Source organism: Paenibacillus harenae, from assembly GCF_030812415.1.
GTDB classification, from domain to species: Bacteria; Bacillota; Bacilli; order Paenibacillales; family Paenibacillaceae; genus Pristimantibacillus; species Pristimantibacillus harenae_A.
On record NZ_JAUSST010000002.1, the window covers coordinates 1 to 115,343 of the forward strand.

At 47.8% G+C, this 115,343-nt stretch carries 75 protein-coding genes and 10 pseudogenes (1 of these 85 running past the window's edge); 64 read left to right on the top strand and 21 right to left on the bottom strand.

The window, feature by feature from the left end:
* From J2T14_RS05315 to J2T14_RS05335, 5 genes are all read left to right on the top strand, one after another.
* Positions 1–1,035, top strand: a 1,035-nt coding sequence (locus J2T14_RS05315; RefSeq protein WP_307468616.1) for a family 43 glycosylhydrolase, incomplete at its 5' end; no start/stop codon positions are given.
* A 214-nt stretch (positions 1,036–1,249) separates the two neighbouring features.
* Entirely contained in the window at positions 1,250–3,631 is a 2,382-nt protein-coding gene (locus J2T14_RS05320) for a glycoside hydrolase family 95 protein (RefSeq protein ID WP_307468618.1), read from the top strand.
* 24 nt (positions 3,632–3,655) lie between these two features.
* Positions 3,656–4,300, top strand: coding sequence for an alpha/beta hydrolase (locus J2T14_RS05325; RefSeq protein ID WP_307468619.1), 645 nt, complete (start codon positions 3,656–3,658; stop codon positions 4,298–4,300).
* 17 nt (positions 4,301–4,317) lie between these two features.
* Positions 4,318–5,088 (top strand): SGNH/GDSL hydrolase family protein, encoded by a 771-nt coding sequence (locus J2T14_RS05330; RefSeq protein ID WP_307468620.1) that lies wholly within the window; start codon positions 4,318–4,320, stop codon positions 5,086–5,088.
* Positions 5,089–5,772: 684 nt separating this feature from the next.
* Positions 5,773–8,487, top strand: coding sequence for an RICIN domain-containing protein (locus J2T14_RS05335; protein WP_307468622.1), 2,715 nt, complete (start codon positions 5,773–5,775; stop codon positions 8,485–8,487).
* Positions 8,488–8,518: 31 nt separating this feature from the next.
* On the opposite strand, the gene J2T14_RS30790 is transcribed toward J2T14_RS05335, so the two are convergent.
* Positions 8,519–8,788, bottom strand: coding sequence for a hypothetical protein (locus tag J2T14_RS30790; protein WP_373458109.1), 270 nt, complete (start codon positions 8,786–8,788; stop codon positions 8,519–8,521).
* A complete protein-coding gene (locus J2T14_RS30795) occupies positions 8,763–8,990 on the bottom strand; it encodes a spore germination protein (protein WP_373458110.1) in 228 nt (75 codons plus the stop codon). The genes J2T14_RS30790 and J2T14_RS30795 overlap by 26 nt, the downstream gene beginning before the upstream one ends.
* A gap of 34 nt (positions 8,991–9,024) precedes the next feature.
* On the opposite strand from J2T14_RS30795, the gene J2T14_RS05345 reads away from it, so the two are divergent.
* The 4 genes and pseudogenes from J2T14_RS05345 (at position 9,025) to J2T14_RS05360 (ending at position 15,251) form a co-directional block, all read left to right on the top strand.
* On the top strand, positions 9,025–12,615 hold the full coding sequence (locus J2T14_RS05345) for a discoidin domain-containing protein (protein WP_307468627.1): 3,591 nt from the start codon (positions 9,025–9,027) through the stop codon (positions 12,613–12,615).
* An 85-nt stretch (positions 12,616–12,700) separates the two neighbouring features.
* A pseudogene (locus tag J2T14_RS05350) lies at positions 12,701–13,002 on the top strand (xyloglucanase); the annotation flags it as partial.
* 38 nt (positions 13,003–13,040) lie between these two features.
* On the top strand, positions 13,041–13,334 hold the full coding sequence (locus J2T14_RS05355) for a hypothetical protein (protein WP_307470368.1): 294 nt from the start codon (positions 13,041–13,043) through the stop codon (positions 13,332–13,334).
* 57 nt (positions 13,335–13,391) lie between these two features.
* Complete coding sequence (locus J2T14_RS05360) at positions 13,392–15,251, top strand: polysaccharide deacetylase family protein (RefSeq protein ID WP_307468629.1); 1,860 nt, start codon at positions 13,392–13,394, stop codon at positions 15,249–15,251.
* Positions 15,252–15,437: 186 nt separating this feature from the next.
* Here J2T14_RS05360 and J2T14_RS05365 read toward each other — a convergent pair.
* The 3 genes and pseudogenes from J2T14_RS05365 to J2T14_RS05375 all read right to left on the bottom strand — a co-directional run.
* Positions 15,438–15,728 (bottom strand): annotated as a pseudogene (locus J2T14_RS05365) (transposase); the annotation flags it as partial.
* A 211-nt stretch (positions 15,729–15,939) separates the two neighbouring features.
* On the bottom strand, positions 15,940–16,734 hold the full coding sequence (locus tag J2T14_RS05370; protein ID WP_307468632.1) for a rhodanese-like domain-containing protein: 795 nt from the start codon (positions 16,732–16,734) through the stop codon (positions 15,940–15,942).
* Between the two features lie 35 nt (positions 16,735–16,769).
* On the bottom strand, positions 16,770–18,584 hold the full coding sequence (locus J2T14_RS05375) for an alpha-galactosidase (RefSeq protein ID WP_307468634.1): 1,815 nt from the start codon (positions 18,582–18,584) through the stop codon (positions 16,770–16,772).
* 123 nt (positions 18,585–18,707) lie between these two features.
* On the opposite strand from J2T14_RS05375, the gene J2T14_RS05380 reads away from it, so the two are divergent.
* On the top strand, positions 18,708–19,532 hold the full coding sequence (locus J2T14_RS05380; protein ID WP_307468638.1) for an AraC family transcriptional regulator: 825 nt from the start codon (positions 18,708–18,710) through the stop codon (positions 19,530–19,532).
* 492 nt (positions 19,533–20,024) lie between these two features.
* Positions 20,025–20,321: pseudogene (locus J2T14_RS05385) on the top strand (IS66 family transposase); the annotation flags it as partial.
* A gap of 199 nt (positions 20,322–20,520) precedes the next feature.
* Here J2T14_RS05385 and J2T14_RS05390 read toward each other — a convergent pair.
* Positions 20,521–20,952, bottom strand: coding sequence for a DUF6326 family protein (locus J2T14_RS05390; protein WP_171688075.1), 432 nt, complete (start codon positions 20,950–20,952; stop codon positions 20,521–20,523).
* 167 nt (positions 20,953–21,119) lie between these two features.
* Positions 21,120–21,227, bottom strand: a pseudogene (locus J2T14_RS05395) (RsfA family transcriptional regulator); the annotation flags it as partial.
* A gap of 177 nt (positions 21,228–21,404) precedes the next feature.
* Between J2T14_RS05395 and J2T14_RS05400 the strand changes: the two are divergent.
* The 3 genes and pseudogenes from J2T14_RS05400 to J2T14_RS05410 form a co-directional block, all read left to right on the top strand.
* Positions 21,405–21,761: pseudogene (locus J2T14_RS05400) on the top strand (class I SAM-dependent methyltransferase); the annotation flags it as partial.
* A 127-nt stretch (positions 21,762–21,888) separates the two neighbouring features.
* A complete protein-coding gene (locus J2T14_RS05405; protein WP_307468641.1) occupies positions 21,889–22,170 on the top strand; it encodes a GNAT family N-acetyltransferase in 282 nt (93 codons plus the stop codon).
* Positions 22,171–22,298: 128 nt separating this feature from the next.
* Positions 22,299–22,666: pseudogene (locus tag J2T14_RS05410) on the top strand (sigma factor-like helix-turn-helix DNA-binding protein); the annotation flags it as partial.
* Positions 22,667–22,753: 87 nt separating this feature from the next.
* Here J2T14_RS05410 and J2T14_RS05415 read toward each other — a convergent pair.
* Both J2T14_RS05415 and J2T14_RS05420 read right to left on the bottom strand, forming a co-directional pair.
* A complete protein-coding gene (locus J2T14_RS05415; protein ID WP_307468643.1) occupies positions 22,754–24,766 on the bottom strand; it encodes an iron ABC transporter permease in 2,013 nt (670 codons plus the stop codon).
* A complete protein-coding gene (locus tag J2T14_RS05420) occupies positions 24,763–25,749 on the bottom strand; it encodes an ABC transporter substrate-binding protein (RefSeq protein ID WP_307468645.1) in 987 nt (328 codons plus the stop codon). Before J2T14_RS05420 ends, J2T14_RS05415 begins: the two co-directional genes overlap by 4 nt.
* Before the next feature lie 196 nt (positions 25,750–25,945).
* Between J2T14_RS05420 and J2T14_RS05425 the strand changes: the two are divergent.
* Positions 25,946–26,198: pseudogene (locus J2T14_RS05425) on the top strand (response regulator); the annotation flags it as partial.
* A 434-nt stretch (positions 26,199–26,632) separates the two neighbouring features.
* Positions 26,633–26,944 carry an FtsX-like permease family protein gene (locus tag J2T14_RS05430; protein ID WP_307468648.1) on the top strand — a complete coding sequence of 104 codons (312 nt, stop codon included), beginning with the start codon at positions 26,633–26,635 and terminating at the stop codon, positions 26,942–26,944.
* Positions 26,945–26,998: 54 nt separating this feature from the next.
* Here the strand turns inward: J2T14_RS05430 and spoVB are convergent, their stop codons facing one another.
* Together spoVB and J2T14_RS05440 are read right to left on the bottom strand one after the other, a co-directional pair.
* Entirely contained in the window at positions 26,999–28,549 is a 1,551-nt protein-coding gene (gene spoVB, locus J2T14_RS05435; RefSeq protein WP_307468651.1) for a stage V sporulation protein B, read from the bottom strand.
* Positions 28,550–28,702: 153 nt separating this feature from the next.
* Positions 28,703–29,146 carry a nuclear transport factor 2 family protein gene (locus tag J2T14_RS05440; protein WP_307468653.1) on the bottom strand — a complete coding sequence of 148 codons (444 nt, stop codon included), beginning with the start codon at positions 29,144–29,146 and terminating at the stop codon, positions 28,703–28,705.
* Positions 29,147–29,315: 169 nt separating this feature from the next.
* Here J2T14_RS05440 and J2T14_RS05445 point away from each other — a divergent pair, with 169 nt between their 5' ends.
* The gene (locus J2T14_RS05445) at positions 29,316–29,906 is read left to right on the top strand and encodes a TetR/AcrR family transcriptional regulator (RefSeq protein ID WP_307468655.1); all 591 of its coding nucleotides are present in this window, start codon (positions 29,316–29,318) and stop codon (positions 29,904–29,906) included.
* Between the two features lie 126 nt (positions 29,907–30,032).
* Here J2T14_RS05445 and J2T14_RS05450 read toward each other — a convergent pair whose 3' ends face one another.
* A complete protein-coding gene (locus J2T14_RS05450; RefSeq protein ID WP_307468658.1) occupies positions 30,033–30,779 on the bottom strand; it encodes an SDR family oxidoreductase in 747 nt (248 codons plus the stop codon).
* A gap of 184 nt (positions 30,780–30,963) precedes the next feature.
* Here J2T14_RS05450 and J2T14_RS05455 point away from each other — a divergent pair, with 184 nt between their 5' ends.
* On the top strand, positions 30,964–31,509 hold the full coding sequence (locus J2T14_RS05455) for a TetR/AcrR family transcriptional regulator (protein ID WP_307208703.1): 546 nt from the start codon (positions 30,964–30,966) through the stop codon (positions 31,507–31,509).
* A 352-nt stretch (positions 31,510–31,861) separates the two neighbouring features.
* On the opposite strand, the pseudogene J2T14_RS05460 reads toward J2T14_RS05455, so the two are convergent.
* A pseudogene (locus tag J2T14_RS05460) lies at positions 31,862–32,358 on the bottom strand (hypothetical protein).
* Positions 32,359–32,956: 598 nt separating this feature from the next.
* Between J2T14_RS05460 and J2T14_RS05465 the strand changes: the two are divergent.
* The 6 genes from J2T14_RS05465 to J2T14_RS05490 all read left to right on the top strand — a co-directional run bounded on the left by J2T14_RS05465 (position 32,957) and on the right by J2T14_RS05490 (position 40,587).
* Entirely contained in the window at positions 32,957–33,376 is a 420-nt protein-coding gene (locus tag J2T14_RS05465; protein ID WP_307468661.1) for a gluconate 2-dehydrogenase subunit 3 family protein, read from the top strand.
* Positions 33,360–35,042, top strand: coding sequence for a GMC family oxidoreductase (locus tag J2T14_RS05470; RefSeq protein WP_307468666.1), 1,683 nt, complete (start codon positions 33,360–33,362; stop codon positions 35,040–35,042). The genes J2T14_RS05465 and J2T14_RS05470 overlap by 17 nt, the downstream gene beginning before the upstream one ends.
* Before the next feature lie 859 nt (positions 35,043–35,901).
* Positions 35,902–36,162, top strand: coding sequence for a hypothetical protein (locus J2T14_RS05475; protein WP_307468667.1), 261 nt, complete (start codon positions 35,902–35,904; stop codon positions 36,160–36,162).
* Positions 36,163–36,348: 186 nt separating this feature from the next.
* Positions 36,349–36,912 carry a GNAT family N-acetyltransferase gene (locus J2T14_RS05480; protein ID WP_307468669.1) on the top strand — a complete coding sequence of 188 codons (564 nt, stop codon included), beginning with the start codon at positions 36,349–36,351 and terminating at the stop codon, positions 36,910–36,912.
* Positions 36,913–37,186: 274 nt separating this feature from the next.
* Positions 37,187–39,592: an ATP-binding cassette domain-containing protein gene (locus J2T14_RS05485; RefSeq protein ID WP_307468672.1), complete on the top strand. Its 2,406-nt coding sequence runs from the start codon at positions 37,187–37,189 to the stop codon at positions 39,590–39,592.
* Positions 39,589–40,587, top strand: coding sequence for a serine hydrolase domain-containing protein (locus J2T14_RS05490; RefSeq protein ID WP_307468675.1), 999 nt, complete (start codon positions 39,589–39,591; stop codon positions 40,585–40,587). The genes J2T14_RS05485 and J2T14_RS05490 overlap by 4 nt, the downstream gene beginning before the upstream one ends.
* A gap of 435 nt (positions 40,588–41,022) precedes the next feature.
* Here J2T14_RS05490 and J2T14_RS05495 read toward each other — a convergent pair whose 3' ends face one another.
* Positions 41,023–41,640, bottom strand: a complete 618-nt coding sequence (locus J2T14_RS05495; protein WP_307468678.1) for a restriction endonuclease — start codon at positions 41,638–41,640, stop codon at positions 41,023–41,025.
* Between the two features lie 247 nt (positions 41,641–41,887).
* On the opposite strand from J2T14_RS05495, the gene J2T14_RS05500 reads away from it, so the two are divergent.
* The 3 genes from J2T14_RS05500 (at position 41,888) to J2T14_RS30800 (ending at position 44,294) form a co-directional block, all read left to right on the top strand.
* A complete protein-coding gene (locus J2T14_RS05500; protein WP_307468681.1) occupies positions 41,888–42,799 on the top strand; it encodes an aminoglycoside phosphotransferase family protein in 912 nt (303 codons plus the stop codon).
* Between the two features lie 337 nt (positions 42,800–43,136).
* A complete protein-coding gene (locus J2T14_RS05505; RefSeq protein ID WP_307470370.1) occupies positions 43,137–43,574 on the top strand; it encodes a TIM barrel protein in 438 nt (145 codons plus the stop codon).
* A gap of 309 nt (positions 43,575–43,883) precedes the next feature.
* Entirely contained in the window at positions 43,884–44,294 is a 411-nt protein-coding gene (locus tag J2T14_RS30800) for a glycoside hydrolase family 36 N-terminal domain-containing protein (protein WP_373458121.1), read from the top strand.
* Between the two features lie 367 nt (positions 44,295–44,661).
* Here the strand turns inward: J2T14_RS30800 and J2T14_RS05510 are convergent, their stop codons facing one another.
* Entirely contained in the window at positions 44,662–45,501 is an 840-nt protein-coding gene (locus J2T14_RS05510; protein ID WP_307468684.1) for a helix-turn-helix transcriptional regulator, read from the bottom strand.
* Between the two features lie 139 nt (positions 45,502–45,640).
* Between J2T14_RS05510 and J2T14_RS05515 the strand changes: the two genes are divergently transcribed.
* The 11 genes and pseudogenes from J2T14_RS05515 (at position 45,641) to J2T14_RS05565 (ending at position 57,633) form a co-directional block, all read left to right on the top strand.
* Positions 45,641–47,626 carry a beta-galactosidase gene (locus J2T14_RS05515; protein WP_307468686.1) on the top strand — a complete coding sequence of 662 codons (1,986 nt, stop codon included), beginning with the start codon at positions 45,641–45,643 and terminating at the stop codon, positions 47,624–47,626.
* Between the two features lie 447 nt (positions 47,627–48,073).
* Positions 48,074–48,580 carry a sensor histidine kinase gene (locus J2T14_RS05520; protein ID WP_307468692.1) on the top strand — a complete coding sequence of 169 codons (507 nt, stop codon included), beginning with the start codon at positions 48,074–48,076 and terminating at the stop codon, positions 48,578–48,580.
* Positions 48,555–48,941, top strand: a pseudogene (locus tag J2T14_RS05525) (response regulator); the annotation flags it as partial. The gene J2T14_RS05520 and the pseudogene J2T14_RS05525, both read left to right, overlap by 26 nt.
* A 237-nt stretch (positions 48,942–49,178) precedes the next feature.
* The gene (locus J2T14_RS05530) at positions 49,179–49,673 is read left to right on the top strand and encodes a helix-turn-helix domain-containing protein (protein ID WP_307468698.1); all 495 of its coding nucleotides are present in this window, start codon (positions 49,179–49,181) and stop codon (positions 49,671–49,673) included.
* A gap of 139 nt (positions 49,674–49,812) precedes the next feature.
* Positions 49,813–50,412, top strand: coding sequence for an extracellular solute-binding protein (locus J2T14_RS05535; RefSeq protein ID WP_307468700.1), 600 nt, complete (start codon positions 49,813–49,815; stop codon positions 50,410–50,412).
* The gene (locus J2T14_RS05540; RefSeq protein WP_307468702.1) at positions 50,354–51,259 is read left to right on the top strand and encodes a hypothetical protein; all 906 of its coding nucleotides are present in this window, start codon (positions 50,354–50,356) and stop codon (positions 51,257–51,259) included. Before J2T14_RS05535 ends, J2T14_RS05540 begins: the two co-directional genes overlap by 59 nt.
* Positions 51,260–51,378: 119 nt before the next feature.
* Complete coding sequence (locus J2T14_RS05545; protein ID WP_307468704.1) at positions 51,379–52,818, top strand: family 43 glycosylhydrolase; 1,440 nt, start codon at positions 51,379–51,381, stop codon at positions 52,816–52,818.
* 197 nt (positions 52,819–53,015) lie between these two features.
* Positions 53,016–53,912 (top strand): nicotianamine synthase family protein, encoded by an 897-nt coding sequence (locus tag J2T14_RS05550; RefSeq protein WP_307468706.1) that lies wholly within the window; start codon positions 53,016–53,018, stop codon positions 53,910–53,912.
* A complete protein-coding gene (dgoD, locus tag J2T14_RS05555; RefSeq protein WP_307468708.1) occupies positions 53,902–55,050 on the top strand; it encodes a galactonate dehydratase in 1,149 nt (382 codons plus the stop codon). Before J2T14_RS05550 ends, dgoD begins: the two co-directional genes overlap by 11 nt.
* Before the next feature lie 282 nt (positions 55,051–55,332).
* Positions 55,333–56,127 (top strand): helix-turn-helix transcriptional regulator, encoded by a 795-nt coding sequence (locus J2T14_RS05560; RefSeq protein WP_307468709.1) that lies wholly within the window; start codon positions 55,333–55,335, stop codon positions 56,125–56,127.
* Between the two features lie 93 nt (positions 56,128–56,220).
* Entirely contained in the window at positions 56,221–57,633 is a 1,413-nt protein-coding gene (locus tag J2T14_RS05565; RefSeq protein ID WP_307468712.1) for an MFS transporter, read from the top strand.
* Between the two features lie 244 nt (positions 57,634–57,877).
* Here J2T14_RS05565 and J2T14_RS05570 read toward each other — a convergent pair whose 3' ends face one another.
* The 4 genes from J2T14_RS05570 to J2T14_RS05585 form a co-directional block, all read right to left on the bottom strand.
* Positions 57,878–59,017: a GerAB/ArcD/ProY family transporter gene (locus tag J2T14_RS05570; RefSeq protein WP_307468714.1), complete on the bottom strand. Its 1,140-nt coding sequence runs from the start codon at positions 59,015–59,017 to the stop codon at positions 57,878–57,880.
* Positions 59,014–59,259, bottom strand: coding sequence for a hypothetical protein (locus tag J2T14_RS05575; RefSeq protein WP_307468717.1), 246 nt, complete (start codon positions 59,257–59,259; stop codon positions 59,014–59,016). The genes J2T14_RS05570 and J2T14_RS05575 overlap by 4 nt, the downstream gene beginning before the upstream one ends.
* Positions 59,260–59,335: 76 nt before the next feature.
* Positions 59,336–60,490: a Ger(x)C family spore germination protein gene (locus tag J2T14_RS05580; RefSeq protein WP_307468719.1), complete on the bottom strand. Its 1,155-nt coding sequence runs from the start codon at positions 60,488–60,490 to the stop codon at positions 59,336–59,338.
* A gap of 18 nt (positions 60,491–60,508) precedes the next feature.
* On the bottom strand, positions 60,509–62,017 hold the full coding sequence (locus J2T14_RS05585) for a spore germination protein (protein ID WP_373458122.1): 1,509 nt from the start codon (positions 62,015–62,017) through the stop codon (positions 60,509–60,511).
* A 403-nt stretch (positions 62,018–62,420) separates the two neighbouring features.
* Here J2T14_RS05585 and nikA point away from each other — a divergent pair, with 403 nt between their 5' ends.
* The 7 genes from nikA to J2T14_RS05620 all read left to right on the top strand — a co-directional run bounded on the left by nikA (position 62,421) and on the right by J2T14_RS05620 (position 70,162).
* Positions 62,421–63,950 carry a nickel ABC transporter substrate-binding protein gene (gene nikA, locus J2T14_RS05590; protein ID WP_307468724.1) on the top strand — a complete coding sequence of 510 codons (1,530 nt, stop codon included), beginning with the start codon at positions 62,421–62,423 and terminating at the stop codon, positions 63,948–63,950.
* Entirely contained in the window at positions 63,951–64,904 is a 954-nt protein-coding gene (gene nikB / locus J2T14_RS05595; RefSeq protein ID WP_307468725.1) for a nickel ABC transporter permease, read from the top strand.
* Positions 64,905–64,945: 41 nt separating this feature from the next.
* Positions 64,946–65,743 (top strand): nickel transporter permease, encoded by a 798-nt coding sequence (nikC, locus tag J2T14_RS05600; protein ID WP_373458123.1) that lies wholly within the window; start codon positions 64,946–64,948, stop codon positions 65,741–65,743.
* The gene (locus tag J2T14_RS05605; RefSeq protein ID WP_307468728.1) at positions 65,740–66,537 is read left to right on the top strand and encodes an ABC transporter ATP-binding protein; all 798 of its coding nucleotides are present in this window, start codon (positions 65,740–65,742) and stop codon (positions 66,535–66,537) included. The genes nikC and J2T14_RS05605 overlap by 4 nt, the downstream gene beginning before the upstream one ends.
* The gene (locus tag J2T14_RS05610; protein ID WP_307468730.1) at positions 66,534–67,301 is read left to right on the top strand and encodes an ABC transporter ATP-binding protein; all 768 of its coding nucleotides are present in this window, start codon (positions 66,534–66,536) and stop codon (positions 67,299–67,301) included. The genes J2T14_RS05605 and J2T14_RS05610 overlap by 4 nt, the downstream gene beginning before the upstream one ends.
* Positions 67,302–67,322: 21 nt before the next feature.
* On the top strand, positions 67,323–68,627 hold the full coding sequence (locus J2T14_RS05615) for an MATE family efflux transporter (protein WP_307468733.1): 1,305 nt from the start codon (positions 67,323–67,325) through the stop codon (positions 68,625–68,627).
* 143 nt (positions 68,628–68,770) lie between these two features.
* Positions 68,771–70,162, top strand: a complete 1,392-nt coding sequence (locus J2T14_RS05620; RefSeq protein WP_307468736.1) for an ABC transporter substrate-binding protein — start codon at positions 68,771–68,773, stop codon at positions 70,160–70,162.
* Positions 70,163–70,225: 63 nt separating this feature from the next.
* On the opposite strand, the gene J2T14_RS05625 is transcribed toward J2T14_RS05620, so the two are convergent.
* Together J2T14_RS05625 and J2T14_RS05630 are read right to left on the bottom strand one after the other, a co-directional pair.
* Positions 70,226–71,008: a helix-turn-helix transcriptional regulator gene (locus J2T14_RS05625; protein ID WP_307468740.1), complete on the bottom strand. Its 783-nt coding sequence runs from the start codon at positions 71,006–71,008 to the stop codon at positions 70,226–70,228.
* A gap of 85 nt (positions 71,009–71,093) precedes the next feature.
* Complete coding sequence (locus J2T14_RS05630) at positions 71,094–71,954, bottom strand: LysR family transcriptional regulator (protein ID WP_307468743.1); 861 nt, start codon at positions 71,952–71,954, stop codon at positions 71,094–71,096.
* A 182-nt stretch (positions 71,955–72,136) separates the two neighbouring features.
* Here J2T14_RS05630 and J2T14_RS05635 point away from each other — a divergent pair, with 182 nt between their 5' ends.
* From J2T14_RS05635 to J2T14_RS05725, 19 genes and pseudogenes are all read left to right on the top strand, one after another.
* The gene (locus J2T14_RS05635; RefSeq protein WP_307468745.1) at positions 72,137–72,799 is read left to right on the top strand and encodes a type 1 glutamine amidotransferase domain-containing protein; all 663 of its coding nucleotides are present in this window, start codon (positions 72,137–72,139) and stop codon (positions 72,797–72,799) included.
* Between the two features lie 604 nt (positions 72,800–73,403).
* Positions 73,404–74,096 (top strand): MBL fold metallo-hydrolase, encoded by a 693-nt coding sequence (locus J2T14_RS05640; RefSeq protein ID WP_307468747.1) that lies wholly within the window; start codon positions 73,404–73,406, stop codon positions 74,094–74,096.
* A gap of 38 nt (positions 74,097–74,134) precedes the next feature.
* Positions 74,135–77,143: an efflux RND transporter permease subunit gene (locus J2T14_RS05645; protein ID WP_307468751.1), complete on the top strand. Its 3,009-nt coding sequence runs from the start codon at positions 74,135–74,137 to the stop codon at positions 77,141–77,143.
* 34 nt (positions 77,144–77,177) lie between these two features.
* Positions 77,178–77,777 (top strand): antiterminator LoaP, encoded by a 600-nt coding sequence (loaP, locus tag J2T14_RS05650; protein WP_307468754.1) that lies wholly within the window; start codon positions 77,178–77,180, stop codon positions 77,775–77,777.
* A complete protein-coding gene (locus J2T14_RS05655) occupies positions 77,770–78,546 on the top strand; it encodes a 4'-phosphopantetheinyl transferase family protein (protein ID WP_307468757.1) in 777 nt (258 codons plus the stop codon). Before loaP ends, J2T14_RS05655 begins: the two co-directional genes overlap by 8 nt.
* Before the next feature lie 66 nt (positions 78,547–78,612).
* Entirely contained in the window at positions 78,613–81,897 is a 3,285-nt protein-coding gene (fabD, locus tag J2T14_RS05660) for an ACP S-malonyltransferase (protein WP_307468760.1), read from the top strand.
* A gap of 30 nt (positions 81,898–81,927) precedes the next feature.
* Positions 81,928–82,179, top strand: a complete 252-nt coding sequence (locus J2T14_RS05665; RefSeq protein WP_307207332.1) for an acyl carrier protein — start codon at positions 81,928–81,930, stop codon at positions 82,177–82,179.
* Between the two features lie 7 nt (positions 82,180–82,186).
* A complete protein-coding gene (locus J2T14_RS05670) occupies positions 82,187–83,479 on the top strand; it encodes a beta-ketoacyl synthase N-terminal-like domain-containing protein (RefSeq protein WP_307468762.1) in 1,293 nt (430 codons plus the stop codon).
* Positions 83,470–84,702, top strand: coding sequence for a hydroxymethylglutaryl-CoA synthase family protein (locus J2T14_RS05675; RefSeq protein ID WP_307468766.1), 1,233 nt, complete (start codon positions 83,470–83,472; stop codon positions 84,700–84,702). Before J2T14_RS05670 ends, J2T14_RS05675 begins: the two co-directional genes overlap by 10 nt.
* 45 nt (positions 84,703–84,747) lie before the next feature.
* Complete coding sequence (locus tag J2T14_RS05680) at positions 84,748–85,473, top strand: enoyl-CoA hydratase-related protein (protein WP_307470374.1); 726 nt, start codon at positions 84,748–84,750, stop codon at positions 85,471–85,473.
* Between the two features lie 22 nt (positions 85,474–85,495).
* A complete protein-coding gene (locus J2T14_RS05685; protein WP_307468769.1) occupies positions 85,496–86,185 on the top strand; it encodes an ABC transporter ATP-binding protein in 690 nt (229 codons plus the stop codon).
* On the top strand, positions 86,182–87,438 hold the full coding sequence (locus J2T14_RS05690) for an ABC transporter permease (RefSeq protein ID WP_307468771.1): 1,257 nt from the start codon (positions 86,182–86,184) through the stop codon (positions 87,436–87,438). Before J2T14_RS05685 ends, J2T14_RS05690 begins: the two co-directional genes overlap by 4 nt.
* A 15-nt stretch (positions 87,439–87,453) precedes the next feature.
* Positions 87,454–88,779, top strand: a complete 1,326-nt coding sequence (locus J2T14_RS05695) for an ABC transporter permease (protein ID WP_307468776.1) — start codon at positions 87,454–87,456, stop codon at positions 88,777–88,779.
* A gap of 3 nt (positions 88,780–88,782) precedes the next feature.
* Positions 88,783–95,112: an SDR family NAD(P)-dependent oxidoreductase gene (locus J2T14_RS05700; RefSeq protein ID WP_307468779.1), complete on the top strand. Its 6,330-nt coding sequence runs from the start codon at positions 88,783–88,785 to the stop codon at positions 95,110–95,112.
* A 56-nt stretch (positions 95,113–95,168) separates the two neighbouring features.
* Positions 95,169–100,883, top strand: a pseudogene (locus J2T14_RS31080) (SDR family NAD(P)-dependent oxidoreductase); the annotation flags it as partial.
* Between the two features lie 184 nt (positions 100,884–101,067).
* Positions 101,068–103,275 (top strand): type I polyketide synthase, encoded by a 2,208-nt coding sequence (locus J2T14_RS05710; protein ID WP_307468784.1) that lies wholly within the window; start codon positions 101,068–101,070, stop codon positions 103,273–103,275.
* A gap of 53 nt (positions 103,276–103,328) precedes the next feature.
* Positions 103,329–104,090, top strand: a complete 762-nt coding sequence (locus J2T14_RS05715; RefSeq protein WP_307468787.1) for a ParA family protein — start codon at positions 103,329–103,331, stop codon at positions 104,088–104,090.
* Between the two features lie 2 nt (positions 104,091–104,092).
* A complete protein-coding gene (locus J2T14_RS05720) occupies positions 104,093–109,837 on the top strand; it encodes a type I polyketide synthase (protein WP_307468789.1) in 5,745 nt (1,914 codons plus the stop codon).
* Positions 109,834–115,343, top strand: partial view of an SDR family NAD(P)-dependent oxidoreductase gene (locus J2T14_RS05725; RefSeq protein ID WP_307468792.1) — the 5' end (the start) only. Its footprint extends 6,544 nt past the window's final position; the window shows 5,510 of its 12,054 coding nt (coding positions 1–5,510); it begins with the start codon at positions 109,834–109,836; its stop codon lies off the right edge, out of view. The genes J2T14_RS05720 and J2T14_RS05725 overlap by 4 nt, the downstream gene beginning before the upstream one ends.

Below are 115,343 nucleotides of genomic sequence, written 5' to 3' on the forward strand. Positions count from 1 at the left end.
AGCCGTATGATCTGGATGGGAACGGGCGGAGCGCATCCGGAAGCGCCTCATCTTTACAAGATCAATGGGCTTTATTACTTGTTGATTGCCGAAGGCGGGACGGAATACGGTCATATGGTGACGATTGCGAGAAGCGACGCTCCATATGGACCTTACGAACCATGCCCCCATAACCCGATACTAACTCATAGAAGCCGGAACAGCAGCATTCATGCAACAGGCCATGCAGATTTGGTACAGGCGCATGACGGCAGCTGGTGGGCGGTTTTCTTAGGCATTAGACCGGTCTCGTATCCTTATCGGCATCATTTGGGCAGGGAGACGTTCCTGGCGCCCGTATCATGGACGGCTGACGGCTGGCCCATCATCGGTAATGGGGGAAGCGTCGAGAGCGTCATGGATGCTCCGCAGCTGACGGAGGTCCGGTGGCCATCTAATTCAACCCGAGAGGATTTTGACGATTCAACCTTAGGCTTCGACTGGGTGTTCCTGCGGAATCCTGATCCGTTAAGCTGGTCGCTCAGCGAATCTCCGGGGAATCTTGTATTGCGCGGAAACAAGACGTCGCTCGACGATTCCGGTACCCCAGCCTTTGTAGGCCGTCGTTTGCGCCACTGGTCAAGCAACATCTCCGCCTTGCTGAATTTCGAACCGCAGCACGAAGGCGAGGAAGCCGGACTTACCGTATTTATGAACGATAGCTATCATTACGATCTGGCTGTGAAGCGCCAAGAAGGGCGCAAGGTGGTCGTATTCCGGCGTACCGTAGGATCCTTGAGAGCGGAGATCACGCTGGAGTGCTCAGAGGGTCCTGTCATTCTTAAGGTTGAAGCGCAGTCGGAATGGTTTCACTTCAAAATTCAGCAGGATTCATCCCATGTCCTTGAATTGGGATCTGGAGAAACACATCTTCTCTCAACAGAAGTTGCGGGCGGCTTTACGGGAGTAGTCATTGCGATGTACGCCGTCTGCGAAACGGGGCAAGGTTCTCCGGCAAGCTTTGATTGGTTCGAATATGAGCCGTTGAACGGATAATGCACAGCTCGAATAATTAAGTTCCATCTGCAAGCGACCCATGAATATATTCATGGGTCTGCTCGGTTTTTGAAGGCGTCGGAATGAATCTGAACCGTCAGATACGGTAGCTGTCTTGTCTCTAATGTGCTAGTCAATGACTAGAAGAGCAAGGCACCTCGGATTGCCTTGCTGTATAATTGAAATATTTCGTTTCGCAGAAAGGTGGAATAACGTGGAACACAGCAAACCCATACAATCGCCAATGCGGTTATGGTACAGACAGCCGGCAGTTGAATGGACCGAAGCTCTGCCTCTGGGCAACGGTCGGCTTGGAGCTATGGTTTTCGGTCGGCCGGACGAAGAGCTGTTTCAATTAAATGAAGATACGCTATGGTCATTCCAGCCGCGAGATACGGTGAATTATGGCGCGGCATCTTATCTCGCTAGAGCGAGACAGGCTATTGCGAACGGAGCGTATATGCAGGCACAGGAAATAATCGAGCGGCATATGCACGGACCCCGAACGGAAGCGTACCAGCCGCTTGGCGATTTAAAGCTTAAGCTCGGCGACGGCTCAGGCTCCGTCGAAGCTTACGAACGGCAGCTCGATCTGGACACGGCTGTAAGCAGCGTTACTTACGTGCGTGACGGCGTCCGTTATACGCAGGAGTCATTCATCTCCGCCGCCGATCAGGTATTGGCGATCCGATTGAGCGCAGATCGTCCGGGGAGCATCGATGTGACGGCGTCCCTTGAAACGCCTCATTCGGCGGCTGTCAGCCTGGAAGCCGACAGAGGCATTCTGACGATGAAAGGAAACGGTCCTACGCATCCGGAGCCGGAATCGGTACCCGGTGCGTTCGAAAAGCTAATCTACGAAGAACATATAGGAGTGCGCTTCGAGGTTCAGCTCCTGGCTGTCATCGAAGGGGGATCGAAGGAGAGCGGGAATCATGCCGAGCTGAGAGCGGCCAATGCCGACGCCGTAACGTTCCTGCTTGCGGCTGCAACGAGCTTTAACGGCTTTGATAAAAATCCGGAGTCCGAGGGCAAAGACCCGGCCGATCAGGTTAGAATCGCTCTCGCTGCGGCAGCCGGTTTCTCCTACGATGAACTCAAGCGGCGTCATCTCAAGGATTATCTCCAGCTGTACAACAGGGTGAAGCTTCATCTGGGCGAATCCGATGCCGATCGGCTTCCGACGGACGAACGGCTTGTTCGCGTGCAGCAAGGCGAGAGCGATCCGGGGTTGTCGGCTCTGTACTTCCAATATGGCCGGTATCTGCTTATCGCTTGTTCCCGGCCAGGCACGCAAGCGGCGAATTTGCAAGGGATTTGGAACAAAGACATAGACCCGCCATGGAGAAGCAATTATACCGTTAACATCAATACGGAAATGAATTACTGGCTGGCGGAAACGTGCAATCTGGAGGAATGCCACGAGCCGCTGTTCGACCTGCTTGAAGGTCTCAGCGTCAGCGGGCGAAAAACCGCGGAAATACATTACGGGTGCCGCGGGTGGACTGCCCATCACAATGTGGATTTGTGGCGAATGTCGACACCCGCTGCCGGCTCCGCAAGCTGGGCGTTCTGGCCGATGGGCGGCGCATGGTTGTGCAGGCATTTGTGGGAGCGGTACTTGTTCGAAGGAGATGCGGAATTTCTTGCAGCCAAGGCGTATCCCATCATGCGGGAGGCTGCTTTGTTCTGCCTGGATTGGTTGATCGAAGACAGCGAGGGACATTTGGTTACGTCGCCTTCTACGTCGCCGGAAAATATGTTTCTGGATGCTGAAGGCAGGGCGTGTGCGGTCAGCATGGGGACAACAATGGACACCGCCATTATCCGTGAGTTGTTCACGAATTGCATAGAAGCGAGCGCGCTGCTGAATGCCGATGCCGAGCTGCGCCGCGAATGGGAAGCCGCGCTAGCCCGTCTGCTGCCTTATCGCATCGGTCGGCACGGCCAGTTGCTGGAATGGTTCCGCGAGTTCGAGGAGCATGAACCTGGGCACCGCCATATCTCGCATTTATACGGATTTTATCCTGGAGAGCAGATCGATCTGCATCGCGATCCGGAGCTGGCGGCGGCCGTACGAACCTCTCTTGAACGTCGTCTGCAGTACGGCGGCGGACATACCGGATGGAGCTGCGCCTGGATCATTAACGTTTGGGCTCGGCTCGCGGATGCGGAGAACGCGTATCGGTATGTGCAAACGTTATTCGCCAAGTCGTCCTACCCGAATTTGTTCGATGCGCACCCTCCGTTCCAAATCGACGGCAATTTCGGCGGTGCCGCCGGTATCGCGGAGATGCTGTTGCAGAGCCATGGCGGAGAAATCCGTTTGCTTCCGGCACTTCCGGCAGCGTGGCCGACCGGCTTTGTAAGCGGCCTGCGGGCGCGGGGCGGTTTTGAGATCGATATGGCCTGGAAAGACGGTCATATTGCAGAAGCCGAGCTGAGAGCGACGCGTGATGCTCTGTGCAGTATGCGCGTTCCGAGCGCCATTCGCGTCACGCGGGCAGACGGTTCTGTGCTGGCTCAAAGCGATGGTGCGTCGGTAGTGAGGTTTCAGACGGTCGCAGGAGAGACGTATTATATCAGGGCTGTCTGATAAGGAATGAAGAATGGAGGCCATATGCGTACAATTGAATTATGGCCGGGCGCATCCGAAGAAGCATCGGCGATGAGAACCAGGGGATGTCTGAGTTTGAATGTATACCTTGTGCATGGAGAAGGACCTTGTCCTGCAGTCATCGTATGTCCGGGCGGGAGATATCTCAGACGCGCCGCGCACGAGGGCGAGCCGGTTGCCAAGTGGTTGAACGGGCTCGGCATAACCGCATTCGTCCTTAATTACCGGGTATCGCCGCATCAACATCCAATTCCGCTTCAGGATGCGAAGCGGGCTATTCGAACCGTAAGACATTATGCGGAGGATTGGAACATCGATCCGGAGCGAGTCGGCATGTTGGGCTTATCCGCAGGCGGTCACCTGGCATCCGCAACGGGCACTTTGTGTGACAATGGAGATAACCTATCATCCGATCCGATAGAAAGACAGAGCAGCCGTCCGAATTTGCTAATCTTGTGTTATCCGGTCATCACATTCGGAGCGTATGGTCATCAACCGTCCATGCGCCATCTGCTTGGCGATTCTCCGGATGAATCGCTTGTTGCTTTGTTGTCCACGGAAACGCAAGTGGCCGAAGACTCGATTCGTCGATTGCCAGATTGGTTATGCCGGGAGAGAAGTTTTGGAGCGATGCCGCCCGGATCATAATTCCGGAGGAGCATTATTTGGCATTTTCGTGGACGATTACGACATTGGCTGCCGGCGCAAGCTTTCCCTACAATACGGAATGCCCATTGGTGTCCGCCTACGATACGCCCGGGCATGCAGCCGGCCAAATCAGTGCCGAAGGTTTCCAAAAATCTGCAAATTGTCTGTTTCTGCCGGATTTCATCGGCTTCGAGCATGAGGGAGCAAAGCGTGTTGCGTTCTTGGGCGATTCCATCACCCAAGGTGTGCGAACGCGCCCGGACGCTTATGAATACTGGGTTGCCCGGCTTGCGGAGGGGCTTGGCCCGGAATACAGGGTATGGAATCTTGGTTCGGGCTGGGCGCGTGCTTACGATGCCGCAACCGACAAGGCTTGGCTGAGCAAAGCCAAGCTAAGCGATGAGATCGTCATAGCATTGGGGGTCAACGATATAGGTACGACCGGACGAAGCGCCGTTCAACTGCTGGAGGATCTGCAAACCATTGTGCCCAGCCTTAAAGGCAGCCGTACCGATATGTCGGTGATCCTTTGCACTATACCCACATTCAATTTTTCAGATGCGCAGGAGCTTGTCTGGAGGGATGTGAATCAGGCAATACGAAGCCATGCTATTGTCGGAGTCGATCGAGTATTTGATATTGCGGAAGTACTCTCGCAAGCGGCTCCTCGCGATAACCTGCTTATACCTGAATATATGTCGAGCGAGTTCGATGCGCATCCGAATGGTGAAGCAGGGTCTGCTGTTTCCTCGGATTTCTTGGAATGGTATTTAATGGAAACTATCTAAAGTCTGCATTAGTCACGTGTTAGGAGCCTGGTCGGAGTTCCCAATGATTTGAAAAAGTTAGATTACAACAAGGTACCGGGTCGCTTCCTTACGAAGCCTTGGTACTTTTTTCGTCTTCACTGAGACAAATCCAATTTTAACCAGACTAAATCATGCTAAACGATGTCCAAAAAATCAAGGTTCACTATTCAACCTGTTGTTAAAGTATTTATGTAAGGAAACATCACGAGATTAGGAGGAGTGGTTATCGAAAATTGAAAACGTTTTCATGGAGATCGGCTTTGAACAAGGGCAAGTGGCATAAGCGCAAGAAGAAAAGAAGGATACTAGCTTGATGAAAACAAGGAAAAAGTCGCGTGGATACACCAAACAAATCATTCCCTTATGTAAGTCCGCTTCACTTCTGATGACGACTGCCGATTTGACGGTAAGCATGGGCCCTTCGTTAACACGATTCCCAGCAAGGCATTCTCAGCGGATTCGATCGGAAGCGCAGCAACAGCTGTACAGTCGGATATCGGCCAGTGAAATCGCAAGCCTTTATGAAAGCGCATACTTGCAGTTATTACGAAGGAAGAAGGGGGGATTGGCACAGCGGAGTGATGGGTAATAATTTGTTTTAAATCTAACTAAAACCGAGGAGGATCCTAATTGAACCAAAGAATGTTTAAGAGGATATGGATAATGCTTCTTGCATTTATTTGTATCGGCCCTGCTTTTGCCGGGACAAACCCCACGGCTGAAGCGGCAAGCAGCGAGGCATACACATGGAAAAGTGTCAATACAGGTGCGGGCGGCGGCTTCATATCCGGAATTATTTTTAATTCAACGGAACAAAACCTGATCTACGCCCGGACAGATATCGGCGGCGTTTACCGGTGGAACCAGACCGATTCAAGCTGGATTCCGCTGATTGACCATGTCGGCTGGGACGATTGGGGCAAAACGGGCGTAGACGCTCTCGCTACAGATCCGGTCGAACCGAACCGGCTTTATATCGCGGCCGGCACATACACCAACGGCTGGGAAACCAGCAACGGTTATATCATGCGGTCAACTGACAAAGGGAATACCTGGCAGGAAACGCAGCTGCCGTTCAAGGTCGGCGGCAACATGCCGGGACGTTCGATGGGCGAACGTTTGGCGATCGACCCTAACAAAAACAGCATCCTCTTCTTCGGCGCCCGCAGCGGCAACGGATTGTGGAAAAGCACGGACTACGGCGTAACGTGGAATAAAGTGAATTCCTTTACGAATACAGGAACATATATTCAAGTGCCGGGCCACGAATACCAAGGCGATATCATGGGGCTGGCTTGGATCACGTTCGATTCGAGAACCGGGACAGCCGGCAACGCAACCCAAACCATCTATGTCGGGGTGGCCGATACCGGAAACAGCGTCTATCGCAGTACGGACGGCGGCGTAACATGGTCGGCCGTGCCTGGGCAGCCTACCGGCTACCTGCCGCATCATGGCGTTCTGGCATCCGACGGCAACATGTATATATCCTATAGCAACGGCATTGGGCCGTATGATGGCACCAAGGGTGATCTTTGGAGGTTTAATACGGCGACAGGCGTCTGGACGAACATTAGCCCGGTTCCGTCCAGCAGCCCGGATAACTCGTTCGGTTACGGCGGTCTGGCCGTCGATGCCCAAAATCCGGGTACGGTTATGGTAGCGACGCTTAATTCATGGTATCCGGATGCGATCATCTACCGCAGCAAGGACAGTGGCGCAACCTGGTCGAGAGCCTGGGATTACAACGGCGGCTATCCGAACCGCGTCAATAAGTATACGATGGATATCTCGGCTGCGCCATGGCTGGATTGGGGGGTTACGGCGACGCTGCCTGAAACGTCGCCGAAGCTCGGATGGATGATCGGCGATCTGGAGATTGATCCGTTCAACTCCAACCGTATGATGTACGGCACTGGCGCTACGCTTTACGGCACGAACAATCTTACGAACTGGGATAATGGCGGAACATTCAACATTTCCGTCATGGCCAAAAACATCGAAGAAACGGCCGTTATCGACCTGATCAGCCCAGGGTCCGGCGCTCCTCTTATTAGCGCTCTCGGCGACGTATCGGGCTACCGCCACAGCGACCTGACGGCCGCTCCGGCGAAAATACTGAAAAATCCGGACAGCACGTCAAGCCTGGATTTTGCCCAATTGAACAACAGCTTTATTGCACGCGTAGGCTTTGCCAATCATTCCGCAAACAGCAACGCCAAGTCGATTGCGCTGTCGACCGACGGCGGCGTGAACTGGTCCAGCCCGAGCTCGGAGCCGACCGGAACGAATGGCGGCGGCATGATCGCGGTTGCGGCCAATAACAGCTCTCTCGTATGGAGCACATCGGATGTCGGCGTATACTATTCCAAGACGAACGGAAGCTCCTGGACCAAGAGCACGGTCGTTCCCAACGGCGCCAAGGTAGCGGCGGATCGCGTGAACCCGAACAAATTCTATGCGGTATCGGCAGGGAAGTTCTATGTAAGCACGGACGGAGGCGCTACGTTTACGCAGACGGCCGCAACCGGCCTTCCGGCCGAAGGCGCGCTTAGCTTCAAAGCGCTGCCGGGCGTTGAAGGGGATATCTGGCTTGCAGGCGGCAGCGACGACAATAGCGGCGTCTACGGCTTATGGCACTCCACGAACTCGGGCGCATCGTTCACGAAGCTGTCCAATGTGCAGGAAGCCGATGGCGTCGGCTTCGGAAAAGCGGCGCCTGGACAGAGTTATTCGGCGATCTATGTTTCGGCTCAGATCGATGGTGTCAGAGGCTTCTTCCGCTCGATCGACAGCGGCGCAACGTGGGTGCGAATCAACGACGACAACCATCAATACGGCCGAGCCGGGGTTTCCATTACAGGCGATCCGAACCTATACGGACGCGTCTATGTCGGGACAAACGGACGCGGCATCCTGTATGGCGACACGACGGTGAGTAGTCCAATCATTTCGGGCGCAACGTATACGCTGATCAATCCGAACAGCGGCAAAGCGCTGGATATAGCTGCTAATAGCACCGCAGACGGCGCGAATGTGCATATCTGGGCGAACAACGGCGGAACGAATCAACAGTGGACGATTACGGATAACGGCGACAACACGTACCGATTGATCGCTGTACACAGCGGCAAAGCGCTGGACGTCAGCGGTGTCGGCACCGCCAACGGAACTAACGTGCAGCAGTGGACATACTTTGGCGGGGCGAATCAGAAGTGGAGAATCATCGCAAACGCCGACGGCACGTTCAAGCTGATCGATTCGAATAGCGGGAAGGCGTTGGACGTTAATGGAGCCGGTACGGCGGACGGGACCAACGTGCAGATTTGGACCGATACCGGCGGTTCTGCGCAAAAGTGGCAGTTGATCCGTAAGTAACGGTGTTCGGCTAGCGAAGGCCTCTGTCGGCCTAATTTTTGGCTGACAAGGTCCTTCTATTTATTTCGGCGGAAATCAACTGGAAGGTGTCATCGGTATTGCTAGCAAAATATGGACATTGCGTCAGCTTCAAAACGATACGAAACGTGACCGTCGCTCGAATACATGGAACAATCCAGCTAAATTTAGACGGAAACACCTTGACCGGAATAAGGTTGATGATCATCTGCTTGCGGCCGGTGCTGACTACATGATCAGTGGAGACCAACTGACGCTTAAGGCGGATTTTCTCCGCAGCCATGTGCCGGAGGCGCTCGGCGAGAGCGGCGCGGATGATCCTGTATTAATTCAATCAGTTGGCGGCTTGACACAATCGCCTCCATTTCAATTCTTTGGATGCGCTGTTTAAGCTCCGCAATCATCTGAGAATTAGCCGCACCCTCCAAGTAAAGAATGACGACCCGGGTTCCCGTAATATCCCCAAGTGTGTAATGAAAACGCAACCAATAGATCTATTTATCGAAGGAGGCTATCGAATTGAAAGCGATTAAGTCATCAATGTTGTTTTTCCTGTCGTTTATGCTCGTTTTTTCTGCTTTTGCGGCATTGCCGGCGCCGGCTCAAGCAGCCGTTGTCGAAAAGCAGATTCAGTATTTATCCGGCACGGACGTGGATAATACGGTGAACTGGGACTTCATGGTATCCGCCGGCGGAAGGAGCAACGAGGGCTGGACAACCATACCCGTGCCTTCCGTATGGGAGTCGCACGGATTTGGCGTTCTGAGCTACGGGTGGAGTACGGCTAATGAGGTCGGAAGTTATAAAAGAAATTTTACTATGCCTTCGGATTGGAACGGGCAAAGGGTATTTATCGTTTTTGAAGGATCGATGACGGACACCTCGGTTAAGATCAACGGTGTATCGGCAGGACCTACGCATCAAGGTTCCTTCTACAGATTCAAATATGATATCACAGACAAGGTTAATTTTTCCGGTAATAATTTGCTTGAGGTAACGGTTTCCAAATATTCTTCGAACGCCAGCGTCAACGCAGCGGAACGGGAAGCTGATTATTGGCAATTTGGCGGTATCTACAGACCTGTTTATTTGGAAGCGACGCCTCAGCAGTACATTGACAGAATCGCAGTGGATGGGAAAGCGAACGGCAGCTTTAACGTCGATGTATATACACAAGGCATCACGACCGCCAATACGATTAAGGCTCAAATCAGGACGCTGGACGGCGTTGCAGTAGGCTCGCCGATCACGGCTTCCGTCGCCGCAGGCGCAACCAAAACGACGTTGTCCACGACAGTGGCCAATCCAAAATTGTGGACGGCAGAGACGCCAAACCTGTACAAAGTGGAAGTGACGCTTGAAAATTCGGGTACGATCATAAATAAAATGACCGAACGGTTCGGCTTCAGAACGATTGAAGTAAGGTCGAACGACGGTATTTACATTAACGGCAAAAAGATTATTTTCAAGGGCGCTAACCGTCACGCTTTCCATCCGGATTCCGGAAGAACGATCAGCCCTGCAATCGATCGTGCCGATATTGAATTAATGAAAGAAATGAATATGAATACCGTTCGAATGTCACACTATCCGCCGGATCAAAGCTTCCTTCACCTGGCGGATGAAATGGGAATGTATGTGGTCAACGAACTAGCCGGCTGGCAAGCCGCTTACGATACGACTGTGGGAACGATCCTTGCCAATGAAATGGTGAAACGCGATGTGAATCATCCAAGCATTATATTCTGGGCAAACGGGAATGAAGGCGGATGGAATACGGCTCTCGATCCGTTGTTTAAACAGCTGGATCCTCAGCAGCGTCCGCTGCTTCATCCTTGGGCCGTGAATGACGGGATAGACACGGATCACTATGAAGGCTTCGCCAGCACGAAGAATAAAATCGAAGGAACCTCCACCAACGTGTTTATGCCAACCGAGTTTTTGCATGCGTTGTATGACGGCGGGGCAGGCGCGGGCCTGGATGATTACTGGAAATACATGGGCGACATTACGAAGCCGAAAGCGGCTGGCGGAATTATCTGGGCGCTTATGGATGAAGGGATCAAAAGGCCGGATGGCAGCATTGACGTTGCGGGCAACAGTGCGCCGGATGGTATTGTAGGACCGTATCGGGAAAAAGGAGGAAGCTTCTATACAATCAAGGATATTTGGTCTCCGGTTCAATTGACCAATATATCTTATTATGAGAACACGTTCCCGACCAATTTTAATGGCAGTGTGGGTATTACGAATAGCTATGATTTCACCAACTTGAGTCAATTAAATTATGAATGGCAGCTTATTAATTTCAAGACGGTTTCCGCCAACGTAACCGGATTTGACACGGTGGCAAGCGGAACGCCGGCAAGTCCGAATATACCGGCCAGAACCAGCGGTCAATTGAATCTGAATTTGCCGACAAATTGGCAAGATCATGACGCTCTGCGTGTCGTTGTAAAAGATTCAGCGGGTAAGGAGATTACTTCCTGGACCTGGATGATTAAGAGTGCAGCAACGTTGCATAGTCAAGTGGTAACAGCGGGTACAGGGACGGTATCGTCTACTGAGGATGCTAATAATATCATCGTTACGGCGGGACAAACAGTCCTTACATTCAGTAAAACAACAGGAAACCTGACAAGTATCGTACAAGCCGGCAAGCCTTTCTCTTTCAATAACGGACCGATTCTTACTGCAGGGACACAGAGCCTCAGCAGCATTAGCGCAGTTGCCAGCGGCAGCAATATCGTCGTAACCGCAAATTATACAGGCAACATGAACTATGCCAAGTGGACAATTTATCCTACAGGCTGGGTCGATCTGGAATATAAATATAACTTGAACGGCAGTTACGACACTTTGGGAGTCAGCTTCAGTTACCCAGAAAACAAGGTGCAGGAAGTCAAATGGCTCGGAAAAGGACCGTTCCGTGTATACAAGAATCGGATGAGAGGTCCGAAGCTGAATGTATGGGATAAGACATACACGGATCAAACCAAACCGTTCCAATATCCTGAATTTAACGGTTATTACAGCGATACGTACTGGGCAGTATTAAAGACTGCCGAAGGAAATATTACTTTTTCGAGCAAAGACGAGAACTTGTTCCTGCGGCTGTTTAATCCATACTTCGGAAACAATCCTGTAACAGCAACGGCAGTTATGCCAGTGGGAGACATTTCCTTCCTGGACGGCATTTCGGGAATCGGCAGCAAGTTAGGTACAGCGGAATCAACGGGTCCTCAAGGGGAAAAGAACGTCGCAGCAGGAGATTTCACAAGAACGATCAGCTTCAAGGTAGATACGTCTAGCACAACTTCCAGCGTAGGCGGCAATATCGCATTGAACAAGCCGGTCACATTCTCGGCGCAGCAGGCGGGCAACGAGGCATCAAACCTTGTTGATGGTACAACTACTGCCAAGTGGTCAGCGGAAGCTTATCCGCAATGGGTACAAATCGATCTGGGTCAAAACTATGCGATTGATAAAACAGAGCTTGTACCTTATCAAGACCGGGCGTATCAATACAAAGTAGAAGTGTCCACGGACGGAACAAATTATACACAAGTGGTGAATCGGACGGCCAATACCCAAGGCGGAGCTCTATTGACGGATACATTTGACACCGTTACAGCGCGATATGTGAAGCTGACCGTTACCGGCGCCAGCAATTATTCGGGCGGATGGATTAGCGTTAACGAGTTCAGAGTATTCGAGAGCGTGAATCTGGCGTTGAACAAGCCGGTTACCTTCTCGGCGCAGCAGACGGGCAACGAAGCGTCTAACATTGTCGACGGCACCGAGGCAACGAAGTGGTCTGCCGAGACTTATCCGCAATGGGTGCAAATTGATCTCGGTCAGTCCTATTCGATAAGCCGGACAAAGCTTGCGCCACATGATAACCGGGCGTATCAATATAAAGTAGAGATGTCCATGGACGGCGTGAATTATACGCAAGTTGTGGATCGAACGGCCAATACCGCGGGCGGTTCTCTGTTGACGAACACATTTGGCGCCGTTACAGCGCGATATGTGAGGCTGACCGTTACCGGCGCCGACAATTATTGGGGCGGCTGGGTAAGCATTAAAGAATTTGGCGTTTATCTGTAGTTTTACCGAATGTTAAAAGGATTCGCTATAAACCTAAAACCAAGGAGGATCCTAATTGAACCAAAGACTGTTTAAGAGAATGTGGATGATGCTTCTTGCCTTTATTTGTATCGGCTCTGCTTTTGCCGGGACAAACCCTATGGCTGAAGCGGCAAGCAGTGAGGCATACACATGGAAAAGTGTCAATACGGGTGCGGGCGGCGGCTTCATATCTTTAATTCAACGGAACAAAACCTGATCTACGCCCGGACGGATATCGGCGGCGTTTACCGATGGAACCAGACCGATTCAATCTGGATTCCGCTGCTTGACCATGTCGGCTGGGACGATTGGGGCAAAACGGGCGTAGACGCTCTCGCTACGGATCCGGTTGAACCGAACCGGCTTGCTTCACGTTATCCGCTACAATCATCCAACTGTATTTGGTGGATCTGACCACTGAATTCTTTAACGAAGTGAATGATGTCGAGGTGATGCTGAAGCTGCATTTTTGGAGCCGCGCCGTGTTCGACTACAGGTTGTCGGTGAGCGGAAGCAAGGTGACCGGCACTCCACTAGCGGATGAGGCTGATGGCCAGGAGCAATCGGAGGGGGCTGACGATTCAGTTCAGTCCGTGGAGGAGGTGTCAGCTTCGGATGATGAAACATCGAAGCAGGCCGAACAAAACCGCATTTATGAGTCATTCGGTAGGAGGGCTGATCATGGTTTTGCTCGCTAGTATGACTGGATATAAGTTCAATACATATACTACAGCACACGAAAGGAATGACATCAAATGAAAAAATTTTTTTCAATATTCATAACTGCCTTAATTCTTTTATCTCAATTACCGATTGTGTCTCAGACTGCATTAGCAGCACCATCAGCCCCATATGTTGTGAATTACAGTGGTAGTAATAATCTATCTGCAAGTAGTGATTCCACCGTTGTACCTGGAAGCACCGGTGTTGCCTCCCAGAAATTTGTCGTTTCAGGAAGTGGCTGGAACGGGGCATTTTACACGGATTGGGGCACACATGATGTATCTAATTACAATACTTTAGATTTTTGGGTAAAAGGAGGAGCTGGCGGCGAAGCTCTTTCCATAAATGTTAGCGATGGGACTAATGGTTATTCCACAAACATACAAACTCCTTCCGATGCATCTTGGAAGCACGTCTCCATTGATTTTTCTGCTATGACCGGGGTTGATTTTACAAAGTGGAACACAATTACATTTACTTGTAATACAAGTGCTGTTAATACTACGTTCTATATTAATAACGTTGAGTTCTCATATGTAGATCACTACACTGGGCCACAAGTAACAGTCGTGCCTTGGAATGGATCACAATCAGCAGTATCTCTTACTTTTGATGACGGATATGATTCGCAGCTTGATTATGCGGTCCCGGCTTTAGATGCAAAAGGTATGAAGGCTACGTTTTATATAACGGAAACTGCAATAACGGGTAGCCGAGTAGATGATTGGAAAAAGCTCCCCTTGGCTGGCCATGAAATTGGAAACCATTCCAAACATCACTATGAACCAAGTGCCAATCCAACCCAACCCTATCAAAGGACTTTTAACGATACTTTAGGCTATGATGAAACAGTCGCAGCTCAAACGGAGATAGCACAAGCGCTGAACACAACAGTTGTATCTTATGCCTATCCTTACACGAATAATGATCCATATCTCGTCAAATACCTGAAAGATACGCACATTTCAGCAAGAGGGGGTTGGGGTAACGGAACTTACTATATGAAATCATCAGACACCCCTGATTGGATGAATATCTCTTCCCAGTTTACATGGTCAGGCGGAAGTTTCAATACTCACTACAAGAGTTGGATAGATAATGCAATAAGCCAACGTGCCTGGACAGTAATTTCGGCACATCATGTGGGTGATGCTGACTTGCCACTGGATCAGTTTAATTTATTGGTTAACTATTTGGATAGCAATCGATCTAGCATCTGGATAGCTCCTTACGGAACGGTAAGCGGCTACTGGAGAGCGCAGAAAATAATAGAAGGTCTTACACCAAATGCGACTTCAACTGGAACGAGTTATACTTGGAACGTTCCAGCCTACTTCCCCAATAATATCAATCTAAAGGTGAAGCTAAAGAATGGGGATGGTTACCAGGTTTTACAAAATGGTCAAGTAATTCAACCTGATACAGGTGGCAATTATACGATCTCCTTTGGGGCCAAGTCACTTGAATTGAAGCGTAAGCCATATGCTGTAAATTATAGCAATTCTAACAATCTAACTGTAAGTACTGACGCTACAGTTGTACCCGGAAATACCGGTGTCGCTTCTCAGAAATATGTCTACTCAGGAAGCGGCTGGAACGGGGCTTTTTATACGAATGATTGGGCCGCACATGACGTATCTGCTTACAATACTTTAGATTTTTGGGTGAAAGGAGGAGCTGGAGGCGTAACTCTTTCCATGTATGTTAGCGATGGGACTAATGGTTATTCCACAAACATACAAACTCCTTCCGATGCATCCTGGAAACATGTTTCTATTAGTTTAGCCACTATGCCTGGGGTCGATTTTACGAAGTGGAAAACGATTACGTTTACCTGTGTTACTAATCCAGCTACGTTCTACATTAATAACGTCCAGTTCTCTCGCACATAGATCCAGGAAACAGCTGACTATAACCGGAAATGCGAAATGTTCTCAATCGTTAAAATGCCGGTATTATCGAAGGCAATGTCAGTAATCTCAAATCCCCCTCCAAATTTATAGTTTGGAGGGGTGGATTCTATTTTCTTGCATCTTAAGACTAACGTAAGGTGTGACATATTTTCATTATTCATAGCTCTCCGGCGCCATTTGAAGAAAGAATTTGAACGACATGTCGTATCGGGAACGCTCGACCACATCCACATCCGACAGCTCGAATATGGCTTTAAGGAGCAAATATTTAAACATTCGCAAGGGGTCGATAGCGTTGCGGCCATTGTCTAGACAATAGTTTGCTTTCAATTCGTCGTAGACGAAGGAGAAGTCCACCAGCTCGTAAATCTGGCGCAGCACGTTATCCATTGGCACAGCAAGGTCGTATAGTGCCGTATAAGGGCTGAACGCAAATGAGATTTGGGGCTGGAACAATGGGCTTCACGCCTTTCGTTGTAATACATTAATTATACAGCAAAGAAGGCACTGCTCCCTCAATATATTTGAGGAACGGTACCTTCTTTGCTTAAAGGACTTCTTCAGTGGCCTTTGTCATCAAGATGGGGGCTACTACGATGGATGTTATTCTTGTTTAAATCTCGACAGGTTAGCGGCAGCGACGACGACCACGGAAGCAGCCATTCTCCTATATTAAATTATACGGATACTGCTCTATACCTGGAATCGTGTAGACTCTGCTATAGCCTGCATCTATAAGGGCCTGGGCCGCTGCAGAACTCTTATACCCCCGTTGACAGTAAATGATTAAGGGAGTATCCTTTCTCACACATACCGAGAACGGGTTATTGGATATGTCACGTAACGGTATACAAATGCTTTCCTGGATATGCCCTGTTTGATACTCTTCATGAGTCCGCACATCAACAAGCATTCCAGTAGGATCATTTAACATCAGCTCCCATGCTTCATCGGGGGTCAGACTTTTACTTTGAAATACTCTGCCCCCAGTCTGAGGGATACGCTGCTCCCTATCAAGCATTCTTACAACAATTGCAGCAGCCTCCGCATGAGTTAAGCTGCCCGCAGCGTCGAACAGGTTATGGTCACGCCCGAGCATTATCCCTTTAACATACATCTGCGCTATATGCATAACGCAGGTATGGCAGGAATATAAGTCCTTAAGATTTTCTGCCGCCGACCATTCGTACTCATCTCTTTCTCCGAATTCTGTTAGAAGCGTCTCATGAACGATTCTTGCAGCGGAACGGCGCTCAATAGGTTTGCTTATGTTTGTTAGATCATAGTCCTCAATTATTCCCTTGTACAACGCGTAATCCATATAGCCTGATGACCAACTGCCGTGCGTTGGCTCTATATTTCCTTTACTGCTTCTAACTACCATTGTCACAAACTGTTCAGTAGTAACATGATCCTCGGGATGAGGTTTGGCTTCCGCACCAAAGTCTATTGCTGTTTCCATTCATTTTCTCCTATTATTCGAGTGAAGTTCTAAGGTTAAACAGGAGTAACTCTTATGGTAACATTGTCATAGGCGTCAATGCCTGTAACAGAGAAGGTCCTTGAAATGTTCGTTGTAACCTCGCCTGTCCATAAATCCTTCAGGCAATAGCTTGCAGCATTTTTAAATTTTTCAGCATCCATCATTTTATGCCCAATATAATCGATAATGCGGCTTACATCAACGGAATGCTCCTCCGTATCTCCTGAGTCGCTGAGATTTATAAAGGACATTGCAATATCTCCGTTCGCAAGAGGCTTTACAAGAATATCAACACGGTTGTTATTAGCAATATATGCCGTATCGGGATTGGTATTATCGATAGAGCAGTAAATTCTTTTTGCCTGAATGCCGAGGGGATCCTGATTCAACGCGATTACATCTTTGTTCGCAATAATCATCCATAGCTCGTCACCCTTTGTAACCCGTCTTAAATCCATTCCAAGCATAATCGGAGAATTCATCATACACCACATCGTCATATGAGTTTTACTCATGGTAGTAGTGATTCCGTTCATACCGATTACAAGCATATCGGGATCGTTCCACCCCTTGTCGAGTCCGGCAAACTCGTCCATAATAACCGCCTTGCTGTACTGCGAGGTTATACTTGCGGTATTGTTTGAACTCCATTCGGCGGAGCCCGGCTCACCATCAGAGCCGACGCAGAAGGTTATATCATTAAGAATACGCCAGGAGTCTCCAACCTTATATCCCCAGTTATGAGGCTGTGTTTTACCCCATTCACAGATTGAGAATACAATATCATGGTCAGGGTCAGCCTTGTTCAAGCCTTCGAGCAAAGCCGCATAGGAATTAAGGGTATTTTCCTGCCTTCTGTGGTTCATAAGACGTATAATATTTTCTCCCTCATTTAAGGAAACCGTTATTTCTTCCGAATCTGCAAAGTCAGCTGTACTTTGGGTAAGAGGAAGCAAATCATCAAAATATCGAGTTTCATTATCTGCGTTTCCTACGGCAAGCTGAAGCCAGCGTCCAGTGCCATCCTGCTCACCGCTTGCGTAATTTATGGTTATGGCGTATTCTCCGCCAGCCGGTGCGTTCACAGTAAACTTAAGCTCGCTCCATCGGTCGCCCACAGGTGTTGTACCCACGTTTGTTCCGTCGAATGTACCGATATTTGTCACAAAGTCGCCACTGTTTTTCGATGCACCCTGGCCTAGAAGCACACCGTCCTTAACAGCATTTAAAGTTATATTCAGTTCTCCACCCGTAACCGTTATGCTTCTGATATTCGGGGCATAGGAATATTTGGCATTTGTTGAGTCTGAGAACGTTGCATTGTCCCAAAGGTAGTAGCAGTTATCAACCTTGATAAAGTCAACCCCCCAGTCCATATAAGACCTCGTGTCGACATCCTCAAAGCCGCAAGTGCCTACCGCAGAGCCTGCGCAAAGATGTGTACCTATATCGTTGTACATGCCGAATTTAAGTCCCTTGCTGCGGATGTAATCGGATAATGCCTTAAAGCCGCTTGGAAATTTAATCGTTTCATTTGAAAGCAATCCGTTTACGCGTTCGGATTTATAGCAGCCGTCATCGAGCACGACATACTTGTATCCCAGATCCGCAAGTCCCAAATCAACGATTGCGTCTGCCATTGCCTTTGTGAGTGCCTCGTTGTTCTTGCTGCCAAAAGCATTCCAACTGTTCCAGCCCATGGCAGGAAGGCGTCCCTGCTTTTTATTTAAAAGCACCTTGCCGTTTGAGAAAGCCGGAAACATATAGTAGGGATCCATGATCTCGTCCGGCGCAGTCCTTGATGTAGCTCTAGCCGATACTTTCTCCATAAGAAATCCTCCTTAAACTTGCATTTTCATTTTTATGATAGGACAAATATATGTGTTAATAAATATGTTTTTATCGAGTCATTATGGGGAAATGTGATATATTAATTTCGGGAGCTGATCTCATTGAAACTATATTATGCAAAAAGCCCTTTGATCTCATCTGATATTTATCCCATGCAATATGGCGAACAGCAGTGTGATAACGGATATTCCTTCGGACCTGCAGTGCGTAACTTCTATTTAATTCATTACATTTACAGCGGGCAAGGCGAATTGCATATTAATAACAAAGCTTATAAAGTACATGCAGGACAGTTTTTTCTGATTTATCCGAAACAAACTGCCTATTATAAGGCAGATGACAATGAGCCGTGGCTGTATCGCTGGATTGAGTTTGACGGCAGCTTTTCGGAAAAGATTATGACTGTGACAGGCTTCTCACACGAAAACCACGTTATAAATGATGATAATGGCGTCGGAATCGCACTTAAGAATATAATTGATTTAGGCTGGTCTGATTTCGAAACAATCATGAGCCATTTTTGGCCATTTATCGCGGCACTTACGAAGGGGAAATTATTAAAGAAAGATGAGAATACAGCAGAAACATATGTCTCTTATGCAAAAAACTATATAAGAAGCAATGTTCACAAAAGGATATCCGTTTCTGAAATTGCACACTTTTTAAACATAGACCGCAGTCATCTGGCACGTATCTTCAAAAGCATTTGCGGCATAAGCACACAGCAGTTTATCATTTCTCTAAAAATGGAGACAGCTTCACAATCACTCAAAAAAAACAGTATGACCATTAAAGAAGTCGCCAATAGTGTCGGATATGACAATCAGATGGAATTTTCGAAGCTGTTTAAAAAACACTTTAATATGACCCCCACACAATGGAGAGAACAAGAGTTCTTTCAACAGTCCATAAATAACTATGAATGAAACCAAAGCCCTGACGAATTGACGGGGTTCATTTGTGCTGCAAGAAGAGAAGACAAAGGAACCTTTTGAGGCTGGAGAGATTGCCAGAATTGAAAAGGAAATTGAAAAAACCAAAACTTTTTGCTGCCAGCGATGATGGTATTGCTGAGGAGGATATACGTCTAGAGTTGAAGGAACTAACGCATAAGAAAATACATTAAATGCCCAATTACTTGAACTAACGAATGTGTTAAATTCTTCTCAAAATACAGAGTTCAATATCAAAGTGTTGTTGGAAGCTGTTCAATATTAGTTATCTAAAGGTCAAGCTGAGCTATCATTTGATGAAAAACGTGATTTGATTCGGCGTAAGCGTCAAATTCAGCACACCTTCAAGAACCCAAATATATATGAGAAAATGAAGGCATCCCAATTAAATTGGAGGTTGCCTTATGACCACAAAAGAACAGCGTCGCAAGGATTGGTCAGCTCGTATCGCCGATTATCGCGGCATTCCTTGCGGACGGACGACTCGATCTCGACAACAACAGAAGCGAGCGGTCGATTAAACCTTTTGTAATTGGTCGGAAAAATTGGCTTTTTAGCAACACGCCGCGAGGCGCAAAGGCCAGCGCTAACATTTAAAGCGTTGTCGAAACGGCCAAGGAAAATGGACTCAAGCCATTCGACTACTTGAAGTTTCTCTTTGAACAGCTACCTCAACTAACAGGTCAGCTCGATCCGAAGGCATTGGAGCCATTCATGCCATGGTCAGCTTCGCTGCCAACGCATTGCCGGCTAAATTCTTAAACAGTAGACATTTCTTCTCCCCCATCCCGAGGTGGGGGTTGTTTGATATTCATTTTTTTCTTGATAGCCAGTTTTTCGCATACGATATGCAAAAGTTGCGACTATGTCATCATCATTCTTCTTAGTAATGCCCGAAACCCGCGTTGCTAGCTATCCTGCCTAGGCCACTTCCATGCAGTAAAGATAATTAGTAACGTAATTACCGTAACGAAGAAGGCCATTTCCATGCATACCAGATAATTAGACAAAGAAGAGCGACTTCTACAACAGCGCCAAACACCATGTGCACCCAAGCCTCTCCTGTCAAATTAAACAATGTATAGGGAATATACACCGCGGCAATAATGATATTTGCCCAGCGACTTACTTTTGCCGGCAGGGCAACAGAAAGGAAAATCATAAGAGCTGGAATTGTTACCGAAATCAGTGCTATCAATAGAAAGACATATGAAATGTCAAATATAAATATTTTTCCTGCCAGAATACCTTCTATTTTGCCCGGCATATATAAGGCGAAATAATCAACATAAATATAGAGAAACATAAAACTCGCCCACAGCGTAGCAATCTTCAGTTTCGAACTGACTTTGATGTCTTCCAGTGCATTTTGTGCTTTATTTTGTGTATTCATATTAATCTCTCCTTTAAGGTTATATGGTTTCTCTTGCCTACAACCTTAGTCTAAATGAGAAGTATAAACACCCTCGAAAGCAATTCTAAAAGTTTTCTAAAATATAACATTTTGAGGGTTCATGGGTTTTGCCGCTCATCAACAAGTCCATCCACATCCACTGGTGGTTTTCCACTCACCTCAAAAGCAGCCAATTGTGTGCTGCCAGTCCTAATATGAGATAATACTACTTCGGCTAATAATTGATCATGCTCGTCATTCCAGGAGTCCTCACGTTTTTATCACCCAACTCTAGACACCTCTTTCTACTACTATTTATTAGAATTCTTACCTGTAATATTAAATTTATTCAAAGTTAATGCATAAAAGACCCTCCAGCACCTGAAAAACAATCTAGCAGCTCAAATACGCTCACCTTTCTAAGATACCAAATATGGAGGGGAAATAACTATATGTCTTTCAGTAAATATGGTGCATTATGTACAGAGGTATATGACCACACAAAGAAAATTGGTGATTCTTTTGGTGGGGATGTAGAGTATTATCGAGATCAGTTAAAACATACAAAGGGACGCATTCTTGAAGCAATGGTTGGTTCTGGAAGAATATTAATTCCATTACTGGAATCTGGTCTTGTAATAGACGGTGTTGACTATTCTCCCGAAATGTTAGCTTCTTGTCGTAAACGTTGTGACGAACGAGGATTAAACACAACCTTATATGAGTCGGATTTACAGGTGCTTTCTTTACCACACAAATATGAAGCAATAATTATTCCTGGCGGGTCATTTTTACTCATAGAACAACGAGAAGAAAGGAATTTTTGAAAGGTTATTGATATAATAGAAAGGTGGGAGATTTTTGATAGAAACAAATTAGAGAAATGGTGCAGTTCGATTATGATGCATTGTGCGGAAATTGTGTGATGAGGAAGTAATGCGTGCTGCTTATGAAAGTGCATTCAACTTAGAAGAAGCACAAAATTGGCTTAACAGACATCTTAAAAGATATGAAGAGTATGGTTTTGGACTTTGGGCTATTGTATTAAAAGAAACAAATGAAATGATTGGTCAATGTGGCTTGACAATGCAAGGCTGGAGAGAAAAAGAAATTTTGGAAATAGGATTTTTGTTTCAAAAAGCGTATTGGCACAAAGGTTACGCAACAGAAGCGGCAATTGCTTGCAAGGAATACGCTTTCGATTCGGCAGGTTGTTAGGGAAATTAGGGTTTTCGAACATACAGTTGAATTTTTACGTTTTAACCTTTGATAAGGAGCAAATGAAGGGCTGTATTCAATGTCAATTGAACAGCTTAATTAATAATTTCTAATTGCGCACTAATGACATTAAGATTGAAATCCTGATGTACATGCGAAGTTTGAAGAAGACGCGCAAAGACGTGTCGCTCCACGACTCGATCGGTACGGACAAGGAAGGCAACGATATTACGTTGATCGACATCCTCGGCACGGAAGCCGACGATGTGGCGGATAAAGTGCAGCTCAAGATCGAGAAATCGAAAATATACAAAAACCTCGACATATTGGATGATGGGGAAAAGAAGACGTCATCGGCCGCTTCGGCCTCATCCACGGCGGCGACGAACGGACGCAGCGGGAGATTGCGAAGGAGCTGGGCATCAGCCGCAGTGAAGCTCACCTGGAAGAGAAATCCGAGGCTCCTGAGCTCCAACTGCGGTTCGAAATGCCGTAGGTGCGATGATGCGGTATTTTTTTTAGTCCAATTCTATGATATTCATAAAAACAGCCAGCAAAGGAATGACCTTCGCTAGCTGTTGCCCTATAGCTTTCTAGTATGTGATCGAAACATCAAGAATAGAAAATAAGGTGCGCCAATCAATGTGATTAATAGTCCGGATGGAATTTCGACCGGAGCAAGTATCGTTCGACCGATAGCATCGGCTAAAACCAGAAGCAGAGCACCGAGCAAGCTCGATAATACGATGGATTGTCGAGTGTTATGCCCAATTAAGCTTCTTATCATATGAGGCACGATTAAACCGAGGAAGCCTACAGTTCCTACGGAAGCGACAGCACCAGCAGAGAGAAGAACACCTACAGTCATTGCAGCGAATCGCGTTTTACGCACCGATAAACCGAATCCTATGGCGCTATCATCAGAGAATGCGAGTAAATCAAACCTGCGGCCTAGCCACCATGCAAGGGGAAGAAGAACGACTAGGAATATGCAGATGATGAGGAATTGATCCCACGTACGACCGTAAGTCGAGCCAGTCAACCATATATAGCTTTCGCTTCCCCATAATGGTCCCAGTACGATTAAGGCTTGAATACCCGCGGAGCCAACAGCAGAAACCGCGATCCCCAGAAGAATAAGTACCGGGGGATTAAGCGACTTGCGCCATGCGAATAAGAATATGACGGCAGCAGCAAGTATTGCTCCGCCCATGGCAGCGATCGGAAGAAATATAATCGATAATTGCGGCCAGGCAATAAGTACAAGCAGTGCTCCGAATCCAGCTCCCGAGGTCACTCCCAGGATAGACGAATCGGCTAATGGATTGCGAACGGATGCTTGGATAAGAACACCGCTTACGCTTAGTGCTATTCCTGCGCATGCGGCTACAAGGGTTCGCGGTAAACGTAAATTCAAGAGAATGGAATATGACGTTGCTTCGTCAGCCCCTATTAAGCTCGCAAATAACTGACTTAGCGGAATACGTGTGCCGCCCATTGTCATGGTTATAAGAATGAATGAAACAACAAAGAAAAGCATGATGAACGCGATAATCGGGAATCGAATCCGAACACGATTTCTGCCAATAGACATGGATGAGGCTGAATAAGTACCTGAATTATTCAGTTTCCTAAGTATGAGCCAGATTAGCCACGGCGCTCCGATTATCGCCATCATCGCTCCTACGGGCATTTCGCCTATGCTGCTACGAACCATTCGCGTAAGAACATCAGCTGCAGTGAGCAATACAGCTCCCCAAAGGGCTGTGGCGGGAATGAGCCAATTATGCTTGCGCAATCCGCTTAGACGTACCAAGTGCGGTGCGACGAGACCAACGAATCCGATAGGTCCGACTACACTGACGACGACAGAAGCAACAAGCACCGCAAGCGCCAATCCGGCGAATCGAGTGAGATTAACCTTCTGACCTAACGATTGAGCGGTGGACTCATCCAAGATCAATACATCGAATTGTTTGCCCATAAAAAAAGCGACGATAATCACAATGCTGACTCCAGGCCATGCATACGTAACACCTTTCCAGTCGAGCTGGGCGAGCGATCCTGAGCCCCATAAAAAAAGCGATTGTGTTTCGGTAGCGTGGAATATATGCAGAGCGCTTGTAAATGAACCTATCACCATAGCTATTATCATGCCGGAAAGCGCCAGTCGGATTGGACTTGTTGATCGACCGCCTCCTAGGACGTAAGCGCACATCGCAGCAACGCCTCCACCAGCGGCAGCAAACAGAAACGGTGACTGGTGAAGCAGGGTGGGGAAATAAATCGTTCCTACAACAACCATAAAATATGCACCGGCATTAATACCAAGCGTATCTGTGGAAGCCAACGGGTTTTTCGTAACCGTCTGCAGCAGGACACCGGCTGCTGCAAGGCCTGCACCGGAGATTACTCCTAATATCGCACGCGGCATACGCATATCCCATATTACGTTATGTGAGAGTATATCCTCGCGATGAAACAGGGCTTCAAAAACGACTTTGAAAGAGATTTGTGCTTCTCCAAAGCACAAACTGGCTATCAACAGTAAGAAGAGGGCGGCTATGCCGCCCACGAATAAACGAAACGTTCTCATTTTGTTATAGCTTCTACTACACGATCAACTAATACTTTGGAGGAGAGGGGGCCGCCGAAAGTCCATGTGTCTCCACCTATGCCATAAGTCCGATTTTCTTTTACGAAATTCAAGCCGTTCCAAACCGTATTATCCTTTACGGAGTCGCCGAAAACGTTATCCTCTTCTTGGACAATGTATATGAAATTGGAGTCGCTCACTGCCGGCAGGGACTCGAAGGTAGCGTCCGTAAAACCATACTTCTCAAATTTCTCCGATTTCCAGTCGCTGGTTAAACCAATACGGTTGAGCGTTTGAACGACTGTCGAGGTATCCGTAAACATCCTTAACGTTGCAGCGTTCTGGCTGCTGAATGCTTGGGTAATGACATAATTGAATTTATCCTTGCCGGCAGCTGCAAGTTTTTCTTTTGCCGCTGCATAATGCTCATCAAGATCGGCGAGAACTTTATCTGCTTCTTCTGATTTTCCCACCGCCGTAGCAATGGTTTTAAAATCGTTAACCATTCCTGTGTAGGCGTCTCCTTCATTCGGATAGGGGTCAAATTCAATCGTGGGAGCTATAGCGTTAAGCTGCTTGTAAATCGCATCGTTATTATCTGTATTCGAGATAATCAGATCAGGCTTCAAGGAAGCGATCGTCTCAAGGTTGGGCTCCCAACGCAATCCGACATCCTTTACGCTATCCGCGAGTGCCGCTTCATCCGTTACCCAAATCGAGTATTCCGCATTGTCCGCATTACCTACAGGCTGAATGCCGAGTGCGATTAATTCCTCTGTATAGATCCACTCCAAGGCGACGACGCGAGCCGCAGGCTTGTCGAGCGTAGTCTCGCCTTTGGCATGTTTAATAATAATAGGACCACCCGTGTTGGAATTATTCGAGGCAACGTTGTTAGCGTTATCCGAATTGTTCGAGCCGCAAGCTGCTGCGATAAATAGGATAGATAATAGTATGATGCTAAGTTGTAATAGTCGGTTCATTGTACTTCCCCCGTAACTTGTTTTTTGGTCTTACCAATAATGAGAATCAATATCATTATTTTTGGCAAAATAAGACTATCATTGATCAATAGATACTGTCAATATTTAATTGTATTTATAATCTGCGAATGATGCTACGACCGCCTGCTAACGGGAGACGAGTTCAATGTAGCGGCAGACTGGACTTTGTGCGGTTATGAAGATTATGATCGTGGAAGATGACCCGAAAATTGCGGAGCCTTTGCAATCCTATATTCATAAATACGGCTTCCAGGCCGTCAAAGTGAGCGAATTTCATGCAGTCATGGACGCCTTCCATGAACATTTGCCCGATCTGGTATTGCTTGATATTAATTTGCCGAGTTATGACGGCTATTATTGGTGCAGGCAAATTCGCAAGGGGTCGATTTGCCCGGTTGTTTTTTATTTCGGCAAGAGTCGGAGAAATGGTAATGCCCGAACGTTCTTTCTTGTAGCGGTCATTTCAACGGTAGCGTTTAGCGCAATCGGGACATTGTACGGATTTCAATCGTTTCTGACCGCAGGCCTGAGCACATCTAGCCCGAACACTTTCACTTATTATGCAGATGATAATGAAGAGCAGGATGTGGCATTGATTAACGAGACGCTGCAGGAAGAACATATAAAGGCAAACAAACCGGTATTCAAAAGCGTTGCCGTCATCGGATTATTATATCGTCTCGGACAAAGATTACGAAAAACTCCCTGCCCCGGCTGACATAAGAAGCTTTCATGCTTGGCAAGCGACGGAAGGAAAGCAGAATGTACTCTCGGCCGCGGAAAAACTGTATCGGCAATTGACGCATCAAGTTACTTCCGGCGAGTATGAACTTTACGAACTAAATAACTATATGGACCGATTATGTTTGTCGGATTGTTTATCGGAGTCGTCTTTTTCGCCTCGGCCGGAAGCTTCCTTTATTTCCGTTTGTACATGGATGTGGACGGGGATAAACAGAAATTCATGACAATTGCGAGAATGGGCTTAAGTGAAAAAGAACTGAAAAAGGTGTTGGGCCGGCAAACGGCGATCTTGTTTTTCGCTCCGATTATCGTTGCGCTCATACACGGGGCAGTGGCATTGTCGGCGCTATCCAGCTTTTTCTTCTACAATCTGGCTAAGGAATCCGCGATTGTACTTAGCGTTTTCCTGGCTATATACGAAGCAGATTAAAGCTGCGATCCACATGTAGACTTACTTTGAAGGGTTCCACGACGTATGAATGATTTACCATGGAATCGAAAACCTCCGGAGCCTATTTTTCCAATTCAACGTACCCGTCAATACGAGTGTAATGAAATAGATGAGCAAGGAACAGACGATTGAAGCTATTACGCTCCATAACAGCGGTAGGCCTTGGACGGTAAGATAGTCATAGGTCCAGTGCCCGCATATCGCCATCAGCATCATACAGATCCCAACCTTGATATAAGGACGAATACCCCAATAAAATCCGATCGAGCCTGAGATCGAAAAGAAGTTTAACAGTGTTTGCATGACAATTCCGATGCCGATGCCGTACGCGATGCCGATAATGCCGAATTGGCTGCCGAACACGAAGATCGAGACAGCCTTGAAAATCGTTGCCGCCACGTAGTTCCACAGTGTAGCTTTTGCGCGGCCGAGCCCGAGCAGGATTGCATGCAGCGGCGCGTCGAAATAATGCAAGAAAAACATCGGAGCCAATATTTTCAGCAGCAATCCTGCTTCCGGTGCGTTGTAAACAAGCGTCATAAGCGGTGTTGCCCACTCGAACAGGATGACGGTCGCCGGCGCGCCGATCAGAAGTCCCAAGCTCAGCGCCTGATTCATCCTCTCATGCATAAGCAGACTGTTCTTGTTAGCCGCTGCTTCGCCAATCGCAGGAATGAGAGCGGTAGATAGGGACTGCGTTATAAAGCTTGGCATGAACAGCAATGGAAACACATAGCCGGCCAGCAGGCCGAATTGCTTCGTGGCTAACACCGTGCCGATGCCGGCCAGCGCCAAGCTGGTTGTAATGAGAAGCGGTTGGAAGGTGCTATATAGCGAATGAATAACGCCGTGCCCGGTCGTCGGCAGACCGATCTGCAGCAGCTCTCCAAGCGTGCTTCTTCCTTGCTTAACGTTGCTTCCCCATGTCTCGCCCGGCATCCTCGATTCGCCGTACAGCTTGTAGCTTGCCACCAGAAACAAGAGGCTGATCGCTTCGCTGACGACTGATGCAGCCATTGCGCCCGCAGCCGCATACGCGATGCCGAAAGGCAGCAATAGGTGTACCAATGCAAGGACGCAAGCGATTTGCACCGTATGCTCGAGCACATCGGAGGCGGCGATGGTCCTCATCTGCTGCATGCCGCGGAAGTAGCCTTTTAACACCGCGGAGACGGCGATAATCGGCGCGATCGGCGTAATCGCGAGCATCGCATAATAGGCGCGTTGATCGCTTAGCAGGATGGATGCGATCCATTCGGATCCTAATAGTGAAATGGCCGTAAGCGCTATGCTTAAGACGCTGGTGACGGCTAGCGAGACGTGCAGGATACGCCTCACCTTCATTCGTTCGCCACGGGCATGTGCCTCCGCGACCAGCTTTGAAATGGCCACTGGCAATCCAAGCTCCGTAATCGTAATGACGAGCGGGAGGAGAGGAGCCGCCATCATCAAGAGGCCGATTCCCTCCGCGCCCAGTACGCGAGCAATATACATGCCGCTGATAAAGCCGAGAATGCGGTTAATGAAGGCAGCGACAGACAAGACCAGCGTACCTCTCATGAACGATTGCCCGTGTTGCGCCATAGCTTGTTTCCTCCTGTTCATCGAATACTTAAATATGTATTCAACATTTGGAAAAGCATGCGAACGTGCTTGCGTTGAACTCATTTTTGGACAATGAACGTTGAACGAAGGCTACCGACTGTCGGCAGCCTTCGCTTAACTCAACGAATCAATTTAGCCTTGTAATGTTCTTGCCTCTATAATTATATAGTGAGAAGCTCGTTCCTTTATTAACCAAGCTCCGTTTTGACGCACATAGGTGTCATCATATTTAACACTATAGTCAGTGATAACTTCTTTGCCATCTTCTTCTCTCACCATTTTCATTTGAGAGTATACAACACCTGTTGCAGTATCGCCATCATCCACTTTCACAACGTGCTGTCCGTTAATGGAGAAATAACGTTTGACAATAGAAGCGTGACCTGTGAACTCCTCTTCTAGTTGTTTTGTTCCTGTAACATCAGACAACAATTGGCCACCCATATAAACCTTAAATCTAGTATCGGGCGTAAATAAAAGCATCTGATCCGGAATATTTTTTTCATCTGTCAATTTTGCATAAGCATCAACTAACTCTCTTAATTCTAATTTTGCTTGTAAAATTTCTAATGACATAAATCTCTTCCTCCTTTAATTTCTGAACCGTGAAGTTTTATTGCGTTTGACGTTTTTAATTGTAGAACGTAGAATTAAACCATTCAATGGTCGATATTCATCGACATGATAATTAATAGTCACATTCTCTTAAATTGACCATTATCTTTATTGAGGGGGAAGTTTACAAATGGGTAAAGACAAGGTAGACCTACGTATTCTGAAAACAAGGAAAGCCATTAAAGAAGCCTTCTTGACGCTAGTTCAAACGAAAGGCTACGAACGGATAACGATACAGGACATTGCCGACGAAGCCGTGATAAATCGAAACACTTTTTATTTACACTATGTGGACAAGCCCGATTTGATGGAGAATTTATGTCAGGAAAGCATGAAAGAATTAAATAATTGCTTTAACTTGGATATAAAAGACAAAGATATCCATGCGATTGATAAGGAAGCGTTTATCTTAAGCTTAAGAGAAATGTTTAAAGCTATAGAAGGCAACATTGTTTTCTTCAGAACGATGCTTAGTCAGAGTGGTCAAACCAACTTCTCCACTTATTTAAAAGAAGCATTAAAAGATTTTATTCTTTCCGGCAGTGGTGATCATTATCAAAATCAAAAAATGAAAGTCGGATTAGAGTACATGATTTCAGGGCTAGTAGGCGTGATTTGTATGTGGATTTCAGATCCAGAGCATTTGGTAGCCGAAGAGGTCATCGGACATTTGAGCGAAATTCATTTTAAAAACGTATTGGACTTGTTAGAAAACATTTAACGGCAAAAGCTTGGGGGATACCTTTCCTGTACAAAAGACGGAGAAGAAGTAAAAAGGCTGTCGAGCCTTCTCGACAGCCTACGCTTTAGAAAATGAATTGCTTAGTTTCATCTTATCTCGTCAATATTACCAAGGCTGACTTGTTGGTCCAATTGTAAACTCATTAACGTTCGTATCTTCCGGCTGATCAATCGCGAATGCAACAACATTGGCAATTCGATCAGGTGAAATACCATATTGTTCGTATAACGCAGTCATGCCTTTCGAAATATTGTTATCCGTAATCGAATCCAACAATTCCGTGTTGATCGCTGCTGGATAAATAGTTGCCGTGCGGATATTAGTACCTTCTTGGGCAGATTCCATTCGCAAAACTTCCATTAAATCACGAACAGCCCACTTTGTTGCGCCATAAACCGCACCGCCTGGGTAAGCTTTCAGCCCGGCTACGGATGAAGTAGTGATGATATGTCCAGACTTTTGCGATGTAAATGTTGGCAATATTGCGGCGATACCATTCAATACACCTTTAATATTAACGTCAACCATACTGTTCCAATCGTCCGTTTTTAATGCGGAAAGTGGCGAATTAGGCATTAGTCCAGCGTTCAAGAAGATTACGTCGACACCGCCAAAAACGTCATTAGCTAGTTGAACAAGCTGCTGATTATCATCTGGATTAACAACATCAGTGACGCGAAACGCCGCTTGGCCGCCATTCGATTTGATTTCTTCAACTAATTTTACTAAACGCTCTTCACGTCTTGAACCAAGTACAACTTTTGCGCCTTTCTGAGCTAACAGCTTAGCTGTAGCTTCCCCAATTCCTGAACTTGCGCCTGTAATTACAACCACTTTGTTTTCGATTGCCATTTCGTTTCTCCATCCCTTCAAAAAAAAATAAACAACTATTGATGCATTGTCGACATATGTCTATAATTTAAACAACAAAAATAAAAAATTCAAGGCACATGGCTCGTTAATTTAATCCGTTTTGTCGTTTAGACAACAAGTCAACAAAAATTGTCGACTATCTAAAGAAAGGTGTAGTAATGACATGGCTAAAGTGGATAGAAGGATTATTAGAACGCAAGAAGCAATAAAAAAAGCATTTCTTGAATTGATGTCAGAAAAAAATTTCGATAGCATTACCATTCAAGATATTGCTGACAGGGGAAATATTAACCGTGCAACTGTTTATCTTCATTACATGGATAAATTTGATCTCTTGGATAAAATTATAGAAGAACATATCAATAACATGGCAAACCTTTGCGAGTCGGAAGCTGAAATGAATTGGATTGAATCGACTGTACACTGCATGGAATATCTTGAAAAAAATTATTTATTTTTTTCGACGATGTTGGCGAGTGGAGGAGCTCCGTATTTTCGCAGCCGGTTTCTTCAACATAATATCGAAGAGTTCAAAAAAGATGTGGATTTAACAAAAGGCAAAAATTTTGGTCAAAGCGAAGATGTAGTCGCCGAATTTGTTGCAAATGCATACGTAGGTGTTGTGGAATGGTGGTTAAAAAATGGCATGCCCTATTCAACAAAAGAAATGGCAGAAAAAGTAGGGGATTTATTAGAGAGGGTTTTATAGACTCTTCAATATAAATAAACAGAAAGACCCTTCGAAGAAGGGTCTTTCTGCCAGGATGCGATAAGTGCTATTTTTGATAAAACATACAATATACAGGCAGATGGCCGACTTGTGTTTCTTTGCTTAGTGCTTTGCCTATTCCCTTGCCCTGTTCTTCCGGTTTTACTCCAATCATATAAGGTTTTCCCGGAAATTTGAAAGAACAAAGGAATCAATCTCCCCGGGCTTTGCCATCGAGCTCTGAATCGCCAAAAATGGAGAAATAAGGGGTCTCGCGCAAATGCGCTGCTTGCGAGGGATACGAATATAGGTTTGTCTGACATTGTCAGCTTAGATATTCGACACGAAGGAATCATTCTTTTTCACCGGCGTTGTTGATTACTTTGCCATAATGATCAACTGGGAAGCTAAATAATTCTTTTAGCATAAATAATAAGCAGGTAGCCAACATATAGGGTTGTGAATGGTAAAAGTATTCACGAAAGATGCTCCCGCGATCGTATACGCCCATACTCCTATCGAATACCAGATATCTGTATTTAATAAAATGGCTACAAGCACGATATGAACATGAATTGCAATAAATACGATACGATTCGTTTTTCGCGCCGCGTAAAAGTTACTGGTCGAAGCCGTAAAATTAGGGATGCAGCCGGAGAATATATCGAACATTAGCAGCAATGCCAAGGCGTTGCTCCATACCGGCAAATCGACCGTCATTTCAGGGAATATCAAATATAATGCAGTGGTCAGAAATGCACCAAAAAGCAGTATGGCTGCAATCGACACAATAGGCTGTTTTTCACCAAAAACATCATGCAAAAACGAAGGAATCCGAATCTGTTTCATTTCATCATGCTCGAATGACTAATTCTTTAGGAAGTGATGATCAGATTTCAGTCTTAACGATGGTTAGATGCTGCGGCAGTCAATAAAAGCTGCCGATTTTTCGGTGCCGTTTATTTTTTGCTGCCGTAATCAGATGGCTTACCGTATCCATTAGAAGCTGCGAAAATGCGGCTTATTAACATTTAATGTGCCCGTACTCGGTATACCTTTCCTTTGGTAAAAGTGGATAACGCATATGCTACCCATTCCGAGATGCTTTCTTCTCCACCGAGTAAAAATAAATTTGCTGTTCCGCGTCGTATAATCTCCGTTTTTGTGGCATTGGGAATATACCCTAATCTCGTAACATAAAGGACTGGAAGCTGAGGTGCCGCCTGTATATTCTTGCAGATTTCCGGCAGCAGCTCCGCGGAAGCAATCAACAAATCCATCTTATTGGGAAAATGGATTTTCGTGTATTCGGCGGCTTGCTGAAAAATATTTCGGTACACCGTAATCACCTCAATACATGATATGACCGTCAAATCAATATAATATAGGGTCATTTTAATTTATTTGGAGGTGAGAAGGCACCATGCTCTCTAATGAGGAAAATCAGATGATCCGGGTATTAACGGAAGCTATTTTTCCCGGTGCAGCCGAGGCAAAAGTGTATGAATTTATATATCGCGATATGATAAGCAACCGATTTTTGGAGGAGATGTATCGTAATGGGCTGAAACGACTGAATGAAGAAGCATGGCGACTACACTGCTTGAAATTGCTGAATCTAGACCAAGGTCAGCTGACAGGTCTTATGGCCATGAACGAAAATAGCGAGTTTTTTAAATATGTTAGGGATCATACGTTGGAAGGAATGTTTAGCGATCCAATTTATGGCGGCAATTACTTGGCGCTCGGATGGCGGCTATTAGGGTATGCGGGCCCAACCTATCATCCGCCGGAAACGCTCAATGACGTCAAGCTTCCATCGTTGTACTATTCGCTTGAAGGGATTGCCTATGAAGATAAAGAGTGATTATGACGTCATCATTGTCGGAGCGGGCGCGGCCGGGGGAATACTGGGCAGAGAATTGAGCGATGCGGGACTATCCGTATGCGTGCTGGAACGAGGACCTATGGTCGAAACAAAAGACGTAACGATGGATGAACTGCGTTTTCCGATTCGCCAGAATCTTCTATGGGCTACGCCAAGAGTAGGGGGGATGTCATGGCGACCCCATTCGCGCGCAGCTACGCAGCATGTGTTTCCTAGAATTCCTTCACTGCTTGACGGGTGGGGGCCCGGCGGAAGCATGAATCACTGGGGGGGGGCATGCTGGCGTTTCGAACCGGCCACATTTAAGGCACTGGATGTATGGGGACAGATTCCAGATGGCGCCATTGCCAATTGGCCGCTTTCATACGGGGATTTGGAGCCTTATTATACTAAGTTCGAGTATAGATTTGGCATCTCTGGGGACGCCTCACAGATGCCGAACGAACCACCGATGTCGAGACCGTTTCCATTGCCGCCACTGGAGCAGGGATATGCGTCGAACCATTTTGCCGAAGCGTCAAGAATGCTCGGCTATCGGCCGTTTCCGATGCCGGCGGCCATTCTTACACGCGATTATCAGGGAAGAAAACGCACGGGGTTTTGTGGCTTTTGCATGGGTTATGAATGTACGGTGGATGCAAAATCGAACACCAGAGTGACGGAAATCAAGGAAGCGATGAAAAATCCGAATTTCACCCTTCTTACGGACCGGTACGTCTTCAAGATTACAATGAGCTCACCGAACCGCGTTGATGGGGTCGTCTGCATGGATTCGAGTGGAACGGTCCATGAACTCACCGCCAATATTATCATCGTTGCCGCCAATACATTTTATAATGTGTGGCTGCTGCTCCTCTCGCGAAATCCATATGCGCCGGGAGGAATCGGCAATCAGTACGGGCAGGTCGGCATGTACTTCCACCAACATCCTAGTTTCGGAGTTTTCGGTTTTTTTGATCAACGGATGGATGTCCATATAGGTCCTTCTCATACGGTTATGGCAATTACGGATTTTATGGAAAATCGGTTCGATCATAAGGAATTAGAATTTATCATGGGTGGTTTTTTCTTTGGGGCTCATCCGGCCGGAGCGGCCGGTCAGCCGATTGAATTTGTAAAATCAATTCCACTGATGAAAGGCATACCGGCCTGGGGACCTAAATTTAAAGCTTTCGTTGCACAAACCTTCAGCCGGTACTATATGATAAATGCTCTGCTGACAGATCCGCCGCTCAAAACTAACTTTATTGATCTAGACCCCCATGCGAAAAACGGATTAGGTTTTCCTCTGCCGAGACTTACGTTCAGTTGGAGCCCGATGGTTGCCAAAATGCACCGTTTCTTTTATCCGAAAATGACCGAAGTTTTACAAGCAGGCAACGCTTTGAAAATTTGGGGAGGAAGCGATGTGCAGTCACCTTGGCAGTTATCTCATCCCAGCGGCGGTACGAGAATGGGGGAGAATCCGGAAGAATCGGTAACCGACAGATATGGAAAGGTTCATGGTATTCACAATTTGTTCGTCGCGGGCAATTCGTTATTTCCGACGATGTCTGCCTTCAATCCGACCGAGACGATCGGGGCGCTGGCATATTGGCAGGCGGAATATATCAAGAAAAGGGTTTTCCACGGAGATTTGATTTGACATCGAGCGAGAACAAGGCTGCTTATGTTAATTTGCTCAGAAGAAAAGAGAAAAATAAATCGAATCGTACTTTCCTCCACAAGACGACAAAAGAAATCCGGCAGGTAAAAGATGACCCCTTACGCCTACATATATACAGATTGTTGCTTCGATTGAGATTGACCCTAATGATTGGGGTGATGTCGCTTTCTATATCCCTGACAAAAACATCATAAGCAGATATCCTGAGATCAAAGCTCAATCAAAACCTAGGACTACGTAGCAACGTGGACTACTGGGGATACGAAAACGATTGGAAAGCGTGGATTGAAATTAGAAGAGATTGCAGTTATTGACCAACGGGAGGCGGCATAGGAACGGTCTTGATTGATTTAGCTGATAGTCGCTATATGCCTAAGCAATTATTATCTTATTCCGCTAACGGGAGACTTTAGTTCAATGCATCATGGAGCAGATTGCGATTCGGCAGCTGCTCCATTTTCTTAAGCTAAATGGAAAATGCAATCCATTTGAAAATCAGGATCTGAACGGGGAGAACTGCTCGGCCATTGTAAATGGAAAAGGCTCAAAGCAGAGAGAGGTTTACTTCACCGCCGAGTGTAAAGTATGGTTGAAGAAGTATTTAGCTTGTCGTGATGGCTGTAACGGATACAAATCCTGTAAAACGAATGGCCATACCAAACGGAGTACCTTTAGATTTCATTCAAGGCATGCTGGGCTGGCCATGAAAAAGCATCGACTACACAGAAAAAGTTCAGTTGCGCGGCGAACGCCGGAGAGAACTTTATCGTCGGTTCTTTTAGATTGAAGTACAGAAGAATTGAAAAGCATAATTAGATAATAAAAGGAGGCATTGTAATTGGAGAGCAGATTAACCCCTAAACAGCAAAAACGGCAGCAAGAGCTGGAACTAATTGAGGAGTATCACAAATTCGTAACTGAAGAGGCCCTAGAACCCTTGTACCAATCTTTTAAAGATTGGAAATCAGGGGTGCTACCCTATTTCGAACTTACAGAGCTAATTCATCAATTCCATAAGAACAATCAGGAGATCTATAAAGAATTCACATACACCGATCATAAGGATCTCCTTCTACTTGCCAAAATGAAAATGGTATGAGGATAAAACCTAGACGACGGGCTTTCGATAAACCAGTTCTTAAATACAACTGGGAACAGAAAGCGAGTAGCTATTCCCAGGTTTCTTTAAACTAATGGGCAGATTTGCGTAATAGCGTAACAAGTTGTTATGGTAGCATAGTTTATGGTTGTTTTGTATGATAGGAATAAACCAAAGGGGAATGTTATGAAACCAATTATGATTGATTTTCCAGATGAGTTTCATACTGAACGATTAGTAATTAGAATGCCAAAACCAGGGGATGGTAAGGTTGTATTTGAAGCCATTAATGCTTCGATAGATGAGTTGAAACCTTGGTTAAAGTTTGTACAAAATGAACAAACCGAATATGATATTGAACTTGCAGTTAGAGAGGCACATGTAAGATTTATAAGTCGTGAAAATCTAAGATTCCTTGTCTTCATGAAAGAAACGGGGCAATTTGTTGCTACGACAAGCTTACATAACATAGATTGGGATGTACGGAAATTTGAAATTGGATATTGGATAAATACACGTTTTAGTGGCAATGGGTATATGACTGAAGCAGTTGAAGGTATTTGTGATTTTGCTTTTAGTCAGTTGAATGCCCGAAGATTGGAAATACGTTGTGATACTAAAAATACTAGAAGTAAGTTAATACCTGAGCGATTACACTTTGAACTTGAGGGTATTATCAAGAACGAAGATTTATCGGTTGATGGAAGCGAATTGAGGGACACATACATTTTTGCAAAGATACAACGATGACATGTTGGATTAAACTAACGGAGAACAAGAGCTCAATAAACTACACATCGAGCTGCCGCGCATCCGATCGGCAACTGTCCAGTGTCACAAAAGTACCCCCAATCCGCTTCCGGAATTTTTAGGAATTATCAATAGATTGGGGGTATATTTCTGTCAAGATATAATGACACAAGTAAACCCCCATAATGTGTTCATGATTTAGCTTTTAGGAATATTGAAGCGTATTAACCGGCTCCATTTTTTCTTCTACATCACTTGTCGGATGGAGGGTATCATGAATGAATTTATTGAAATAAAAGGTGCACGGATCCATAACTTGAAGAACATCGATATACGGATTCCGCGAAATAAGCTGACTGTCATTACCGGTGTATCGGGTAGCGGCAAATCAAGCCTGGCCTTTGATACTTTGTATGAAGAGGGCAAGCGGCGGTATCTCCTATTTTCAGGGGAACAATATATGGTAGATACCAACTCTAAGTTTGACACTATTACCGGTCTCTCTCCGACTGTAGCGGTTGAGCAGCGCATTATTCGTCAATCTAATCCAAGAAGCACAGTAGGCACGAGGTCAAAGGTCGGGAATTTACTGGCCATTTTATTTGCAGCATTCGGGAAACGCGACCCGGTGCATGACGATGGTTTACCGCTTTCTATGGAGTTCTTTCAGAGAAATTCTCCTAAGGGCATGTGCGTGAAATGCCTGGGGAGTGGGCGTTATCATGAGATTGACGAGGATTCCATTATCAAGTTGGACATGCCGATTAAAAACATATTCGGCGGATTTTTGATGAAGCACAGATTTCACAGAAGCAATTTTAAAAAGTTTTGCGAACTGCATCATATAGACATTAATGACACAATAGGAACTTTACCGGACGAGTTATTGTTATTATTTAAGTATGGCTGCCGCAAAAGTGGATTTGTCGGGGCGGTCGTATTTTTTCATGATATGCAGAAGCATGTAACAAGCAAGCACATCCGGCACAATAAGGAAGACAAAGAAATCGACTTGTGGGGAGTTAAGGCGACCTCCGTCACTTGCCCGAAATGTAACGGTACGGGCCTTGGCGAACAAGCGATTCATACAACAATTTCGGGCAAAACGATTACAGAACTTGAGAATATGTACATAGACGAACTGTTTATGTTCTTCCACAGCCAGAGAAACGCATTACCCGGCAAAAACTTAGTTGATGAAATGATCTTAAAACTTCGGTGTATGGTAGAAGTCGGACTGCATCACCTCGCTCTTTCCCGCCAAGTTCCGACGCTTTCAGGCGGGGAAATTCAGCGTCTTTTCCTCGCTTCATTCATTATCGCAGAAATGGATTCGATCATCTTTATATTTGATGAGCCGACAATTGGGCTTCACGAGGCCGAAAAAGAAATGTTGATCCATATCATACAAAACCTTGTCAACCGCGGAAATACTGTTGTGGCTGTGGAGCATGACGATAATTTTATGCGTGCAGCCGACTACATTATAGACCTTGGTCCTGACGCAGGAATTTATGGAGGCGAGCGGATATTCCAAGGCAGTTTGCATGACTTCATGTCCTGCAAAAACTCAAGAACGGCGCCTTATCTTGCCGGCTCAAAAAGGCTAAGCGCTAAACATGATTTTAAGCCGATTGATCGACAGAAACTGCTAACAATAGAGCATGCGAATTTACATAATTTGCGGGATGTTTCTGTTTCCATACCGCTTGGGCTGATGGTGGGTATTGCCGGAGCTTCAGGCAGCGGCAAGTCAAGCTTGATTCACGATACGCTGGTCCCAAAGCTGAAACAATTATTGAAAAGCAAGCTCATACATGAAGTTGATGACGATGATGTGCCGTCGATGGATGACGATGCGTCGGTAACCGGTACTGAACATATCAAGAAATGTATCGTTGTAGATCAGAAGCCAATCGGCAGAAGCAAAACTTCTTGTCCGGCTACATACACAGGGATTACAGATCGTGTTCGCGCGTTGTTTGCCAAAACGCCTGAAGCGCTTGAGAATGGCTATGCAGCCGGGTTGTTCACAGTGAACTCCGAAGGCGGCTGCAGAGCTTGCAAGGGTGAAGGCTATAAAAATTACCATGTCGGATTCGGAAACTGGATCGAAGTGGAGTGTGAAATGTGCGGCGGAACAGGTTATATTGAGGAAGCATTAAGCGTCACGCTCGATGGAAAGAACATCAGAGACATAATTGCCATGAGTGTATCGGAGGCGGCCGCGTTTTTCGGACGAAAAGAATCGGTGGCTTATGACAAAACGATATCTAACATTCTGACAACGCTTAAACGTGTCGGAATGGGATACATCACGCTCGGACAAAAGACACCTACGATTTCAGGCGGTGAAGCCCAACGAATCAAGCTGGCAAAGGAGCTTTGCAAACAGAACGGCAGTGACAATGTCTATATTCTTGATGAACCTACAACTGGTCTTTCCTTTTCTGACACGGAACGCTTGATTGAACTGATGCAACAGCTTGTCGATACAGGGAATACGATTATTGTTACGGAACACGACCCATCAGTTTTGGCAAACTGTGATTACATTATAGAAATGGGGCCAGGCGGTGGCAGTGACGGGGGGCATTTGATCGCGCAAGGTACTCCGAAAAAGTTAGCAGCAAACAAAAATTCAATTATTGGGAAATATCTAAAGCAGGTGCAAATATGAGCTTTGAATGGTGGATTTCGATTTCTACTCCTGAAAAAGAAGGTATGGACAGTAGTGTTTTAAATCAAGTCGATGATTATATCAGGCATAAGAGGTATCGTCTTGTAAACAGCGTTTTAGTTGTGAAAAATGGAAGGATTGTTTTTGAAAGATATTACAATAAGTTTAATGAGAATAGCAGAAACAATATTAAATCTATTTGGAAAAGCATTCTCTCCATTGTTACGGGGATTTGCCTCGACAGGGGGGTTATCAAAAGCTTGGATGAACCAATCGGGAAATACTTGCGAGAATTCGCGCAGAATATTCATCCATACCACAAGCTCATCACAATTCGTCATTTACTTACCATGTCGTCAGGAATTTATTGGAATGGCGGGATCCATTATCATTGTCCTATGATCGTTCAAATGATGAGAACGAACGATTGGATATCGCATATAGCAGATATTAATATGAATAGCGTTCCCGGCATGTATTCTCAGTATAAGGAATGGGACGTCATGCTGCTGTCTGCCGTTATTGGTAGAGCGTGCGGGGGCACCGCCTTTGACATCGCGAAGCAATATTTGTATGAGCCGCTCGATATCGCAAGCGAGAGATGGCCGCAAAGTCCTTGCGGGTTTTCCTATACTGTGATGAAGGGTGAGGAGGAGTCCGATTTATCTGCAAGAGACCTTGCAAAAATAGGCATGTTGTTTCTTGAAAATGGCAAGTGCAACGGAAACCAGATTGTCTCTTCAGAATACGTAAAGCAAGCCGTTAATTCTTCATATACAAATGCTTCGATTGGTTCTTCATCAGGTAATAACAATGTCTACGGGTTTCTTTGGTGGCTTTTTCCTGATGGATATGGATGTCGAGGGTTTGGGGGGCAGGAAGTAAATGTAATTCCTGACAAGGATTTTGTATCAGTTATTCAAGCTACACCGACACCTTCGAGCAAGTCTTATGGAGATATTAATGATAACATATTGAGAAAAGCTATTTTGTAGAATTTCAACGTCGACCTTGATAAACACGTTAAACATTTCCACGATGCACAAAAAGCCCGCAATCCTTGAATGATTGGGGGTCGTTTTGTGTCATCAGTCAGCAGCCCGTTACGCTAATGTCAATTATTCCACCGCAGGATATGTTAAATCGTTCAGATTACATCATTGCTGGACAGGAAACGTCAAATAGCCCTCACATTATTACAAGTTGAGGGCTATTTGACGTTTCCCATAATATAATAATTATCCATAGTTATAAAAATTATGCTGCCCGTTAGCTTAATGAAGTGCCAAAAAATAAAAAGAGCTGCCGGCGATTAGCAATAATATAACGCAAATGCGAATATTCTGCGAGAGATTCGAATAATCACGAGTTAACCAATTATGAAGAGATGAGCAAATCCCCGCAGGCATAATCCTCCCTGCGGGATTTCATTATATCGCCTGGATATTCTTACATCCAGGATAGTTCGAACAAGCATAAACCTCGCCCTTAGTGCTTTTCCGCTTAATCATTGTACCACCACACAATCCGCACATATTATCCTTCTTTGGTGATGGAAAGGCTGCTACTTGTGATACAGACCCAGACGACGCAGTAGTAGTGGGTTTCGTTGGAGCATTCATCTTCAACATCATTTCGATGAGCTCCTTACGAGCGATTAGCCGAACGCCATTTGACTTTGCAAGGGTAATTGCTTGGTCAGTGTAATCGCTATTGCTGACAACCCACGCTTCTGATGCTCCGTAATGCGCTTTTCCTGCCTCGACTTGTTGAACTGCTTCAAGTCCGACATTTCCCTTATACCGCTTTGCTTGTACCGCTATCTTTTTCCCTTGTTTGGTAAGGAGATGATCGACACCATAATCACCAGCAGCCTGTGTGACTTCTGCATTGTAGCCCTGAGACCGAAACAAATGGCCGAGGTAATGCTCGAACTTGTGTCCTTCCATCTTATCAACTTCACCAATACCGGATCGTTTTAAGCGTTCACGCCTTTGAAATCCAACCATGATCACAATGGCAATCACAATCGCGAACATTAAAAACATTGCAAAAACCGCTGCGGATAATGATTTTGTTGCTGCGAACGTGCCAAGAAATCCCCCAACAACCACCAATAGCAGCTTGAGCTAACGAGACACGATAGTGGAGCAAGCTGCCGCTGTGCAGATGCTCTTTTTTTCTCTCAACTAACAGGCAGGATAGTTGAGCAATTTCACGAATACTCCTCGAAAGAGTTAGACGAAGTAAAAACTTCAAGAGATGTTTACTTCGCTGAAAGGAGCCATTGAAACCATGATTGTGATCCCTGATACATTTATTGAAAGAATGCGAGAACTCCACGGTGAGCAAGGTGTCGCCTGGACTGGTGCGCTGCCTGGGCTGATTACCGACTTTGCAAGCCGATTCGACTTTAGCCCTGAAGCTCCATTTTCAAATTTATCCTATAATTTTGTCCTCCGCGCAAAGTGCAGCGACGGGAGGCCAGCCGTCTTTAAATCGTCCTTCATGAAGGACGAGCTTTCTATGGAAGTTAGTGTTCTTCGCGCCTTTGAGGGCCGGGGGGCGATTAATGTGCTTGATGTAGACGAAGAGCAGGGCGTGGCCCTGCTGGAGGGGGCCGACCCTGGCATGCCCTTGTCGGAAATTGAAGATGATGCACGTGCGACCGATATCTTTTGCGAAGTATTTCGCCACCTTCACGTTTCGGCACCTCCCAGTAGTCAATACCCGTCCATAAAGCAGCACTTTGCTGCAATCGAGCGATACCGCGAGCGATTCGACTACGCGAACACTGCCGCACCACTTCCTGAGAGCTGGGTGGAAAATGCCGAAGAATGTCTGGCGTATCTCATCACGACAACGAGTGAAAATCTTCTGCTGCATGGTGATCTACATCATGAAAACATCCTTCGTCAAGGCGAAGAGCAATGGGTTGTCATTGATCCCAAAGGCATGATCGGCGACATCCATTTTGATACGATCCAGTATATGCTTAACTACGAGAATCGGGGCGGTGATTGCGAGCAGGTGTTGCGGAGCCGGATTGCGATTATGGCTGATCGCCTCGGTCTGGACCCTCGCCGAATCGCGATGTGGGGCGTGGCTCGAGGCGTTCTTGAAGCCTGCTGGACTATAGAAGACGGAGGAACTGATTGGCACAGAGGGATCCAAATCACGGAGCGCTTCGCCAAATGCCTGGATTAAATTTGGAATTCAAGAGACTATTACCGTTAGCATTCAATGAAGGACTCTATACAAACGATGAAGGAGCTGCCGCGGCAGTTCCGTTTACATCTACACGAAATAAGAAAATTTGTATATATGTACTGATAGGCGTTAAGCTCCCATGGAAGAACGCAATTTCAACAAGTGAGCCAGTTCAATAAAAGCAGAAGAAATGTTAATATTAGAAAAAATCTTTGAGGTGTCTTCCATTGCATCCAATCAATTTACAAGAAGTCCCCCATGAAATAATTCATAATTTAGGTTTCGTTAAAGACATTAAATTTCCAAGGCAAGGTCATACATCTGTGAACGTCAAATCGAAACAGTATTAATCGGGTTGCGATTAGCGGCTCCAATAGCGGAGGAAGCTGGAATTACCCTTCTTCTTGAGCCTCTCAACACGGCAGTCGATCATCCTGGATATCTTTTAACTAGTTCTAGCGAGGCATTCAACCTTATCGAACTAGTCAACAGCGATCATGTGAAAGTGTTGTTCGATATTTATCACCAACAGATCACAGAAGGTAACTTAATCCGTTCTATGCTGGGCAATCTTCAAAGCATTGGCCATTTACATGCTGCGGGTTGCCCAGGGCGCCATGAGTTGCAATTTGGTGAAATCCATTATGCTAACGTCATTCAAGCATTGCGCAGCGCGGGGTATTCGAACTATTTCGGTTTAGAATTCTTTCCTTCCGCTCAACCTTCACAAGGATTGGAGTTCGCCAAGAGTTTGATGAATTCTTGTACCTAGTAATTAGCTCATCTAACCCATCTGTGACGTGGCCGGGGCGCTGTTAGCTGCCCAGCCACGTTTTTCTATTAGATAAGTAGGAGGTAGGTACGGTGTTACAGTACAATGAGGTCAAAGAAAATGTTATTTTTTGACATGTAAGGTCACGGATGAAGGAGATATCCGGTTTTTACATGCAGGTGTACAACCTTTAGATAAAGGCACGATCGACCATAAGCAGGAGATAGGGTTCTATAGGTGCAAGCGACGGGCGATGACCGCGAGGAGTATCACGGACGGACACACCGAGCCACAATGCCTGGTTTGCTTATGCGATTTGAGAAGCAATCAGACATAAGGAATGAAATTGGCCGTAAGCTGACATTCGTATTGAAGGACCCTGTAACGGAACTTAGTGCTAGCTGTCATTATCAGTTTTATGAAGGGACCTCGGTAATTAAATGTTGGACTGTTCTTGATAATGCTGGATCCGAGCCGATCGGAATAGAATACGTTTCTTCCTTTGCGTTAACCGGTTTTGGCAAGGAAGGCCTCCAAGATCGCGACTATACTATGCGGCTTCATATCCCTCACAATTCTTGGCAGAGCGAAGTACAATGGCGTAATTACCGACTCCCGGAGCTTGGACTATCCCATATCAAAGACAGGCAGTCCAAGCGGATCGCAATCAGCAATGCGGGCTCTTGGTCATCTGCGGAATATCCCAATGGGGTTCCTTGAGCTTGAGGAGACAGGAGAAGGACTGTTCTGGCAAATCGAGCATAACGGCTCCTGGCATTGTGAGATATTCTTGGTTTTGGCCGTGTGGCGGTTGCGGTCAGGTGATGGCTGCCTACAGATTCCATTGTCGCACTATAAGGCGTGCGAGCTAGATGTCACTATTGGCTATCCGGAAGCAGGGGACTGCGAGTGGAAGTGGAACGCTGCTTCTGGCGTGCTTTCTGTCTATCTGCAGAAACCAGAATCGGCACGTTTGTTTAGTTTATTGGTGCGAAAATAAAAGTTGCTTAGACTATTCCGGCAACGAACGGACACGTTAAATCCAAACAAGGCCGAGGCACATTGCCCAGCCTTGTTTGGTATGTTGTTAGTTGCTGCCCACGCCCCGCAGTATTCTGAATTGTTCCGGAGTCATCCCCTCTGACTTTCGGAAGCACTGTATGAAATACGTGCTGTTTGAAAAACCGCTGTACTCAGCAATGAGCTTCACAGTCATGTTTGAAGATACTAGTAGGGTTTTGGATTGGAGGATTCGACATTCTGTTAAATACTCAATCGGCGTTTTCCCCATTAAACGGTGGAACTGCCTGCTGAAATGCGAAGAACTACAATTCGCTTTCGATGCCATCTGCTCTAACGTGAGCGGCTCGTGGCAGTGGGAGCGTATCCACTCCGCTACCTCGGTTAGCCTGTCTCGCATCCCTGGTTTAGGAATGCCCTCCATAGCTTCCGCATGCTGGACGAGTAAGGCGACCATCTCATAAGTGATGGCTGATAATCTCGCCGATCCCTCTTGAAACGGAGGCGTGCTGCAGTCTAACAATTCTTTCCACAACTGATCCAGTCGCTGGACATCTTCCCACGAGAAGATCCAAACGTCTCGCTCCCCACGTCCTTGCAGAAGTGAGCCAAGCCCGCGCCCTGTAAAATGAACCCATCTGATATCCCAGGGCTCGATGATATCGGCGTAATATCGTTGCGGAACGCCTGGACCGTAAAGAAATCCAGAGCCGCTTCGTAATTCCACGAATTCCTCTCCGGTCCACACATAACCTTTGCCTGCACGAACAAGATGCCAGTTATAGGTTGTTAATCCGTTAGGTCTATTCTCGTTGTGTTCTGACTCATCTGTATAGTGGCCGAATGATTCCGGATAACAGAGAAAACGTTCGAATCGCGGGTTCGGAACAAAGTGATTGATACGCAACAATGTCACCTCAGATAGCATAATTTTGATATATCGAGCAAAAATGAATGATTTATCACTCTAATTATAAATAATATAATTATTTTGTCGAATTAAATGCAAGCAAAATAATGATATAAGAAAAACGGAGGATCGAAACATGAGAATGGGTGTAGATTACTATCCGGAGCATTGGGACCGCTCGTTGTGGGAGCAAGATGCAAAGCTCATGCAAGAGACAGGCGTCAGCTTGATTCGGGTAGCCGAATTCGCCTGGTCAAGACTTGAACCGACTGAAGGCAGCTACGATTTCACATGGCTTGATGATGCAATTGATACATTTGCAAAACGTGGTATACAAGTGGTCATCGGAACGCCGACCTGCACGCCGCCGAATTGGCTCGTGAATGCGTATCCTGATGTATTGCCACGGGATGAAAAGCTGCATCCACGTTATCCCGGAATTCGAGGACACCGTTGTTATAACAGTCCTTCCATGAGACACTATTCGGCTTTAATCGTAGAAAAGCTTGCGCTTCATTATGCGAATAATCCGGCTGTCATCGGTTGGCAGACTGATAATGAGTTTAGTCTGAATGAGTGCAACTGTGAGCATTGTAATGCGCGGTTCCGTACGTGGCTTCAAGAGAAGTATGATTCAATCGAAGCCATCAATGCGGCGTGGGGTACAGTTGTATGGAGTGGAGAGTACAGCGATTGGTCTCAAATAACAACTCCGCTTGGAGGAATGAACCATAAGAATCCATCTTTTGTGTTGGATTACAAACGATTCGAGACTGATTCTGTAGTTGAATTCCAACAACTGCAATTGAACATTTTGAAGAAACATTTTCCGAATCATTTTGTTACGCATAACATTTGGAGTTATCCGATGGCGCTGGATTATTACAAGCTTTGCGAGAATTTAGACTTCGTTTCGCTTGATTATTATCCGAGCACAAATCCGGAAAAGGCCGAATCGAGCGGATACAGCGGAGCATTGACATTGGATTTGACCCGCGGAATTAAACGGCAGAATTTCTGGATCATGGAGACGATTAGCGGACCTCCGGGATGCTGGATGCCAATGTGGCGAACGCCTCATCCTGGATTTATCCGTGCCTTTGCTTGGCAAAGCATCGCACGCGGTGCGGATACGCTTGTACACTTCCGGTGGCGAAGCGCTCCATCGGGAGCAGAGCAATTCTGGCACGGCCTGATCGATCACAGTAACGTGCCTGGCAGACGATTCGAGGAATACCGCGGGTTGTGTGGTGAAGTTCGGAAGCTTGCTCCGTTGTTGGAAGGAACGGAAGTGCGGGGCGAAGTGGCTATTCTTCATTCGCACGATCAATATAATGCGTTTCAAATTCAATACCAGGTAGATGGTATGGATTATTTCGATAATCTGAAAACGATCCATCGTGCCTTCACTAAACTCGGCATCATGACAGATGTATTGAATGAGACAGATGATCTGAGCGGATATAAGCTAATTGTGGCTCCTTCGCTCTTCCTGCTCAACCCAGAGCTTGCGTCTCGTTTAGAAACTTGTGTCCAGAACGGTGCAACGCTGGTATTGACGCCTCGAACTGGCGTGAAGAACTTGAATAACGTATGTTGGATCCAACCGTTGCCTGGACCGCTCTCTAATGCGGCAGGCGTCACTGTAGCTGAGTATGACCCGATAGGAAGGGATGTACACCATTTCAGCTGGCAGAATAAGACTTACTCCTGCAGCCAATGGTTAGATATCCTAACACCTCAAACTGCTGAGTCGGTGGCATGGTACGAAGACGATTTCTTCGCTGGCAAGACAGCTGCGACCGTCCATAAATTCGGCGAAGGTGAGGTTTACTACTTGGGAACGGTTCCTGAAGAAGCCTTCTATCTGGACTTTATTCAGGATGCAGCAGTGAAGTTGGGCCTTCAGTTTATCTCTGACCTGCCAGAAGGTGTTCAGATTTCGACACGTGTGAAAGGGTCCGCGAGATATTTGTTCCTAATGAACCTTACGCGTAAGGAACAGACCGTGACGCTTGATCAGGTTTACTATAGTCTTCTAAATGAAAGAGAAATCGGCCAAGTACTAACGATGGCTCCATATGCAATCGAAATTGTAGAACTCCCAATGAAAAACACCTAAATATCTTAACTTATTTCATCATTATATTGGTCGCATAATAACATACGAAGCAAGTCCTATTAGCAGATGCCCCTTTTGCCAGAAGGGGTATTTTGCATAGATAGCTTGTATAAGGACGATTACAAGAACACAGATCAATGTCAGATCGTCGTCTAGGTGTACATGGATCACAATATCCCTGTCATGGTTTCCGAAACCGGCACCATAGAGCGTTAAGCCACCAACGTTCTCACTTCGTTCATCGACTGTAAATCGAAGTGTCCAGAACGTTTGATGCAGCCGAATGTCTGCAATGGTAACGTCCGACATCCGTTCTCCGTCCATGAATGTTCCGGTGCTGTTAATAACGATTGTCTTCCACAAGCCGTACTGATTCACGTTTCGATGCCACCATGAAGGTGTATATTTGCCTCGCGCTGCCCTTCGAAGTCAGCGCGGCTTGTCCATGTGCCTAAACTTGGCAAAAGAGGACAAGCCTCGACCATCCGTGAAGAAATCGATTCCATTAAACAGTATCTGACTTTGCAGCAGATTCGGTACGATTTCGCGTTTGACGTAAGAATTCGAGTGGACGACGACGTGCTTGACATCGCTATTCCGCGGTTTATTTTACAGCCGATCCTTGAAAATTCGTTATACCACGGACTTGACGACGAGGGATACATTCAGGTGGAAGTCGTGAATAACGGCGGAAACATCGTAATTTCCGTACACGATAACGGAGCGGGCATTTCGGAAGAGGAGATCGAGAAGCTGTTGAATCAGCAGCAAGTCGAACAGCAAAGGGCCGGTATGGGAATCGGAATGAACTATGTGAAACGCATGATCGAAAATCAGTACGCAGATCAAGCGAGCCTTGAAATTAAAAGCGAACCCGGCAAAGGCACGAGCGTATATTTGAAATTGCCGAATACGGAGGTGACGCAGGATGATAAAAGTATTGATCGTGGATGATGACAACCTGGTAAGAAAAGGACTCATATCGATCCTGCCATGGGGAGAGTACGGTATGGAAGTTGTCGGCGAAGCCAAAAATGGGGAAAAGGCTCTGGAATTTTTGGCCTCGCGGCAAGTGGATTTATTGCTAACCGATCTAGCTATGCCAGTGATGTCGGGCATGGAGTTGATGCGTATCGTGCGAAAACAATACCCCCATATCTTTATCGTCGTGCTTACGCTTCATCAGGATTTTGAATATATTCAAGAATGCTTAAGACTTGGCGCAATCGATTATATAGCCAAAGTCGAAATGGAAAATGAAAACTTCGGTGAAGTCATGAGCCGGGTTAAAGGAAGAATTGCAGAGGAACAATCCAAAACCGCGACCCCGTCGTTCTATGAGGCTCAGCACGATCAAGAAATACATGATGGAATCACGGGTGTACCGTTAGACTCGTCAACAGTCGGCGGGGACAAGCTGTCCGAGATCAAAAGGAACTGATTAGCGCTAGGTTGGGTTCATAGAGAGTCCGAGTTTGAAAAGTTCCTTGATGATCTGAAAGGATTGCGTTTGCCCCCCGCTAAGCTCATATCTTTGTTGCATTCGCAGTGGATGGCTTGGGATCGTATTTATTATTCAGTGACAGAGAAACAAATCGAACTGCCGGATACCTTTCATTCTGGGTTTGAAGTGAAGGAGTGGCTAAGCGGGGTTAGAGAGCTATTAGTTACAGCCACCGGAAAGTCTCCTTATTCCGAGGAGGTCAAAGATTGCATCACCAGAGCGGTAAAGGCGATGCAAGATGAATTATCCAGTTCGGTCCATGCTTCCGAAATGGCCAAGAGAGTGAACATGAGTCGCAGCTATTTCAGTCAGTGCTTCAAGGATCTTGTCGGTATGACCTTTAATGAGTATTTACGCCATATTCGGATTGAAAAAGCAAAAGAGTATTTGCAATATACCCAAAAAACGATTCAGTGGATCGCCGAAAATACGGGATATGCCGATCAGAAATATTTCAGCCGCGTATTTCTTGAAAAAACGGGCATGCTTCCCAGCGAATATCGGCAATCCATACAATCGGAGTTACAAATGTCCGATTCATAGGGGGACAAATGTCCAAACCCGTGTCTTTGTTTCCCCTCATATCTCTACCTATATTGGCAACCGTCTTCAGTCTCGAAGGCGGTTTCTATCATGTTATACTCGGTGCACGGGTAATATCTGCGAAAGAAGGCAAGGTCAAATGAAGATAAGACTTCCGATGATTATCCTAATCGTCATCCTATTCAACGTAAGCGCGTGCAGCAACTCGAATGATTCGAATCAAGGGAAAGATCAACCAACTCATACGACTCCGGATCCATTCGGCAAATACGAGGAACCTGTAACCATTCGGATTGGAACGATTGTGGAAGCCTCCAAATCGCTGCTGGAAGGCGAAACCCTCGTCGACAATCAATATACTCGAAACATTAAAGAAAACCTGAATATAATCGTGGACTATTTCTTTAAAGCTTCGACCGTTAATTACCATCAAAAAGTAAGCTTGGCCATTGCAAGCAACGACTTGCCGGATGCGATGATCGTAGGCCCTGTCGAGTTGAAAGAAATGGTTGAAGCCGACCAATTGGCGGATCTGACGGATGTGTACAATGAGTATGCTTCGCCTGTAATAAAAAGGATCGTGGAAGGCTCGGGAGAAGAAGCGCTGAACAGTGTTACTTTCGATGGCAAAATCATGGCCATTCCCAATATGCAATTAACAGCGGATGGCGTTCGCCGCTATGGTCAAGCGGCAGCGCGTAGGCCTGCCAATTCGCCTCCGGGTTATTCCTTATCTTGAAGGCTTGAAATTCTATTACGACGCCAACCAAATGGGATTGCTTGATCCCGACTCCTTGACGCAAAAATTCGGAGATGTGTCGAGCAAGTTCCAAGACGGACAAATCCTTTTCTCGCACTTCCCTTGGGTAGATAACGTTTACAATACCCCCGAACGTACGGCAGCGGGCAAAGGTCTCGCATTGGTGCCTTTCTCTGAAGAGAAGATAACGTCCTACGGCCAGAGTCCTTATGGCGGGAATCGGATTTGGTCGATTGGTTCGAAAGCGAAGGATCCTGCGCGCGTGATGGAATTTGTGGACTGGCTATTCACTCCGGAAGGTGTTATGGAGTCGAACTATGGTCCGAAAGGATTGGCATGGGATATTGACGAGAACGGAAAGCCATATGTAACGGAGTACGGCTGGAAGGCATTGCCTGCCAATGCGGAGCCGGTACCGGCGGAATACGGCGGCGGTACGTTCAAAGATGGAATAAATCAGATTAATAATACGACATTGAAGCTTACGAATATACACCCGGAGACCGGAGAGCCATACGACTACAACATTTGGAATTCTACGTTAAATCACGATCCGGATCCGGTTACCAAGAGCTGGCGCGAAGCGATGGGCGTTATGACGGCGAAGGAGTATTTCGTGAAGAACGAAATGATCGAAGTATCGAAACCGTTCTTTACGACCGAAACCCCGGCTACGATGCCTGCCCAAATGCAACAAAAGATCAGCGGGATCGGCAAGATTACCAAGGAATACTCATGGAAAATGATTTATGCGAAGAACGAAATGGAGTACAATCAGTTAAGCGAAAGGGCTCGGCTACGACGAAGTTGTACAATACGAAGTTGATCTGGCAACGAAGACCGTATTCCCTCATCGTTAAGCTATTATTGTTAGTGAGTTCCCGTATCAGCTTAGCTGATGCGGGAATTTGCTCGTACTAGAGAATGAAAGGAAGGTTTTGAGACATGCATGGAGTTGTGCAAGCTAAAGGAGATCAAGGAAACGGCACCTATATCAATCCGATTCTGGCAGGGGACTACGCCGATCCTACGGTAGTCAGGGTCGGTAACGATTATTACATGACGCATTCCTGCTTTGAATTCGCTCCGGGTTTTCTCATCTGGCATTCAACCGATCTGGTTAATTGGGAACCCATCGCGAAAGCATTAACGGAATATGCCGGGAATGTCTGGGCGCCCGACCTGGCTTATTATAAGGGCCGATTTTATATTTACGCCCCGATCGATGAAGAAATCATGGTGCTAACGGCTTCCGAGCCTGCTGGACCGTGGAGCTCTCCAACCAAATTGGGAATTCGCGGGATCGATCCTGGACATGTCGCCGATGATAATGGTAACCGGTACTTGTTTTATGGGTCCGGTCACGTGGCAGAATTAACGCCGGACGGGCTATCGGTTATAGGCGCTCCCCGCAAGGTTTACGAGGGCTGGCGTTTTCCGGATGAATGGGTTGTAGAAGGCAGGTTCTTGGAGTCGCCAAAACTTACATACGTCAACGGATATTTCTATCTGACCGTGGCGCAAGGAGGGTCTTCCGGACCTGCGACAAGCCATATGGTGGCTTCGGCCAGATCCAAGCATCCTTTCGGACCTTACGAGGATTCTCCTTATAATCCGATCGTCCGAACGCAAAGCCGCAATGAAAAATGGCTATCGAAAGGTCATGGATCGATCGTCGATACCCCCGAAGGCGAATGGTGGATCGTCTACCACGCCTATGAGAAGGGATATTATACGCTCGGGAGACAGACGCTGCTGGAACCGCTGGAATGGACCGAAGACGGCTGGTTTCGCATTCCGGAAGGCGTAAGAGCGGATCAACCGATTCCAAAGCCGAGCGGCCAAGCCTTGAATCGTTCCGTGAGTTTCCGGGAAATTCAAACGGAAACGGGCGAGTTGGGGTATGCCTGGAGCTGGTATAAACCAAAAAGAACAAATGAGCACGAACAAGCTATCGCGATAAGTCCCGGATCGATGAGTGCTCCGCTCGTCTTCATGCCGGAAGACCACAATTATGAAGCGCAAGTGGAAATCGAGATTTCTGGTGAATCTTCAGGACGGTTTCTATTATTTTATAACGATAAGACTTACAGCGGTCTCGAACTATCGAACGACGGCCTTCACGGGGTCATTCGCGGATGGAGGACACCTGCAAAACCATTCCCTTCTCGACATTTAGTTGCGCGGCTTGTTTATAGGGACCATGAAGCTGTTTTCTATTACAGCCATAACGGTACGGAGTGGACAAAATTCGAACATTCCTTTGAAACCTCAGGTTGGCATCACAATGCGCTTGGCGGCTTTCTTGCTTTGCGCTTGGCGCTTTGGGCTCAAGGCCCCGGGAATGTTACATTCAAAAATTTTGAATATCGTGCACTGACTTGAACGTTTTGCTGAGAAAACGATGTTGATTGCAGGGAGCGCTGCCTAACCATAGGCGGCGCTTTTTCCGATGTTAGGACGTTATTCGTTTACGATCGATCGGGCGGTACGACTCGTCCCCTTATTCTTCTATATCCTTTGCTTATTGAATATATTTCGTTATAGGTATTCGGATGCAGATTGAAGGAGGAAGCCGGTAAATGAACGTTCATTCCAACGGTTCTATTATACATACGGGCAACGAGACAAGAATGCAAAGGGTTGACGGCTTTATCGCTTTTTTTCGCGAGGCAAATGAGCTTCTTCAGCAGGAATTGGATCTGTCTCCTGCCAATCAATTGGTTACGAACATCATTAGCCGCCTTTCGCTTCAGTTACGATCCCCCTATTTACCGGAGGAAGTACAAGCCGTGCTTAGCAATGATTATGTTCGATTGAACCGACGGAAATTGCAGGATAAGCTTTCAGAAGCCGAATTTCTAGTAGAGTTGAGCGATTCGCGCGACATTTCCAAATGGGAGGGCTCCGTCTTGGACATCGTGACAAGGCTGCCTAATTGGAACGTTTACATGGCCTTGGTCAGTCGGGAGCTATCCGTTCTTCGTGAGTACATGCGACGGGATCATCGGTCAGAGAAGTCGCCGATTGTGTTTGTCGGCAGCGGGCCGATGCCGCTTAGTCCTATTATTTTGCACCTATTCGGTGATGCGGAGGTTATCTGCCTGGAAATGGATTCTGTGGCCTATGATGCATCATGCTCTTTATTCGAGCACTTGGGCTTAGGGAATAAAGTGACTGTCGTCATGCAGAATGGATCAGAGTTCGATTATAGCTCTTATAGCAGGATCTTTGTGGCTAGTCTCGTGAGAAATAAGCGGGCGGTGCTCGAACAAATCAGCCGGACCTCCAGGGATCCTTTAGTCGCTGTGCGCACAGCGGAGGGGATACGGCAAATCATGTACGAAGCGATCGATGAATCCCAATTGAACAAGCAGGGATGGCGCATTGTTGATCGAACTTATCCTGTACAGAATCTTGTCATCAATTCGACTTTGTTTCTAGAACGCGCGACTAGGAGTGGTTGGGATGAAGATTAAGAGCTATGAGATGTTTCAGGTTCCGCCGCGATGGTTGTTCCTCAAAATCGAAACGGATGAGGGAATAACGGGCTGGGGCGAGCCGATTGTCGAAGGACGGGCTTCTACGGTAAAGGCATGCGTTCATGAGCTGATGGAATATTTGATCGGCAAAGATCCGCTCCGTATTGAAGACCACTGGAACCTGTTATACCGTTCCGGGTTTTATCGCGGCGGGCCGATTCTAATGAGCGCGATTGCGGGCATTGATCAAGCCTTGTGGGACATCAAAGGGAAATTTTTTAATGCACCGGTCTATCAACTAATAGGCGGCGCTTGCAGAGACTCCATTCAAATCTATTCGTGGGTTGGCGGGGACAGGCCGTCCGAAGTGGCTCAAGAGGCGAAGAAGGTTATGGAACAAGGCTTCACGGCGATCAAAATGAACGGGACCGAAGAACTCCAATACATTGACTCGTTTTCGAAAATTGACCAGACGGTCGCCAGACTTGCGGCCATTCGAGAAAAATGCGGCAATGAGCTGGCGATTGGCGTCGATTTTCATGGCCGCGTTCACAAGCCGATGGCCAAAGCGTTGGCAAAGGAGCTTGAGCCATTTCGTCTCATGTTCATCGAAGAGCCGGTGCTGCCGGAAAATAACGAAGCGCTTCGGGAAATCGCGAAGCATACGTCCACGCCTATCGCAACCGGCGAACGAATGTATTCGCGCTGGGACTTCAAAGGACTGCTTGCTGACGGCTACGTCGATATTATCCAGCCGGATTTGTCGCATGCAGGCGGTATAACCGAGTGTAAAAAAATCGCCGCCATGGCGGAGGCTTACGATGTTGCTCTTGCACCGCATTGCCCTTTAGGACCGATAGCGCTTGCCGCTTGTTTGCAGCTTGATGCGACCGCGCATAACGCGTTCATTCAAGAGCAAAGCTTGGGCATTCACTATAACGAAACGAATGATCTGCTGGACTATTTGACCGATCCCTCCGTATTTGCTTATAAGGATGGATTCGTTCAAATTCCTCAAGGCCCAGGGCTGGGGATCGAAATCAACGAGGAGTACGTGCGCAAAATGGCCGAGAGCGGCCACAATTGGCGGAACCCGGTTTGGCGTCATAAGGATGGCAGCATTGCTGAATGGTAATGGTAAATATTTCTGTGTCCCGCAGATAGCTGCGGGTCTTTTATTTGCGCAGGAACCGCTCCCGTTGCTATGCTCGGTTTCTGTCCATCGCGACGGACTAGAGAAATCGACCCTATAGTATCTTGACTTGATTTACAAGTTATATTTCCGTATTTCACCCTTAAATACGGGTATTGAAAATTATGAAATATGTGGTAAAATAAATGCGAACTAATGTTCTGCGTCGAATAAGAAACCATTGATTTCATATTCTATATTCCGTTGAAGAGGAGTGTGGGCAAGGTGACCGACCGGTATTCGGAAATTGACGGGGTGATCGCTTACATTCATCGGCATATCGACGAACCGCATTTGCTTTCCGGTCTTGCCGGTTATGCCGGTTATAGCCCGTTTCATTTCGCGCGGATTTTCAAGGAAAGGATCGGTCTATCACCCCTGTACTATGTATCCTCTCTCCGGTTGCAGAAGGCGAAAGAATTGCTGCTCCGAACGAATTTAAGCATTCGCGATATCGGGCTAGAGATCGGACAGCAGAGCCTGGGGACGTTTACCTCCAGGTTCACCGAACGGGTGGGCATGACGCCGTCTCAATTCCGGAATTCAACGATGCAGGCGGATAACCATATGCGCTCCTTGCAAATGCTGGATAACTGGCAGACGCAGCGCGCGATCTTAACGGATCACGCTGTCGTGAGAGGGACTGTTCTTGCGGAGGCTCCTTTCGAGGGCGTCATTCTGCTTGGCTTGTTCGCCAGACCGATCCCGGAAGGTCTTCCGCTATATGGCACCTTGCTATCCGCGTTGGGGGATTTTTACTTTACGGACGTCAAGCCGGGCACCTACTATCTCATGGCGACATCCTTGTCATGGGGGATGCAGGCGGTGGATGTTCTTCTCCCTTACAACACGCTGCGGACACGGTCGAAAGAGCCCATAGTTGTAAAGCCTTATGCAGCGGTTCCGCATCAGCAGGTTACGTTATATCCGCCCCGGCTGGACGACCCACCGATTCTGATTTCCTTGCCGCTTCTCATGAACAACTTTCTAGGCAAACTGCTGCAATCCAGCAATCGGTAAGAAATCAATGCAGGCGTTACGTGCTAGAATGGTTACTGTTATCGCGATGTGAGAGCTGGCCATTCGCGCGAAAAGGAAGGGGAAGCGTAAATCATGCATATTGCACAAAGCGCGGACAAACCTGTGCAGGATTTTGCCGACATCAGGAAAAGCGTTCCGTGGATCTATTTTGTCATTTTTTTTGCCGTCTTGAATGAATCCGTATTTAACGTATCAACCCCCAGCATAGCTAAGCAGTTCGACCTGGATGCATCCGGCGTCAGCTGGGTAGTCACGATCTTCTTTATCGTTTTTGGTATGGGTATGGTCATTTTTGGGAAGCTTTCCGATATGTACAGCGTCAAGAAACTGATTACGATCGGAATTGTCCTCTATAGCTTCGGTTCTATATTGGGCTTTGTCGGCCAGTCTTGGTATCCGGCCGTTATTGTATCGAGGGGAATTCAAGGAGCAGGCGGAGCGGCCATTCCGGCATTGGTTTTTGTTATGGTAGCCCGGTTTTTCACAGCTGAAGAACGCGGTAAGTTGTTTGGCATAATCACTTCGACAGCTTCGTTCGCGGTTGGGATCGGTCCGGTGCTCGGCGGTTACATTGCGGCATCTTTTCATTGGGCGTATCTGTTTCTCATACCGCTTCCAGTTCTTGCGGCCATTCCTTTCTTTCGAAAATTTTTACCGTCCGAGCAGCGCGGAGCGGGTAGACTGGATTTGATCGGAGCCGCGCTCCTCGGTATTGCCGTGTCGACTCTAATTTTGTTCACGACAGAAGCTAACTGGCTTTATTTGCTCGCAACCTGTGTCGCGCTTGTCCTGTTCATCATTCAGATACGGAGAGCTAAAGAGCCCTTCGTTGACCCGTCCCTGTTCAGCAACGGGCTGTACCGGAGCGCTCTCATCATCGGCTTCTTCATATTCGGTACCGTTATGTCCATGATGTTCGTCATTCCACTCATGTTAAGCAACACTTACGGATTGGACACAAAGAACATCGGGCTCATTATGTTTCCGGGAGCCATAAGCGCGGTCATATTCGGAAGGGTCGCCGGCAATATGACGGTCAAGAGGGGGAGCCATTTCGTCGTATACATGGGGCTAGCTCTCATTTCGGTAAGCCTGCTGCTGCAATCCTCGTCCATCGGGCTTTGGGTATGGTACATCGGAGCTGCCCTTATGATGATGTATATCGGGTTTTCTTTCGTGCAGACGGCATTGGCGGAGAGCGTAACGCAGATCCTCCCCAATCATCAAATCGGTGTCGGTATGGGCCTTTTTAATATGATATCGACGATATCAGGGGCTGTTGTGACGGCATTGGTCGCCAAAGCGATGGAGCAGGAGCTGTTCGCTTTTCCGTTGCATCCTTTTATTTCGGATTCAAAAGCTTACATGTACGGAAATCTCATACTCCTGTTAAGCTTAGTTGTCGTAGCCAGCGCGCTCTTGTATTACATTTCCTTTGGCAAGAAAGCAAAGACGCCGAATCCGATTACAGAGCAGCTTGGATAGGCGCTATATCCGACATGTCCGTACTTTTAAGGCAGCCCTATACATTATCGATTCGGTCAGCGCCTGCAGCGTAAATACCGAGTACATTACAAGCCGGGCCTGATGGGCATGCCGGTTCTCGAAGCCGTTCATAAGTAAACAAGCCGGAGGCGATGCATCCGGCTTTTATTTTTTTTTATCAAAAATTCCCTAGGCGCGTCTTTCTTTTTCAATATATGTAACCACATTACACGATCGCTCCATTTCATGCTCCTCCTTCAGAGCCATCTCCTACAGGTTCTTCCCTTGGATCTGCCAGAAGATCTTTTAAGAAGGCGACCGCAGCGACGATAAGAAGGGGAAGCACATAAACCGCTGCAACCCAGAGCGGATGTACCACAAGAACCATCTCCTCCCATTCGTGCAGTGTTGCCGGTAACGTTAGCGACAATAATAGAGCAGTTACACAAAGCGGATTCGTCAGTAAACGATCGTTGCGCAACCCGAACAGTTCCGTTAAGATCAATTGAACAATATACAGCGTTATCGTCGCCTTCATAAGAGAACCCGCGAGCATGGCCATGCCCACAACGGCTTCGATCCTTTCGATAATGTCGCCGACTTCGACCATTTGTGCGAGCACAAAAACGGAGAACCTTTTTTCCGAAGCCATCGGACCGAGTTCCATAATCGTACAAAGGGTTGAAATGATTAAAACAGCGCCGTTGATCACCATCGCCCAGACCATGGCCTTTTTGAGAGGTTTTGATTGTTTAGCCCGTGCGAAAGGCAGCACCATAGCGAACAGAACCACTTCTCCATAAGGAAATCCGAACGTCAAATAGGATCCGAGCAGCATTGGCTTGATGCCTTCAGGAAAAACCGGACGTAAAAACTCCGGATGATATTGAGGAATCAACAGGATCAATACTAAAGCCCAAAATATTATGACGACTACGACTAGAATGCTAAACAAGCGAGCCATCGATTCTATACCTCCGCGCAGAAATAATGCAGCAAGAAGGTAAAGCATCCCGATGAACACGTAATCCGGCGTTTCCGGCAGCATCATACTGGTTATAAAACCGGCAACGTCAATAATAATTCCGGATGCCATATGCAGCGCCATGGTCAACATGAAACAAGCAAGGATCACGGTGGGCCAACGTCCGATCGTCTTTCTGCTGTATCCGATAAAGGTTAACCCGGGATTCAGGCGATGCAAATAAAACATGATATTCAGCAACACGATGCCGATGCCGAGCGAAATCAAAATCGACAACCATGCCGCGTTCAATGACATTGTAACAAGCGGCCCGGGGATGACAATCAAGGCCGAACCGGTTATATAAGCAAAATACAACGTCGCCATTTGCGTGATGCTAATTGTTTCCTGATCCTTCATGTTGGTTGGACTCTCAGAAATTCGACGATCATCCTCGCCGGTTTGGTGAAAAGAAGATCGGCAAACATATGTAAATCAGGCAATTCGGCTTTAAGGAGATAATCGGTGCTAAAATACAACGTAATGACCATGATCCCCCAATAGATGATCCTTCCGCGCACCGGGGAATTCCGCAATTTAAGAATATCGGTTGAAAGCGCAAGGATGTACACAATCAGCAGAACAATTATTTTTTCCTGCATGTTGTCCCTCCTCAATGGTTGCTGTGAATTTTCTACGAAATACCCCAGCATGAACAGAAACTTTATTTCGGATGCACTACTTGTCGGATAACGGTTTTCCTACAATGCTCAACGTATTGCGAATGTCGAAGTCGACCTTAACTTCAAACTTAGCTGTGGAGTAGCGTTTATCCCAATTCTTTTTCCATATTTTCCACAATTTTGGGTTGTTTCGGTGAATTTGATTGCCTAGTCCGATTAAATCGATCCTTTTCTTTTGTGTGAACCGAATTGTATCCATAAGCCGTTCTTCCACCAGTTTCTGCGCTTTTTTCTGGAATTCCACTTGGTCCTCGCGTTTTTCGAACTTCGTGCATTTTAACTCGCCAATATTTCCCGAAATATTAACGCCTACTTTCACTTTAAGTGGATCCGTTTTCAGAATCGGTTTTAATTTCGTATTAACCTTAAGAATCTCGACCGATTCAGTTAAGTTTTTCTTATCTTTGCGTACGTACCCGCAGGGGATTTGCAAGACCCCTGATTTAAATTGGTCTGAGAGTATAAGGACGTTTTCGGTTTGTTTACCCCTTAAAGTTCCGATCATTTTCCCTTTATAAACCATCGCCATGCCGGCTAGCATCACTACGTCCTTCTTTATGGATGCTACCGGGAGGGCAATATTGGGAACCTGGCTTTTGAGGGCTTGAGATAACTCGAGCAGGTTAACGTCGGGCACTTTGCCTGTTCCCACGTTTCCAATTTCCTGCATCCGGTTTAGCTGTTGAGTGACCGTTTGTTCGATAAGTGGCTTAATCTTCAGAAACTCACTTGCATCTCCTTCGGAGATCAATACCTTCGTATTTAAGCGCGACTCATGATCCCGGTAAAAAAATTCAAGAAGAGAGATAAGGTCTTCCCGTTTGGCTGTTTTTTCATTGATAATGATGACACGCATATGGCTAAATTGGGCCTTTCGCCCGAGTTGAAGCGTAATATCGCGGACGGCATCGAATATCGATTCGCTCTTGGTTTCAATATTGAAAAAGGTTGTTTCTTGTTTGCCACCTTGACCGCCGGCCTTTTGTCCCGGCTTGTACAGCTGGACGCTAAACTTGATTGTACCCGGCTTGATTTGATCAATCGCGACTCCCATGATAAACCCTTTTTCAGTCAATTCAACTCTGTTCCAGCATCCGGTTTGCGTTATAGAAATAAGCAGAAGAACGAGAATCAGTTGAAGACATTTCATCAAGTTATCATTCTTTCTTCATTCGGAATTTTGTGGCGTCGGTCTGGAACTTTGTTTCCGGCGCGGAGAGCGGTCCGTGAATATGAGTGGTGCGCGAACGAAGACATCCAACAGCTGGCGCGGCCGGAGCGGCTGAATCGGTCCTAAATACGGCTGGCCTAACGAACGTAATGTCGTCATATGCCATAATATCGCCAAAAGTCCGAATACCAATCCGAACCCTCCCATTGCGGCTGATAGCGCCATTAACGGAAACCTAAGGATGCGCAGGGCGATCGCCATGTTGTAATTAGGGATGGAGAAAGAAGCGATTCCCGTCAACGATACGATAATGACCATAATCGGCGAAGTTAGTCCCGCATTGATGGCCGCTTCTCCGATGACGAGAGCGCCGACAATGCTTACGGCTGAGCCTACGGGACGGGGGAGTCGAATCCCGGCTTCCCGAAGCAGTTCGAAGAAAAAATCCATGATAAGCGCTTCGACAAATGCCGGAAACGGAATACCTTCACGCGAATCCAAAATAGTAAGCAATAAAACCGTAGGGACCAATTCGGAATGAAAGGTTGTCAAGGCTATGTAGATGCTAGGGAGCGTCAAAGCCAGGAAAAAGGCGACGATGCGCAGCCACCGGACCAACGTCGAATATACCGTTCGCTGATAATAATCTTCGCTCGAATGCAGAAGCTCCACAAACAGCCCCGGACAAATCAAGATTGATCCGGTCCCCTGTACCATAACCAAAATTTTTCCATCAAGCAGTGCGGCAACCGCAACGTCCGGACGCTCAGTGAAACGGAATTGGGGGAACGGGGAATACATCGAGTCTTGGATTAACTCCTCGACATAAGATGTCTCCAAAACTTCCATATCTTGAACCTTGACAATGCGTCGTTTAAACTCTGCCAGCAGCTCCTGATCAACACTGCCTTCCAGATAACCATATACAATCTCCGTTCGAGTCTCGCCGCCGCCGTTCGTTATTTCCAGTTTGAAATTCGTGCTTTTTAATCGGTGACGAAGCAGACCGATGTTTTTTTTAATATTCTCTACCGTGCTCTCTCTTGGACCTTGAACAACGATTTCATTTATAGGCTCGGTGATCTGTCTCGTTTCCACGCCGGTTGCTTCGAATATAAGCACCTTATCCCAACCGTCGTAGAATATGACCACAAATCCATCTAAAACCTTATTCACAGCCGTTTCAAAATCATACACTAGCCTCGCCGACTCGGCTGAAACACCCTTGTCTTCGAAATGCTGAATGACGCTCTCCGTTGTCACTTCCGTCCCCGGTCCGACTTCATGCATGACCAGATCTTGAAGAACCGATTTCATATAATTGATTTTCTTTCTCTGAATGATCGTGTCGAAATAAATCGATAACGCTTGTCCCGACATATTCGGACCGAACTTCCAGGGTAGATACGTTACATCGGCACAATTGCGGAAAACCTCTTCCAAACGAAGTCGGTTATCTTCGAGCTTTATCGATATGGGCGTCTTGGACTTAGCACCTTCGCCGATAGTCCCATCAGCAATCGTCCCAGGAGTGGTTTGAGTCGCTCCCTGGTTGCCGCTTACACCTGAAGACGTAGAGTTATTTGTCAAATTAACACCTCCTGTTCGCTATTATTGGCAAGATTAGTATAATTTATTAATGATTCATAATAGATGGAACCGCTCGTACCTAAAGCTGCTTGCATGCACAACTGCAAGGCAGAGAAGGACTTCGGCATATCATTTATTTAAAGAATGTAGCTGCGGAAGATGACTTCGCAGCTCCAAGGAAATCGAACGCGACTGTACGCCTCCAAGCGGTTCGTGAAATCGCCGTAATCGTAATTATAACTATTTACGATCTCGAACAGATGTGCTAATCTTAATCGTAATGTCTACGAAGTACATACGAATAAGTGGAGGTAAAAAGATGTTTAAGGGATACAAGTTGTTATTCGTTTTTATTTTATCCGTTTTTATTTTGTCGGCCTGTTCTTCCGAGCCTGCTGAACAACAAGCTGAAGGAAGTAAAAAGGTAAACCTGCTCTTTAATTTTGCGACCAGCTCGCTTGATCCTAATGTGAATACAAGTTATGTCTCGCTTCGTGCAGGAATAACGGAAACTTTGGTGCATCTCAATGATACGGACTTGACTATCGAGCCTTGGCTTGCAGAAAGCTGGGAAAGTCAAGATGGCCAATTATGGACAATCGAGCTAAGAAAAGGCGTAACCTTTCAGAACGGCAAACCTATGGACGGAGCAGCTGTCAAAGCCTCTCTCGAGCGGGCAATGAAAGACAGCCTTGCGATAAAGAATGCCTTGCGCATTGAATCGATAGAAGCCGATGCCAATACGTTGAAGATTAGAACGGCCGTACCGTTTCCCGAATTCCCATCTGAATTGGTTCATCCCAACACTTCGATTATTGACGTAACGGAAGCGGACTTTGACAATAAACCGGTAGGAACGGGACCGTTTGCGGTATCTTCTTTTACCCCGGGGACGGCTGTGGATCTTGTGCGATACGACGGTTACTGGAATGGAGCCGCAAGATTGGAAGCAGCGAGATTCTCGTTTAACGAAGACGCCAATGCCCGTTCTCTTGCCCTCCAATCGGGAACCGCCGATATTGTCTTCCGTCCCGAAGTAGAAACGCTCGCTAACTTAGAAACTTTGCCAGGTGTGAAAGTGGAGTCCACGTCTACGTTCCGAGTGCATCAGATGACGATGAATCTGGAACGGAAATCGCTGCAAGACATCCATGTGCGCAAAGCCGTTGATGCATTAATCGATCGGCAATCCATTGCGGATACCATTTTAAGAGGCCATGCCGAAGTTGCGGCGGGACCTTTCCCGTCCACCTTTTCGTTCGCGCCGGACTATCCTGAGAAAAAGACGGGAATGGAAGCTGCGAGAGCCTATCTTCAAGAAGCCGGGTATTCGGAAGTGGATGGAATTATGCAAAAAAACGGCGAACCGTTAACATTTAAACTTCTAACTTACAGTGCGCGTGCAGACTTGCCCTTGATTGCACAAGTGTTTCAGTCGGATGCAGGCCAGTTGGGAATAGATGTTCAAATCCAGCAGATCGAACTTCCTGAAGAGTACATGGCAGCCAATCGGGACTGGGACCTGACCACGTACAGCAATTTAACTGCGCCCCGCGGGGATGCGGGTTACTATTTGAATGCAACGTATCATCCAAACGGCGCTTTGAATTTCAGCGGGGCGGATGATGCTCATTTAACAGCGCTTATCGATAAGTTAAACGCAACCGTTGGGCAAGAAAAGCGTTCGGCAATCGCTGAACAAATTGCTCTGTATGTAGATGAACAAGTATATAATTCTTTTATTCTGCATCCGAACACGCTCGTTGCATATAAGTCCGATAAAGTTCTGAACTGGGTGACATCCCGAAGCGAATATTACATGTTAACGAATGAATTGGATGTGAAGTAAATGCTTCGGATTCTAGGCCGGCGATTCATCGAGGTTGCGATCTTTCTTCTGGTCATTACGTTTATAAGCTTTCTGTTTGCGCGTCTCGCTCCGGGCGATCCGGTTCTGTCCATGCTTAGAGTCGAAGATGTATCGGTTACAAATGAACAAGTGGAAGCCCTTCGGGAACAATTAGGATTTAATGATCCTTTGCTCGTGCAGTACGGTCGCTGGTTGGCTGACTTTGCTAGATTGGATTTTGGCAACTCCTATATAACGAATCAGCCTGTGATGGAAATGATTCTAAGCGGACTGCCGGCAACGCTCGAGCTGTCTTTCGGTGCGCTTATTGTCATGCTTAGCGTGGCTATTCCCCTTGGCTCGCTCGCAGCTCTGTATCGGGGAAGCTGGATTGACCAGATAAGCCGGGGAGTATCGTTGCTTGGCGCCGCCATCCCGAGTTTTTGGCTGGCCCTTATTTTCATTGATTTATTTGCGGTACGGTGGGGCATTCTCCCCCCGATGGGTCGGGACGGCATTATTTCTGCCGTCCTTCCATCCATTACATTAGGACTTGCCATTACAAGCGTTTATGTTCGCTTATTGCGTTCAAGCCTGCTCGACTCTCTCAGCAATGAATTTATACGGGCTGCACGGTCCCGGGGTTTATCGGAAATGCGTATTTTTTTTGCCCATGCGTTTCGTTATAGTCTGCCGCCTGTCATTACCGTGTTCGGTATCAGCTTGGGCAGCTTGATCGGCGGAGTCGTCGTCATTGAAGTCATATTCGCCTATCCCGGTATCGGTAAAATGGTGGTTGACTCGATACGATCGCGGGATTACGCAGTCATTCAAGGATACATTTTTGTCATGGCGATTATCGTATTTTTCGTGAACAGCGCTGTTGATTTATGTTATCGATATTTAAACCCGGAACTGCGGATTAAGGAAAGGAAGGACAGCTCATGGAGGTAGCGGTTGCAAGAAAACGCAAGAATAGTTCAAAGCGCTGGAAAATGGCCCTATTGTTTTCTATGGCGGCTTTGTTATTTGCTGGGATCGTATACACATTCCTTGTGCTGAATCATGACCCGTCATTCGTCAAGCTTACCGAACGATTGTTGCCAATAAGCCCGGAACACCCGCTTGGAACAGATCATCTGGGGCGAGACGTATTAACGCGTTTGCTGCTGGGCTCGCAGCTGACCGTTGGTTATGGTTTAGCGGCACTGTTCATTGCCGTTATCATTGGCGTGCCGTTCGGTTTGTTGGCCGGCTTCAAAGGCGGTTTTGCGGATCGGATTTTCATGCGTATAGCAGACGTTTTTTTGTCATTTCCGGATACCCTGGTGGCGATCGTGTTGAGTGGCTTGCTAGGTGCCGGCATTGAGAATCTGCTTCTGGCCATCGTCCTGGTGAAATGGGTTAGTTATTCCCGGCTTGTTCGAAGTACGGTATTAACCGAACGGCAAAAAGACTATGTCATGATTGCTAAAATTAATGGTCTCCGTTCAAGCAGGATTATGATCAAACATATATTTCCGCATGTGATTGGAAACGTGCTTGTGCTTGCCAGCCTCGATTTGGGGAAGATCATTCTGCTCATATCCGCTCTTTCCTATATTGGACTCGGCGCTCAGCCGCCGGCACCCGAGTGGGGTGCAATGCTCAATGACGCTCGTCCGCATTTTCAATCCCATCCGCAGCTCATGATTTATCCGGGACTCGCGATTGTGTTTATCGTTCTGATGTCCAACTTGCTCGGTGACTACTTTCGAGATAAATTCGACGTGAAAAAGGAGGTTGGAAATTGAACGTTTTAACCGTTAACCATCTGTCCGTGACGGGTAAACAACATACGATCGTTAATGATATTTCGTTCCAAATTCAAGCGGGGGAATGGTTTGCGCTTGTTGGGCAAAGCGGCAGCGGAAAGAGCATGACCGCATCGGCAATCGGACAATTATTACCCCCGAACCTTCAAGCGACAGGCGAAATAAATTATGCAGGCAGCGATTTATTAGCTCTTCGCCCTTCGGAAATGCGTGAAATTCGCGGTAAACGTCTTTCTTGTATTTTTCAAGATTACCAAGGTTCGTTTACGCCGTTTCTTACCATCGGGCGTCATTTTGAGGAATATCAACAGCGGCATTTGGATTTATCCAAAACAGCAAGAAAACAGCAAGCCAAGCAAGCGCTTGTTTCCGTGGGTCTATCTGAAGAAATGTATACGAGATACCCGGTTCAGTTAAGCGGCGGTCAGCTGCAGCGGGTATCCATTGCGATTGCTCTGCTCCTTAAGCCGGATTTATTGATAGCGGACGAGCCGACTACGGCGCTCGACAGCGTCACTTCTTTTAAGGTTTTGGAACTATTGTCCCGGCTGCAAGGGGAAACAGGCTGTGCGATTTTGTTTATTACTCATGATTTGCGTCACGTAAGGAAATACGCGGATCGCATTGCCGTAATGAAAGACGGAGTCATTATTGAAACGGGTAACAAAGATCAGATCCTGAATCATCCGAAACATGCTTATACAGAGCTGCTGATCCAATCATCCCCCTCACTCCGAACGATGCGTTTATCGGCTGAAGGAGCGTTACGATGAGTTTATTGGAAGTGAATCATGTTTATAAGAAATACGATAATGGAGCGGCTGTGCTCCAGGATGTAAGTTTTGCAATAGAGAAGGGGCAGTGTGTAGGCCTTGTAGGCGAAAGCGGCTGCGGCAAAAGCACGCTTGCGCGCTGCCTGCTGCGTATTGAGCCCATTGACGAGGGAACTATTTTGTTCGAGGGGATACCTCTGCATAATAAAAACGAACGAAGTTTAAAACCCTATCGAAAGCATATCCAAACCGTTCTCCAAAATCCATCCGCAGCGTTGAATCCGAAGCTTAAGATAAAAGATTCCCTGATGGATCCCTATCTGCAATTCGGCAGCCAGGCTGCGATGAAATATTTTCAGTATACGAATAACAAAGACTTTGTTGCACAACTGTTGGACGCCGTAGAGCTTCCGGCCAGTCTAGCCGAACGTTATCCTCATGAACTGAGCGGCGGGCAGAAGCAGAGGGTAACGATTGCTCGCGCTATTAGCATTGAACCTGATGTTATTATTTTGGATGAACCGACTTCGAGTCTTGACGTTCTATCTCAGGCTGCCGTTCTGCGTTTACTGGATGATTTGCGGGTGCAGTTAGGCTCTTCCTATCTATTCATTTCACACGACCTCTCAGCCGTATATACAATGAGCGAAACAATTATGGTTATGCGCGATGGGGTTATCGTGGACAGGTTCGAGAAGGATGGGTTATTTTCTAAGGAGCGTCATCCGTATACTCGGGAGCTTGTAGCCATGTTTGATTATTAATCATCGTAGGGAGAGGTATCTTTGAATCACAGAACGTATCTTGCGCTAGCTATTCCTCTCATCATCTCGACCTTAACGACCCCCTTGCTAGGTGCCGTAGATACGGCGGTTGTCGGTCATCTGCCTAACCCTGCTTATATTGGCGGAGTAGCCGTGGGGAACATTATTTTTAATACGATATATTGGTTATTTGGGTTTTTACGAGTCAGTACTTCGGGTTTTACCGCCCAGGCGCTTGGTGCTAATAATGAAAAACAAGGGATTTTAGCTCTTACAAGGCCGATTATCATTGCTGCTGCTGTAGGAATAAGCTTCATTCTCCTTCAGGGGCCTATTGAGCATTTGTTTTTAACTTTGATGAGTCCGGAAGCCGAAGTTCGTAAGGTCGCGTCCGATTATTTCGGCATTCGCATATGGGGAGCCCCGTTTACTTTGTTGAATTACGTGATCCTTGGATGGTTAATGGGAATGTCCAAAATAAAAGTGTCTTTGATCATACAAATAGTTATGAACCTGATGAATATCGTTCTTGCCTTGTTGTTCGTGAGCGTGTTTGATTGGGGGGTACCCGGTGTAGCGACGGCAACACTTATATCGGAAGTAACGGCCTTTGTCATAGGAATGATCTTTATATGGAAGGTTTCTCCTTTTGAATTTAGGCTGCCTCCTTTAAGAGAGATCGTTGACTCCGCTTCATTTGGAAAAATGATGTCCGTAAACCGGGATCTATTTATCAGAACCCTTTGTTTATTAGCCGTATTTAATCTCTTTACGGCGCAGGGGGCTTCTTTTGGCACGGAAATCTTAGCCGCAAATGCCGTTCTCATTCAAATTCATTACATGATGGCTTACTTCTTTGATGGATTTGCCAATGCTTCAAGTCTACTGGTTGGCAAAGCGGTAGGATCGGGGGATGAGCGGCTCTATAAGAAGACTCTTCTGGTATCGTGCCAATGGGCTGTCCTTTCTTCCATTTTTATCGCCGGCACTTATTATCTGTTCAGTGAACATATCATTCAATTATTTACGGGTATCCCGCATGTCGTCCAATTGGCTGAAACCTACGGAATGTGGATTGTTCTGTTTCCGCTTTCGGCAAGCTTCGGCGTTATTCTCTATGGCGTATTTACCGGGGCAACCGAAGCTTCGTCCATTCGAAACTCGATGATTTTAGCATTGATGGTTTATCTGATTGCTCATTTCACCTTGGTGCCTAACTTTCATAATCACGGCTTATGGTTGGCTTTCATTGTATTTAGTATAGGGCGGTCGGCGTTTTTAGCCATTTTCATTCCCAAATTAAATCGGAAGCTGTTCTCTAAATGATCGAACGTCACGAGAACGGAATATATCTTTAAAAATTACAAATAGTATTTAATTCCTCTATAGTTCGATATCAAGCGTTGTTATATCATATTTTTGAAAGCGCTGCATTTTTTGGTGTAGCCACTAACAAAGGGGGGAATTATATGTGGAAGCGCAAAACGATGCTGCTGTTCTGTAGTCTGATTTTAGTGTTTATGGCGGCATGCAGCGGCGGTTCAGGCGATGGGAAAAATCCGAATGAGTCCGGCAATAATGCCGAAAGCACGAATGCACCGTCGAATTCAACGGAAAACGGAAAGAACGAATCGACCGGAGAAGAAGAAATAAGCGGTACCCCGGAAATGGATTTCGATATGGGCGGGCGGACGATCAAATGGGCATCTTGGTATGATGAGTCGATTAAGGAAGACAATCCGGACAGCATCAAAATGAAAGAAAATCTTGACGCCTTAATGAAGAAGCATAATTTCAAAATCGAATACGTTGTTGTCGATTACGGAGAGTATCAGGAGAAGGTAACGGCTTCGCTGTTAGCGGGAGCGCCGATCGGCGATATTATCCGAGTAGCTAGACCATGGATGATTCCGGGACTCGTCAAACAGGGCATGTTCACGCCTGTCGATGAATACACGAAAAACGAGAAAGTGTTTATTCAGCAATACACGAACGAGTACTCTCTGTTCGAAGGCAGAGGCTACGGATTCAGGGCAGGCATTAACGGCGCTTCGCAAGGCGTTTTCTATAACCGCACGTTGATGAATCAATTGGGCTTGAAGCCATTGCAGGAATATGTGGACGAAGAAAACTGGAATTGGGACACTTTCATTCAGGTTGCGAAAGAAGCGAACAAAGATACGAATAACGACGGCAAGCTCGATTCGTGGGGACTCGCTACCGCTTCGATTCTTAACCAAGCCTTGGTTTCGAATGAAACGAATCTGGTCATCGACGATAAGCAAAATCTCGAGGATCCGAAAACGTCGGAAGTATTTAATTTCTTGTCAAGACTTGCTACCGAGGCCGTCGCGAGACCTACTGAAGGCGGTGACTGGACCGAGCCAGGTCAATTTTTCCGTCAAGGGAACACGTTAATGGTAGCAAGCGCCGATTATGAAATGGAAAATTTCAAAAAGGATATGCCGGATATTGACATCGGTTTCCTGCCATTCCCTAAAGGGCCAAGCTCTACGCAATATCATTCCTTTAATTCGATTCCGAACTACTTGACGATTCCTAGCGCAGTCGAAAATCCTGAGCAGTTGGTATACATCTACGAGAAGATCAACGATATCGAATCGATCTACGACTATCCGAAGCAATCTAGGTTTGAGACGTTATTCAGCAACGAGGCCGATCTTAATAATGCAAAGATGGCCGGTGAAAGCATAAGAGTTGTCGATGGCAAAGACGGGTATCCTAACATGCCTTATTACGAATTTATCGGAGAATTACTGGAAGGCATTTCGGTATCGACCGTTGTCGAGAAATATAAAGAGCCGTTCCAGGCATCAATCGACGAAATCTGGATAAAGTAACAACTGCTTTCTATTTGATCGGCAGTCCCCTCTAATATACTCCTATTAGGGGGGACTGTTTTATTAAAGCTTCTTAGCAACTGACGGAGGATATCCTTTCATTTCCTTGAACACTTTGCTGAAATAGGATATATCGTGAAATCCGCAACGTTCGGCGGCTTCCGTCACTGTGAAGTCGCCAAGCGACAGCAATGCTTCGGCGTTGTTGATGCGAACGCGGTGCAAATATTTCTTGTAGCTCGAACCGGTGTTTTCTTTAAATAATTTACCTATATAAACGGGATGTAGGTTTAACTTTTCCGCCAAATCGTTAATCGTGATATCTTCCGAATAATGATCTGCAATGAAAGCGGTTAGTTTTCGGATCCGCGGATCGATTCCGATCGTCGATTGCCGATTAAAGTTGCTGAGCAGACGGTGGAGAATAAGTTCGAACAATGCTCGCGCCTGAATCATGTAGAACGGCTGCTTGCTCATCCAAACCTGGTTGAATTCGCGAATGTAGCCGAGTATCTCTTTGGTGATCGCTTTCTTCGTTACGACTCCGAACGGAAGATGGACATGATTATGCGGTTCAGCCCAGAAAAAATTGAATGGATACGCTCTCATAGGACAATCCCCGAACGTATGGGCTTCCCGGACGCTGCCTCCCGGGACGTATACAAGATCGCCTGCCTCGACGGTGAATTTCTCTCCGTTAATGTAATAGTTGGCCCTGCCATCAACGACAAACGTGAGATCATGAAATCCAATTGTTGCCTTATCAATCCTCCAGCCTGGATAACATCTGCGGTCAACAAACAGAAAGATGTTGGGTACAAGATGAGGATGATACTCAAGCTCCACTATGCTTCGCCTCCTTTAACCATATTCTAATTTCATCTTTAACGTTTACAACCAGTCAAATGATAGGTCTTTGCTTTGAATATCGTTAATATCGAATGACGGTGATCATCTCTAACAGCTCCGGTACATGTTTGTGCTTGCTTTTGTAGGCGATATACAGTTGGTTATGGACAATCAGGTTATCAAAGACAATTTGAATGCTTGCCTTCGAGTGTTTAAGCATGTAAGTGGGAATGATGCTAATTCCTGTACCCATCTCGACGGCTCTCATAATGGCATGCAAATTGGGAATGACATTCACCGGCTTGATGAGAGGGCGTCTTTTAAAATGCTCTCTCCAGAGCCGTCTAATAATGGGAAGCTCCAGACCGTAAGAAATCCATTTCTGCGATGACAACCATTCTTCCTTTTCTTTAAGACTGTCCAGCTCCGGAACAACGTGCTGCTCGGGAGCGATGATGGCGAAAGCTTCTTCGAAGAACGGTTCATACTCGATTCCAGGCACTACGTATTTTTTGGAGGTAACGATCAAATCAGCTTGATCTTCCTTCAACAGTTCGATCAATTGGTCCGCTGTCCCAAAATAGGTCACGATGGATAGAGCGGTATGCATGAGCTTGGGAAGGATGAGCTCGTGGAAAAATTCAAGCGGCAATCCGATCCGGATCACTTTCGAATTCGGCAGCGATGCGGATTTGAGGCCGGCCGTCGTCTCTTCCAAAGACTCCATTAAAGGAGCGAGCCGGGAGTAGAGCTCCTTGCCTCGTTCAGTGACGACGAGCCTTCTGGAGACGCGCGCAAATAAGGGTTCTCCTACTTCAGCCTCCAAGGCAGCCAAATGCTGACTCATCGCCGGCTGCGTCATCATTCTCGTTTTTGCCGCTTCGGAGACGGAATGATGCCTGTATATGGCAATAAAGCTCCGATACCATTCAAAATCGACCATTAGTTCACCTATCTCTCGCGATTAGTGTAATTTTCTTAAACATACCGGTTGTGGATATATCATTCTTTATATTATAAAAATATTTATAATATAACGCAATTTATATAATTAGTTTTATTATACCCAAGCAAGTATAATGACCTTGTAACAACTACTACACCTGATTAGAGGAGCGAGGATACATGAAAAATATATTGATCGTCGTAACATCTGCCAGCCAAATTCATGAAGAGAAGCAAACAGGGCTATGGCTGTCGGAATTCGCAGAGCCCTACATCGAGTTTACGAAAGCTGGATACAATATTACGGTAGCCAGTCCCTTGGGCGGCCAAACCCCGATCGATCCAAGCAGTTTAAGCGATGACCTGCATCAAGAGATTCGGGACACACTGATACATTTGAAAAATACGGTGCTATTAAATGAAGTAAATGCGGCGGATTACGATGCGATTTTCTTGCCGGGCGGCCATGGAACGATGTTCGACTTGCCGGATAACGCGAAGCTTCAGACGTTGCTTCGTTCGATTTATGAGGCCAATAAAATCGTTGCCGCCGTATGCCACGGACCGGCAGGCTTGGTGAACGCGAAATTGTCGAACGGCAGGTACTTAGTAGAAGGAAAGCGCATAACGGCATTTACCGATTCCGAAGAGCATGCGGCCAATATGGCTACCTATATGCCTTTCTTTCTGGAGAAAAAGCTGCGTGAAGCGGGTTCTGTTTTTATCGCAGCACCCGACTGGACGGCTCACGTTGAAGTGGACGGGAACCTGATTACGGGCCAAAATCCTCAATCCACTCTTCAGGTAGCGAGAAAAGTCATCTCTAATTTGGCTGATCAATAAAACCGGCTTGGATTTCCTAGGGTATAAAATAACATGTTAAGTAGTCATATTTATCGAGGCTGTCCTTGTACCTAGGGGGCTGCTTTTTTGATATGGAGACATATTCACGGAGATGGAGGCAATTTATCTACATAAGTCGACATTTTCGGACACGGCTTTCAATGGGAATAGCACATAAGGCGGGTTGTATTGCAGCCGCGATGATATATTTTGCCTATTTGTATCCAATATACGCCAAAAGATGGTTGCTGATAGTCCGCGAATGTTATATAATTTAAAAAAAATAGTTCAATTACTAATCGATGTTAAGGCACGTTAGTATTTACTGTTTTACAAAAAATTAACTTAGTAGTGTGTATAAATACACATGAACGGGGGGAAATATACCTATTTTTATTGGATAATATAGGGAATTAGATCTAATCTATTAAAATATGATGTAATCGTACTTTAGTCATTATGAATTCGAGGGAAATTCCAGTAAAGTTAATATGATCCAATATGTAGATGTTCTAAATGGACGTCTTTTTTTTTTTGAGTGCAGAGCGTATTTGGACTGATTTTGAGACTTGATGCATATGAAAACAGAGACCCCGGAGGGAAAATGAGAAAACCAGTTCAAATGGTGCAGTCGCGTTCAACTTACAATGTATACCAGTTGGAGATGACGCATCAAGAGGGCACCAATTTTTGTTATGTCATTATCGATAAAGAGTCCCGTAAGTCGGCCGTTATAGATCCGGCTTGGAACTTGGACTTAATTACCCGACTGTTGCAAACAGAAAGGGGGGAACTCGTATCCATTTTATTAACCCATTCTCATTACGACCATGTAAACTTAGCGTCTCCACTCGTCATGATGTATGGCTGCCAAGTCTATATTTCTGCCACTGAAAAAGAGTATTACCAATTCCAAAGTCCTCATTTAAACATGGTGGAGGATTTAGAAACGCTTATTGTTGGAAACACCGGTATTTCTTGCTTTTCAACACCTGGCCATACCATTGGAAGCATGTGTTTCCTGCTGGATGGCTGTCTATTTTCCGGAGATACGCTATTTATTGAAGGCTGCGGCATATGTACAACAACGGGCGGAAGTCCAGAAGACATGTTTGACAGCCTCCAGAGGATCAAGTTAGTCGTTCCGCCTGAAACTTGCGTTTATCCCGGACATTCCTATGGGAAGGAACCCGGCTATCCTTTGAAGTATTTGTACCAAAATAATATTTACATGCTGATTGAAAATAAAAGACAGTTTATTGATTTTCGAATGAGACCGGGACAAAAGTACTGGTGAAAATTAAATTTGAAATAAAGAGGGGAAATAGGGACTCAATGGAACTATTGACTAAATGGGCTTTTAAAAACAAGTTGGCTATTGTAGTGCTCGTTATTCTTAGCATCATTCTTGGAGTTGTAAGTTACGTAAGCATTCCAATGAGCTATATGCCTAATGCCGGCGAAACGACGATCTCCGTAACGACAATCAGCCCTACAATGGATGCAAAGACCATCACTTCCAATGTAACCGAGCCGGTTGAAGAGCGATTGGCAACCTTAGAAGGCAAGGTTTCGGTTGTTTCCACAACCGGAGACGGATTTTCTCAGATTATTGTTTCATACATAGCGGGTACAGATATGAAGTCGGCCAAAGAGGAAATAGAGAGCAAGATCGCAGCTATCCAATTACCTCAAGGCGTTTATCCGCCAGTCATAGCTCACTTGACTACGGACATGATCCCCGTTGTAGGTGTAGGCTTGGCCTTCCCTGAAGGGAATACCGAGGAGAATCTGGATTGGCTGCAAACTGAAATTATTCCCGTTTACCAAGGGATAAGCGGCATTGCCGGCATTCAGATCTTCGGAATGAACCAGCAGCAGGTCCTGCTGCAGCTGGATACGGTTAAAATGAACGAGCTGGGTGTACCCATACAGGCGGTAACCGGGGTGCTGCAAGGGAAAACGAACGTCATGAGTACAGGTAACTTTACCATCGACGGCAAGACCAGCTCTATACAAGTCGTTGGTGAAATAGCCGACCTGACCGAAATGAATGATTGGGTAATCACACCTGAAGTGAAGCTTGGAGATATTGCGAGCGTCGAATTGAGCAAAGACGAAAATGCCATGACACGAGTGAACGGGAAAGAAAGCATAGCTTTATCCTTTACCAAAAATTCAAGTTCGAACACCGTTACCCTTAGTAAGGATATAGCTGAGAAGACAGACGAGCTTGTGAAAAAATTCGATTCCAGACTGGAAGCGTCCATCTACTTTAATTCAGCAACCTTTGTTGAGAACTCCGTAGGCGGTATGGTGAAGGAAGTGCTCTTAGGCGCTCTATTTGCAACCTTGATCATACTACTGTTCTTGCGTAATTGGAGAACAACGCTTATTGCAATCGTCAGCATCCCGCTTTCTTTGTGCATGACGGTATACCTGCTGGCGCAATCGGGTATTTCGCTCAACATTATGACCCTTGGCGGGGTAGCCGTTGCCGTAGGGCGGTTGGTAGACGATAGTATCGTTGTTATTGAAAATATATACCGTCATATTCAGAAACGAGGCGCTTCTCTTCAGGTCGTATCGGATGCTGTAAGGGAAGTGGCATCTGCCATTACGTCATCCACGTTTACGACGATTGCTGTTTTCTTGCCTATTGGGTTAGTAGCAAGCTTAAAGGAACTCATTCTTCCATTTGCGCTTACTGTCGTCTATTCCCTGCTTGCTTCCTTGATCGTTGCTGTTACTGTTGTGCCTTTGATGAGCATGGGATTATTGAAAAAGGTAAAAATGGTTGAGCATAAATCTTCAACTCGATATATAAGCGCTTTGAAATGGTCTCTAAATCATAAAATTATCGTCATTCTGACTGCGGCCGTTTTATTTTTCGGATCGATCGGAGTTTATGCGGTACTTCCGAAAGGCGTAGCCAATACATCGGACTCTACGATGATCAATGTTTCCTTCTCCTTGCCTGGCGACACGCCGGCTGCGCAAGTAAGGGAAAGCGTAACGCAATTAGAAAGTTTCATCATGGCGCAGCCTGGGACGAAGAACGTTTACTTTACACTGGGAAGCAATTTGGAAAACGCTCAAAACGGAGATGTATCAAGTCTCACTTCGGTGTCTTACATGGTGTCCCTAAAGGAAAATGCAGATGCAAACCAGTTAATGGACAGTATTCGGACGCAGCAAGAAGTATTTCAACAAGCGACATTAGACATTACGGTAGGACTCCCGGGCATGAATTCGGGATCGGTCATTACGCTTGATCTATTAGGCAACAATCTGGATGACTTGGACCAAGCAGCGTCTCTCGTGCTTGATTCGATGAAGTCGATTGAAGGCGTTGAGAAAGCAACCTCCAATCAAGAGGAGAAGAAACCAAACTTCGAAGTCCGAGTGGATACGAGCGTGGCGAATGCCAGCGATATTGGCGCTCAACTTGCACTAATGCTTAATCGCAGCCCAATAGGAATGGTCAATTCGGGCGGTGAGAATTATACGCTCCTGCTGGAAGCTGTGCAAAATCCGGAAACCGAGTCGGATATTTTGAATTTGCCGATTATGACAAGCCAAGGCGTCGCGAAGCTTGAGTCCTTGGCCGAAATTCGCAAAACCGAAGAATCCACCATGATTTTCCACAAAGACGGTAAAGATTTTGTGCGCGTCAGCGTTCAAGTGGAGCCTAGCAAAGTCGGCGATGTTAATCAGGAGATTAAGACGAAAGCAGACGGCCTGAGTCTACCGGAAAGTGTGACGCTCGTCATTGGCGGAGCGGGTGCTCAGCAGTCAAGCGATTTCAATAGCCTATTCATGACGATGCTGACATCGATAGGCATTGTATTCTTAATCTTGATTCTAACCTTCAAAAATTTCCGTGCGCCTTTTGCCATTTTGTTCTCGCTTCCTTTAGCCGCCATCGGTGCTGTTTTGGGATTGGCCATATCAAAAATTCCAGTGGATACGACAACTCTCGTAGGCGCTTTGATGCTCATTGGTATCGTTGTTACGAACGCTATTGTTCTGCTGGACAGAATTAAACAAAATGAATTTTCAATGACGGTTCGAGAATCGATTATGGAAGCAGGAGCAACAAGGCTTCGTCCGATTCTGATGACTGCTCTTGCTACCGTCGCCGCTATGACCCCGCTCCTATTCTCCAATCCGGAGGATGGAAATATTGTATCGAAGAGCTTATCCATTGTCGTGATCGGCGGACTGGTGATAGCGACTTTCCTTACGGTGTTCGTGGTGCCGGTTGTTTACGAGCTGTTTTATTTTAGAAAAGGCAAACAAGTCAGCAGAGATGATTCCATACAACAAGAAATCCAAGCCTAATTGTTCTATTATTTTTTGGGGGGATTGAGTTGAATTGAGTTGGTATGCATTAAGTGTAAAGAGTGGAGAGGAACATGTAGCGAAAAGATGGATTGAGAAGCATATCGGAGAAGAAAGCATGTATTGCATGATTCCCAAAAGATTGGTTCCCGAGAGGAAGCATGGAATCATGGTAAATGTCGAAAGAGCATTGTTTCCGGGATATGTTTTCATCGAAACGAAAATGTCGTTCTCTACTTATTATAAGCTGAAAGAAAATCCGTATCTTTTAAAGTTCTTAAACTATCTGAACAATAGAGACAAACATTGCCATCGTTTAATGAATGTAAGCAGCAGAGGCGAAGCCGCGTATGCCGAAGAGGATTATTTCAAGAGAATACCTGCGGATGAGATTTCAACCGTTCTTCTGCTGCTGAATGATCAGGACATGATCGATTATTCGAAAATATGTATTCAAGATATGGGTGTTATTGTTCAATCCGGCCCTTTGAAAGGGCTGGAGCGTCACATTAAGAAGATTGATAAGCATAAGAGAAGAGCTAAAGTTCTACTATCGCTAATGGGAACGGAAAAATTAATAGACTTTGGCATTGAGATTATTTCCGAGAACAGAAGCGGAGCGCTTCATGCTTAGCTTCCCGCATTGTTGGATGGATAAAATCACTTTACAGCATCCAAGAGGCGCTTATCAGGCTGCCATTAGCCTATGCCGGTTGATGCCCGATGCCAGCGTCACTGCTGCTGCGCACCTGCATCCAAAGGAACGGCAATATTTCGACAGCCTGCAATTCGAGCGGCGGATCCATAGTTATTTGCTTGGAAGAATAACGGCAAAGACCGCAGCGGCGAGACTAACGGGGATCAGCACGCTTAGCTCGATTCGTATAAGCAGCGGCGTCTTTGATCAACCCATTCTAACTGTTCCCGGATATTCAAACCTTGGGATTACACTGTCGCATACCGGAAACTATTGCAGCGCATTAGCATTTCCGGAGGAACATCCAATGGGCGTGGATATCGAAGAATCGAACTTACGGAATGCATCTGTTGTGAAAGAACAGCTTACCGAGTCGGAGTGCGAATTAATGCAATCCATGCCCGGCACTTATGAAGAGCGATTGGTTATGTTTTGGAGCGCAAAAGAGGCACTATCCAAAATTCTTAAAACGGGTTTGACCACGCCTATGTCTATTTTTGAAATTCATCGCGCAGCATGGAAGGATGATGCGGTCATTGTCGAGTTCAGACATTTCATGCAGTACAAAGCCATTTTGATTATCATTGATGGTTATGTATTCGCGCTCGCTCTGCCTCGTCTTTCGGAGCTGGATTATAGGATTGCCGATTTGAAAAGTCGCTTGAAAAGCTTAACGTCAGTTAATGTCGTGACAAACACTTTATAGATTGGATTTTATTCAGCGGATTGCTGATAGAATTCCAGTCTATTTTTCTGTCGAGGTGGAAATGAAATGAAACAGCCGATCGTCTTTATGTTCTCTGGTCAAGGCTCTCAATACTATAATATGGCCGTACGGCTGTTCGAAGCCGAATCGGAATTCCGACAGAGACTCGAAAGAATGGATGAAATAGCATTCGATCGAACGGGTCAATCCGTACTTAAAAAGCTGTATGATCCATCGAAACGGTTCGGCGACGCATTTGACCTTACTCGTTGGACTCATCCGGCCATTTTTATGGTTGAGGTTGCGTTGGCAGAAATGATTCGTTCTCGCGGATTTGTACCTAGTGCGGTAATTGGAACATCTCTCGGTGAATATGCGGCCGCTGCGATAGCCGGCGTACTGCCTGTCGAGGAATTGCTGGAGCTTGTCGTCCAACAAGCGCATTTGCTTGAGGAGCATAGTCCGCCGGGGAAGATGATCGCCATTATGTCAGATCCGAGTCTGTATGCTAACGTGCCGGAATTAGTTCAACATAGTGAATTGGCAGCGATCAATTATGATAATCACTTTGTAGTTTCTTGCCGCAAAGAAGCCTTGTCCTTGATAGAAAACGCGCTTCGCAACCGAGAGGTTACCTATCAGGCTTTGCCGGTTTCCCATGGCTTTCATTCCAGCGGAATAGATGGAATAGAGCAGCCTTTTCTTGATCTGCTGCAGAAGAAAAGGTTTCTTCAACCAACGGTGAAGCTGTATTCCTGTGTAAGCGGGTCATTGATGAAGGACCTATCGGGCTCGTACTTGTGGGATGCAGTTCGACAACCGATTCGTTTTCCAGAGGCTTTGAGTCTCTTGCAGAAGGAAGTTCCGAATGCTTTGTTTTTGGACCTTGGTCAGAACGGCACTCTTGCAAGCTTTCTGAAGCATCTATCACCTGAAGACGTTCATACGACAGCTATTCCAATCGTTACGCCATTTCATCAGGAGATCAAGCAGTTTGAACTTATTTCTAGTATTTATAAGAAACAAACGATAGTCGAAAGGGAGGAAAAGCAAATGATAGCATATGTATTCCCTGGTCAGGGCTCACAGACGAAAGGCATGGGTGAAGGCCTATTCGAGGAATTTCCGGAGCTCACGGCAAAGGCCGATGCGATACTCGGTTACTCCATCAAAGAGTTGTGTCTGAACGATCCTAATGAGGTATTGGGCCAAACGCAGTTTACGCAGCCTGCGCTTTATGTCGTCAGTGCGCTTAGCTATCTGAAGAAGCTGAAGGAGGATGGACGGAAACCAGACTTTGTTGCCGGGCATTCACTGGGGGAGTACAATGCGTTGTTTGCAGCGGGAGCGTTCGATTTCGAGACGGGGCTGAAGCTCGTCCAGAAGCGCGGCGCTTTGATGAGTACGGCAAAAGGGGGCGGAATGGCCGCTGTCATCGGGCTTACCGAAGAGAAGATTGCCGAAGTGCTGCATGAGAATGGACTAGAGAGCAAGATCCAGATCGCTAATTTCAACTCGCCTTCTCAAATCGTCATCGCCGGCCTTCAAGACGATGTACGGGATGCCGCGCCGTTCTTTGAACAATCCGGCGTGAGAATGTATGTCCCTTTAAAGGTTAGCGGTGCGTTTCACTCCAAGTATATGGAAGCCGCCAAGCAAGAGTTTGCCGCGTTTGTCCATACGATGCCATTCAGTGAATTGTCTATTCCTGTTATTTCGAATATTCATGCACGGCCTTATAAGCAAGAAGAGGTTCGTGCTAACCTGATCCAACAAATAACGAACTCTGTTAGATGGACGGAAACCATTCGCTACCTGATGGGCAAAAAGGTGGAGGAATTCGTAGAACTGGGTCCTGGCAAGGTGCTTGCCGGGCTTATTCGAACAATCCAGCGTGAAGCGGAGCCGCTTATTATTAATGATGCGGAGACGATCATCGAAGAAGCCAAGGCGGAAACAGCCGCAGCGGCTCCTACAGCGGTTCGTTCAGCGGTTGCTCCAATTACAGCAGCCATGCTAGGCGATGCGCAATTCAAAGCGGATTACCGATTAAAGTACGCCTATGCGGCAGGTTCAATGCATAATGGGATCTCCTCGGCAGCGTTTGTAGTAAGAATGGCTCGCGCCGGCATGTTGGGTTTTATCGGCTCAGCGGGGCTTCCATTAGACGAAACGCGAGCCATGATCCGCAGCGTACAGCGTGAACTTGCGAATGGTGAAACGTTCGGCGTTAACGTCGCTTATACGATGAGCCGGCTTGAGGATCAAGATCAATTGATCGACCTGCTGCTTGCCGAGCAAGTGAGGCTGATCGAAGCATCTGGTTTTCTGACCATCACTCCAGCGTTGGTACGTTACCGTATGAGAGGACTTAAGCGAAAAGAGAACGGCAGCATTGCCATTGAAAACCGCATATTCGCAAAGGTTACTCGTCCGGAGGTAGCGGAGATATTCCTGTCGCCCGCTCCGGAACGCATTGTTGATAAGCTCCTCCAAGAGCGTCAAATAACAGAGCAAGAGGCGGAATTACTTCGCCAGGTGCCAATGGCGGATGAGTTGATTGCATCGGGAGACGGAGGCGGCAGTACGGATCAGGCTTCACTGCTGGCGCTGCTTCCGACTATTCGTCGTCAGCGTGATCAATCCGCTGCCCATTACGGTTATACCTATCCAATTCGCGTAGGTGCGGCTGGCGGCATCGGCACTCCGGAAGCGGCTTTGGCAGCATTGATGATGGGAGCGGACTTCCTTGTAACGGGTTCTATCAATCTTGCAACTTTGGAAGCTGATATCAGCCAAGCGGTAAAGGATTTGCTCATTGAAGCCAATGTGCAGGATACCGCGTATGCGCCGGACGAAAGCATGTTCGAAATCGGCGGGAAAGTGCAGGTGCTGAAGAAAGGACTGTTCTTCCCAGCGCGAGCCAGCAAGCTGCATGATCTCTATCGCCAGCATGATTCTTGGAGTGAATTGGATGACAAGATAAAAGTACAGCTGGAAGACAAGTACTTTAAATGTTCATTCCAAGAAGCCTATGAAACGGCCAATAAGGTGTATCCCGCACAAGAAATACAGAAGGCTGAACGCAATCCCAAGAGCAAGCTGGCACTTGTGTTCCGCTGGTATCTTCACCAAGCGGCCGAACTTGCCCGGAAGGGACAAGCCGACGGGAAGGTGAATTATCAAATCTGGTGCGGACCGGCGCTTGGCGCGTTTAATCAATGGGTGAAGGGCACCGAGCTGGAGCATTGGCGCAATCGCCATGCGGATTCGATCGGTGAATTGCTATTGAAAGAAACAGCCCAATTAGTGTCGGAGCGTTTGCGCCAATTTGGTGAAATACAAAGTTAATTTATATAAAAAAAGGTGGTCTATACTCACATGACGGAAGAAAAAGTATTTGAAATCGTAAAGGAAAGCATTGGAGAAATCCTGTTTGACCTCGATCTCTCGCTTGTACAGCCTCAGCACAGTTTGAAGGAGCTTGGCGCGAATTCAATTGATCGGATGGAAATAACAGTGAGGGCGATGGAGATGCTGAGCTTGAAAATCCCGCTTGTCGAATTTGGAAAAGTAAGCAATATTCAAGGATTAGTCGATATTTTGCTAACGCAGAAGAAAGCAGCCGGGTAACTAGCCGATGGGAATTCGATCGAGATCAAGCGTCATTACAGGTATGGGAGTAATTAACGCAATTGCCGATGGAATACCGGAGTTTGCCGCGTCTCTTCGAGCCGGGAAAAGCGGTATTGGGTTTTTGAATCATCCGCCGGAGCATGTGCCCGTAAGGATCGGCGCGGAAATTAAGGATTGGAAGTACATAGAGGCTCTCAACAGCATACATGGTCTTAGCGATGAGCTGCGCCAGCGAACCAAAAAAAGCTCCTTGCGATCGCCGTTTCCGGTTCAAGTCAGCGTATATTCGGCACTGCAGGCTTGGCGGATGGCGGAATTGGAGACGAAGCCGGCAGAACCTGAAAGAATCGGCCTTGTGATAGCGGGCAGCAACCTTTCGCAACACTATATATACCGTCAGAACGAGCGTTTTCGAGAATCGCCGGAATATTTGCCGCCAAGCTATGCTTTGCATTTCATGGACACGGATCATCTTGGTACGATCAGCGAAATATTGAACATTCAAGGAGAAGGCTTCACGGTTGGAGGTGCCTCTGCATCTGGCAATATTGGCCTTATCAAGGGAGCGCAGCTCGTTCAATACGGCCTTGTGGATGTCTGTTTGGTAGTCGGGGCAGTTGCTGATCTATCTCCAATGGAGTGGCAAGGCTTTCATGCGATCGGGGCAATGGGCGGCAAACGGTTTGCCAACGACCCTTCTTTGTCTTGCAGACCATTCGATCGGCAGCATGAAGGATTCATTTATGGTCAAGGCAGTGCATGTCTCGTGCTTGAATCCAGTGAATCCGCGGCTCGGAGAGGTGTTCGCAGCGTTGCTGAATATTTAGGTGGGGGCATTGTGCTTGATGCCAATCGGCTGTCCGACCCTACGGAGAAGGGAGAGGCGAAAGCCATGAATATCGCCCTCCAGCAGAGCGGAATAGAACCGAAAGATATCGATTATATATCTGCCCACGGCACGTCGTCGCCCCTCGGTGACGATACGGAGATTATGGCAATCCGCCAAGTGTTTAGGGAGTATACGCCCCAAATATGGATCAACTCTACCAAATCCTTGACCGGACACTGTATCTATGCGGCAGGAATGACAGAAGCGGTTGCCACGGTCATTCAAATGCAGGAAGGATTCGTTCATCCGAATTTGAATTTGGAGCAGCCCATCGATGATGAATGCCGCTTCGTCGGAAAGAGGTCCATGGACACGGAGCTGAATATGGCAATGAGTAATTCATTCGGTTTCGGCGGAATTAATTCATCCATTGTATTGAAAAAGGGAGAGAGAACGGAATGGCAGTAGGAATCGAAGCAATGAATCTATACGGCGGCTCCATGTTTGTCGATGTCCGCAGCATTTTCGAAGGGAGAGGGCTTGATCTTGACCGCTTCGACAACCTGATGATGGTACGCAAAGCGATGGTGCTGCCCTGCGAAGATCCGGTAACCAATGCCGTCAATGCGGCAAAGCCGATACTGGATCGGTTGTCAGAGGAAGAGAAAAACTCGATCGAGCTGCTCATAACGGCTACTGAATCAGGAATAGACTTTGGTAAATCATTAAGCACCTATGTTCATGAATATCTTGGATTAAGCCGTCATTGCCGTCTCTTTGAAGTGAAGCAAGCTTGTTACGGCGGGACTGCGGCCTTCCAGATGGCAGCTAATTTCGTTGCATCGCAAGCATCGCCGGGGGCCAAGGCTCTCGTTATCGCAACCGATGTATCGCGTACGACGGAACGGATGAGCTACGCGGAGCCATCGCAAGGCGAGGGAGCCGTCGCCATGCTCGTCAGCGACCGTCCACAGCTTTTTGAACTGGACTTTGGCGCCAATGGGCTGTATTCCTACGAGGTATTCGATACATGCCGGCCTCGCCCGGATGTGGAACTGGGCGATCCGGATCTATCCTTGCTCTCTTACCTGGAATGCTTAGAAAATACGTATCGAAACTATACGGAAAAAGTCGAAGGCGCAGATTTTCTAGAGACCTTCGATTACTTGGCGTTCCATACGCCTTTTGCCGGAATGGTTAAGGGCGCTCATCGGAAGATGATGCGGCAGCTGTACAAAATGGGCGGACGGGAAATCGAAGCCGATTTCCAAAAACGCGTTGCACCGTCATTGAAGTACTGTGAAGAAGTAGGCAATGTCTATGCCGCAACCGTATATTTTGCGCTGAGCGGGCTTATCGATCACGCGCCGATTGACGAAGAAATGCGAATTGGTATATTTTCTTACGGTTCAGGGTGTTCATCCGAATTTTTCAGCGGCGTTGTAAGTCCAGAAGCAAAAAAGGCGCTCTCTCGAATGCGAATTAAGGAGCAGCTTGACGCTCGTTATTCTCTGTCATTCGAGGAATACGACAAGCTGATCGATATGAACAAGGAATGGACATTCGGCATTCAGGACAAGGCCGTTGATTTATCCGGCTGTCAGACGATGTACGATCACGCGATGGCAGGTAAGAGACGATTGATTTTGAAGCAAATAAAAGACTTCCATAGAGAATACGTCTGGAGCTAGGTGATGGAGAACTGTGTATTAAAGTCGCCCCTATCAAAAGGCGTTATGCGTTTGACTTTCAACAGAAAGTCTCACCGCAACGCCATTAACAGTCAATTGCTTCATGAGTTGAATGAAGCTCTAGACGAGGCGGAGCGTGATTCCGCTTGCTCCATTGTCATACTGGAAGGGCAGGACGGCGTGTTTTGTACAGGCATGGATTTGAAAGAAGCGATGTATTTCGATGATCAAACAGCTCTTAATCCGATGTCGGAGCAGTATATGAGGACGTTGAAACGGTTTGCGAGCACACGCCTTATCATTATCGCTTCGGTAGATGGGCAAGTCATTGCAGGCGGAGTTGGGTTTTGCGCAGCAAGCGATCTCGTCATTGCCACCCCGCGCTCGCAGTTCTCATTGTCGGAAGCGATATGGGGACTTCTGCCCGCGATGGTGCTGCCGTATTTGATCCGGCGGACAGGCTTTCAACCTGCCTACAGGATGACCTTGACGACCATGGCGCTGACGGCGGAAGAAGCTCGCCTTGTCCGTCTTGTCGATGAGCTGGACGAACAGCCTGAACGGTGGATTCGGAAATGGAGTCAATCGCTGGAGCGTGTTACCCCGTCTACCGTAGGTCATATAAAAGGATATTTTCGTAAGATAGGGATGATTACCGACGAGATGGAGCGTCTAGCCGTGGAGGAAATCTCACGACTGGTCACACTGCCAGAAGTGAAAAGCAACATTGAGAACTTTCTAGAACATCAGAGGTTTCCGTGGAATAAATAAATGATGGAATAGGGGAGATTTTATGTCAACCGTGATCTTGCAGGAGGTTTCCAAAAGCTATGAACTGGGTAGAACGAGCGTTCCGGCCTTGCGCGGAATAGACTTAGAGATTCAAGAGGGTGAATTCGTTACAATGGCTGGTGCTTCCGGCAGCGGTAAATCGACGCTTTTAAACCTGATCGGATGCCTTGACGTTCCGACGACGGGTGAGGTTTGGATTGGTGATACACTGGTTTCCGACCTTGACGATAAACAACTGAATGAAACTCGACTGCGCCAAATCGGATTTATTTTTCAATCCTTTAACCTTATACCCGTTCTGAACGTTTACGAAAACGTTGAGCTTCCATTATTAATCATGAAGGAAGTTTCCAAGAAAGAACGCAAAAAGCGAATCGACTATTTTCTAAATGCGGTCGGCCTTTCCTCATTTGCGGATCGCAAACCATCCGAGCTTTCCGGAGGCCAGCGCCAGCGTGTAGCTGTTGCGCGCGCGCTTGTCACCAAACCTCGTATTGTACTGGCGGATGAGCCTACGGCGAATCTGGATTCGAAGACGGGTATCGAAATCATAGAATTGATGCAGCAAATTAACAAACGCGAGAAAACGACGTTTATTTTCTCCACCCATGATCCGAAGGTGATGCAGCGCGCCAACCGTATCTTCCACTTAGTAGACGGCAAGATCGAGAAAGTGGAGAACATCCGATGAACATATTCAAACTATCGAGAAAGAACGTATTTGAATCTTGGAGACGCTCCATGTCGCTGGGAACGTTTATTTTTTTAGCGACCTTTCTGCTGCTTTTTTTTACAAGCTTTATTTCTACCATGCAGAACGACCTCAATCAGGCGATATCTAATTCGCTGTCCGGCGATATCCAGCTTCGCCAAGGCGGCACAACAGAAGGCGATATGCTGTCCTTGAAGGGGAAGTGGGGACAGATGGCTTATCTGGAGCAGAAGACAGTGGCGACCATCGAAACGCTATTAAACGAGAACGACAACATGGAGAGCTATACGAAACGTATTCGCAATGACGCGATGCTCTCGAAGGGATCAACAAAGCAGCACTCCATGGTCATTGGGCTGGATCCAAGCCTCGAAGCGTATAAGAAGGCGTTCATTTTAACCGAAGGCAGCTACTTGAATCCTAACCGTACCGATGAAGTGCTGTTACCTAAAAATTATGCGGACAAGCTGGGCGTTAAAGTGGGCGACAGCGTCGATCTGATTGCTGCAACAAAGGATAATAAAGAGGTTACGGTAAGCTTCATCGTTGCAGGAACGGGTCAAGTCGATCGGCTTGCTTCCTTTTCTTTTTATCCGGTATATACCTCTTTGCAAGGCTCGCAAGCGCTGACCGGCTTTCGAGCCGGCGAGATGACGGACATTATTGTGTACGCCGACAAAGGCAAATCAGACAAGCTGTCAAATGAGCTCCAAGCGGCGCTCTCGACGAAAGGTTTGGACAGCAATGCGGTCAAAGTGAGCACGTTGAGTGAAATGGGAGGATTTTTAAACAGTATCATTTCCATTTATGTGGGCATTCTTTATGCCTTTATCGGCATCCTTCTTGTCATAATGGCCATTCTGATTATCAACCTTATATTTATGATGGGGCTTGAGCGGCGATCGGAGATTGGAACGCTGCGTGCGATCGGCTACTCCCGCAATCGGATTGTAATGATTTTTCTTGGAGAAATTTTCATTATAACAACCATCTTTTTTGTCATTGGCTTGATTATAGGCATCGCTTTGATTTTGCTTCTGTCTCAATTAGGCATTCCGCTTGGCGCGCCGCTTGATCTTGTGCTCGGCAAAGTGTTTAACATTCAATTTGATTGGTCGCAAGTATTGATGGTATTCATGATTATTTATGGATTTGCATTAGTATCATCCTTGTATCCCTCCATCAAATCGGCATCGGTTAAACCTGCTGAGACGCTTCGCGAGGGTTCATAGAGAGGGGGAAGCAAGTTGATTACAAAAATCGCCATTCGAAATATAATTGCAAACCGCAGGCGCTCGTTTCTTATAGGGTTCGTGATCTTTGTGGCGGCGTTCCTGCTGCTCATCGCCAATGCGTTCGTCAACGGTGTCGGTTTTCAAGTGAACAAAGCCTATTCGCAGTTGCAAGCGGGTGATGTAATCGTCGGCTGGGAGAGCTTGGAGAAGATGGAGAAGACGGATGCAACGCGTCTTTTGTTCATGGGGGCGAACTCCTTCGATGTGAAGAAGGAAACGGAAAACCGTCAAACCATGGACGTGCTCAAAGGCTTCTTAGATCAAAACCAACAAAAAATCGAGTCTTATTACCCTACGGTACGCCGCAATGCGGGACTGGAAGTCGGCAATATGAGCGATGCGCAGTTTTCAGTGTTCGGTTTAACGCCGGAATTGCGCGATCGGCTTCAACAATCAAAAACAGTTTCGATGCAGGAGGGACAGCTGCTTTCCGATCTTCCCCGCTCCATTGCCGTCTCGCAAGAAAAGGCGCTAAGCTACAGCCTAAAGCTCGGCGATAAGGTCAATCTGAATGTCATAACGCCTGCGGGTGAAGTGCGTGCAGAACAATTCACGGTTAGAGGGATATACAACAACGGAGCAGGCTGGGACAACTGGTACGGCTTCACGTCGGACCAAGATGCACGCAAGCTGTTTCAGTATGAGAACGGATATTTTGATATCGTCAAAATTTATCTTAATGACGCTGGCGAAAGCAAAAAATTCGCCAAGCAGTTGAATGCTGCATTGGGAGACGGCGTGCTGTACGCCGAGACAGGCCAATCGGCATCTCTCCTATATCCGACGATGTCGATGGCATTGAAGGGCTTATTCAATTTGTTCATCATGTTCCTTATTATTGTCATCGCCATCGGAATGCGCTCTGCAATCCGCATGAATCTTTATCAACGCATGCAGGAATTCGGCACGCTGCGTGCGATTGGGTACAGCCGCACCCAATGCTTCGGCATCATATTTAATGAAGCATTTTTCTTGTCCATAGGTGCTCTCATAGCTGCATTTGTACCTGCTCTCCTGTTTAATATGATCTTTAGCACGAATGGCATCTATCTTGGTCCGGGTCCGATGAGCTACTTTGGAGGCGAATATTTGTATCCTGATATGCAAATAGCGGACGTGGCTTTAGCTTTAGGGGTCTTGGCCGTCTTCTCGCTCATTGCAACCATGAACCCTGGACTTAGCCTGGTGTATCAGACGATTACCGATATTATGAACAAACGTCAGCGTCCTGTGAAAGTCATGCGTACGTTGTACCGCAATGTGTTCAGGAGGGGTTAATTAATGGCCGGGAGAGAAATCAGAGAGGATATTGCTATTGTTGGGATAGCTTGCCGTTTTCCGGACGCGGACAATTATCATCAATACTGGGAAAACCTTGAGCAGGGACGGAATTCGATCAAGGAGATCCCCGCAAGTCGTTGGGATAATGGGAAGTACTATTCGCCCAATATGGATGAACCCAATAAAAGCATCAGCAAGTGGTGCGGACTTCTAGATGACGTAGATCGCTTCGACCATCAGTTCTTTCAGATATCGCCGCGCGAAGCCGGCAATATGGACCCGCAGCAGCGTCTGTTGTTGGAAGAAACTTGGCATTGCATAGAAGACGCAGGTGTGCCGCTTAAGCAGCTGCAGGAGAAAAAAACCTCCGTATATGTGGGCGTAATGGCGGCCGATTATCGTCAAGAAGCGGTGAAAGAGGGCGTCGTAACGGACAGCTATGCCAGCCTCGGAAGCTATGAGTGCATGCTTGCCAATCGAGTTTCCTACGCCTTTAATTTGCAAGGGCCAAGCCTAGCGATCAATGCGGCATGCGCTTCTTCCATCGTTGCCATCCATGAAGCGAAACGTTCGCTGTTGACCGGGGAAAGCGATTATGCCTTCGCAGGCGGCGTATCCTTGAATTTGCATCCTTGGAAATACATCTCTTTCTCCAAATCGAGAATGCTCTCTCCCGACGGCCAATGTAAAACCTTCGACAAGGACGCGAACGGCTATGTACCGGGTGAAGGGATCGGCATGGTGCTTATGCAACGATTGGAAGATGCATTGAAGCAGGGCAGCCGCATATACGGCATCGTGAAAGGCAGCGCGGTCAATCATGTGGGCAAAGGCGTCTCCGTCACCGCTCCCAGCGTAAAGTCGCAGCAAGAAGTCATTCTTGCTGCTTATCGCGATGCAGGGATTTCACCGGAGACGGTATCCTATGCAGAGGCGCATGGCACCGGGACCTCGCTCGGCGATCCAATCGAAGTAGAATCGCTCTCACTTGCCTTCCGTGAATATACCGATAAACAGCATTATTGTAAAATCGGCTCCGTGAAAACGAATATCGGTCATCTTGAAGCGGCAGCAGGAGTGGCGGGCCTAATCAAAGTGCTCATGATGCTTCGGCATAAAAAAATACCGCCCACCTTAAATCTGAAGACGGTCAACCCGATCATTCCATTCAAGCGCTCACCCTTCGAAATCGCCGACCGATTACAGGATTGGGAAGCGCCGGAGGCAGGACTGCCGCTTCGTGCGAGTGTGAGCTCTTTCGGCTTCGGCGGTGTCAATTCGCATGTTCTTATTGAGGAGTTTCAAGCGCTGAACCGTACAGTGAGTCAATCGGAAACGCAGGAAGGTCAGAAGGACAAAGGATTGTTTGCTTTGTCGGCGGTAACGCCGCTCGCCCTTCAGAAGCAGATTGAGGACTGGAAAGCCTTTGCGAGAAGCAATCGTTTCGGGCAGCAGCGTGTTCTTGATATATCCGCTACCTTGCTAAACGGACGAGGCGATTTTCCGCATCGCCTCGGTTTTGTTTTTTCTAATTTAGACGAGCTTAAGCAAAAGCTGGAACAGCCGCTGGACATCTTTTCGAATAAAAGAGAACAAAATCCGGTTCTTTTCATCGGCGAGATGAAGTGGTTCGGTTATTCCGAAGTTGAGGAAATGATTAAACAAAGCGCGCTGCTGAAAAAGAATTTGGATCAATTGCTGGCTTCGGCGGACGACGAAAACATAGTGAAAGGATTTAAACGCAAGCGATGGTATGCTTCGAAAGCGCCTTTGTACCGTTTTGCGGTCGGCTACGCTCTTGTTAGGACGCTCATCGAACTGGGCTTCGAGCCAAAAGGACTGGCAGGGGAAAAATCGGGGCTATACATCGCTTTGGCCGTATGCGGGATTGTGAGGCCGACCGAGATCATGAGCCTGCTAGGCGAAAAGAATAGAGAGCGTATGCTGACCGCTTCTAGGCCGTCCATCCCCTTCTATGATAATGTGAGCAACCAAATGGTGCAGCCCCATGTATTTACGGAAAATTATTTGATAGCACTGTTTGATGGATTAACGGATGCAGTGACAGAAGAGGCTTTTACTCATTATGTACATAAAGCAAGACTCCTCTATAAGAGCCAATTTACCTTCAAACGGCATTTGGAGGAATGGAACAAGGCGTTGCAGCCATTTGCCGGGAATGTTGTTGAACAGCTTGAAGCCGAGCTTCCGTATGAGCCGAGTAGTCGGAAGCAGGCGCTGCTCGTCGCTGCGATTATGTACGCCTTGCGTAAGCTTAATCAAAAATGGCAGCTGACGGAAGAACGAATACTAGCAGACAATCGTTTTTATGAGCTGCTTGATTTGATCGTGGATGAGCTGCTAACGAAGAATGAGTTTACGTCATTAGTCCTAAACGGAATGGATGGCGCTTCGGAAATAGCTCGGAGCATGAATAATAAAACAGCTGGGAAAAGAATTCAACAATCCTATCGCCTGCTCCGTGAGCATAGTCCTGTTCCAGATGGATGGAAGGATCTGTCCAATTGGCTGGATCAGGCCTTAGAGGTAAATACCGCGTTGCAGGATGCAGACGAAGCTTTCGTGCTGGGCGAAATGGGGTTTCAAGATACGCTATTAAGATTATGGCTCTGCGGGGTTCCCGTCCATTGGCAGGCGATCTACCCCGAACAAAGCTATTATAAAGAGGAATTGCCTATTTACTCCTTTGACAGGGAGTCTTTTTGGCTGCCCGGCATCCAAAAGGATGAAATCGTACATGAAGCAGCGGCAGCTCCTTCGCCTATTAATGAGAGTCTGCTGAAATCGATTGCTGCCGAATTGATCCAGAACTGCGCCAGGATTTTGCAGGTAGACGCTATGAAAATAGATCCGGAGGGGCAAATGGCGGATTATGGCCTTGAACCCGTACATCTGATCGAATGGACAGAGGGTTTGCAAGCGCGTTTCGGAGTTGATCTCTCCGTTGACGAAATGATTGCAAGCGAAACTTTCATGGAAGCAGCGCGGCTTCTTCTCAGGAATCTTAGCGATGTTCCCCATAGGATTCATAATGAATCGGCGTCGGGTACGGCTCACTTGAGGCGTATCATGCTGACGAAAGTGTGGGAGGAGAGTCCCTTACAGCCGATCATGGAGCCCGCGGGACCTATTATTATACTTGCAAACCGCGAGCAACTCCATACAGCTGAGGTCATGCTGCGCAACGGAATCGCGGTTGATTGTTCATTAACAACCGCTGAGCAGGGCCGTGATTTGGCACGGGATCTATTAACAAGGTACGGCTTAGTAACCGGCTTGATCGACCTTTCCGATCTTTCTTTTACGGCAACAAACAGCTGTCAGACAAGCCTTGGAAAATTTGCTTTTTTACAGGAAATCGTCAAGCGAGTGCGTAAACAGGAATTCAGATTGCTGCATCTTACAGCCGGCTTGCAAACCTTTCAAGCAAAGCAGACCACGATGAAAGGAGCAGCTACAGCTTCCTTGGTCAAAATGATCGGTGCCGAATACAAAAAGCTGCAAGCAAAGACGGTGGATATCGATTCGTTGGATGTCGAGTGCTTGCGTGAAACAGTATGCCGCGAATGGCTGGCTCCCGATTTGGAAACCGAATGCATTTACCGTTCTGGCCGGCGATACAGCCCTAAGATGAAAGAGGTGTCTGCTTCCGTTGGTCCTCTTCCCGATATAGATGCCAATAAAGTCTATATCGTGACGGGAGGGACACGCGGAATCGGGGCTGAGGTTGCCAAGCATCTCGTCAGCCGCGGTGCAAGAAAGCTTATATTAATGGGAGTTCAGCCGTATCCGCCGAAGGAACAATGGAATCATTTGCTTCAGAATCCGGGGACGGACAGCAAGCTTGCCGATCGGCTGAGGAACGTCTTGAATCTAGAAGCACAAGGCGCTATTGTTGAATGGTTTACCGGATCATTATCGGATTCGGACATACTTGCGGCCTTCCTTCAGAGTGTGCGTGCTCGATTAGGCGCCGTCGGCGGCGTTGTGCATTGTGCCGGACTGCTTTCAAATGAAAACCCTGCTTTTATTTCGAAGACAGCAGACGAAATACAACGTGTGCTTGAGCCGAAAATAAGTGGACTTGCAGCATTAAACGAGGCGCTCTTCGATGAACGCCCCGACTTTTTCATTCTGTTCTCGTCTGTTGCAGGAACAATCCCGATGCTTGCCGTTGGATTATCCGATTATGCGGCAGCGAACGGCTATATGGATTATTACGCTGCCTATCAGCGGAGTCAAGGCAGATTATGGTTTCAAGCGATTCAATGGCCGAATTGGAAGGAAGTCGGAATGGGGGATGTGACGGGCAAGCTCTACACAGAGATGGGCTTAACGGCACATGATACGTCGGATGGTTTACAGATGCTTGATTTTGCGATGACCCATAAGAAGGATGCGGCGATCATGCCTGCCGTGGTGGATGCGGATGTTTTCGAGCCCGAACGGTTATTGTATGCTCGTCCTGCCAAGAGGGAGACTTTCATGAAGATGGAAGAGAATCAGAGCGCAAACATTGTGCCTTCTTTAAACGAATCAACGAAGTCGAAGGCATCGAGTGCCGAGACGATCGAGAAGCTGAAGGAGATGTTCTCGAACGAATTGCTGATTCCGAAGGAAAAGCTGGATGGGGAGGCGTCATTCGGCGAGCTTGGCGTGGATTCGATTCTGATCAATGTCCTTACGAAAAAGGTCGAAGAATGGATTGGCATGAAGCTGGATCCGTCGTTATTTCTTGAATATCCGACGCTGAATCAATTCGCGGATTATTTGCAGCCAGCGGCAGCGCTTGAGGAAACGGATCCCCCGAATCCGTCGCAGCCGCCGGAGGCTTCCAAGCAAAGCGGCAAGACGTCGATGAGGAAAGCTTCGAGTAAAATAGCGGTGATAGGCGTAGGCTGTCATTTCCCTGGCGCGGAGAATAAGGACGCTTATTGGCGCAATCTCGTTAACGGCACGTCCTCGATCGTTGAAGTGCCGGACTCGCGTTGGGATAAGAGGGTCTTATATTCACCGACTTACGAGAAAGGCAAATCCATATCCAAGTGGGGCGGCTTCCTGGATCAAATCGAACGATTCGATCCTCGTTATTTTGGCATTTCGGAGGAGGATGCTTTGCATCTGGATCCGCTGATCCGCCAATTTATGGAGGTAACGGCGCAAACCTTGCATGATGCAGGATACGAGAAACAAGAGCTCTCCAATAAAAACGTCGGCGTTTTTGTTGGATCAAGGGTAGGGAATTACGGTTCAAGAATCAGCGATATTCGCAAAAGCACCATTACAGGCATTGGCCAAAACTTTATCGGGGCGCATATTTCCCATTTTTTCAATTGGAAAGGCCCTAATCTAGTTGTGGATACCGCTTGCTCTTCATCCCTCGTTTCGATCCATCTCGCCTGTCAAAGCCTTCTTAGCGGAGAGTCGGAAATAGCGCTTGCAGGCGGCGTGGAAATTTTGCTTGATGAGCAGCTCTACCTCATACTTTCTGAAGGAATGGCGCTCTCGCCGGATGGAAGATGCCATACTTTCGATGAGAAGGCAAACGGATTCGTGCCGGGAGAAGGCGCCGGGGCCGTGCTGTTGAAGCCGCTCGATAAGGCGCTGCAGGATGGGGATCGCATTTATGCCGTAGTCGAAGCAACAGCGGTTAACAATGATGGCACTACGATGGGAATTACGACGCCTAATCTGGAGGCGCAGAGCGCTATGATTCATAGCGCTTTGACTAAAGGAGAGATCGACGCCAGTTCCATCTCCTATGTTGAAACCCATGGAACCGGCACGATGATCGGCGACCCGATCGAGATGAAAGCCTTGACGAAGGTTTTCCGTGCGTTTACGGAAGAGAAGGCGTTCTGCGGAGTTGGATCTGCCAAGACGAATATCGGACATTTGCTCAGCGCAGCCGGTGTGGCAAGCTTTATTAAGGTTGTTCTATCTCTATGGAACAAACAGCTGCCGCCAACCTTGAATTGCGATTCGCCGAATCCGCGGCTCGATTTCAACCTTTCGCCATTTTATCCGAATACGACTCTGCGTGATTGGCAGCCGAGGGCTGGAATACGCCGGGCGAGTATTTCTTCGTTTGGATTCGGCGGTACGAATGCGCATGCCATTCTTTCTGAGTGCGAGCCGAGCATGCCGGGAAGAGCGGAATCGAGGAGGGCGTCTTTGCCTCCGATCGAATTCAATCGCCAACGTTACTGGTTAGATGCGAAGCCGGGACGCGCGGTAGCTGAGCCCGCGGCTATCCATACTTCGGGCCTTCCGAAGATGCTGCAATTTATAGAGGAAGAACAGTTTTAGAATGGGAAGGACGGGGGGGGAGCATGCGAATGAAAGAGCTGAAGAAAATGACATTCAGCACGATGATGAGATATGAGGATTTGATCGTTAGAGATCACCGCGTCCACCAAACACGCATAATGCCAGGTGTCACCTTTATCGACATGATCTATCGTTTGCTTCTGTCCAAAGGCTTCTCAGCCGAGGAAGCGGAGCTGCGCAGCATCCTATTCAAGGAACCAGTCGCGACGACAGAGCAATATGACAAAAAAATTCGAATTACCTTTCAGCCCGTAGGCAGCCATTATTTGGTGACTGCACAAAGTCAAAAGATGCGATCCGATCAAGCTTTGGAGGCTTCGTGGGCCGATAATTTACAATGCGAGCTTCATCTGGGCAAGAAGGTGCCCGTTAAAACGATTGACGCAGATGCCCTTGTCGCCGGGGCTGTACGTCTTGAGGATATGGAACATACGTATTCCTATATGAGGAAGACCTCTATTGAACATTATGAATTTATGAAAATGCTTGGCCGTGTCCATGTCAGCGATGACTATCGACTGGGGGAAGCCCATTTAAGCGGTCTTGCCCAACAATATGCGGACAGCTTTTTTATGCACCCGGCGTTTCTTGATGGAGCTACCTGCGTAGCGGATGCGGCTATGCTGGCAAAGGCTGCAGGCGGTGCGGAGATAAAGCCCTTTATCCCGATGTTTATCGAGAGCTTTCGCGCTTGGAGCGGGCTGGGGGAGAAGGTGTATGTGTACATCCCCGCCGGCAGCATGAAGATTACGGCATCCGGCGATATGTTGTACTCGGATATCGAGCTTTACAACATGGAAGGCGTTCAAGTGGCTTCTTTTGTTCGGCTTGGTTTTAAACAGGTGCGTTCGCAATCCTTGATCCATCATTTGGAGAAAGTTGACGGAAGCGGAAATGACCAGGCTTCGGCAGCTATGCAGCCGCCAACAGTTGCATTGACCAACAAGCCTGCGCAGAAAACGAAAGCAGCCATTGAAAGCAAACTGCGGAGCATGGTTGCCCGCCTGCTCGATCTGCCTGCGGATAAAGTGAATGTAGAGACAGGCTTCTATGACCTGGGTCTGGATTCCAGGCAGCTTCTTGCGTTGGTGGAGGAACTGGAGACACTGACAGGCAGCAAGCTGTATCCAACCTTGCTGTTTGAGTATACGAGCGTTGCCAAGCTTTCGGACTATTTATTTGCGGAAAACAAAGGAACATTCCGTTATGAAGAAGCGGATGCCCAGGAAACGGCTGAGAGACCAAGTGGTAGCCTGCTGCATACGATTCGGAATGATCTGTCTCGAATGGTCGCTCTTCTGCTGGGCCGACCGATTGAGGAAGTGAGCGCGGAGGACGGATTTTACGATCAGGGGCTTGATTCCAGGCAACTGCTGAAGCTTGTGCAAGAGCTTGAAACGAAGCTTGGCAGCAAGCTGTATCCAACCCTGCTATTTGAATACACCTCCATTGACAAGCTTGCCGATTATATTGCCGAAGAGCATGGGCAGGCTTATTCGTCAGCGGTCGGGGCGGATCCCATCCTACCGCAGGAGCAGGAGCTAACGGCGGCTTCTGTGACGAAGCAGAGCGGGCAAACGCTGCTTGAGAACAGCTTTTTCTATCGTCCGCAATGGGTAGAGAAGCCGTTAGCGGAACATTCTATAAGTCAAATTGGTCAATCCGTGCTGATCATTGCTTCAAAAGATTCGAAACGGCTGGCAGCGGAGCTGACGAGCATGCTTAGCGGAAAAGACATTTATGAGCTTGATCTAGGAACGGAAACGAAGCAGCTTACGGACCGCTTATGGGAGATTCGTACGGGAAGCGCTGAGGCATTGGACCTCGTGTTGAATGAATGGCCTACAATGGACTCCGTCTTTTTCCTTGGGGGCATGCATCACAGGCCATCGAAGCTCAACAGCTTAGCAGAGCTTGAACATAGTCAAGAGCAAGGCGCTATCACCTTATTCCGTCTCGTGAAGGCGTTCGTAAAGCGGAAATGGATGAGTAAGCTTCGCCGTTTATATGTGATTGCCAACAATGTTCATGAGGTCGCTGCCAGCGAGCAAACGATTCCTTACGGGGGGAGTGCGTTCGGCCTTGCCAAAACGATAGCCGTCGAATATCCTCAGGTTCAATTACATGCTCTGGATCTTGCGCGGGAAGAAGAGCCATTGGAACAAGCAGCCGCTATTCTGTCAGAGCCGTCTCACCCGCAAGCGCGCGAGACAGCCATTCGCGGCGGCAGACGTTACGTGCTGGATGTTCGGCCTGTGCAGCTTCCTTCCGTTGAACCGACCCTGCTGAGACCAAACGGGGTTTACCTTATTGTGGGGGGTGCAGGCGGCATTGGACTTGAGCTGGCCTATCATCTAGCGGTGAAAGCGAAGGCTTCCCTTATATTGACGGGTCGAAGCGACCTGAATGAGCTGCAACGAAGCAAAATAGCTGATATCGAGGCCTTGGGCAGCCGCGTTCTGTATATTCGCGCCGATGTAACGGAGTTGTCGGATATGCAGCAGGCGGTGAAACAAGCTAAGGCGCATTTTGGTGCGCTGCACGGCGTCGTGCACTCGGCTATGGCATTGAATGACAAGGTGCTGGCAGCCATGGACGAAACGGTCTTTCGCGCTGGACTGGCTCCGAAGGTAACGGGCACTGCGGTGCTGTATGAAGCGTTGAAGGATGAGCCGCTTGATTTCCTTATGTTCTTTTCATCTGTTTTGTCGCTTGTCGGCAACGTTGGACAAAGCAATTATACCGCGGGCTGTGCCTTTAAAGACGCCTACGCGCATGCGATCCGCCAACGAGTAAGCTACCCTGTCAAAATTTTTAATTGGGGATACTGGGGGACGGTAGGCGCAGGCAAGTCGGACGACATTCGGAAACAGCTTTCTTCTATCGGGGCAGAGGCTATCGATTCAAGTGCGGGGATGGTTGCCATAGACCGGATGCTTGGCCTTAACCTGACGCAGATTATTCCGTTGAAGGCCGATGACAAGCTGTTGACCGCACTCGGAGTCAATTTGAACCAGCCAGCCGTACCATTTACCGAAATACATAGGCCTCATCATTCTGCTTCAACAATTGTGGATGTAACGATTGCATCGAAAGCTTCGGCTGCGGCAACGCTTGAACAAACCGAGAACCGCAACCCCGAGCTGGATATTGCAATCATTGGAATAAGCGGACGTTATCCTGGCGCGAACTCCATGGAGGAGTTCTGGGACAACCTGAAGCATGGACGCGACAGCGTTACGGAGATTCCGTCCGATCGATGGAACGTAGAGCAATATTTCAATCCGGACAAAAATCAAGCAGGCGGTATGTACTCAAAGTGGGGCGGCTTTATGGAAGACGTCGATAAGTTCGATCCATTGTTCTTCAACATTTCGCCGCGCGAAGCCGAACTGATGGATCCGCAGGAGCGTCTGTTTCTAGAAACCGTATGGCATGCTATCGAAGACGCAGGCTATAACAAGTCGGGGCTCGGCCGCAAGGTCGGTGTCTATGTCGGCGCAATGTGGGGTCAATATCAGCTGCTTGCCGCTGAAGCAAACGGCAGTCCTGTAATGCCTTCTTCCATCTATGCGTCAATTGCCAACCGAGTATCTTATTTCTTCCATTATTCGGGCCCGAGCATGGCTGTAGATACGATGTGCTCATCCTCTTTGACGGCTATTCATCTCGCATGCGAGAGCTTGCGGCGGGGAGAAATTAACGCTGCGGTGGCTGGAGGCGTCAATGTAACGATCCACCCGAACAAATATATGTTCCTATCTCAGAATAACTTCGTCTCCAGCGACGGCCGCTGCAGATCATTCGGAGAAGGCGGAGACGGTTACGTACCAGGAGAAGGCGTAGGCGCCGTGATATTGAAGCGAGCAGACAAGGCTGCTGCCGATGGCGACCGTATCTATGCAGTTATTAAAGGAAGTGCCATTAACCATGGCGGCTATGCAAGCGGCTATTATGTACCGAATCCAAACGCGCAAGCTGAGGTCATTACGGAAGCGATAGAAGGCTGCGGCATTAACCCGCGTACGATCTCTTATGTCGAGGCGCATGGAACAGGCACCTCGCTTGGCGATCCAATCGAAATAGCTGGATTGAATAAGGCTTTCAAAGGGTTCACGAAGGATAAGCAATTCTGTGCGATTGGTTCGGTAAAGTCGAATATCGGTCATTTGGAGTCGGCGGCGGGCATATCGGGTCTTTCGAAGCTATTATTGCAAATGCAGCATAAGCAGTTAGTGCCTTCTTTGCATTCCGAAACATTAAACAGCGGAATTGACTTTACTAGCTCTCCGTTTTACGTGCAACAACAGCTTGGGGAATGGAGACGCCCGGTCTTAGAGGAAAATGGACGCAGCGTTGCTTATCCCCGCAGAGCATCCATCTCTGCTTTTGGCGCAGGCGGATCCAATGCTCATCTGATCATAGAAGAGTATGAGATGCCGGCAGCAATAACTAACGGCGGACCGCAATTGCTTGTGATCTCCGCACGCAGCGAGGAACGGTTGAAGGAGATCGCGGGGCGTCTAGCTGCACGTCTTGCGGAAGGCGGTATACAGCTTGATGAAGCGGCGTATAGCTTGCAGCGCCGGGAAGAGATGGATGAGCGTCTTGCCTTCGCGGCATCGGACATGGAAGATGCGATCGAGAAATTGAACAGGTATGCGAACGGCTCATCGGCGAACGGCTTTGCATGTAACAATGTTAGAGTCAATCAAGAGATTGCATCTGCCGAGGGGGTCGCGGCCCTAGCCGCAGCCCGCAACCTTGAGGGGCTTGCACAGCTATGGGTTAAAGGCTGCAGAGTGGATTGGAAGTCATTATATCCAGCAGGTATACCTGCAATCGTCTCGCTTCCGGCCTATCCGTTCCTGCGCAAAAGGTATTGGATTAACAGTTATCGGAGCCAAGAGAAAAAACCGACAACAACGGCAACTGCTGCTCCTTCTATACCGGCGATAAAGGATCCCGGTCCGTCTTTCGGCCAAAAAGTGATGGATGCTTATAGGCCGGATGACGACGGTACAAGCGATGACGTGAAGCTTGAAATTATAGATGGTTCGATTGCTCTTCTTACAATGAGTGATCGGGAGAACAGAAATATGTTCTCCGACAAGCTGGTTGGCGGTTTAATGGCACAATTTCATAAGCTTCGCCATAACGAGAGCATCAAAGCGATCGTTCTTACCGGCTATGACAACATTTTTGCTTTTGGCGGCACGCAGGAGCAGTTAACGATGATTTCCGAACGAACATTTTCGTTCACCGACGTGCCGTTTATGTTCCGGGGACTGCTTGAATGCGAGATTCCCGTTATCACTGCGATCCAGGGTCACGCTTCGGGAGGCGGACTCTTGTTCGGTTTGTACGGAGATATTGTCGTGATGGCGGAGGAAGGTGTATACAACGCCGTATTCATGAAGTATGGATTTACGCCGGGCATGGGTGCAACCTATATCCTGCAGGACAAGCTTGGCAAAAACCTGGCGACCGAAATGATGTTTACCGCAAGGAGCTTTCGCGGAGAAGAGCTTCGCGACCGCGGCTCATCCGTGCTGATTCGGCCGGGGAAGGAAGTAGTCCAGGAGGCGGTCTCCATTGCCCGGATGCTGATTGATAAGCCCCTTCATTCTTTGAAAACGTTAAAGGCAGAGCTTGCCGGCCGGACGCTGCGTGCGCTGCCGGAGGTGATTGCTGCCGAGGAACAGATGCATGAAGAAACATTCGGTCACCCGGATGTTAAGAAAAGGATCGAGTACTACTACTTAACGAGCGATGCCCGCACGAATGCTGCCGCAGCGGCAGAGACCGCATTTGACGAATCGTTTATGAGAAAGCTGCTTGCCGATCTTGAGGCCGGATCGATAAGTCCTAACCAGGCTGCAAGGCTGAGTAAGATTAATAAACCTTGAGAACTTTGATAGCGGGGGGATTCCAATGGGGTTAAGCGAAGAAGAAATCTACAATCGAGTCTCTAATGGAACGCTGACCAAGGAGGACGCTTTGGAACTCCTAAAGCGTCTCTACAGTCACGGGCAGCAGGAAGCGGCGGCGGCGACGGAGGCGGCGGTCATGAGTCGCAGCGCTGCCCGTCCATCGAGGAAAGAATCCGAAGCGGATGTGCAAGCTTTTGTGGTCGATATTGTCAGAAGGATCCTGCATTTAGAAGAGGATGAGATCGAGCAGACGCTTACTTTCAAAGAGCTTGGAGCGGATTCGATCTCCTCGGTGGAAATCGTTCGGGATATTAACAAAAGTCTGCGGCTGAATCTGGATGCTGTCGTTCTATATGACTTCAGTACGATCCAGAGCTTGGTTGACCATATTGCTTCCATCATTCAAAGGGACAGCAAAGTAATCGCGCAGCCAAGTGCGGTACAGCAATCTGTTGTTGTATCCCCTCCTGTGCCGAAATTAGCAGATGCAGAGGCGCGTTTCTCCGAGAATGCCGTGCAAGCAAAAATCGTGGAAATCGTGTGCGGCATCTTGCATTTAGGGGAGGAAGAATTAAATACCTCCTTCTCCTTTCGCGAGCTTGGCATCGACTCGATCTCTGCGGTTGAAATCGTTCGTGATCTGAATAAAACGTTCAAATTAAATCTTGATGCGGTCACTTTGTATGATTATGCCACGATTTCCAGCCTTGCCGAGCATGTGAACAAAGTGAGAGCCAATAGCGGTCTCGTAACCGCGTCAGCGGTTCGATTAGCCGAGTCGGACACGATGCGTGCCGTCGAAACGGCTCAACAGGCGGGGGGGCGGCAAAAACTCGTCCTTTCAAAAAAAAAAAGTGATCGGGCAGAGCCCGAATTAACCCAAGCGCCGCCGTCGACCGCTGACAAACAGCCGTCGCTTTCGGGAGAGGCTGTAGCGATCATCGGAATCGCCGGGCGCTTTCCTGGTGCTGACAACGTGCACGAGTTTTGGAACAACCTTCGCGACGGCGTTGACAGTGTAACGGAGGTGCCTCGCGAGCGCTGGAACATTGACGACTATTACGATCCGGACCCGCATGCCCCAGGCAAGACCAATTGCCGCAAAGGCGGTTTTCTACGGGATGCGGATCAGTTCGATCCCTTGTTCTTCAACATTTCGCCTAGGGAAGCAGCGTTTATGGATCCGCAGCAGCGGCTTTTCTTGCAGGAAGCGTGGAATGCGCTTGAGGATGCTGGTTATACGGATATGAGCCTATCAGGCAGAAAATGCGGTGTCTTTGCAGGCGTTGCAATGGGAGACTATGCAAAGCTGTTGGCCGAACAAGGCTTGGAGACGCTGGGGGAATCTTTTTCGGGCTTGGCAACCTCGATTCTAGCAGCACGCATTTCCTATTTTCTCAATTTGACAGGCCCGAGTATGGCGATCGAAACGGCTTGCTCATCCTCGTTGGTTGCCATTCATCAAGCCTGTCAGAGCCTGCTGTCCGGCGATTGCGATATGGCGTTAGCGGGAGGCGTGTCGTTGATGCTGACTCCGGATTTGCACATAAAGTCTTCGATGATTGAAATGATTTCACCGAGCGGGAAATGCCGATCCTTCGATGCAGGCGCAGACGGGGCCGTATTCTCGGAAGGCGTAGGCGTTCTCGTGCTTAAGCCATTGACGAAGGCCTTAGAGGATTCCGATCCGATCTACGGCGTCATTAAGGGCTCCGCTGTTAACCAAGATGGCAAAACGAACGGAATTACGGCGCCAAGCGCTCGTTCGCAGACCCAGCTGGAGTCGGACATTTACCGCAAGCATTACATAAACCCGGATGAGATTACCTATATGGAGGCACATGGGACAGGCACGCCGCTTGGTGATCCTATCGAAATTAAAGCGCTTACCGAATCGTTTGAGTTATTCACGCAGAGACGTCAATATTGCGCAATCGGTTCGGTAAAGAGCAACATTGGCCATGCGTCTACCGCAGCTGGAGTCATTTCCGTAATCAAGGTGCTGCTTGCGTTGAAGCATGGCCAAATTCCGCCCTCTTTACATTTTGAACAACCCAATCCGCATATCCGTTTTGAGGAGACGCCGTTCTATGTGAACACCAGGCTCATGGACTGGAAGGTGGATGGGGGAAAGCCGAGAATAGCGGGAATTAGCGCTTTCGGATTCAGCGGTACGAACTGCCACATGATTATTCAAGAGGCACAGTAAGCCATAAGGCATTGCAATAGGAATAAGCCTGGGCGTTAAGGAGGAGAAACACGATGGGAAGGAAGCTTTGTGTCATAAATCAGAAGGGTGGCGTCGGCAAGACCACCTCGGTGATGAACATCGGAATTGGAATGAAAAATGCAGGAAAACGAGTATTGCTGATAGATCTCGATCCGCAAGCCAACCTGACGTCGGCGTTGGGCTTCCAGTCTCAGCAGTTGGAATCTACCGTCTATGAATGGATGAAAGGAGAAACTTCCTTCGAAGACACAGCGCTGGAATACCGAGGCTTATATCTTATTCCGTCCAATGTCGAATTGTCTGCTGCCGATATAGAGTTGTCTCAGGTGACCGGCCGCGAATTGCTGTTGAAGAAAGCGATGGACGGCGTGCTTGACCGTTTCGACTGCATCTTGATCGATTGTTCCCCAACCTTGGGTTTGTTGGCGCTCAATGCATTAACTGCCGTTCATGAGGTGCTCGTCCCCATACAGCCGGAATACCTCCCGCTTGAAGGGGTCAGCTATTTGATGAGGACGATCGAATTGGCGCAAGAACGCTTGAATCATGATCTTAAGGTAGGCGGAGTTATCGTAACCCGGTATGACGGTCGCAGAAATCTGCATCGAGAGGTTGTGGATATCATTCGCACCCACTTCGAAGATAAGCTGTTTAACACGTTCATCCGCAACAATGTAGCTTTGGCGGAAGCGCCTTCCTACGGTAAAGATATTTTCACCTATAAGCCGGACAGTAACGGTGCCCAAGATTATGAGGCTCTATGCAAGGAAATCTTAATGCGAGAGGTTGTATAAGAATGAGCAAACAACCACGACTTGGGAGTAATCCATTAGCATGGCTGACATCGACTACTGCCGTGAAAGCCGAAGCAGCCGCAAAAGCCAAGCATGATGAGGCATCGCCGCCAGCCGTTACGGAGAAAACATCGGGCGCCAAGAAGCTGGTGCTTAATAAACGGACGCAGAAAAGCAATCCCCAATCTTATTATTTCATGCCTTTCTCAGCCAAAACGACAGAAGCGCTTGGGCGTCGCCTCCAGGACCTGCTCAGCTGGCTCGAAGAGGAAGGGGCGAACGAGAGGATCGAGGACATTGCTTATACTCTGCTGATTGGCCGAAGCCATTTCAACCAGCGCTCTGCATTGTTAGTCAGCGATATAGTTGAATTGAAGAGCAGTCTGCAAACGATCCTTCAAACCGGCACAGCGCCGAGTTATGTAACAAAGCCGGAGCAAAAGCGCAAAGCAGCCAACGACGCTGAAACGGTTAGCCGTGGAAACGAATGGCTGCAACAGTTGGCAAACGGCGGAAAGTCGGCAGAGGAGGAGGAAAGCGTTCTCCTTCAAGTAGCTGAGCTTTATGTTCAAGGAGCTGCGCTGAATTGGGGTTTAATGGCTATCAATGGCAAGCGTATTTCAATGCCTACCTATCCGTTCGCCAAGGAGCGCTTCTGGCTGCCTGAAAATGTACGTAAACCAAGCTCCTTCGCGACTCAATCCGTCCTTCGCTCTTCACCTGTAGATGCAGCAACAGAGACGGTGTTGTATGGCATCGATTGGGTCAGTGCGCCGGTCGCAGCAACGAAGCAGCCTTCTTTTTACCGCGTACTAGTGATGGAAGCAGGGGATGGATATAGCCAGCATGTGCGGCAAAGGATGCAATCTATCACGGGTTTGACGATAGACGTTATAACTGTTCATGCGGGCGACAGCTATGCCGAGCTAGGAAATGGAATAATTCGTATCCGTACGGATGCCGCTGACGACTACATACGCTTGTTTGAAAGCTTGAAGGCACAAAACCGATTGCCGGAGCTGCTTCTTAATTTCTGGCCGTTCTCGAATGCAGAAGGCGATAGGAAGAGCCAGTTGAGCATTGGTGTCCAAGTCTATTTTCACCTTGTCCGTGCGCTTCATCAATTATCGATTCAGACGCTGAAGCGTTTGCTGCATCTTTACCCGTCTGATTATTCGAATCCAGCATCTTACCATGAAGCGGTTGGCGGTTATTCGCGATCTTTGCAAATGGTGCAGCCGCAGCTCCAATTATCGGTTATCGGGGCACAACAACATAAGATAGAAGATCTTATCGAGCTTTCTATTCAGGAAGCGCTTACGCCATTCCGCGACCTGGATCGCGAGGTCCGCTACAACAATAAGCTTCGCACCGTTCGGAAGGCACAACGCATTCCTATGAACACGAACGGCGGCTTAGATATGCTAAAGCATCAGGGCGTATATCTGATAACAGGCGGTACAGGCGGACTTGGCTTGCTGTTCGCAGAAGAGCTTGCCGTCCAATATAAAGCAAGATTGGCGTTGATCGGCCGCTCTGAGCTTGACGCCAAACGACAATTGAAAATCGACGCACTGCGCGGCCTAGGCGCAGATGTTATTTACATACAAGGCGATGTAGGAAGCCGCACAGATCTGACAAAGGCAATGGAAACCGTGAAGGAGCGTTGGGGCCGCGTCGACGGCGTGCTTCATGCGGCAGGGCAAATGGAGGGAGAGCTTGTCCTTCACAAGACGGAAGAGAAGTTCGCCTCCATTATGCAGCCCAAAATTGAGGGAACGGTATTGCTTGATGAATTAACGTCCGGCGAAGAGCTCGACTTTTTTGCTTTATTTTCCTCGACTTCCGCGTATTTGGGCGACATCGGGCAATGCGACTATGCGATTGGGAATCGTTTCCTGGACGGCTATGCAGCTTATCGAGAAGAGCTGCGGTCGCAAGGCAAACGATCCGGCCAAACGCTTTCTATCAATTGGCCTATATGGCGCGACGGCGGCATGCATCTAAGCAAGGAAGCAGAGGAGCTTTATCTGCAAGCTTCCGGAATGAGCTATTTGGAGAAGGAAGCAGGGCTGAGCGCTTTCAATCAATTGCTGCGCAGCGGACGCTGTCAAGGCATGGTATTGGCCGGCAACCGGGAGCGCATGGAACGTTTTCTGCAAATCGAAGAGCTAGAACCACCCATAGCGGAGACAGCTGTTAGCCCGGTGTCGAACGAAGAGTCCATGATTGGAACCGAACGCAGGCTCTTATTCGACTTGAAGCAAATAGCCGCCGATTATGTGAAAATGCCGCCGGAAAAAATGGATCTTGAAGAGAACCTCGGGAATTACGGTTTTGATTCCATCGATCTTAAAAAATTAGCCAAGCAGTTAAGCGATTATTTCCGCATATCGGTTTCGCCGACGGTCTTTTTCGCGCACAGCTCTCTCCAAAGTATTAGCGAGCACTTGCTGGACAGCTTTGGCGATTCGATTCTCATGCACTATAGCCGATTAGAGCCGGCTGCGGCACATACGCCGAAGCAGCCCGCATTACAGCAAGCTGCTGCTCCCGCGCGGAAAGAGACTTTTAATCAGCCAGCTGGCGTGTCAATCGCACCGGATTTGCAGTCTATTAAGGAGCCTGTCGCTATTATTGGCGTACATGGGATTTTTCCGCAATCCAATGGATTGGATGAGTTCTGGTCGCATTTGAAGGCGGAGAAGGATTTAATTACGGAAATTCCGGGGGACAGATGGAACTACCGCGATTTTTATAAGGAGGGCGGTCCTGCCAAAGGCAAACAGAATACCAAGTGGGGCGGCTTTATTCGTGATGCGGATAAATTTGATCCAAGCTTCTTTCACATATCCCCGCGCGAAGCGGAGCTGATCGACCCGCAGCATCGGCTGTTTCTCGAATCCGTATGGAAGACGATAGAAAACGCAGGCTATCGCTCCTCCTCGCTTGAGGGTAGAAATATAGGCGTATTCGTTGGCGCTCAGTTTACCGATTATCATCAGTTGCTTGATCAGCAAGGCATATTCCATGCGAACCTGGCAACGGGAAATGCGCATACGATGCTTCCGAACCGCGTGTCTTATCTCATGGATTGGCACGGTCCGAGCGAATCGATCGACACGGCTTGCTCCTCTTCTTTGGTAGCGGTTCACCGTGCTGTGAAATCGATCCAGAGCGGCGAGAGCGAGCTTGCGGTTGCGGGCGGCGTCTCGCTTATGCTGAATCCGCAAACGCTGACTACGATCTCTCAGCTTGGCGTGCTTTCGCCGGATGGTCGCTGCAGGACGTTCGATACCCGGGCCAACGGTTATGTGCGGGGCGAGGGGGTCGGCAGCATTCTATTGAAGCCTCTCTCGAAAGCGCAAGCGGATGGAGATCATATTTACGCGGTTATTAAAGGAAGCGCCGAGAATCATGGCGGGAAGGCGAACTCGTTGACGGCCCCGAACTCAGAGGCGCAAGCGAGTGTTCTCCTGCGCGCATACGAGGAGGCGGGAGTCGATCCGGAGCATATTACTTATATAGAGACCCATGGCACGGGCACTGAGCTAGGCGACCCGGTGGAAATCGAAGGCTTGAAAAAAGCGTTCCGTGATTTGTACAAGCGCAGGGGCCAGACGCCGGCCAAACGCAATTATTGCGGGCTTGGCTCGCTTAAAACCAATATCGGACATTTGGAGCCTGCTTCCGGCATCGCCGGAATATTGAAGGTCGTGCTGGCGATCCGGCATCAAACGCTGCCAGGCACTGTCCATTTTGAACAAAAAAATCCGTATATCGAGATCGATGATTCACCGTTCTATATTATAGACAAAACCCGTTCATGGACGACAGGTCTAGATGCAGCTGGCCGTACGATTCCACGCATCGCGGCTGTATCCTCCTTCGGCTTCGGCGGCACGAACGCCCATGTTGTCATTGAAGAATTCAGCCATGCAGCGCAGCGCGTTCCGACCGATGAGCCTCAGGTGATCGTTCTTTCCGCTAAGACGGAAGAGCGCCTAAAAGCCTATGCTGCAGACTTATGTCGGTTTCTTATACCGGGCAAGGATGCAGCCATGGAATCCGTTCTTCCACAGTATGAAGCGCGCGAGCTGCTGCGCGGGGATCTCGCCCGTGAATTGTCCGGCTTGATCCATGTTCAGGCTCAAGAGATTGAAGCATTCGAAGCATTCGAGGAGCTTGTGGGCACCGATTCAATGGTAATGGAACAATTTTGCCGAGTCGTCGGCAGCCGTTACGGCTTGGATATGAAGGTCGATTGGCTGTCTGAATGCTCCTCCTTGGACAAGCTGGCGGGCAGAATGATGGCGGAGCATCAGGCTTCTATTTACGCTTTTTACGACAAAGGCCTGCCGCGGCAGGATGAGAAGGAAGCAGCATCTGCAGCATTCGAATCTGTCCATTCCCTTGCTGACCTTGCCTATACGCTGCAGACAGGACGGGAAGCAATGGACGAGCGGCTGGCGGTGGTCGCTTCTTCGATCGAAGAATTGACCAAAAAGTTGTCTGCGTATGTGCAGGATCGAGCGGATGAGCGAGCTGTTCTGCGAGGAAATATAACAGGCCAGACCCGACTATCCTTTCTAGACGGAGAGGCAGGCAAGCAGTTTATTGCAATGGTGCAGCAAAATCGCGAAATGAATAAGCTTGCGGAGCTGTGGACGCTCGGCATCGATTTTAATTGGCAGTTGATACATGGCGGTCACGATCCGAAGAGGGTGCCGGCTCCGACCTACCCATTCGCGCGTGAACGCTATTGGCTTCCAAACGCGTCCGGGATGAAGGGGGATGCTGCAGCAGCGAGGCTGCATCCGATGTTGGAACGCAATACTTCTACTTTTCATGAACAAAAATTCACAACGACTTTGCGCGGCAATGAGTTCTATATAGCTGACCATACGGTCGCGGGATGTCAGGTATTGCCGGGTGTTGCCATGATTGAAATGGCGAGAAAAGCGGGCGAGCTTGCCACTGTGTCGTCCGTATACAAGTTAGGTAATTTGTTGTGGGCACAGCCGGTCGAGGTCATAAGCGGAAGCCAGCAGGAGATAAATATGAGTCTCTACATAAATGAAGAAGATCAAGTCGAATTCGAGCTGTTTACGATCAGCGCCGATGACCGGGTCGTGCATGCGCAAGGCATGCTTCAGACGTCAGAGGAGGAAGCGCGGCAGGTCGAGGCGTTTCTTGATCTGGAGGAGCTTCGTAACCGGCTGGACGGACGGATGAGCGGCGAAGCGTGCTACCAATGGTTCAAGGAGATTGGACTTGATTACGGTCCTTCCTTCCGAATTGTACAGGATTTGTGGCATGAAGGCCATGAGGCGCTGTCTATGCTCCGTCTGCCCGGACATCTGCAAGGAGACTTCAATGAATGGGGATTGCATCCTTCTCTGTTGGATGGAGCCCTGCATACGATCAGCAGCTTGCAAGACGGCATTGAGCCCCAGCCCTTAAGCTTGCCGTTCGCTTTGGATGAAGTTGAGATTTTACGGCCGCTTGTTCCAGTCTGCTATGCCTATATGAAGCTTACGGCTGCGGACGGACGATTGAAAAAATACGATATTACTATTACGGATGAAATGGGTCGTGTACTTGTGCAAATGAAGCAATTTGCGGTTAAGCCGGTTAGAGGCCATGAGCCGGATCAACGCGATCAATTATTGAAGCTGTTCCAGAAGCTGCAGGATGGAGAGTTGGCCGTGAATGAGGTCGAGCAGTTGACAGGGAGGTTCGCATGAACGGAAAACGGGAATTGAATCAGCTTTTAAACCAAATAAGAAACGGTCAAATGTCGCCGACTGAAGGGCTGAAGCAGTTTGAAGCTCTTAGGAGCCCCTCCGGCCGACTTTACTATCGCCCGATTTGGGAAGCCGGCACGTTGCCGTCAGCCCGCCTATCGGTTTCGGGTCCTGTATTGATTATGGAACGGGAGGATGACATTCTTGCCATGCTCGGATCCGATTCGAACGTAACGACGATCCGGGTTAAGCCCGGCCGGTCGTTTCGCGAAGCAGATCCGGCGACCTTTGAGATAAACCCGAGGAGCGCAGAAGACTTCAGGCAATTGGCGCAGCTGCTGGCGCAGCGAGGATTGCTGCCGACCACCATTATTCATCATTGGGCAGTCGATTATGATGAACAAAGTGAGGCGGGCCTGGCTGAAGGCCTGGACTTTGGTTTTTATTCGGTCTATTTTCTGACGCAAGCTTTCATGAAGCTGCATGCAAAATTCCAGATGCTGTTTGTTTTTCCGGCAGGTGACGGCAAGCCTCTTTATCCTGCCCTGCAAGGTTTTGCCCGCTCGCTGTTCGTGGAAAATCCTTCTATTCAGATTAAGACAGTAACGTACTCGGAGAGGCTGCGGCTGGAATGGCTGGCCCATGAGCTGCAGGCGAATGATACGCAGGTCCACTATGCAGAAGGCATGCGCTGGATTCGAAGACTTCAAGAGACAGAAGCCTCTAAGACCGGCGAGCTGCCGCTAAAGGAGCAGGGAGTCTACCTCATTACGGGAGGCGCTGGAGGCTTAGGCTTTATTTTTGCGCAATACCTCGCTAAGCGCTATCGGGCGCGGCTCGTGCTCAGCGGACGCTCCGCAGTCAATGAGGCGATCTCGGATCAAATACGCAGATTGGAAGCGGACGGCGCCCGGGTTTTGTACGTTCAAGGCGATATTTCCAAGCGCGAGCATGCAGAGAAACTTGTTAAGGCCGCAAAGGCAAACTTCGGCGTGCTTAACGGCGTTATTCACGCAGCGGGTATTGTGCAGGACGCTTTTTTGCTAAAGAAGACGGAAAGTGAAATCAAAGCAGTCCTTGCGCCAAAAGTATTCGGCACGAGTTGGTTAGATGAATGGACGGCGAATGAGCCGCTTGATTTCTTTGTGCTGTTTTCTTCCATTTCAAGCGAGCTCGGCAATGCCGGACAGACGGACTATACGTTCGGCAACTCCTTTATGGATTATTTCGCAGCTAAACGCGACAGCCTCGTTGCGGTGAAAAAACGTTTCGGACGCACGCTTTCCTTGAATTGGCCTTATTGGGAGGAGGGCGGCATGTCCGTTGCAACGGAGACGGTGGAAGAAATGAAGCTTTCTGCCGGAATCATGCCGATGAGCACGGCGGTTGGCATTGAAGCGTTCGAGGACGGCCTGCGGAGCGAGAGCACGCAGTGGCTGGTTGCCGAAGGAGACGTCAGCTTGATCCGCCGGCGGGTAAGTCAATCCTTCGAATCCAAGCCGGCGGAAGTACAACAAGAGAGGGCATCCGCCATACAACGTTCAGACACGCTAGCGCCGCCTGTCCCTTTGGTATCCGATGAGGCTTTCCTTCAAGGAACGATAGATTTTCTTAAGAAAGTGTTGTCGGAGGAGTTGGGCGTTTCCGCGGACCGGATCAAACCGAAGGAGCCGTTCGAGAAATACGGCATCGATTCCGTGATGGTCATGGGTCTGAACCGTGTCCTGGAAGAGCAATTCGGTTCCCTGTCCAAAACTTTGTTTTACGAGTATCAGAATATAGCTGAGCTTGCCGGTTATTTTGCCGAATCGCATCATGATCGGCTTCGGAATAAAATAGCTGAATTTGCCTCGGCAAGTACTGCAGCAGCCGCGACGGCGAAGACAGGGCTAGAACAAGGGTTAAAGCAGGATCTGAAGCAGGCGCTAGCATCTAGCGACAAGCCGACGACGAAGACAACCGACCGCAAGGGGCGGGGGCGCTTCATTCAACATGCGAAGTCCATATCAGCCAAGACGGAGTCTGACCCTATGGATATTGCGATCATCGGAGTGGCTGGCCGTTATCCGCAAGCGGACAATTTGCAGCAATTTTGGGAGAACTTGAAGTCGGGCAAGGACAGCATTACGGAAGTTCCCGCGGAACGCTGGGACCAAGCGGCCTTTTTTGACGCGGACAAAAGCAAAAAAGGAAAAAGCTACACCAAATGGGGCGGGTTTGTCAACGATGTGGACAAGTTCGACCCGCTTTTTTTTAATATTTCGCCGAAGGAAGCAGAGATGACGGACCCTCAGGAGCGGCTGTTCCTGGAGACGGTGTACCATATGCTGGAGGATGCGGGCTATACGAAAAGCAAAATCGAGAAACGTCCAATTGGCGTATATGTCGGCGTCATGTATGGAGAGTATCAGCTCTACGGCGCGGAGCAAGCGAAGAAGGGGCATATTATCGGAGTTTCAACCTCCTATGCGTCAATTGCCAACCGCATCTCGTACAACTTTAACTTGAGCGGCCCAAGCCTCGCGCTCGATACCATGTGCTCTTCCTCGCTAACGAGTATTCACCTGGCAAGCGAAAGCCTGCGGCGCGGAGAGACGGAAATGGCAATCGCGGGAGGCGTTAACGTATCGATCCATCCGAATAAATATCTTGTTCTTGCGCAAGGCCGATATGCTTCAAGCGATGGCCGATGCCGGTCGTTCGGGGAAGGCGGCGACGGCTATGTACCGGGTGAGGGAGTTGGAGCCGTACTGCTGAAGCCGCTCTCGAAGGCGATAGAGGACGGCGATCATATTCATGCGGTCATTAAAGGCACTTCGATTAACCACGGCGGCAAGACGAATGGCTATACGGTACCGAATCCGAATGCGCAATCCGCCGTAATTGCTGACGCCCTGCAAAAAGCAGGCGTTGATGCAAAAACGATTTCCTATATGGAGGCGCATGGAACGGGAACCTCGCTTGGCGATCCGATTGAGATTACGGGACTTGCCAAAGCGTTCGGCCATCGGGCGGATGAACAGCCGTTCTGTTCAATCGGCTCTGCCAAGTCCAATATCGGCCATTTGGAATCTGCTGCAGGTATTGCCGGCATCACCAAGGTTCTGCTGCAGATGAAGCATCGTCAGTTGGTTCCATCGCTGCATGCGGATACCGTTAATCCGAACATCGATTTCGAGCAAACGCCATTTTATTTGCAGCGTGAACTCGCCGATTGGCATCAGCCGGTTATGATTCGAAATGGCCGGGAAATAACCGTTCCTCGCCGTGCGGGAGTCTCCTCGTTCGGAGCGGGCGGATCGAATGCTCATATTGTATTGGAAGAATACGCGCCGTCGTCAATTCCGAGGCGTCCGTTCGTTCCTGCTGAGTCGCAGCTCATCGTATTTTCTGCGAAAAATCAGGATCGATTGAAGGAACTCGTTAGACGCATGTCGGATTTTCTGTCCCGTCAAAGCGGAGCAGCCATACCGGACTTGATCGATATCGCTTATACCTTGCAAGTCGGCCGCGAATCTCTCGATGAGCGCTTGGCAATTAAAGCCGCAAGCCTGGACGAGCTTCTGGCAAGCATGCGGTTCTATCTGGAAGGCCAACCGGTTCCTGGCCTTATAAGCGGAAGGGCCAGAAGAGGAACCGAATTAGCTGTGAACGATGAGGAAGGCGATGCTGTTGATCGGATCGCGAGGCGCTGGGTATATGGAGAAGAGATCGATTGGGAGCTGAATTATTCGGGGCATGAATCGCAGCGAAGTCCTCGGCGGGTTCCGCTGCCGGGTTATCCTTTTGCCCGGGAGCGCTATTGGGTTCCGGAGCCTGAAGGCTTAAAGCCGGCCATATACGGAGATGGGCAAGCAAGGCTTCATGCGATGATCGATGCCAACGTTTCTACGCTTGATGAGCAGCGCTTCGAGAAGCGGTTTGACAGTTCGGATTTTTATGTACGCGATCATGCAGTCGGCGGGCGCATGGTGCTGCCGGGAGCCGCGTGCTTGGAAATGGCAAGAGCTGCAGGTCAATTGTCGTATCGCGGACAGATGGTTGCAGTCATCAAAAATATGAGCTGGAACTCGCCAATCATAGTGCCGGATGATGGTCAGGATGTGTTCGTATCTTTGTATCCTGCTGCGAACGGCGTGGAATTCGAAGTGACGACTTCAACCGGGGGAAACGACGAACCGTTGGTTCATGCGGAAGGACAGCTTGAATACGGAAGCGCCGCGCCGATTGAACCTCTCGATCTTGGTTCGATTCGCAGGCGCTGCCCCCAAGTGAGAAATCATGAGCAATTTTATGCTTTATATGCGAGCAGCCGCTTTCAATATGGTACAAGCATGCGCACCGTGCAGCAAACAGCCCGGGGCGGGAAGGAAATCCTAGCTCGATTGCAGTCGGCCGATGAATACAGGGAAGAAACAGAGGAATTCAATCTGCATCCCGCTCAGCTGGATGGCGCTTTCCAATCGCTGCTGGGACTCATCGCGGAGGATGAGCTGACGCCAATCGCTTATTTGCCATACGCTATCGGGAAGCTGGAGCTATTCGCGCCGTTGACCTCCGCTTGCTACGTCTATGCTTGCGAGCGGGAAGAACCCGAGAATGGCGTTCGCGAATTTGATATGATGCTGACCGATGAAGCGGGCCATGTGCTTGTGAGCGTTCATCAGCTTCGGATGCGGGCTTTGAGCTCCGCAAGTGCATTGACGAACGCAGCGGAGAAGCTGGAGACGATCTCGTTTCGCCAGCTGTGGGAGCCCCTGGATCAGACTATAGAGGCGGAATCTCTAGGCCGTGTCCTGCTGCTTGCACAGGATGAGGCCTTGCTGCAGGATATGAAGCGATATGCTGCCGCGGTCACGGCCGTGCAGTCAGGGGAAACCTTCGAGCAGAAGGCGGTTGACAGGTTTACGATTCGAATGGATCGCGCTGAAGACTATGAAAGGCTTGTCGGCATGCTAAGTAAGACCGATAGGCTGCCTGATACCATAATACATACAGGCGCTGCCGGCAGCTTCTCTCCGAACAAAGAGGAATTGCAGGCCCGAATGACGCAGGGCATTGAGTCGCTGCTGTACCTGACGCAGGCGCTTATGAAGGAGCGAGGCCAAGGCCGGACTCGGTTGCTATATGTTTATTCAGGCAATGGAGAACAGCAGCCGCAGCATGCGGCAATCGCTGGCTTCCTAAAGTCTTTGCGTCAGGAAAATCCGAATTGGTCAGGCGCAACGATCGACCTGGGGAGCGTACCAACGAATGCGGAATGGATCCGCATCCTGCGGAAAGAAACGGCTGCGCAGGATGTTGAGGTACGGTATGCCAGCGGATCGCGTTTCGTGAAACGTCTGAGGGAAGTAACTGAACCGCCATTGACGGGCACAGCTGCCATAATGAGAGAAAATGGCGTATACCTCATTACCGGCGGTGCCGGAGGACTCGGATTGATGTTTGCCGATTATCTCGCCCGCCGTTATAAAGCTCGCCTAGTCTTAGCCGGCAGATCGGCGCT

Bases quoted from the DNA above. Each gene is read 5' to 3' on its own strand.
- J2T14_RS05545 (WP_307468704.1), top strand. From the start codon at position 51,379: ATGCATGGAGTTGTGCAAGCTAAAGGAGATCAAGGAAACGGCACCTAT.
- fabD (WP_307468760.1), top strand. From the start codon at position 78,613: ATGAAACAGCCGATCGTCTTTATGTTCTCTGGTCAAGGCTCTCAATAC.
- J2T14_RS05535 (WP_307468700.1), top strand. From the start codon at position 49,813: ATGAAGATAAGACTTCCGATGATTATCCTAATCGTCATCCTATTCAAC.
- J2T14_RS05620 (WP_307468736.1), top strand. From the start codon at position 68,771: ATGTGGAAGCGCAAAACGATGCTGCTGTTCTGTAGTCTGATTTTAGTG.
- J2T14_RS05405 (WP_307468641.1), top strand. From the start codon at position 21,889: ATGCGTGCTGCTTATGAAAGTGCATTCAACTTAGAAGAAGCACAAAAT.
- J2T14_RS05655 (WP_307468757.1), top strand. From the start codon at position 77,770: ATGCTTAGCTTCCCGCATTGTTGGATGGATAAAATCACTTTACAGCAT.
- J2T14_RS05375 (WP_307468634.1), bottom strand. From the start codon at position 18,584: ATGGAGAAAGTATCGGCTAGAGCTACATCAAGGACTGCGCCGGACGAG.
- J2T14_RS05715 (WP_307468787.1), top strand. From the start codon at position 103,329: ATGGGAAGGAAGCTTTGTGTCATAAATCAGAAGGGTGGCGTCGGCAAG.
- J2T14_RS05610 (WP_307468730.1), top strand. From the start codon at position 66,534: ATGAGTTTATTGGAAGTGAATCATGTTTATAAGAAATACGATAATGGA.
- J2T14_RS05470 (WP_307468666.1), top strand. From the start codon at position 33,360: ATGAAGATAAAGAGTGATTATGACGTCATCATTGTCGGAGCGGGCGCG.
- J2T14_RS30790 (WP_373458109.1), bottom strand. From the start codon at position 8,788: ATGGCTGCGGAGAAAATCCGCCTTAAGCGTCAGTTGGTCTCCACTGAT.
- J2T14_RS05485 (WP_307468672.1), top strand. From the start codon at position 37,187: ATGAATGAATTTATTGAAATAAAAGGTGCACGGATCCATAACTTGAAG.
- J2T14_RS05455 (WP_307208703.1), top strand. From the start codon at position 30,964: ATGGCTAAAGTGGATAGAAGGATTATTAGAACGCAAGAAGCAATAAAA.
- J2T14_RS05530 (WP_307468698.1), top strand. From the start codon at position 49,179: ATGGCTTGGGATCGTATTTATTATTCAGTGACAGAGAAACAAATCGAA.
- J2T14_RS05640 (WP_307468747.1), top strand. From the start codon at position 73,404: ATGAGAAAACCAGTTCAAATGGTGCAGTCGCGTTCAACTTACAATGTA.
- nikC (WP_373458123.1), top strand. From the start codon at position 64,946: ATGGCCCTATTGTTTTCTATGGCGGCTTTGTTATTTGCTGGGATCGTA.
- J2T14_RS05550 (WP_307468706.1), top strand. From the start codon at position 53,016: ATGAACGTTCATTCCAACGGTTCTATTATACATACGGGCAACGAGACA.
- J2T14_RS05450 (WP_307468658.1), bottom strand. From the start codon at position 30,779: ATGGCAATCGAAAACAAAGTGGTTGTAATTACAGGCGCAAGTTCAGGA.
- J2T14_RS05720 (WP_307468789.1), top strand. From the start codon at position 104,093: ATGAGCAAACAACCACGACTTGGGAGTAATCCATTAGCATGGCTGACA.
- J2T14_RS05420 (WP_307468645.1), bottom strand. From the start codon at position 25,749: ATGAACCGACTATTACAACTTAGCATCATACTATTATCTATCCTATTT.
- J2T14_RS05490 (WP_307468675.1), top strand. From the start codon at position 39,589: ATGAGCTTTGAATGGTGGATTTCGATTTCTACTCCTGAAAAAGAAGGT.
- J2T14_RS05465 (WP_307468661.1), top strand. From the start codon at position 32,957: ATGATCCGGGTATTAACGGAAGCTATTTTTCCCGGTGCAGCCGAGGCA.
- J2T14_RS05690 (WP_307468771.1), top strand. From the start codon at position 86,182: ATGAACATATTCAAACTATCGAGAAAGAACGTATTTGAATCTTGGAGA.
- J2T14_RS05440 (WP_307468653.1), bottom strand. From the start codon at position 29,146: ATGTCATTAGAAATTTTACAAGCAAAATTAGAATTAAGAGAGTTAGTT.
- J2T14_RS05515 (WP_307468686.1), top strand. From the start codon at position 45,641: ATGAGAATGGGTGTAGATTACTATCCGGAGCATTGGGACCGCTCGTTG.
- J2T14_RS05360 (WP_307468629.1), top strand. From the start codon at position 13,392: ATGAAAAAATTTTTTTCAATATTCATAACTGCCTTAATTCTTTTATCT.
- J2T14_RS05580 (WP_307468719.1), bottom strand. From the start codon at position 60,490: ATGAAATGTCTTCAACTGATTCTCGTTCTTCTGCTTATTTCTATAACG.
- J2T14_RS05635 (WP_307468745.1), top strand. From the start codon at position 72,137: ATGAAAAATATATTGATCGTCGTAACATCTGCCAGCCAAATTCATGAA.
- J2T14_RS05370 (WP_307468632.1), bottom strand. From the start codon at position 16,734: ATGGAAACAGCAATAGACTTTGGTGCGGAAGCCAAACCTCATCCCGAG.
- J2T14_RS05430 (WP_307468648.1), top strand. From the start codon at position 26,633: ATGTTTGTCGGATTGTTTATCGGAGTCGTCTTTTTCGCCTCGGCCGGA.
- J2T14_RS05495 (WP_307468678.1), bottom strand. From the start codon at position 41,640: ATGTTTTTAATGTTCGCGATTGTGATTGCCATTGTGATCATGGTTGGA.
- J2T14_RS05390 (WP_171688075.1), bottom strand. From the start codon at position 20,952: ATGAATACACAAAATAAAGCACAAAATGCACTGGAAGACATCAAAGTC.
- nikA (WP_307468724.1), top strand. From the start codon at position 62,421: ATGTTTAAGGGATACAAGTTGTTATTCGTTTTTATTTTATCCGTTTTT.
- J2T14_RS05645 (WP_307468751.1), top strand. From the start codon at position 74,135: ATGGAACTATTGACTAAATGGGCTTTTAAAAACAAGTTGGCTATTGTA.
- J2T14_RS30800 (WP_373458121.1), top strand. From the start codon at position 43,884: ATGCGATTTGAGAAGCAATCAGACATAAGGAATGAAATTGGCCGTAAG.
- J2T14_RS05335 (WP_307468622.1), top strand. From the start codon at position 5,773: ATGCTTCTTGCATTTATTTGTATCGGCCCTGCTTTTGCCGGGACAAAC.
- J2T14_RS05710 (WP_307468784.1), top strand. From the start codon at position 101,068: ATGGGGTTAAGCGAAGAAGAAATCTACAATCGAGTCTCTAATGGAACG.
- J2T14_RS05575 (WP_307468717.1), bottom strand. From the start codon at position 59,259: ATGCAGGAAAAAATAATTGTTCTGCTGATTGTGTACATCCTTGCGCTT.
- J2T14_RS05500 (WP_307468681.1), top strand. From the start codon at position 41,888: ATGATTGTGATCCCTGATACATTTATTGAAAGAATGCGAGAACTCCAC.
- J2T14_RS05445 (WP_307468655.1), top strand. From the start codon at position 29,316: ATGGGTAAAGACAAGGTAGACCTACGTATTCTGAAAACAAGGAAAGCC.
- J2T14_RS05630 (WP_307468743.1), bottom strand. From the start codon at position 71,954: ATGGTCGATTTTGAATGGTATCGGAGCTTTATTGCCATATACAGGCAT.
- spoVB (WP_307468651.1), bottom strand. From the start codon at position 28,549: ATGGCGCAACACGGGCAATCGTTCATGAGAGGTACGCTGGTCTTGTCT.
- J2T14_RS05415 (WP_307468643.1), bottom strand. From the start codon at position 24,766: ATGAGAACGTTTCGTTTATTCGTGGGCGGCATAGCCGCCCTCTTCTTA.
- J2T14_RS05700 (WP_307468779.1), top strand. From the start codon at position 88,783: ATGGCCGGGAGAGAAATCAGAGAGGATATTGCTATTGTTGGGATAGCT.
- J2T14_RS05540 (WP_307468702.1), top strand. From the start codon at position 50,354: ATGGTCAAGCGGCAGCGCGTAGGCCTGCCAATTCGCCTCCGGGTTATT.
- dgoD (WP_307468708.1), top strand. From the start codon at position 53,902: ATGAAGATTAAGAGCTATGAGATGTTTCAGGTTCCGCCGCGATGGTTG.
- J2T14_RS05570 (WP_307468714.1), bottom strand. From the start codon at position 59,017: ATGAAGGATCAGGAAACAATTAGCATCACGCAAATGGCGACGTTGTAT.
- J2T14_RS05480 (WP_307468669.1), top strand. From the start codon at position 36,349: ATGAAACCAATTATGATTGATTTTCCAGATGAGTTTCATACTGAACGA.
- J2T14_RS05685 (WP_307468769.1), top strand. From the start codon at position 85,496: ATGTCAACCGTGATCTTGCAGGAGGTTTCCAAAAGCTATGAACTGGGT.
- J2T14_RS05665 (WP_307207332.1), top strand. From the start codon at position 81,928: ATGACGGAAGAAAAAGTATTTGAAATCGTAAAGGAAAGCATTGGAGAA.
- J2T14_RS05670 (WP_307468762.1), top strand. From the start codon at position 82,187: ATGGGAATTCGATCGAGATCAAGCGTCATTACAGGTATGGGAGTAATT.
- J2T14_RS05565 (WP_307468712.1), top strand. From the start codon at position 56,221: ATGCATATTGCACAAAGCGCGGACAAACCTGTGCAGGATTTTGCCGAC.
- nikB (WP_307468725.1), top strand. From the start codon at position 63,951: ATGCTTCGGATTCTAGGCCGGCGATTCATCGAGGTTGCGATCTTTCTT.
- J2T14_RS05325 (WP_307468619.1), top strand. From the start codon at position 3,656: ATGCGTACAATTGAATTATGGCCGGGCGCATCCGAAGAAGCATCGGCG.
- J2T14_RS05680 (WP_307470374.1), top strand. From the start codon at position 84,748: ATGCGTTTGACTTTCAACAGAAAGTCTCACCGCAACGCCATTAACAGT.
- J2T14_RS05675 (WP_307468766.1), top strand. From the start codon at position 83,470: ATGGCAGTAGGAATCGAAGCAATGAATCTATACGGCGGCTCCATGTTT.